This window comes from Cryobacterium sp. AP23, from assembly GCF_054075385.1.
The window spans coordinates 4140119-4242373 of the sequence record NZ_CM133415.1 but is presented as its reverse complement, the minus strand read 5'-3'; the positions used below and the strand labels follow the sequence as shown (position 1 = coordinate 4242373).

90 protein-coding genes, 1 rRNA gene and 1 other annotated feature (1 of these 92 running past the window's edge) are annotated in these 102255 nt (G+C 69.0%); of the genes, 19 read left to right on the top strand and 72 right to left on the bottom strand.

Annotation, left to right across the window (positions count from 1 at the left end; genetic code table 11):
- Positions 1-501, bottom strand: a sequence feature (23S ribosomal RNA rRNA prediction is too short).
- A gap of 450 nt (positions 502-951) precedes the next feature.
- Positions 952-2472: ribosomal RNA gene (locus tag ACU5E9_RS19920) — 16S ribosomal RNA — on the bottom strand.
- A gap of 560 nt (positions 2473-3032) precedes the next feature.
- Positions 3033-4334, bottom strand: a complete 1302-nt coding sequence (tyrS, locus tag ACU5E9_RS19915) for a tyrosine--tRNA ligase (RefSeq protein WP_456811609.1) — start codon at positions 4332-4334, stop codon at positions 3033-3035.
- A gap of 141 nt (positions 4335-4475) precedes the next feature.
- Here tyrS and ACU5E9_RS19910 point away from each other — a divergent pair, with 141 nt between their 5' ends.
- Together ACU5E9_RS19910 and ACU5E9_RS19905 are read left to right on the top strand one after the other, a co-directional pair.
- Positions 4476-5162 carry a DNA-binding protein gene (locus ACU5E9_RS19910; RefSeq protein ID WP_456811608.1) on the top strand — a complete coding sequence of 229 codons (687 nt, stop codon included), beginning with the start codon at positions 4476-4478 and terminating at the stop codon, positions 5160-5162.
- Complete coding sequence (locus ACU5E9_RS19905; protein WP_456811607.1) at positions 5159-5791, top strand: hypothetical protein; 633 nt, start codon at positions 5159-5161, stop codon at positions 5789-5791. Before ACU5E9_RS19910 ends, ACU5E9_RS19905 begins: the two co-directional genes overlap by 4 nt.
- Positions 5792-5805: 14 nt before the next feature.
- On the opposite strand, the gene ACU5E9_RS19900 is transcribed toward ACU5E9_RS19905, so the two are convergent.
- The 18 genes from ACU5E9_RS19900 to infC all read right to left on the bottom strand — a co-directional run bounded on the left by ACU5E9_RS19900 (position 5806) and on the right by infC (position 23787).
- Positions 5806-6396, bottom strand: coding sequence for a DNA-3-methyladenine glycosylase (locus ACU5E9_RS19900; RefSeq protein WP_456811606.1), 591 nt, complete (start codon positions 6394-6396; stop codon positions 5806-5808).
- A gap of 31 nt (positions 6397-6427) precedes the next feature.
- Complete coding sequence (argH, locus tag ACU5E9_RS19895) at positions 6428-7864, bottom strand: argininosuccinate lyase (RefSeq protein ID WP_456811605.1); 1437 nt, start codon at positions 7862-7864, stop codon at positions 6428-6430.
- 8 nt (positions 7865-7872) lie between these two features.
- Complete coding sequence (locus tag ACU5E9_RS19890) at positions 7873-9072, bottom strand: argininosuccinate synthase (protein ID WP_441648467.1); 1200 nt, start codon at positions 9070-9072, stop codon at positions 7873-7875.
- Between the two features lie 60 nt (positions 9073-9132).
- Positions 9133-10062: an ornithine carbamoyltransferase gene (gene argF / locus ACU5E9_RS19885; RefSeq protein ID WP_456811604.1), complete on the bottom strand. Its 930-nt coding sequence runs from the start codon at positions 10060-10062 to the stop codon at positions 9133-9135.
- Between the two features lie 48 nt (positions 10063-10110).
- Complete coding sequence (locus ACU5E9_RS19880) at positions 10111-11316, bottom strand: acetylornithine transaminase (protein WP_456811603.1); 1206 nt, start codon at positions 11314-11316, stop codon at positions 10111-10113.
- Positions 11313-12263 carry an acetylglutamate kinase gene (gene argB / locus ACU5E9_RS19875; protein WP_456811602.1) on the bottom strand — a complete coding sequence of 317 codons (951 nt, stop codon included), beginning with the start codon at positions 12261-12263 and terminating at the stop codon, positions 11313-11315. The genes ACU5E9_RS19880 and argB overlap by 4 nt, the downstream gene beginning before the upstream one ends.
- Positions 12263-13444, bottom strand: a complete 1182-nt coding sequence (gene argJ / locus ACU5E9_RS19870) for a bifunctional glutamate N-acetyltransferase/amino-acid acetyltransferase ArgJ (protein WP_456811601.1) — start codon at positions 13442-13444, stop codon at positions 12263-12265. The genes argB and argJ overlap by 1 nt, the downstream gene beginning before the upstream one ends.
- Positions 13441-14484, bottom strand: a complete 1044-nt coding sequence (gene argC, locus ACU5E9_RS19865) for an N-acetyl-gamma-glutamyl-phosphate reductase (RefSeq protein ID WP_456811600.1) — start codon at positions 14482-14484, stop codon at positions 13441-13443. The genes argJ and argC overlap by 4 nt, the downstream gene beginning before the upstream one ends.
- Positions 14485-14600: 116 nt before the next feature.
- Entirely contained in the window at positions 14601-17135 is a 2535-nt protein-coding gene (gene pheT, locus ACU5E9_RS19860; RefSeq protein WP_456811599.1) for a phenylalanine--tRNA ligase subunit beta, read from the bottom strand.
- Positions 17135-18175 (bottom strand): phenylalanine--tRNA ligase subunit alpha, encoded by a 1041-nt coding sequence (gene pheS / locus ACU5E9_RS19855; protein WP_456811598.1) that lies wholly within the window; start codon positions 18173-18175, stop codon positions 17135-17137. The genes pheT and pheS overlap by 1 nt, the downstream gene beginning before the upstream one ends.
- A gap of 59 nt (positions 18176-18234) precedes the next feature.
- Complete coding sequence (locus ACU5E9_RS19850) at positions 18235-19140, bottom strand: amino acid ABC transporter permease (protein ID WP_456811597.1); 906 nt, start codon at positions 19138-19140, stop codon at positions 18235-18237.
- Entirely contained in the window at positions 19137-19784 is a 648-nt protein-coding gene (locus ACU5E9_RS19845; protein WP_297374223.1) for an amino acid ABC transporter permease, read from the bottom strand. Before ACU5E9_RS19845 ends, ACU5E9_RS19850 begins: the two co-directional genes overlap by 4 nt.
- A 104-nt stretch (positions 19785-19888) precedes the next feature.
- Complete coding sequence (locus ACU5E9_RS19840; RefSeq protein WP_456811596.1) at positions 19889-20740, bottom strand: glutamate ABC transporter substrate-binding protein; 852 nt, start codon at positions 20738-20740, stop codon at positions 19889-19891.
- 57 nt (positions 20741-20797) lie between these two features.
- Positions 20798-21526 carry an amino acid ABC transporter ATP-binding protein gene (locus ACU5E9_RS19835; protein WP_456813586.1) on the bottom strand — a complete coding sequence of 243 codons (729 nt, stop codon included), beginning with the start codon at positions 21524-21526 and terminating at the stop codon, positions 20798-20800.
- Between the two features lie 161 nt (positions 21527-21687).
- A complete protein-coding gene (locus ACU5E9_RS19830; protein ID WP_456811595.1) occupies positions 21688-22488 on the bottom strand; it encodes a TrmH family RNA methyltransferase in 801 nt (266 codons plus the stop codon).
- Between the two features lie 107 nt (positions 22489-22595).
- The gene (rplT, locus tag ACU5E9_RS19825; RefSeq protein ID WP_456811594.1) at positions 22596-22988 is read right to left on the bottom strand and encodes a 50S ribosomal protein L20; all 393 of its coding nucleotides are present in this window, start codon (positions 22986-22988) and stop codon (positions 22596-22598) included.
- A gap of 27 nt (positions 22989-23015) precedes the next feature.
- Complete coding sequence (gene rpmI, locus ACU5E9_RS19820) at positions 23016-23210, bottom strand: 50S ribosomal protein L35 (RefSeq protein WP_110126261.1); 195 nt, start codon at positions 23208-23210, stop codon at positions 23016-23018.
- Positions 23203-23787, bottom strand: coding sequence for a translation initiation factor IF-3 (infC, locus tag ACU5E9_RS19815; RefSeq protein WP_084020755.1), 585 nt, complete (start codon positions 23785-23787; stop codon positions 23203-23205). Before infC ends, rpmI begins: the two co-directional genes overlap by 8 nt.
- Positions 23788-24081: 294 nt before the next feature.
- Here infC and ACU5E9_RS19810 point away from each other — a divergent pair, with 294 nt between their 5' ends.
- Positions 24082-24432 carry a DUF1844 domain-containing protein gene (locus tag ACU5E9_RS19810; protein WP_265399094.1) on the top strand — a complete coding sequence of 117 codons (351 nt, stop codon included), beginning with the start codon at positions 24082-24084 and terminating at the stop codon, positions 24430-24432.
- A gap of 68 nt (positions 24433-24500) precedes the next feature.
- Here ACU5E9_RS19810 and ACU5E9_RS19805 read toward each other — a convergent pair whose 3' ends face one another.
- From ACU5E9_RS19805 to ACU5E9_RS19770, 8 genes are all read right to left on the bottom strand, one after another.
- Positions 24501-25280 carry a DNA-formamidopyrimidine glycosylase family protein gene (locus ACU5E9_RS19805; RefSeq protein WP_456811593.1) on the bottom strand — a complete coding sequence of 260 codons (780 nt, stop codon included), beginning with the start codon at positions 25278-25280 and terminating at the stop codon, positions 24501-24503.
- Positions 25273-30150: an Lhr family ATP-dependent helicase gene (locus ACU5E9_RS19800; protein WP_456811592.1), complete on the bottom strand. Its 4878-nt coding sequence runs from the start codon at positions 30148-30150 to the stop codon at positions 25273-25275. The genes ACU5E9_RS19805 and ACU5E9_RS19800 overlap by 8 nt, the downstream gene beginning before the upstream one ends.
- 123 nt (positions 30151-30273) lie before the next feature.
- Positions 30274-31116, bottom strand: a complete 843-nt coding sequence (locus tag ACU5E9_RS19795) for an SseB family protein (protein ID WP_456811591.1) — start codon at positions 31114-31116, stop codon at positions 30274-30276.
- Positions 31100-31846, bottom strand: a complete 747-nt coding sequence (gene priA, locus ACU5E9_RS19790; RefSeq protein WP_456811590.1) for a bifunctional 1-(5-phosphoribosyl)-5-((5-phosphoribosylamino)methylideneamino)imidazole-4-carboxamide isomerase/phosphoribosylanthranilate isomerase PriA — start codon at positions 31844-31846, stop codon at positions 31100-31102. Before priA ends, ACU5E9_RS19795 begins: the two co-directional genes overlap by 17 nt.
- 55 nt (positions 31847-31901) lie before the next feature.
- On the bottom strand, positions 31902-32534 hold the full coding sequence (hisH, locus tag ACU5E9_RS19785; protein ID WP_456811589.1) for an imidazole glycerol phosphate synthase subunit HisH: 633 nt from the start codon (positions 32532-32534) through the stop codon (positions 31902-31904).
- On the bottom strand, positions 32531-33148 hold the full coding sequence (gene hisB, locus ACU5E9_RS19780; RefSeq protein ID WP_456811588.1) for an imidazoleglycerol-phosphate dehydratase HisB: 618 nt from the start codon (positions 33146-33148) through the stop codon (positions 32531-32533). The genes hisH and hisB overlap by 4 nt, the downstream gene beginning before the upstream one ends.
- 9 nt (positions 33149-33157) lie before the next feature.
- Positions 33158-34243 carry a histidinol-phosphate transaminase gene (locus tag ACU5E9_RS19775; protein ID WP_456811587.1) on the bottom strand — a complete coding sequence of 362 codons (1086 nt, stop codon included), beginning with the start codon at positions 34241-34243 and terminating at the stop codon, positions 33158-33160.
- 61 nt (positions 34244-34304) lie between these two features.
- Positions 34305-34709, bottom strand: a complete 405-nt coding sequence (locus tag ACU5E9_RS19770) for a LysM peptidoglycan-binding domain-containing protein (RefSeq protein WP_456811586.1) — start codon at positions 34707-34709, stop codon at positions 34305-34307.
- Positions 34710-34990: 281 nt separating this feature from the next.
- Between ACU5E9_RS19770 and lexA the strand changes: the two genes are divergently transcribed.
- Entirely contained in the window at positions 34991-35692 is a 702-nt protein-coding gene (lexA, locus tag ACU5E9_RS19765; RefSeq protein ID WP_456811585.1) for a transcriptional repressor LexA, read from the top strand.
- 85 nt (positions 35693-35777) lie between these two features.
- Here the strand turns inward: lexA and metE are convergent, their stop codons facing one another.
- The 3 genes from metE to hflX all read right to left on the bottom strand — a co-directional run bounded on the left by metE (position 35778) and on the right by hflX (position 41076).
- Positions 35778-38108 carry a 5-methyltetrahydropteroyltriglutamate--homocysteine S-methyltransferase gene (gene metE, locus ACU5E9_RS19760; RefSeq protein WP_456811584.1) on the bottom strand — a complete coding sequence of 777 codons (2331 nt, stop codon included), beginning with the start codon at positions 38106-38108 and terminating at the stop codon, positions 35778-35780.
- Entirely contained in the window at positions 38108-39166 is a 1059-nt protein-coding gene (locus ACU5E9_RS19755) for a methylenetetrahydrofolate reductase (protein WP_456811583.1), read from the bottom strand. Before ACU5E9_RS19755 ends, metE begins: the two co-directional genes overlap by 1 nt.
- 365 nt (positions 39167-39531) lie before the next feature.
- Positions 39532-41076, bottom strand: coding sequence for a GTPase HflX (gene hflX / locus ACU5E9_RS19750; protein WP_456811582.1), 1545 nt, complete (start codon positions 41074-41076; stop codon positions 39532-39534).
- A gap of 41 nt (positions 41077-41117) precedes the next feature.
- Here hflX and ACU5E9_RS19745 point away from each other — a divergent pair, with 41 nt between their 5' ends.
- Positions 41118-41744, top strand: coding sequence for a class I SAM-dependent methyltransferase (locus tag ACU5E9_RS19745; RefSeq protein ID WP_456811581.1), 627 nt, complete (start codon positions 41118-41120; stop codon positions 41742-41744).
- Between the two features lie 60 nt (positions 41745-41804).
- Here ACU5E9_RS19745 and ACU5E9_RS19740 read toward each other — a convergent pair whose 3' ends face one another.
- The 16 genes from ACU5E9_RS19740 to dapA all read right to left on the bottom strand — a co-directional run bounded on the left by ACU5E9_RS19740 (position 41805) and on the right by dapA (position 59782).
- Positions 41805-43082 (bottom strand): vanadium-dependent haloperoxidase, encoded by a 1278-nt coding sequence (locus ACU5E9_RS19740; protein ID WP_456811580.1) that lies wholly within the window; start codon positions 43080-43082, stop codon positions 41805-41807.
- Between the two features lie 208 nt (positions 43083-43290).
- Positions 43291-44172 (bottom strand): diaminopimelate epimerase, encoded by an 882-nt coding sequence (gene dapF / locus ACU5E9_RS19735; protein ID WP_456811579.1) that lies wholly within the window; start codon positions 44170-44172, stop codon positions 43291-43293.
- Positions 44173-44231: 59 nt separating this feature from the next.
- Positions 44232-45140 (bottom strand): tRNA (adenosine(37)-N6)-dimethylallyltransferase MiaA, encoded by a 909-nt coding sequence (miaA, locus tag ACU5E9_RS19730; RefSeq protein WP_456811578.1) that lies wholly within the window; start codon positions 45138-45140, stop codon positions 44232-44234.
- A gap of 6 nt (positions 45141-45146) precedes the next feature.
- On the bottom strand, positions 45147-46826 hold the full coding sequence (miaB, locus tag ACU5E9_RS19725) for a tRNA (N6-isopentenyl adenosine(37)-C2)-methylthiotransferase MiaB (protein WP_456811577.1): 1680 nt from the start codon (positions 46824-46826) through the stop codon (positions 45147-45149).
- 63 nt (positions 46827-46889) lie between these two features.
- Positions 46890-47510, bottom strand: coding sequence for a regulatory protein RecX (locus ACU5E9_RS19720; protein ID WP_456811576.1), 621 nt, complete (start codon positions 47508-47510; stop codon positions 46890-46892).
- A 5-nt stretch (positions 47511-47515) separates the two neighbouring features.
- Entirely contained in the window at positions 47516-48658 is a 1143-nt protein-coding gene (gene recA / locus ACU5E9_RS19715; RefSeq protein WP_456811575.1) for a recombinase RecA, read from the bottom strand.
- A 337-nt stretch (positions 48659-48995) separates the two neighbouring features.
- The gene (locus tag ACU5E9_RS19710) at positions 48996-49217 is read right to left on the bottom strand and encodes a DUF3046 domain-containing protein (protein ID WP_456811574.1); all 222 of its coding nucleotides are present in this window, start codon (positions 49215-49217) and stop codon (positions 48996-48998) included.
- Positions 49218-49269: 52 nt separating this feature from the next.
- A complete protein-coding gene (locus ACU5E9_RS19705) occupies positions 49270-49578 on the bottom strand; it encodes a helix-turn-helix domain-containing protein (RefSeq protein WP_066594354.1) in 309 nt (102 codons plus the stop codon).
- A 166-nt stretch (positions 49579-49744) separates the two neighbouring features.
- Positions 49745-50260, bottom strand: coding sequence for a CinA family protein (locus ACU5E9_RS19700; protein ID WP_456811573.1), 516 nt, complete (start codon positions 50258-50260; stop codon positions 49745-49747).
- Position 50261: 1 nt separating this feature from the next.
- Positions 50262-50861: a CDP-diacylglycerol--glycerol-3-phosphate 3-phosphatidyltransferase gene (gene pgsA / locus ACU5E9_RS19695; protein ID WP_456811572.1), complete on the bottom strand. Its 600-nt coding sequence runs from the start codon at positions 50859-50861 to the stop codon at positions 50262-50264.
- 4 nt (positions 50862-50865) lie between these two features.
- Positions 50866-53775: a DNA translocase FtsK 4TM domain-containing protein gene (locus ACU5E9_RS19690; protein WP_456811571.1), complete on the bottom strand. Its 2910-nt coding sequence runs from the start codon at positions 53773-53775 to the stop codon at positions 50866-50868.
- Positions 53776-53862: 87 nt separating this feature from the next.
- Positions 53863-55089, bottom strand: coding sequence for an ABC transporter permease (locus ACU5E9_RS19685; protein ID WP_456811570.1), 1227 nt, complete (start codon positions 55087-55089; stop codon positions 53863-53865).
- A complete protein-coding gene (locus ACU5E9_RS19680; protein ID WP_456811569.1) occupies positions 55086-55820 on the bottom strand; it encodes an ABC transporter ATP-binding protein in 735 nt (244 codons plus the stop codon). The genes ACU5E9_RS19685 and ACU5E9_RS19680 overlap by 4 nt, the downstream gene beginning before the upstream one ends.
- On the bottom strand, positions 55817-56857 hold the full coding sequence (locus tag ACU5E9_RS19675) for an efflux RND transporter periplasmic adaptor subunit (protein WP_456811568.1): 1041 nt from the start codon (positions 56855-56857) through the stop codon (positions 55817-55819). Before ACU5E9_RS19675 ends, ACU5E9_RS19680 begins: the two co-directional genes overlap by 4 nt.
- A 208-nt stretch (positions 56858-57065) precedes the next feature.
- Positions 57066-58742, bottom strand: coding sequence for a ribonuclease J (locus tag ACU5E9_RS19670; protein WP_456811567.1), 1677 nt, complete (start codon positions 58740-58742; stop codon positions 57066-57068).
- A gap of 62 nt (positions 58743-58804) precedes the next feature.
- Positions 58805-59782, bottom strand: a complete 978-nt coding sequence (gene dapA, locus ACU5E9_RS19665) for a 4-hydroxy-tetrahydrodipicolinate synthase (RefSeq protein ID WP_456811566.1) — start codon at positions 59780-59782, stop codon at positions 58805-58807.
- Between the two features lie 168 nt (positions 59783-59950).
- Here dapA and ACU5E9_RS19660 point away from each other — a divergent pair, with 168 nt between their 5' ends.
- The 4 genes from ACU5E9_RS19660 to ACU5E9_RS19645 all read left to right on the top strand — a co-directional run bounded on the left by ACU5E9_RS19660 (position 59951) and on the right by ACU5E9_RS19645 (position 62338).
- Positions 59951-60391: a TlpA family protein disulfide reductase gene (locus ACU5E9_RS19660; protein ID WP_456811565.1), complete on the top strand. Its 441-nt coding sequence runs from the start codon at positions 59951-59953 to the stop codon at positions 60389-60391.
- 27 nt (positions 60392-60418) lie between these two features.
- Positions 60419-60904: a DUF4395 domain-containing protein gene (locus ACU5E9_RS19655; RefSeq protein WP_456811564.1), complete on the top strand. Its 486-nt coding sequence runs from the start codon at positions 60419-60421 to the stop codon at positions 60902-60904.
- 104 nt (positions 60905-61008) lie between these two features.
- Positions 61009-61434 carry an OsmC family peroxiredoxin gene (locus ACU5E9_RS19650; protein WP_456811563.1) on the top strand — a complete coding sequence of 142 codons (426 nt, stop codon included), beginning with the start codon at positions 61009-61011 and terminating at the stop codon, positions 61432-61434.
- Between the two features lie 19 nt (positions 61435-61453).
- Positions 61454-62338, top strand: coding sequence for a TIGR01777 family oxidoreductase (locus tag ACU5E9_RS19645; RefSeq protein WP_456811562.1), 885 nt, complete (start codon positions 61454-61456; stop codon positions 62336-62338).
- Positions 62339-62483: 145 nt separating this feature from the next.
- Here ACU5E9_RS19645 and ACU5E9_RS19640 read toward each other — a convergent pair whose 3' ends face one another.
- Positions 62484-62927, bottom strand: coding sequence for a tetratricopeptide repeat protein (locus tag ACU5E9_RS19640; RefSeq protein ID WP_456811561.1), 444 nt, complete (start codon positions 62925-62927; stop codon positions 62484-62486).
- Entirely contained in the window at positions 62924-63733 is an 810-nt protein-coding gene (gene dapB, locus ACU5E9_RS19635) for a 4-hydroxy-tetrahydrodipicolinate reductase (RefSeq protein ID WP_456811560.1), read from the bottom strand. Before dapB ends, ACU5E9_RS19640 begins: the two co-directional genes overlap by 4 nt.
- A gap of 59 nt (positions 63734-63792) precedes the next feature.
- On the opposite strand from dapB, the gene ACU5E9_RS19630 reads away from it, so the two are divergent.
- Positions 63793-64275: a GNAT family N-acetyltransferase gene (locus tag ACU5E9_RS19630; RefSeq protein ID WP_456811559.1), complete on the top strand. Its 483-nt coding sequence runs from the start codon at positions 63793-63795 to the stop codon at positions 64273-64275.
- Positions 64276-64444: 169 nt separating this feature from the next.
- On the opposite strand, the gene ACU5E9_RS19625 is transcribed toward ACU5E9_RS19630, so the two are convergent.
- From ACU5E9_RS19625 to ACU5E9_RS19615, 3 genes are all read right to left on the bottom strand, one after another.
- Positions 64445-65047, bottom strand: a complete 603-nt coding sequence (locus ACU5E9_RS19625; protein ID WP_456811558.1) for a histidine phosphatase family protein — start codon at positions 65045-65047, stop codon at positions 64445-64447.
- A 67-nt stretch (positions 65048-65114) separates the two neighbouring features.
- Positions 65115-66482: a M16 family metallopeptidase gene (locus ACU5E9_RS19620; RefSeq protein ID WP_456811557.1), complete on the bottom strand. Its 1368-nt coding sequence runs from the start codon at positions 66480-66482 to the stop codon at positions 65115-65117.
- Between the two features lie 271 nt (positions 66483-66753).
- Positions 66754-67863, bottom strand: a complete 1110-nt coding sequence (locus tag ACU5E9_RS19615; protein WP_456811556.1) for an aldo/keto reductase — start codon at positions 67861-67863, stop codon at positions 66754-66756.
- Positions 67864-68069: 206 nt separating this feature from the next.
- Here ACU5E9_RS19615 and ACU5E9_RS19610 point away from each other — a divergent pair, with 206 nt between their 5' ends.
- The gene (locus ACU5E9_RS19610; RefSeq protein WP_456811555.1) at positions 68070-68573 is read left to right on the top strand and encodes a glutathione peroxidase; all 504 of its coding nucleotides are present in this window, start codon (positions 68070-68072) and stop codon (positions 68571-68573) included.
- A gap of 20 nt (positions 68574-68593) precedes the next feature.
- Here the strand turns inward: ACU5E9_RS19610 and ACU5E9_RS19605 are convergent, their stop codons facing one another.
- Positions 68594-69925: an MFS transporter gene (locus tag ACU5E9_RS19605; RefSeq protein WP_456811554.1), complete on the bottom strand. Its 1332-nt coding sequence runs from the start codon at positions 69923-69925 to the stop codon at positions 68594-68596.
- 165 nt (positions 69926-70090) lie between these two features.
- Positions 70091-70753, bottom strand: coding sequence for a VOC family protein (locus ACU5E9_RS19600; protein WP_456811553.1), 663 nt, complete (start codon positions 70751-70753; stop codon positions 70091-70093).
- 138 nt (positions 70754-70891) lie between these two features.
- On the opposite strand from ACU5E9_RS19600, the gene ACU5E9_RS19595 reads away from it, so the two are divergent.
- Entirely contained in the window at positions 70892-71368 is a 477-nt protein-coding gene (locus tag ACU5E9_RS19595) for an Lrp/AsnC family transcriptional regulator (protein WP_456811552.1), read from the top strand.
- A 119-nt stretch (positions 71369-71487) separates the two neighbouring features.
- On the opposite strand, the gene ACU5E9_RS19590 is transcribed toward ACU5E9_RS19595, so the two are convergent.
- The 6 genes from ACU5E9_RS19590 to ACU5E9_RS19565 all read right to left on the bottom strand — a co-directional run bounded on the left by ACU5E9_RS19590 (position 71488) and on the right by ACU5E9_RS19565 (position 79448).
- Entirely contained in the window at positions 71488-73776 is a 2289-nt protein-coding gene (locus ACU5E9_RS19590; protein WP_456811551.1) for a polyribonucleotide nucleotidyltransferase, read from the bottom strand.
- Between the two features lie 263 nt (positions 73777-74039).
- The gene (locus ACU5E9_RS19585) at positions 74040-75107 is read right to left on the bottom strand and encodes an iron-sulfur cluster-binding protein (protein WP_456811550.1); all 1068 of its coding nucleotides are present in this window, start codon (positions 75105-75107) and stop codon (positions 74040-74042) included.
- Positions 75104-76096 carry a dihydroorotate dehydrogenase gene (locus tag ACU5E9_RS19580; protein ID WP_456811549.1) on the bottom strand — a complete coding sequence of 331 codons (993 nt, stop codon included), beginning with the start codon at positions 76094-76096 and terminating at the stop codon, positions 75104-75106. Before ACU5E9_RS19580 ends, ACU5E9_RS19585 begins: the two co-directional genes overlap by 4 nt.
- Positions 76097-76347: 251 nt before the next feature.
- A complete protein-coding gene (locus ACU5E9_RS19575) occupies positions 76348-76989 on the bottom strand; it encodes an FMN reductase (RefSeq protein ID WP_456811548.1) in 642 nt (213 codons plus the stop codon).
- Between the two features lie 2 nt (positions 76990-76991).
- Positions 76992-78188: an LLM class flavin-dependent oxidoreductase gene (locus ACU5E9_RS19570; RefSeq protein WP_456811547.1), complete on the bottom strand. Its 1197-nt coding sequence runs from the start codon at positions 78186-78188 to the stop codon at positions 76992-76994.
- A gap of 63 nt (positions 78189-78251) precedes the next feature.
- The gene (locus tag ACU5E9_RS19565; RefSeq protein WP_456811546.1) at positions 78252-79448 is read right to left on the bottom strand and encodes an ROK family protein; all 1197 of its coding nucleotides are present in this window, start codon (positions 79446-79448) and stop codon (positions 78252-78254) included.
- A gap of 239 nt (positions 79449-79687) precedes the next feature.
- Here ACU5E9_RS19565 and ACU5E9_RS19560 point away from each other — a divergent pair, with 239 nt between their 5' ends.
- Together ACU5E9_RS19560 and ACU5E9_RS19555 are read left to right on the top strand one after the other, a co-directional pair.
- On the top strand, positions 79688-81376 hold the full coding sequence (locus ACU5E9_RS19560) for a glycoside hydrolase family 13 protein (RefSeq protein WP_456811545.1): 1689 nt from the start codon (positions 79688-79690) through the stop codon (positions 81374-81376).
- A 126-nt stretch (positions 81377-81502) separates the two neighbouring features.
- Positions 81503-81967 (top strand): hypothetical protein, encoded by a 465-nt coding sequence (locus ACU5E9_RS19555; protein ID WP_456811544.1) that lies wholly within the window; start codon positions 81503-81505, stop codon positions 81965-81967.
- A gap of 31 nt (positions 81968-81998) precedes the next feature.
- On the opposite strand, the gene ACU5E9_RS19550 is transcribed toward ACU5E9_RS19555, so the two are convergent.
- Both ACU5E9_RS19550 and ACU5E9_RS19545 read right to left on the bottom strand, forming a co-directional pair.
- The gene (locus tag ACU5E9_RS19550; RefSeq protein ID WP_456811543.1) at positions 81999-83984 is read right to left on the bottom strand and encodes a multicopper oxidase family protein; all 1986 of its coding nucleotides are present in this window, start codon (positions 83982-83984) and stop codon (positions 81999-82001) included.
- Between the two features lie 200 nt (positions 83985-84184).
- Positions 84185-85723 carry an amino acid permease gene (locus ACU5E9_RS19545; RefSeq protein WP_456811542.1) on the bottom strand — a complete coding sequence of 513 codons (1539 nt, stop codon included), beginning with the start codon at positions 85721-85723 and terminating at the stop codon, positions 84185-84187.
- A 212-nt stretch (positions 85724-85935) separates the two neighbouring features.
- On the opposite strand from ACU5E9_RS19545, the gene ACU5E9_RS19540 reads away from it, so the two are divergent.
- Positions 85936-86490 carry a type 1 glutamine amidotransferase domain-containing protein gene (locus tag ACU5E9_RS19540; RefSeq protein WP_456811541.1) on the top strand — a complete coding sequence of 185 codons (555 nt, stop codon included), beginning with the start codon at positions 85936-85938 and terminating at the stop codon, positions 86488-86490.
- Between the two features lie 173 nt (positions 86491-86663).
- On the opposite strand, the gene ACU5E9_RS19535 is transcribed toward ACU5E9_RS19540, so the two are convergent.
- The 5 genes from ACU5E9_RS19535 to ACU5E9_RS19515 form a co-directional block, all read right to left on the bottom strand.
- A complete protein-coding gene (locus ACU5E9_RS19535; RefSeq protein WP_456811540.1) occupies positions 86664-87464 on the bottom strand; it encodes a fructosamine kinase family protein in 801 nt (266 codons plus the stop codon).
- Between the two features lie 94 nt (positions 87465-87558).
- On the bottom strand, positions 87559-87891 hold the full coding sequence (locus ACU5E9_RS19530; protein WP_456811539.1) for a ferredoxin: 333 nt from the start codon (positions 87889-87891) through the stop codon (positions 87559-87561).
- Entirely contained in the window at positions 87888-89213 is a 1326-nt protein-coding gene (locus ACU5E9_RS19525; RefSeq protein ID WP_456811538.1) for an NADH-ubiquinone oxidoreductase-F iron-sulfur binding region domain-containing protein, read from the bottom strand. The genes ACU5E9_RS19530 and ACU5E9_RS19525 overlap by 4 nt, the downstream gene beginning before the upstream one ends.
- Complete coding sequence (locus tag ACU5E9_RS19520; protein ID WP_456811537.1) at positions 89210-89914, bottom strand: ferric reductase-like transmembrane domain-containing protein; 705 nt, start codon at positions 89912-89914, stop codon at positions 89210-89212. Before ACU5E9_RS19520 ends, ACU5E9_RS19525 begins: the two co-directional genes overlap by 4 nt.
- Complete coding sequence (locus ACU5E9_RS19515; protein ID WP_456811536.1) at positions 89914-91002, bottom strand: FAD:protein FMN transferase; 1089 nt, start codon at positions 91000-91002, stop codon at positions 89914-89916. Before ACU5E9_RS19515 ends, ACU5E9_RS19520 begins: the two co-directional genes overlap by 1 nt.
- Positions 91003-91040: 38 nt before the next feature.
- Between ACU5E9_RS19515 and ACU5E9_RS19510 the strand changes: the two genes are divergently transcribed.
- The 3 genes from ACU5E9_RS19510 (at position 91041) to ACU5E9_RS19500 (ending at position 92548) form a co-directional block, all read left to right on the top strand.
- The gene (locus ACU5E9_RS19510; protein ID WP_456811535.1) at positions 91041-91538 is read left to right on the top strand and encodes a hypothetical protein; all 498 of its coding nucleotides are present in this window, start codon (positions 91041-91043) and stop codon (positions 91536-91538) included.
- 111 nt (positions 91539-91649) lie between these two features.
- Positions 91650-91937 (top strand): hypothetical protein, encoded by a 288-nt coding sequence (locus tag ACU5E9_RS19505; RefSeq protein ID WP_456811534.1) that lies wholly within the window; start codon positions 91650-91652, stop codon positions 91935-91937.
- Positions 91934-92548, top strand: coding sequence for a hypothetical protein (locus tag ACU5E9_RS19500; RefSeq protein ID WP_456811533.1), 615 nt, complete (start codon positions 91934-91936; stop codon positions 92546-92548). The genes ACU5E9_RS19505 and ACU5E9_RS19500 overlap by 4 nt, the downstream gene beginning before the upstream one ends.
- Before the next feature lie 107 nt (positions 92549-92655).
- Here the strand turns inward: ACU5E9_RS19500 and rpsO are convergent, their stop codons facing one another.
- Positions 92656-92925, bottom strand: a complete 270-nt coding sequence (gene rpsO / locus ACU5E9_RS19495; protein WP_066594293.1) for a 30S ribosomal protein S15 — start codon at positions 92923-92925, stop codon at positions 92656-92658.
- A gap of 265 nt (positions 92926-93190) precedes the next feature.
- Here rpsO and ACU5E9_RS19490 point away from each other — a divergent pair, with 265 nt between their 5' ends.
- Positions 93191-98692, top strand: a complete 5502-nt coding sequence (locus tag ACU5E9_RS19490) for a DUF4011 domain-containing protein (RefSeq protein WP_456811532.1) — start codon at positions 93191-93193, stop codon at positions 98690-98692.
- A gap of 193 nt (positions 98693-98885) precedes the next feature.
- On the opposite strand, the gene ACU5E9_RS19485 is transcribed toward ACU5E9_RS19490, so the two are convergent.
- The 4 genes from ACU5E9_RS19485 to ACU5E9_RS19470 form a co-directional block, all read right to left on the bottom strand.
- Complete coding sequence (locus tag ACU5E9_RS19485) at positions 98886-99563, bottom strand: maleylpyruvate isomerase N-terminal domain-containing protein (RefSeq protein ID WP_456811531.1); 678 nt, start codon at positions 99561-99563, stop codon at positions 98886-98888.
- A gap of 180 nt (positions 99564-99743) precedes the next feature.
- Entirely contained in the window at positions 99744-100739 is a 996-nt protein-coding gene (gene dhaK, locus ACU5E9_RS19480) for a dihydroxyacetone kinase subunit DhaK (protein WP_456811530.1), read from the bottom strand.
- Between the two features lie 109 nt (positions 100740-100848).
- Positions 100849-101553 carry a dihydroxyacetone kinase subunit DhaL gene (gene dhaL, locus ACU5E9_RS19475; protein WP_456811529.1) on the bottom strand — a complete coding sequence of 235 codons (705 nt, stop codon included), beginning with the start codon at positions 101551-101553 and terminating at the stop codon, positions 100849-100851.
- Positions 101550-102255, bottom strand: partial view of an HAD-IA family hydrolase gene (locus ACU5E9_RS19470; protein WP_456811528.1) — the 3' portion only. 113 nt of this gene lie beyond the right edge of the window; only the last 706 of its 819 coding nucleotides appear in the window; the start codon falls outside the window, past its right edge; it ends in the stop codon at positions 101550-101552. The genes dhaL and ACU5E9_RS19470 overlap by 4 nt, the downstream gene beginning before the upstream one ends.

The following is a 102255-nucleotide window of genomic DNA, read 5'->3' as shown; positions in this document are numbered from 1 at the left end:
TGGTCCTGACAGATTCACACGGGATTTCTCGGGCCCCGTGCTACTTGGGATACTCTTCGCGCCATCGCTGCATTTCGACTACGGGGTTCGCACCCTCTATGACCAGGCTTTCAATCCTGTTCGTCTATACAACTTTGTAACGCTCACTGTTCGGCAGAATCAGCAGAAAAGTCCCGCAACCCCGACCATGCAACGCCTGCCGGCTATCACACATGATCGGTTTAGCCTCATCCGGGTTCGCTCGCCACTACTAACGGAATCACTATTGTTTTCTCTTCCTGTGGGTACTGAGATGTTTCACTTCCCCACGTTCCCTCTACCCGCCCTATATATTCAGGCGGGAGTCACCAGGTCACCTTGCGGGCCTGGCGGGGTTTCCCCATTCGGACATCCTCGGATCACAGTTCGTTTATCAACTCCCCGAGGCTTATCGCAGATTACTACGTCCTTCTTCGGCTCTACATGCCAAGGCATTCACCGTTTGCTCTTGAAAATTTGAAATCACATGAGTTTGAATCGATTAAGTATCACCACTCGAAAGTGATGATCGAAATTGACCAATGATCTAATTGCTTAGATCTTTGTAATTTGACCCCGAAGGGTTCAAATTTAAGATGCTCGCGTCCACTGTGTAGTTCTCAAAGTACGGGCGGTACCCCTCCAAGCCAGCGACCCCTAGAGGTACGACTGCTGACAAGAAAAGGTCCAGAGGAAAAGTCCAACCAGGTTGCCCTGATCGTTCCGGTCCCTCAGGACCCAACAGCGTGCATATGCAAACCCGCCTGGAGCAACCTTTTCCATTCACTAAAAGTGAAGTACTGAGATCGAACCGATTGGTTCTGCATCAATGTCAATGTTCCACCCATGAGCGCCATCGAAGAACATTCGTCTTCGTATGACTTGGCACCTTGAATCTCCCTGTATACAGAGGAGAGGTGCTGTGCTCCTTAGAAAGGAGGTGATCCAGCCGCACCTTCCGGTACGGCTACCTTGTTACGACTTAGTCCTAATCACCGATCCCACCTTCGACAGCTCCATCCCTTGCGGGTTTGGCCACTGGCTTCGGGTGTTACCGACTTTCATGACTTGACGGGCGGTGTGTACAAGGCCCGGGAACGTATTCACCGCAGCGTTGCTGATCTGCGATTACTAGCGACTCCGACTTCATGAGGTCGAGTTGCAGACCTCAATCCGAACTGAGACCGGCTTTTTGGGATTCGCTCCACCTTGCGGTATTGCAGCCCTTTGTACCGGCCATTGTAGCATGCGTGAAGCCCAAGACATAAGGGGCATGATGATTTGACGTCATCCCCACCTTCCTCCGAGTTGACCCCGGCAGTATCCCATGAGTTCCCACCATTACGTGCTGGCAACATAGGACGAGGGTTGCGCTCGTTGCGGGACTTAACCCAACATCTCACGACACGAGCTGACGACAACCATGCACCACCTGTATAGAGACCTTGCGGGGCGACTGTTTCCAGCCGTTTCCTCTATATGTCAAGCCTTGGTAAGGTTCTTCGCGTTGCATCGAATTAATCCGCATGCTCCGCCGCTTGTGCGGGCCCCCGTCAATTCCTTTGAGTTTTAGCCTTGCGGCCGTACTCCCCAGGCGGGGAACTTAATGCGTTAGCTGCGACACGGAGACCGTGGAATGGTCCCCACATCTAGTTCCCAACGTTTACGGCATGGACTACCAGGGTATCTAATCCTGTTCGCTCCCCATGCTTTCGCTCCTCAGCGTCAGTTACGGCCCAGAGATCTGCCTTCGCCATTGGTGTTCCTCCTGATATCTGCGCATTCCACCGCTACACCAGGAATTCCAATCTCCCCTACCGCACTCTAGTCTGCCCGTACCCACTGCAGGCCCGAGGTTGAGCCTCGGGTTTTCACAGCAGACGCGACAAACCGCCTACGAGCTCTTTACGCCCAATAATTCCGGACAACGCTTGCACCCTACGTATTACCGCGGCTGCTGGCACGTAGTTAGCCGGTGCTTTTTCTGCAGGTACCGTCACTTTCGCTTCTTCCCTACTAAAAGAGGTTTACAACCCGAAGGCCGTCGTCCCTCACGCGGCGTTGCTGCATCAGGCTTGCGCCCATTGTGCAATATTCCCCACTGCTGCCTCCCGTAGGAGTCTGGGCCGTGTCTCAGTCCCAGTGTGGCCGGTCACCCTCTCAGGCCGGCTACCCGTCGTCGCCTTGGTGAGCCATTACCTCACCAACTAGCTGATAGGCCGCGAGTCCATCCCAGACCGAAATTCTTTCCAACTCCTAGCCATGCGGCTGAAGCTCATATCCGGTATTAGACACCGTTTCCAGTGCTTATCCCAGAGTCTGGGGCAGGTTACTCACGTGTTACTCACCCGTTCGCCACTGATCCAAGGAGCAAGCTCCTCTTCACCGTTCGACTTGCATGTGTTAAGCACGCCGCCAGCGTTCGTCCTGAGCCAGGATCAAACTCTCCGTAAATGTTTAATAGCCTCACCGAGCAAGCTCAGTGGGCACATCTAGTGCAGACAGCCGCCGGAATAGGCGAACAATCTGCAAGTTTGAAACTGACAGAACAAATCATTACTGACTTGCTTTGTTGTTTAAATGTTTTCCAAAGGAATCTCCTAGCTCTTCACCGCTAGAAACGGATCCAAACCACGAGGTTTTTGGCATTTGACATTGTGCACGCTGTTGAGTTCTCAAGGATCGGACGCACCCAGCCGCCGGCCAATTGACCTTTGCACTGAGGCACTTCGATGTAATTCTGTTTTCGTGTCGTTACGATCCGCTCCAGATTTGGAACAGTTCAAACGCCATCAAATCCGGCAGTTCGAATAAATTCGCTGCCATGACTTGGAAGTGGTCCCGCTTGAGGCCGGGAAGCTCTTCGGCTTTCCGCACCTGTGGGGTGACAAGAGATGACATTACGCGGGTTCCGAATGCCCCGCAATCCCGGGAGCATCCCGGGCGTGTCGCAAATCGACACCTGCCCGCAATGCGGCCGTAACCTGCCCGTCACACAGCCGGGCAGGCGGGGTTCACTCGACGAAAACGCCGGCGAGGGTCTTCTTGCCGCGCCGCAGCACGGCCACTCCCCCGGGAAGAACGGATCCCTCAACGGTGGCCGCCTCGTCGGTGACCTTCACGTTGTTGAGGTACACGCCGCCCTGGCCGATCGCCCGCCGAGCTTCACCCAGGCTCTTGGTCAGCCCGGTGTCCACGAGGAGCTGCATCACCTGGGCCTGCGGGAAAGTCGTGGTGTTCGGCAATGCCCGCAGGGCCGACTCGAGGGTCGCCGGATCGAGATCGGCGAGGTCCCCCTGGCCGAAGAGCGCCTGCGTCGCGCGGATGGCGGCATCCGTTGCCGTGACACCGTGGACCAGGCTCGTCACCTCGAACGCGAGTGTGCGCTGGGCTTCGCGCTTGAACGGCTCGGTCGCCACAAGCTCCTCGAGGTGCTCGATCTGTGCGCGCGTGAGGAACGTGAACACCTTCAACCGGGCGATCACGTCGGAGTCGTCGGTGTTCAACCAGAACTGGTACAGCGCGTAGGGACTGGTGAGCGCGGGATCCAGCCACACCGCGTTCCCCTCGCTCTTGCCGAACTTGGTGCCGTCGGTGTTCGTGATCAGCGGGGTGCCGATCGCGTGCACACTGGTGCCCTCCGCACGATGGATGAGGTCGGTGCCACTGGTGAGATTGCCCCACTGGTCGCTGCCTCCGGTCTGCAGCACGCAACCATGACTGCGGTAGAGCTCGAGGAAGTCCATCCCCTGCAGCACCTGGTAGCTGAACTCGGTGTAGCTGATGCCGGCGTCGGAATTCAGCCGGGCGCTCACGGCATCCTTCTTGAGCATGGTGCCGACCCGGTAGTACTTGCCGATGTCACGCAGGAAGTCGATCGCCGACAGCGGCGCCGTCCAGTCGAGGTTGTTCACCAGGGTGACGGCATTGTCGCCCTCGGCGCTGAGGAAGCGGGTGACCTGCGCCTGCAGGTAACCGACCCACTCGTTGACGACCTCGGGGGTGTTCAGCGTGCGTTCCGCCGTGGGGCGCGGGTCACCGATGAGCCCGGTGGACCCGCCGACCAGGCCGAGCGGCCGGTGTCCGGCCAGCTGCAGCCGACGCATCAGCAGGAGCTGCACGAGGTTGCCGAGGTGCAGGCTTGCGGCGGTGGGGTCGAACCCGCAGTAATACGTGATCGGATCCCCGGCGAGCAGGGCTCGCAGCGCGGTCTCGTCGGTGGAGACGTGAACCAGGCCGCGCCAGGAGATTTCCTCCCAGACGTCGGCGAAGGTGGGATCGTTGGCTTGCTGGGCAAGGATGCTGGGGTCTGACACGAAGCCAGATTACCAGCGCCCGGGCCGCCGCTCCCGAAGCGCCGCACCCGCCACGGTGAAAGAATCAAGGCTGCAGGGTGAATCGGGCTAGATTAATCCCTGAACCTTGATTAGGCTGCATTCAGGACGGAGGCTTAACCCATGTTTGTGATTACCGCCGATCAAATCGATAGCCGCCACGATCGAGACCGGGCCAGCGAGATGATCGCCCAGCTGGCAAACCGCCGCGCGGCGGCCTTCGCGCTGCCCCCCGATCAGACCTCCGGCGACGAGATCCAGGTGCTCGTCCCCGCCGCCTCCGACGCCTTCGCAGTGCTGCTGGATCTGCACCGCACCGGGTTCTGGAGCATCGGCCTCGGTATCGGACCGATCCGCACCCCGTTGCCGGCGACCACCCGGCAGGCCACCGGGGATGCCTTCATCGCCGCCCGGGCCGCGGTGACCAGGGCCAAGCGCGCCGAGGCACGGTTCGCCCTGGATCTCCCGACCGGCCCCGAGAGCGAGAGCGCGGCGGAGGTGAGCGCCACCCCGAACGGGGCAGACCTCTCCCCCGGCCCCTCGACGGGCTTAGAGGTGGAGGCTCTCGTGTCGATGCTTCTTCTGCTCCGTCAGCGCCGCACCGCGGAAGGCTGGGAAGCCGTGGACCTGCTGGAGAGCGGGATGGCGCAGACCGCCATCGCGCGCCAGCTCGGCATCTCCACCGCCGCGGTCAGCCAACGCGTGAAAAGTTCACAGTGGAAGGTCGAACGCGCCGCGCATCCGGCACTCGTTAGGCTGCTACACAACCTCGACCGCGACACCAGCGAAACGGATGACCACCGCCGATGAATATCCTGAGTTCCTTCTCCGTTGCCATCTACGTGTACTGGGTGATCCTGCTCCTGATCACCATGGCCTCCCTGATCCTCGCGATCCTCGCTTTCCGTCTGGGCAAGCAGCCGTTCGTGATCGCATCCGCCGGCGCCCTGGTCGTCGCCCTGCTCCTCGCGTCCATACCGGTCGGTGAAGCGCCGACGGCCTTCAGCGTCGTCATCGCACTGGCCGCCCTGGTGCTCGCGGTGATCGGCGGTGGCCCGGCGGCCGTGCTGGCGCTGCACCTGGCCACCAAGGATTCCGTCGCACCCGGCAGCCACGGCGGCATCCTCGTGGGCAGCGACACATCGACAGCCGCCGTTGCCGACACCGCAGACCTCGCCGGTCCCGCGGTCGCGCCGACGGCCGTGCACGAGGTCCTCCGCGGCGGGCTCACCATCGGAATCTTGGAGCGACTGGCAGTGGCCGGCGCCATCCTGGCCGGTTTCCCCGAGGCTCTCGCCGTGGTCGTGGCCATTAAGGGTGTCGGCCGGTTCACGGAACTCGCCTCCTCCGAGGCCAGAGAACGGTTCATCATCGGCACCTTCGCCAGCCTCATCTGGGCGTGCGCCTGCGTCATCCTGGTCAGCCTCACCCAGTCCTGACGCGTACCGCCTGCCTACCGGAGGCCGGGATGCCTCCGGTAGGCCGAGACGGTGCGCTCCCCCGGGATCCAGAACCGCCAGGGGAACTCGGCCCCACCGCCCGGACCGTTGATGCCGGTGCGCGGGCCGGCGAGGGCGGCTACGGGTGACTTCGGCAGGGTCAGCTCGAACGGTTCGGCCGCGAGGTCCGCGCCGTCCTGGTGCAGTCCGATGCCCATCGCGCGGGTGAGCCTGGCCGGGCCGCGCGCCAGATCCCGGTCCGGCACTGCCGCACCGCGCCGGGCGCGGGCGTGCTCGACGCCGGCCACGATTTCTCCCCCGCGCAGCAGCACCGCTGATGCCTCACCGTCGGGCGAGCAGACGATATTGGCGCAGACGTGCATGCCGTAGGTGAAGTACGCGTACAGATGACCAGGAGGCCCGAACATGCTGCTGTTCCGGGCAGTCTGCCGACGGAAGGCGTGCGAGCCGGGGTCGGTGCCGGCCTGATACGCCTCCACCTCGGTGATCCGCAGCACGATGTCGCCGTGGCGCAGCAGCCCGCCGAGCAGCAGCGGGGCGACGTCGACCGCGTCCTGGGCGGACAGGTCACGGTCGACGGTCATCCGCTGGGCTGGATTCGAACGGCTGCCGGCCTCAGCGGACCAGGGCGGTCGCGAGGCTGTGCACGCGGGCCACGAGGGCAGCGCGCTGTTCGGCGACCCGCACGGGCGCGGTGCCGGCCTGCCCGTCACGCCGGGTCACGGAGCCCTGGATGGTGAGCACCTCGCGCACCTCCGGGGTGAGGTGCGGGGAGATCTCCGCGAGGCCGGCGTCGTCGATCTCGTGCAGGTCGAGGCCCTTGGCCTCGGCGACCTTCACCAGGGTGCCGGTGATCTCGTGCGCGTCGCGGAAGCTGACGTGCCGCTTCACCAGCCACTCGGCGACATCCGTGGCCAGGGAGAAGCCCTGCGGCGCCAGTTCAGCCATCCGCTCGGTATGGAAGGTGATGGTGGCGATCATGCCCGTGAACGCCGGCAGCAGCACCTCGAGGGTTTCGATCGAGTCGAAGACCGGCTCTTTGTCTTCCTGCAGGTCGCGGTTGTACGCGAGCGGAAGCCCCTTGAGTGTGGTGAGCAGCCCGGTCAGGTTGCCGATGAGGCGACCCGACTTGCCGCGCGCGAGCTCGGCGATGTCGGGGTTCTTCTTCTGCGGCATGATCGACGACCCGGTGGAGTAGGAGTCGTCGAGGGTGACGAAACCGAATTCGCGGGTGTTCCAGAGGATGATCTCCTCGGCCAGGCGGGACAGGTCGATGCCGATCTGCGCCGTGATGTAGGCGAACTCGGCGACCAGGTCGCGGCTGGCCGTGCCGTCGATCGAGTTCTCGACCACGGCGCTGAAGCCGAGTTCGGTCGCGATGAGGGTCGAGTCCAGGCCGAGGGTGTTCCCGGCCAGCGCGCCGGAGCCGTACGGGGAGAAGTCCGACCGCTTGTTCCAGTCGGCGAATCGTTCCAGGTCGCGCACGAGCGGCCAACAGTGCGCGAACAGGTGATGCGCCAGCAGCACCGGCTGGGCGTGCTGCAGGTGGGTGCGGCCGGGCATGATGGCCGTTTCATTGGCCTCGGCCTGCGCGGCGAGGGCGTCGATCAGGTCCACGACGAGCCGGGCGATGACGGCGGCGTGGTCGCGCAGCAGCATCCGCACCAGGGTGGCCACCTGGTCGTTGCGGCTGCGACCGGCGCGGAGCTTGCCGCCGAGTTCGGTGCCGACGATGTCGATCAGCCCGCGTTCGAGCGCCGAGTGCACGTCTTCGTCGGTCGGGGCCGGCTGGAACCGGCCGTCGTCGACAGCCTCATCGAGGGTGTCGAGGCCGGCGAGCATGCCGGCCAGTTCGTCCTCGGTGAGGTAGCCGGCAGCGGCCAGGGCACGCGCGTGGGCGCGCGACCCGCGGATGTCGTACCCGGCCAGCTGCCAGTCGAAATGGGTGGACTTGCTCAGGCGCGCCAACTCCGGCGACGGTCCGCCGGCGAAGCGGCCGCCCCAGAGGGCGCCCGCCTCACCCGCACGGTTGATGCTTGTGTCGCCGGTCATGCCGGGCCCTACTTCGCGGCCTGGTCGCGGCGCGCCGCGATCTTGCTCGGCAGGCTCCACAGCTCGATGAAGCCCTTGGCCATCGACTGGTCGAACGAGTCGCCGGTGTCGTAGGTGGCCAGGTCGAAGTCGTACAGGCTCTGCTTGCTCTGGCGGCCGGTGACGACGGCGGAGCCGGCGTGCAGCTTGAGGCGGATGTCGCCGGAGACGTACTTCTGGGTGTCGTCGATGAACGCGTCCAGCGACTTCTTCAGGCCGGAGAACCAGAGGCCGTCGTAGACGAGCTCGCTCCACTTGGCCTCGACGCCGCGCTTGTAGCGAGCGACGTCGCGCTCGACGGTGACATTCTCGAGCTCTTCGTGCGCGGTGATCAGCGCGATGCCGGCCGGGGACTCGTAGACCTCACGGCTCTTGATGCCCACGAGGCGGTCCTCGACGATGTCGATGCGGCCGACACCCTGGTCTCCGGCGAGCTTGTTCAGCAGTACAACGGCTTCGAGCGGCGTGACGGGCTTGCCGTCCACGGCCACGGGCACGCCCTGGTCGAACGTGATGATGATCTCGGTCGCCTCGCGCGGGATCGACGGGTCCTGCGTGTAGGTGTAGAGGTCTTCGATCGGCGCGTTCCACGGGTCCTCAAGGAAGCCGGTCTCGACGGCGCGACCCCAGACGTTCTGGTCGATGGAGTACGGGCTCTTCTTGGACTGCGCGATCGGCAGGTTGTGCAGCGCGGCGTATTCGATGGCCTTGTCGCGGGTGAGGGCGAAGTCGCGCACCGGGGCGAGCGAGGTCAGCTCGGGGGCGAGGGCGGTGACGGCGGCTTCGAAGCGCACCTGGTCGTTGCCCTTGCCAGTGCATCCGTGCGCGACACTGTCGGCGCCGAGGGCACGGGCGGTGGCGGCGAGGTGCTTGGCGATCAGCGGGCGGCTGATCGCGGAGACCAGCGGGTAACGCTTCTGGTACAGCGCGTTCGCCTTGAGCGCCGGCACGATGTAGTCGTTGGCGAACTCGTCCTTGGCGTCGACGACGATGGACTCGACGGCGCCGCAGTCAAGCGCGCGCTGACGGATCACGTCCATGTCCTCGCCCTCTTGTCCGACGTCGACAGCCAGTGCGACGACCTCTTTGCCGGTGGCGTCCTTCAGCCAGCCGATGCCCACCGAGGTGTCAAGGCCACCCGAATATGCCAGTACAACCCGCTCAGCCATGGTTCTCCTTCATAAGTTCTTCGTGATTCAAGTTTATTGGTGGTGCTGTCGAGCCGGGTGCTAGCGCGCGTTGTGCGCGAGCAGCCAGACGAGCAGCGCCTTCTGGGCGTGCAGGCGGTTTTCCGCCTCGTCCCAGATGATGCTCTGCGGGCCGTCGATGACGTCGGCCGTGACCTCGTAGCCACGGTCGGCCGGCAGGCAGTGCATGAAATGTGCGTCAGGCTTGGCGAGGGCCAGGAGTGCGGCGTCGACGCGGTATCCGCCGAGCGAACCGAGCCTGGTCGCCTTCTCCTCTTCCTTACCCATCGACACCCAGGTGTCGGTGATGACGACGTCGACGCCGGCGACGGCCTCGGCGGGGTCGGTGAACAGCGCCACCGAGCCGCCGGTCTTCGCGGCGATGGCCTCGGCGTCGGCGACAACCTGGGCGTGCGGGGTGTAGCCGGCCGGGGAGGCGATGCGCACGTGCATGCCGGCGGTCGCGCCGGCGAGCAGGTAGGACTGGGCCATGTTGCAGGCCCCGTCGCCGAGGAAGGTGAGGGTCTGCCCAGCGAGGTCGCCGCGGTGCTCACGGATGGTGAGCAGGTCCGCGAGCAGCTGGCAGGGGTGGAAGTCGTCGGAGAGGGCGTTGACGACGGGCACCGTGGTGTTCAGTGCCATCTCTTCGAGACCGGCCTGCCCGTAGGTGCGCCACACGATCGCGGCCACCTGGCGTTCGAGGACCCGGGCGGTGTCGGCGGCGGTTTCCTTGCCACCGAGCTGGCTGCTCGCGGTGCTGATGATCAGCGGGCTGCCGCCGAGGTCGGCGATGCCGACCGCGAACGAGACGCGCGTGCGAGTGGATGACTTGTCGAAGATGACGGCGACTGTTTGCGGTCCGGCCAGGGGCTGGACCGAGAATCGGTCTCGCTTCAGTTCCAGGGCCAGATCGAGGATCTCGGCCTGTTCGGCCGGTGAGATGTCGTCGTCGCGCAGGAAATGGCGGGTCACGGGGTCACTTTCGATGAATTCTTCGGTGGTTTGCGGGATTCCTCCACCTTATCTGGTGGCGGCTGCGAGACCCGAACTGGTGACAGCGTCCAGCGCGGCCCGGAAGCGCTCCTCGAAATCGGCCAGTTCGGCGTCGCCGACGATCAGCGGGGGCGCGAGGCGGATGCTGGATTCGTTCGCGGCGTTCACGATCAGGCCGCCGGCGAGGGCGGCGGCGGCCAGCGGCAGGGCCACCGGTTCGCTCAGGCCGATGCCCAGCAGCAGGCCGCGGCCGCGCACCTCCTCGATCAGCGGCGAGCCGATTCCGGTGATGATGTCGCGGATCTGTTCGCCACGGCGGGCGGCGTTGCCGACCAGGTCGTCGCGTTCGATCACGCCGAGCACCGCGTTGGAGGTGGCGGTCACGAACGGGTTGCCGCCGAAGGTGGAGCCGTGTTGGCCGCGCTGGAAGAGGTCACTGGTGGCGCCGAAGGTGACGAGCGCCCCGATCGGCACTCCCCCGCCGATGCCCTTGGCGACGGTGATGGCATCCGGCACCACGTTGTAGTGCTCGTAGGCGAACCACTTGCCGGTACGCCCAGCGCCGGTCTGCACCTCGTCGACGATGAGCAGCACGCCGTGCTTCGTGCACAGTTCCCGGGCGCGCTGCAGGTACCCCTCCGGCAGGTCGATGACACCGGCTTCACCCTTGACCGGCTCGAGGAACAGTGCGGCGACGGTGTCGTCGATTTCGCGCTCGAGGGCGGCGATGGTGGTCTCGATGTGCTGCACACCGCCGGGAACGGGTTCGAACGGCGCGCGCATGTGGGGCTTGCCGGTGAGGGCCAGTGCTCCCATGGTGCGGCCGTGGAACGAGTCGTTCAGGGCGAGGACGCGGCTGCGGCGACCACCGGCGGTGTTCAGCCGGGCCAGTTTGAAGGCGGCCTCGTTGGCCTCGGCGCCGGAGTTGCAGAAGTAGACCCGTCCGGCGTCGCCCGCACCAGTGAGGCGTTTGAGGCGCTCGGCCAGCTCGATCTGCGACGGGGAGGCAAAGTAGTTGGAGATGTGGGCGAGCGTGCCGATCTGCTGCTGGGCGGCGGCGACCATGTCGGGGTGCGCGTGGCCAAGCGAATTCACGGCGATGCCGGCCAGGAAGTCCAGGTACTTGGTGCCGTGCTCGTCCCACACATAACAGCCCTCCCCGCGCACCAGCACGGCCAGCGGGGGCGACAGGGTTTTCATCATTGCTACGGCGTAGCGTTCGTGCAGGGTCATGCGGGAACCACCTCAGTACCGATGCCGCTTCCGGTGAAGATTTCGACCAGGATCGAGTGCGGCACTCGACCATCGATGATCGCCGCTTTCGCGACGCCGCCGTCGACGGCATCCAGGCAGGCTGTCATCTTGGGAATCATGCCCGATTCAAGATCGGGAAGCAGGGTGCGGAGCGCGTCGACGTCGATGACGGACACCAGCGAATCGCGGTTGGGCCAGTCGCTGTAGAGGCCGGCCACGTCGGTGAGGATCACGAGCTTCGCCGCGCCGAGGCCGACGGCGAGGGCGGCGGCGGCGGCATCCGCGTTGACGTTGAGCGACTGGCCGGGTACGTCGACGTCGGGGGCGATGGACGACACCACCGGGATGCGTCCGGCGTTCAGTTGCGCGTGCACGGCTTCGGGGTCGACGCCGATGACGTCGCCAACCAGGCCGAGGTCGACCTCTTCGCCGTCGATCACGACGCCGCGGCGACGGCCGGTGAACAGGCCGGCGTCTTCGCCGCTGAGCCCGGCGGCCAGGGGGCCGTGCGCGTTGATGTGGCTGACCAGGTCACGGTTGATCTGGCCGGTGAGAACCATCCGCACCACGTCCATCGCCTCGGGGGTGGTCACCCGGTAGCCGCCGCGGAACTCACTCTCGATGCCGAGGCGGGCGAGCATGGCGGAGATCTGCGGGCCGCCGCCGTGCACGACGACCGGGCGGATGCCGGCGTAGCGCAGGTACACCATGTCCTCGGCGAAGGCGCGCTGCAGTTCCTCGCTGACCATGGCGTTGCCGCCGAACTTCACGACGATGATCTGGTCGTGGAACTTCTTCAGCCAGGGCAACGCCTCGATGAGGGTGGCGGCCTTGACCTTCGCCTCGGCGGGGGTGTTGTCGACGTCGTCGAGGGTGGGAACCGGCGGCACGGGAGAGCCGGCAGGGGCATTGGTGGCGGGGTTCATCAGCTGGAGTACGCGCTGTTCTCTTCGACGTAGTCGTGGGTGAGGTCGTTGGTCCAGATGGTGGCGCCGGCGAGGCCTTCGTGCAGGTCGATGACCACCGAGACCGCGCGCGGGGTCAGGTCCACCAGCTCGCGGGGCTCATCCGGCTCGCCCGCCGTGCAGACCTGGATGCCGTTGATGGCCACGTCGATGCCGTACGGGTCGAACGCCGCGTCGGCCTCGGGGATGGTGCCCACCGCGGCGAGCACCCGGCCCCAGTTGGGGTCGTTGCCGAAGATCGCGGCCTTGAACAGGTTGCTGCGGGAGACCGCGCGGGCCACGGTGACGGCCTCGGTTTCGGAGGCGGCGTTGCGCACCGAGATGGCCACGTCGTGCGAGGCGCCCTCGGCGTCGCCCTGCAGCTGCAGGGTGAGGTCGCGGCACAGTGCGGTCAGCGCGGTGGCGAACTCGGCCGGGTCGGCCTCGACGCCACTGGCGCCGGAGGCGAGCAGGCTCACGGTGTCGTTGGTGGACATGCAGCCGTCGGAGTCGAGCCGGTCAAAGGTGACCCGGGTGGCTTCCCGCAGCGCGGCATCCAGCTGGGCCGAGCTCAACACGGCGTCGGTGGTGATCACGACGAGCATGGTGGCCAGGCCGGGGGCGAGCATGCCGGCGCCCTTGGCCATGCCGCCGATGGTCCATCCGGCCGGGGACACCTGGGTGGCCTGCTTGGGCCGGGTGTCGGTGGTCATGATGGCCTGGGCGGCGGCGAGGCCGGCGGTTGCGGATGACGCGTCAATGTTCTTCAGGGCCAGGCCGGCGTCGAAGACTCCCGCGGTGAGCTTGCCCAGGTCGAGCTGCTCACCGATCAGGCCGGTGGAGCACACCAGCACGTCACCGGCGGAGACCTGCAGCTGCTCGGCAACGGCCTCGGCGGTGGCGTGGGTGGTCTGGAATCCGATGGTGCCGGTGTAGCAGTTGGCGCCGCCGGAGTTGAGCACGATCGCGCTCACCCGTCCGTCGGCCATGACCTGCTGGCTCCAGATGATGGGGTTGGCCTTGCAGCGGTTGCTGGTGAACACCGTGGCGGCGTTGGCGAGCGGGCCGAGGTTCGACACGATGGCCAGGTCGAGGCCACCGGACTTCTTCAGGCCGGCGGTGACGCCGGCTGCGGCGAATCCGGCGGGGGCGGTGACGCTCACGGGGCAACTCCATTCGTGCTGAGGCCGCGGGTTTCCGGCAGCCCCAGGGCAATGTTGGCGGATTGAATGGCAGCTCCGGCGGTGCCCTTGGTGAGATTGTCGACGGCGGTGACGGTGATGACCCGGCCGGCCGCCTCGTCGACGGCGAGGCCGATGAGCGCGGTGTTGGCGCCGAGCACGTCGGCTGTGCGGGGGAACTGGCCGGTGGGCAGCACGTGGACGAACGGTTCGTCGGCGTAGGCCGCCGCCCAGGCTTCCCGAACGGCGGCGGCGCTGGTGCCCGGCACCAGCCGGGCGGTGGCGGTGGCGAGGATGCCGCGTGACATCGGCACGATCACCGGGGTGAACGACACCGTCGGGTCGGTGGCGCCGGCCCAGCGCAGGCTCTGCTGGATCTCGGGGATGTGCCGGTGGGTGCCGCCGACGGCGTACGGGTTGGCGGAACCGAGGATCTCGGCGGCGAGGTTGGGCACCTTGAGGCTCTTGCCGGCGCCGGACGGACCGACCGCGAGCACGGCGACGATGTCGGCCGCCTCGATCACGCCGGCCAGGATGCCGGGTGCCAGGGCGAGCGCGACGGTGCTGGCGTTGCAGCCGGGTGCGGCGATGCGGCGGGCGCCGACCAGGCGGTCGCGCTGCCGGCCGCCGGCGACGGGCAGCTCCGGGACGCCATACGCCCAGGCGCCGAAGTAGTCGCCGCCGTAGAAGGCGGCCCAGTCGGCCTCGCTCTCGAGGCGGTGGTCCGCGCCGCAGTCCACCACGAGGGTGTCGCCCTCGAGCTGGGCGGTCAGGGCGCCGGAGGCGCCGTGCGGCAGGGCCAGGAAGACGACGTCGTGGCCGGCCAGGGTGGCGGCATCCGTGTTGCCGAGCACCAGGTGGGAGAGGGAGCGCAGGTGCGGTTGCACGTCGACCAGGCGCTGGCCGGCGTTGCTGTGCGCGGTGACCGTGCGCACCTCGAAATCGGGGTGCGCGGCCAACAGACGCAGCAGCTCACCGCCCGCATACCCACTCGCGCCCGCAACAGCTACCGAAAAGACCATGGATCAAACTTACTCGCCTGCCGCGGCCGCTCAAGAATCGCGAATTGCCCCGCTGCGGACGAGTTGCCCCGCTCTGCGGGGGCAACTCGTCCGGAACGGGGCAACTCGGCGGTGGGTTACTCGCGCAGGTGCGCGCCGAAACGGGCGGCGGCGAGCTGCACGCCGGCCAGCTTGGCGTCGCTGGCCTCGGCCGCGGTGAGGGTGCGATCCGGGGCGCGGAAGCGCAGGGCGAAGGTCAGCGACTTCTGCCCGGCCTCGATACCCGTGCCGCGGTAGTCGTCGACCAGGTCGATGCGCTCCAGCAGCGCTCCGCTGCCCTGACGCACGGCCTCGAGCACGGCGCTGGCCGGGACCTGGGCGTCGACGACGAGGGAGAGGTCCTGGGTGGCGGCGGGCTTGGTGCCGATGACGGTGGCCTGCAGCTCCCCGGTCACCTGGTCGAAGACCGCGGACAGGTTGAGCTCGACCACGGCGACAACGGCCGGCAGGTCGGCGCCGCGGGCCACGGCGGGCAGCAGTTCGCCCGCGAAGCCCACCGACGTCTCGCCGGCATCCGTCGCTACGAACAGTTCGGCGGTGCGGCCGGGGTGCATGGCCTGGTGGGTGCCCTGGCGCACGAGGATCGGCAGGCCGACGGCGAGGCCGATCTGCGCGACGGCGGTGAGGGCGTCCTGCCAGGACGCCGCGATGGGCGTCTGGCCGGGCTGGTGCCGCACGGTGTTGCCGAGCAGAACGATGCCGGCGGTGAACGGCTGCGGCGGGATGCCCGCGTTCAGTTTCGCCTCGAGCTCGCTGCTGGGGCGCACCGCGGCGGGCGGCACGATGGCGCTGCCGTAGCTCACGCCCTCCACCGGGCGGAATACCGAGCCCAGTTCGAAGATCGCCAGGTCGGTCGAACCGCGGGACAGGTTGCGATGCGCGATCTGCAGCAGACCGGGCAGCATCGAGGTGCGCATGAACGGCGCCTCCCCGTCGAGCGGGTTGGCCACCTTGATCTGCGGAACCGTCGTGCTGGTCGGGTGGCCGAACAGGTTGTTGGCCTTCTCGGCGACGAACGGGTAGGCCAGCACCTCGGTGTGGCCGGTCGCGGCGAGCACGGTCGCGACCGAGCGCTTGAGCTGCTGGGTGCGGGTCAGGCCACGGCCGGGCGGGGCGACGGGCAGCACCGACGGAATACGGTCGTACCCGACGATGCGGGCGACCTCCTCGGCGAGGGTCCACTTGTCGGTGAGGTCGGGGCGCCAGCTCGGCGCGGTGACGGCAAGGCCGGTGTCGGTCTCCGCCATGGATGCGCCGATCTCGGCGAGCGAGGTGCGCACCTCCTCGCGGGTGTACTCCAGGCCGATCAGGCCGGAGACGAAGCCGGTGGGCAGGTCGATCGGGGCGCGCTCCGGGGTGGCGTCGTGCAGCGAGCCGAGTCCGTCGGCCACTCCCCCGGCGAGTTCCTCGAGCAGCTGCACCACGCGGGCGGCGGCCACCGGGGCGACCTCGGGGTCGACGCCGCGTTCGAACCGGCGGGACGCCTCGCTGGGCAGCTTGTGCCGGCGGGCGGTGCGGGCGATCGATACCGGGTCGAAGTTCGCGGCCTCGATCAGCACGTTGGTGGTGCCGTCGCCGATTTCGGTGGTCGCTCCGCCCATCACGCCGGCCAGGCCGATGGGGCCGGAATCGTCGGTGATCAGCAGGTCTTCCGGGTTCAGCGTGCGGGTGGCGTCGTCGAGGGTGACGAGCTTCTCGCCGGGCTGCGCACGGCGCACGGTGAGGCCGCCGGTGAGCTTGTCGAGGTCGTAGCCGTGGATCGGCTGGCCGAGTTCGATCATCACGTAGTTGGTGATGTCCACGATCAGCGAGATCGAGCGGATGCCGGCCAGCTTGAGCCGGGCGATCAGCCAGGCCGGTGACGGCTTGCTGGGGTCGACGCCGCGGACGACGCGGGTGACGAAGACGCTCGCGCCGATGCGGGAGCGGATGGGCGACTGGTCGTCGATCGAGACGGGGAACACCTCGGTGGACGGGGTCGCTGTGACGGCGAGGGCCGGGTCGCGGAAGGTCGCGCCGGTGGCGTGCGAGTACTCGCGGGCCACGCCGCGGATGGAGAAGGCGTAGCCGCGGTCGGGGGTGACGTTGATCTCCACGGCGGAGTCGTCCAGTCCCAGCAGGCTGATCGCATCCGTACCGACCTCGGGGTCGAGGCCGAGGTCGCCGAGCACCAGGATGCCGGCGTGCTCGTCGCCGAGGCCGAGCTCACGGGCCGACGCGATCATGCCGTCGGAGACGTGGCCGTAGGTCTTGCGCGGTGCGATCGGGAACGGGCCGGGCAGCACGGCGCCGGGCAGGGTCACGACGACCTTGTCGCCGACGACGAAGTTATGCGCGCCACAGACGATGCCGTGGATGGCGGGGCCGCCGTCGGCGGCGAGTTCGCCATCCGCGGCCACCCGCACCTGGCACCAGTTGATGGTCTTGCCGTTGGTCTGCACCTCACCGACGAATTCGAGGACCTGACCGACCACGATGGGGCCGGTCAGTTCGAAGCGGTGGATCTCTTCTTCTTCCAGCCCGACGCTTACCAGGGCGGCGTGCACGGCTTCGGGGGTGGTGCCGGGTTCGAGGTCGACGAATTCGCCGAGCCAGCTCAGGGGAACGCGCATCAGACGGTCATCCCGTACTGCTGGCTGAACCGAACGTCGCCTTCGACCATGTCGTGCATATCCTTCACATCGTTGCGGAACATCAGTGCTCGTTCGACGCCGACGCCGAACGCGAATCCGGAGTAGACCTCGGGGTCGATCCCCGCGGAGCGCAGCACATTGGCGTTGACCATGCCGCAGCCGCCCCACTCGATCCAGCGGGCGCCGTCCTTGAAGGTCGGGTGCCAGAGGTCGAGCTCGGCGCTGGGCTCGGTGAACGGGAAGTAGTTGGGACGCAGGCGCACCTTCGCCTCTTCGCCGAACAGGGCCTTGACGAAGTGGTCGAGGGTGCCGCGCAGGTGGGCCATGGTGAGGCCCTTGTCCACGGCGATGCCCTCGATCTGGTGGAACACCGGGGTGTGCGTCGCGTCGAGCTCGTCGGTGCGGTACACCCGGCCGGGCGCGATGCGGTACACGGGCGGCTCGGAGGCGAGCAGGGAGCGCAGCTGCACCGGCGAGGTGTGGGTGCGCAGCACCAGGTGCGCCTCGGGCGGGTCGATGAAGAAGGTGTCCTGCATGGCCCGGGCGGGGTGGTCCTCGTCGAAGTTGAGCGCGTCGAAGTTGAACCATTCGCTCTCGAGCTCCGGTCCCTCCGCAACCTCCCAGCCCATGCCGACGAACACGTCGGAGACGCGTTCCTGCAGCAGGGTGAGCGGATGCCGGGCGCCGGCCCGCCAGGTGGAGGCCGCGGCGGTGACGTCCACGGCTTCGGCGGCGAGCTGGGCGGTGGCCTCGGCTTCGACGATCGCGGCTTCGCGGGCGCTCAGCGCCTGGTTGACCCGGGCGCGGGCCTGGCCGACGAGCTTGCCGGCGGCGGCCTTCTGGTCGCCGGGCACGCTGCGCATCAGGGCGTTCAGCGCGGCCAGCGGCGACGCCTCGCCGACGTGCGCCGAGCGCACGGCCTTGAGGGCGGCGGAGTCAGCGGCGGCGGCGATGGCCGCGAGTGCGGCGTCGACGGCCGCGGTGACGACGGGTTCGGTTATTTCAGTGGGGGCAGACACGAGACCCAAGTTTAGTGCCCGGCCGCCGGTGGGCGGCGGCCGGGCACAACGTCCGCGGGTCAGCGGCCGGACTCTCCACCACCGGCGCCGGCGCCGGCGCTCATCGACACGTCGGGCATCGGTTCCGGCGCGGCCGCTGCCTTGCCGGCCTTCGGGCCGGAGCGACGAGCGATGATGCGGGCCAGCCAGGACAGCGAGAGGTTCATCGCCAGGTAGATCGCCAGCACCACGAGGAAGAAGGAGAATGCGTAGCGGTTGCCGAAGAAGTCGGGCAGGTTCTTGACACCCACCCGGAGCAGCTCGCTGTAGCCCACCACGAACGCCAGCGACGTGTCCTTGAGCAGCACCACCAGCTGGGCGATGATGATGGGCAGCATCTGCCGGAACGCCTGGGGGAATTCGATCCGGAGGCGCGTCGACAGCGGGGTGAGCCCGATGGCGAGACCGGCCTCACGCTGCCCGCGCGGCAACGACTGGATGCCCGCGCGCAGTGCTTCACCGATGATCGCGCCGTTGTAAACGGCGAGAGCGGAAACACCGGCCCAGTATGCCCCGGTGGAGAAGACGAGCAGGATGAACAGAATCATCAGCAGCACGGGCATGCCGCGGACGAATTCGAGGATGATCGCGGTGGGAATCCGGATGGCCTTGTGGTCGGCCGTGCGACCGAACGAGAACAGCACTCCGATGATCAGGGCGAGCACTGCCGCGACGCCGGCCATCTTGAGGGTTGCGAGCACACCTCCCCAGATGGAACGCCAGACCTGGACGTCGGTGAAGACGTCCCAGCGGGTCGCATCCCACAGGCCAGGCTGCACGGCGCCATTGGCGCTCGCCTTCGGTGCTCCCATCGCCAGGATCAGCCACACCAGGATCGCCAGCAGCAGCACAACGCCGACAACGGAGATGACACGGGACCGTGCGCGAGCCCTGGGCCCGGGGGCGTCGTAGAGGACCGAACTCATCGCAGCACCGCCACTTTCTTTTCCACCCGGGCAGCGATCTGCCCGAGGGTGATGGTGATGATCAGGTAGAAGAACGCGACGGCGGCCAGGATCGCGATGACGGCATCGCCTCGATCGTTGACCACTCGGCGGCCGGCACCGAACAGTTCGAAGACGAAGAACGCGCCCGCGACGGAGGTGTTCTTGGTGAGAGCGATGAGGACGTTGATCAGCGGAGGAATCACCATCCGCACGGCCTGCGGCATGATCACGTAGCTCAGCGACTGGCCGAAGGTGAGGCCGACGCTGCGGGCTGCCTCGGCCTGGCCGACGGGAACGCCGTTGATGCCGGAACGAAGCGCTTCCGCGACGAACGGTGAGGTGTAGACGGTGAGGCCGATCAGGGCCAGCACGAAGAACGGGGGCGAGAACTGCAGGTACGGCAGCAGGAACGCGCAGAAGAACAGTACGAGGGTGAGCGGGGTGTTGCGCACGATCTCGGTGTACACCGTCGCGAAGGCGCGGAAGGACGCGATGGGCGAGATCCTCAGGCCGGCGACGATGGTGCCCAGCACAAGCGCGCCGATGCCGGAGAAAATCAGCAAACCGAGCGTGTTCTTGAAGCCTTCCAGAAAGAGCGGCAGGTTTTCGAATACTGCGTCCAAGACTCACCTCCTCTTATGTGTTGGTCTTCGGTTGGTCAGGTTTTAGGTGAAACTGCCGATCGGGGTGGCCGGTGCGGCCACCCCGATCGGTTGTGCGGTGGTGCTTAGTAGCGGTCGACCGCCGGCGGTTCCGGCGTCTCGAGCACGGAGCCCGCGGTGGCCTCCCAGGCCTCGGCCCAGGTGCCGTCCTCGTAGGACTCTTCGAGCACGTCGTTGATGAAGTCGCGGAACTCGGTGTCGTCCTTGGCCAGGCCGATGCCGTAGGGCTCCTTGGTGAACGGGTTGCCGACAACCTCGAACTCGCCGGCGTTCTGGTCGGCGAGGCCGGCCAGGATCACGTTGTCAGTGGTGACAGCGTCGACCTCGCCGCTGCGCAGCGGGCCCAGGCAGTTGGAGTACGTGTCAGTGGCGATGATGTTGGTCGTGTACGCGGCGATGTTCTTCTCCGACGTCGATCCGCTCACGGTGCAGACGCTCTTGTCGGCGAGGTCATCGGGTCCGGTGATCTTCGCCTCGTTGCCCGCGAGGACGAGGAGGTCCTGTCCGGCTTCGTAGTACGGTCCGGCGAACGAGACAACTTCCTTGCGGGCGTCGTTGATCGTGTAGGTGGCGACGACCAGGTCGACGTCACCGTTCTGGATGAACGGCTCGCGGTTGGCGGAGACGGTCTCGGTCCAGGTGATGCCCGACGCCTCAATGCCGAGCTTCGCGGCGATGAGCTTGCCGATTTCCACGTCGAAGCCGACCGGGTTGCCATCCGGGCCCTTGAGACCGAAGAGGGGCTGGTCGAACTTGGTGCCGATGGTGATTTCGCCGGCCTCGTTGAGGGCGGCCATCGTGGTGCCTTCCTCGAACGTGACGTCTTCCTCAACGGGTGCCGCCGTCGGCGTGCCTGCGCCGGAGTCGGTGCAGCCGGTCAGCGCGAACGCGCCGACCAGAGCGATGGCAGAGATCATTAGACCCTTGTTGCGTCTCATGGTTTCCTCCTGTGTGCTGTGTGTCTCGCCGACCAGTTAGTGGGCAAGTATTTTGGAGAGGAAGTCTTTCGCTCTCGTGCTCTGGGGGTTCGTGAAGAACTTCTCCGGGGTCGTCTCCTCGACGATGTCGCCTTCGGCCATGAAGATGACCCGGTCGGCGGCGCGACGGGCGAAGCCCATCTCGTGGGTGACGACGATCATCGTCATGCCCTCGTTGGCGAGGTCGACCATGACCTCGAGCACCTCGTTGATCATCTCGGGGTCGAGCGCGCTGGTGGGCTCGTCGAGCAGGATCAGCTTCGGGTCCATCGCCAGCGCCCGGGCGATGGCCACGCGCTGCTGCTGGCCGCCGGAGAGCTGGGAGGGCATCTTCTGGGCCTGGTTGGCCACACCGACACGTTCGAGCAGGGCCATGGCCTTCGTCTCGGCGTCGGCCTTGCTCATGCCGCGCACCTTGATCGGACCAAGCGTCACGTTCTGCAGCACGGTCTTGTGAGCGAACAGGTTGAACGCCTGGAACACCATGCCCACGTCGGCTCGCAGCTGGGCGAGGGCCTTGCCCTCGGCCGGCAGCTCTTTGCCGTCGATGGTGATCGAACCGTTGTCGATGGTCTCGAGCCGGTTGATCGCACGACAGAGGGTGGACTTGCCCGAGCCGCTCGGGCCGATGACCACGACCACCTCGCCGCGGTTGACCGTGGCGTTGATGTTCTTCAGAACGTGCAGGTCCCCGTAGTTCTTGTTGACGTCTGTCATGACGACCAGGGGTTCCCCCCGGCGCACTGTGATGTTGGACGTCGCCGGTGATGTGTCTGTTGGCTCCATACCCCCCAACTTAGGCCCGGAGGTGCCAGACAGACCACCTTTGGCCCGGCTTTAACCCGGTCGGTAACCCAAACGTAATAGACGCCCGACCGGGAAAGATGCTAAGCCCGCTGGGAGAACGCGCTCTCGTAGAGGCAGACGGATGCGGCCGTGGCGAGGTTCATCGATTCGGCGTGGCCGTAGATCGGAACGCTGATCGCCTTGTCGGCCATGGCCAGGTCTTCCTCGGTGAGACCGCGGGCCTCATTGCCGAACAGCCAGGCGGTGGGACCGGCGAGCAGGCCGCTGTTGCGGGCCTCGAGCAGGTCGTCGCCCTTGATGTCGGCGGCGAGGATCTGCATGTCGGCGAACTTCGCGCGCTCCCGCACATCGGCCAGTGTGACGCCCACGGCGACGGGCAGGTGGAAGATCGACCCGGTGGAGGAGCGCACCACCTTGGGGTTGTACAGGTCGACGCTGCGGCCGGTGAAGATCACGGCGTCCGCGCCGGCGGCATCCGCTGCGCGGATGATGGTGCCGGCGTTGCCCGGGTCGCGGACCTCTTCGAGGATCGCGATGAGCTTGGGCTCGTTGGCGAAGATCTTCTTGATCGAGGTGGGGAACTGGTGGCAGACGGCGACGAAGCCCTGCGGGGTGACGGTGTCGGCCATCGTCTCGAGCACCTGCTCGGTGACGAACTCCACATCGACGCCGGCCGCGACGGCCGCATCGGCGATGTCGGTGTAACGCTCCAGGGCGGTGGGGGTCGCGTACAGCTCGACGACGAGTTCGGGACGGAAGGTGAGGGCTTCGGAGACGGCCTGCGGGCCCTCGAGGAGGAACAGTCCCGTCTCGGAGCGGGCGGCTCGGTTCGCAAGTTTCGCGACGGCACGCACGCGAGGAGATCGGGGGTTATCTAGCATGCTCCCAGTTTAGGTGCCGTGCATGCCGGGCGGAGAATGCCCCGCCGGGCATGCAAAACGGGAGCGACCGCCAGTGGCGACCGCTCCCGTTGGACATGCAGGTGGATCTACTTCGCTGCGACAACCTTGGGTGCGGAGGTGTCGGAGGGCAGTGCTGCCTTGGCGCTCTCAACGATGGCCGCGAAGGTGGCGGGCTCGGTGACGGCGAGGTCGGCGAGGATGCGACGGTCAACCTGGATGCCGGCAAGGGCGAGGCCCTGGATCAGGCGGTTGTAGGTCAGGCCGTTCGCACGGGACGCAGCGTTGATGCGCTGGATCCACAGGCGACGGAAGTCACCCTTGCGGGCGCGACGGTCACGGTAGCTGTAGACGAGGGAGTGAGTGACCTGCTCCTTGGCCTTGCGGTACAGGCGTGAACGCTGTCCGCGGTAACCGGCAGCGCGCTCAAGGATGACGCGACGCTTCTTGTGGGCGTTGACGGCCCTCTTTACTCTTGCCATTTTCTAATTCCTTTAGGGGTACGGGGCCTAGTGGCCGAGAAGCTTCTTGATGGCCTTGACGTCGGCCTTGGCGAGAACCTGGTCCTGGTTCAGGCGGGACTTGTGCTGCGTGCTCTTGACCTCGAGGTTGTGACGAAGTCCGGCCTGCTGCTTCATGATCTTGCCGGAGCCAGTGACCTTGAAACGCTTCTTTGTCCCAGAGTGGGTCTTCTGCTTAGGCATTCTTTTCCTCCTGTTTGGCTGCTTTGTCAGCAGCTCTATGTGCATTGGCCTCTGCCTTGGCCTCTGATTTGTTCTTCAGCGGGCCAATCACCATGACCATGTTTCGACCGTCGATGGTCGGGCTCGATTCAACCGAACCGAACTCCGCAACATCCTCGGCAAATCTCTGAAGCAGACGTACACCCTGGTCGGGACGGGACTGTTCACGGCCACGGAACAGAATCATGGCCTTGACCTTGTCGCCGGCCTTCAGGAAGCCTTCGGCGCGCTTGCGCTTGGTCTCGTAGTCGTGCTTATCAATCTTGAGACGGAAACGAACCTCTTTGAGGATCGTGTTCGCCTGGTTGCGCCGGGCTTCTTTGGCCTTCTGCGCAGCTTCGTACTTGAACTTGCCGTAATCCATGATCTTCGCGACCGGCGGCTTGGACGTGGGGGCTACTTCGACCAGATCGAGGTCAGCCTCCTGTGCCAGGCGCAGGGCGACATCAATCGCCACGACCCCAACCTGTTCGCCGTTGGGACCAACGAGACGGACTTCGGGGACGCGGATACGGTCATTTGTACGGGGATCGCTGATGCGTCTCTCCTCTACTCAAGCATCGTGGCTACAGCCTGACAACGGATGTCGTCCGGAGACGAAGAGGAGATAATCGCGCGCGCCATTCCTGAGTTCTGAAACTTTTCCTAGTTCCATTACTCATCAACCACGTACGGCACCCTATCTACCGTGCAAGCTGGAAACCAGCAAGCGACGGCGGAGTGCAAACTACCCGGTAACCTTTATGAAGCGGTCAAGCGCGGGTGGGAGATTATCCACTTTCGTACCGAGACTTTCATCTCGGAGCCCGGGTAAGCATAGCAGAGGAAACCAGTGAGCGACAATTACGACCAGGACCAGTCCAGCCAGGCGACGAGGGACATCGCGGATGTGGCGGCCGTGGAGATCATCACGACCGCGGCGGTGCACCTGATGAGCGCCTCGGCGGTCAAGGTGGGCCTCGCCGACGACCCCGAGACGCAGATCGACCTGGATGAGGCGCGCAAGTTGATCACCGCCCTCGCCGGCCTGATCACGGCATCCGCCCCCGACATCTCGGACATGCACGCGCGCAGCCTCCGCGACGGCCTGCGCTCCCTGCAGCTCGCGTTCCGTGAGGCCTCCGCCATCCCCGACCCGATCGGCCAGGGCCCCGGCGAAAAGTTCACCGGCCCCGTCAACTAACTGTTCCCAATACGGACAAATGGTCCCGGTGTGCCGGGACCATTTGTCCGCACGGGGAACAGTTGCGGTCAGGTTTGGCAGCGCGGGCACCAGTAGGTGACCCGCTGTTCGAGTTCGCTGCGGCCGAGCTGGCCCGAGCGGATGCGCGTGCCGCAGCGCCGGCACGGCTGCCGTTCCCGCCCGTAGACGAACGTGCCCATCCCCCGCCGCAGATTGCCGGTGGTGGTGCGTTCGTTGCGGTCCCGGTTCGCGTGGATCAGCCGGTGACCGAGCGCCACGAGCCCGGCCGGATCGCCGACCTCCGCCATCGGCCGGGTAGGCAGCAGCCCGCGCAGGAAGCACAGTTCGTTGACGTACACGTTGCCGAGTCCGGCCAGGTTGCGTTGGTCGCCGAGGGCGACCGCCACCGGCCGCTCCCCCGCCTCGGTGAGTCGCCGCACGGCCTCCGCGGCATCCCAGTCGGGCCCGAGCAGGTCGGGCCCCAGGTAGCCGAGATGCTGTTCGTCCTCCGTGGTGGGGAAGAGCTCCAGGGTGCCCAGTTCGAATCCCACGGCCACCCAGTCGCTGGTTTCAAGCACGATGCGGGCCTGGAACGCGGGCCGGCGCCACGTCGTGCCGTGCCGGTAGAGATGCCAGCTGCCCTCCATTTTCAGGTGCGAGTGGATGCTGGTCTCCCCCACGTGCGCCACCAGGTGCTTGCCGCGGCTGATCACCTCGTGCACCACCTGGCCGGTGAGGTCCACGGTGGCGAACGCCGGCACCCGGACGTCGCATCGGGTCAGCGTTGCTCCGTGCAGCGCCTCATCGAGGCTGCGGGCGCTGCGGTAGACGGTATCGCCCTCAGGCACTGAGCCTCAGCCCCCGCGGCGTCTCGGTGAACCCGGCGGTGCGCAGGGCGTCGCCGACGGTGGTGCCGAGTACGAACTCACCGTTGACGTTCTCGACGGCGAGCTTGGGCACCCGCCCGCTGGTGACCGTCGCGGCCAGCGACCGGGTGGCGGCCAGAACCGTCTCGGACGGCGCCTCCCGGGGCGTGCCCGCCGGCGCCGAACGTGCCGGCGTCGTGGGCGCGGTCGCTCCGGCGCTGGAATCGGCACCGGTCTCATCGGTTTGAACGCCGGCGTCGGGAGTCCCGGCAGCCGGGTCGAACACCAGCATCGACTTGCCGCCGCGTTCCACATAGAGCACCAGGTGCCCGTCGACGAGCACCACGAGGCCGCCGGCCTTGCGACCGGGCCGATGCCCGGTGCCCTCGGGCAGGGCCGGCCAGGGCAGCACGGCGCCGTACGGGTTGGCCGGGTCGGTGGCGGCCAGCGTGACCGCGGTCGCCACCGACCGGTCGCCGCGTTCGGCGCGCTCGCGCTGGTCGACGTAGCCGCGCATCCGGTCGATGGTGCCGGCGGTCGCGAACTGGGAGGCCCCGAGTCCCTCCACGAAGTAGCCCCGGCGGCAGCGGCCCATCTCCTCGAACCCGCTGAGGGTCTTGTAGACCAGGGCGAACCCGCCGAGCACGTTCTCGCCCATCACGGCGCCGCGGGTGACGACGCCGTAGCGTTCGAGCATGGTCTCGCCCAGGGCGTGCGCCCGGCGGGTGGCCGACGTATCGGCGACGGGCACGATCGACCAGCGGCCGGACACCGTGGGCGGGCCCTGCCGGCTGGGCAGGCTGGGACGGGGCAGGGCGCGGCCGCGGTGCAACCGGGCCCGGGGAGCCGCGCGGCGGGTGGAGTGCGCCGTCTTGCCGCCGGACACCAGCGACCGCACCGGCGCGAAGGTGTCGTTGCTCACCAGGCCGGACCAGACCAGGTCCCAGAGCGCGTCGACGAGTTCACCGTCGTCCTGGCTGCCGACCGATTCCGCCAGCTGGCGGAAGAAGTACCCGCCTCCCCCGCCCAGCGTGGCCAGGATCTCTCGTTGCAGCGGGGTGGTCTCCAACTCGGTGGGCACGGGCAGGGTGAGCGGGGCGGTGTCGCTGAGGTGCAGGCTCACCCAGCCGTCGTTGCCGGCCAGCGTTCCGGCGCCGGCCCAGAGCACCTCGCCGGCGTTGGTGAGCTCGTCGAGCATGCCCGGGTTGTAGTCGGACACGCGTGCAGGCAGGATCAGCGTCTCCCAGGCGGAGGCCGGGATGCGCGCGCCCTCGAGCTGCTCGATGACCGACACGACGCCGTCGATGCCGCGCAGTTTGCCGCCCACGTGCTGCCAGGCCGGCAGGAACCGGCCGAGGGTGGCCTGGTCGACGGGCTCGACCTCGTGGCGGAGCGCCGCGAGCGATCGCCGCCGCAAGCGCCGCAGCACCTCCGCGTCGCACCATTCACTGCCGCTGCCGTGCGGGCGGAATTCCCCTTCGACGATGCGCCGGGCATCCGCCAGCCGGCGCAGGGCGCCCAGGGCGATGGCGGTGCCGAAGCCGAACCGGGCGGCGACATCCGCCGTGGTGAACGGGCCGTGCGTGCGCGCGTACCGGCTGACCAGGTCGCCGAGCGGGTCCTTCACGCTCTCGGTGAATGCCTCGGGTATGCCCGGGGCCAGCGGCACGCCAAGCGCGTCGCGCAGGCGACCGGCGTCTTCGATCACCGCCCAACGTTCCTCGCCGGCAATGCCCACTTTGAGGGCGCGGCGGGTCGTCGTGAGCGTGTCGAGGTGCGCGCGGGCTTCGTCTGCGCTGACACTGGGGAGAGCAGGGGCCTCGGTGTCCGACGCCGATGCGTCTGAGCCGGATGCGTCGGGCCCGGTCCCGGCGGCGTCACCGGACGTGTCGCCGGCGGCTTGGAGCCGTTCGGCGACCTCGGTCACGGTGAGCGGGCCGAGGCCGCGGAGCAGATCCGCGACACCCTCCACGCCCTTGGCGCGCCGATCGTGGGCGAGGCGCTGCAGTTCGGCGTCGGTCCGGTCGATCACAACGGGGTCGAGGAGCTCGCGCAGTTCCACCCGTCCGAGCAGTTCGGCGAGCAGGCCGGAGTCGATCGACAGGGCGGTGGCGCGGCGTTCGGCCAGCGGTGAGTCGCCCTCGTACATGAACGCGGCGACGTAACCGAACAGCAGGGCATTGGCGAACGGGCTGGCGGAGTCGGTGCTGGTCTCCACCAGACGGATGGCGCGGCTGGCCACCTGCTTGGCAAGTGCCACCAGGGCGGGCAGGTCGTAGACATCCTGCAGGCACTCGCGGATGGTCTCGAGGATGATCGGGAACGTCGGGTACTCGCGGGCCACGTCGAGCAGCTGCGACGCCTTCTGGCGTTGCTGCCAGAGCGGCGACCGGCTGCCCGGCCGGTACCGGGGCAGCAGCAGCGCGCGGGCCGCGCACTCCCGGAACCGGGAGGCGAACAGGGCGGAGCCGCCGACCTCGTCGGTGACGAGTTGTTCCAGTTCGTCAGGGTCGAAGACGAACAGGTCGGCGCCGGGCGGTTCGGCCTCGGTGTCGGGGATGCGCACCACGATGCCGTCGTCGCTCGCGACGCAGGCGCCGTCGATGCCGAACCGTTCCCGCACCCGCGCGCCCACCGCGAGGGCCCAGGGCGCGTGGACGGTGAGGCCGAACGGTGAGTGCAGAATCACCCGCCAGTCGCCGAGCTCGTCACGGAACCGCTCGACTACGAGGGTCTGATCGGTGGGCAGGTAGCGGGTCGCGGCGCGCTGTTCGTCGAGGAAGACCAGCAGGTTGGTCACCGCCCTGTCGTCGAGGCCGACGGCGGAGCAGCGGGCGCGGGCCTTCGCGGGCGTGAGCGCCGAAATTTCGCGGAGGAACGCCCCGATGGCGGCGCCGAGCTCGGCGGGCCGGCCCAGCCCGTCACCCTTCCAGAACGGAAGCCGGCCCGGCTCACCGAACGCCGGGGTGACGAGCACCCGGTCGTGGGTGATCTCCTGGATGCGCCAACTCGTGGCGCCGAGGGCGAAAACGTCGCCGACGCGGGACTCGTAGACCATTTCCTCGTCGAGTTCGCCGACCCGGCGGCCGGTGGCCGAGTCGCCGCCCACCATGAAGACGCCGAACAGGCCGCGGTCGGGGATGGTGCCGCCGCTCGTGACGGCGAGGCGCTGGGCGCCCGGCCGGCCGGTGAGTAGCCCGGTGTCACGGTCCCAGATGATGCGGGGGCGGAGTTCCGCGAACTGGTCGGACGGGTAGCGACCGGCGAGCAGGTCGAGGGTGGCCTCGTAGGCCGAGCGGGGCAGGGTGGCGAACGGGGCGCTGCGGCGCACGGCGTCGAACCATTCCTCGGCGTCGATGGGTTCCAGCGCGACGGCCGCGACGGTCTGCTGGGCGAGGATGTCGAGCGGGTTCGCGGGAACCTGCAGCGACTCGATCATGCCCGAGACCATCCGCTCGGCGGCGACGGTGGCGTGGATGAGGTCGGCGCGGTGCTTGGGGAAGATGATGCCGCGGGAGACCTCGCCGACCTGGTGGCCGGCCCGGCCGACGCGCTGCAGGCCGCTGGCCACCGACGGCGGGGATTCCACCTGCACGACCAGGTCGACCTCGCCCATGTCGATGCCGAGTTCGAGGCTCGACGTGGCGACGACGCAGCGCAGCCGGCCGGTCTTGAGGTCGTCCTCGATCATGGCCCGCTGTTCCTTGCTGACCGAGCCGTGGTGGGCGCGGGCGAGCAGCGCCTCGGCGCCCTCGCTCTGGCCGCTGCCGCCCATCAGTTCGGCGGGCGGGCGGGGTGGGGCGGGCGCGAGGCGGGCCGCGGCGGATGCGGCGCCAGCGGCATCCGGGCCGCCCGCCAGCACCAGTTCGGACTCGTCGGCGGCGGCGAGCCGGTCGGAATAGATCTCGTTGAACCGCGCGGTGAGCCGCTCGGCCAGGCGCCGGGAGTTGGCGAACACGATCGAGGAGGAGTGGGCGAGCACGGCGTCGACAATGGCCTCTTCGACGTGCGGCCAGATCGACCCGGTCTGCGGGGCAGCCGCCGAGGTGGCGCCCTCGGGTGCGGGTACCGCGCCGAGTTGGGTCATGTCGTCCACGGGGACGACCACGCGCAGGTCGAACCGTTTCTCATTCTTGGGCGCCACGATCTCCACCGGAGCGACGCCGCCGAGGAACCGGGCGACTTCGGAGGCCGGCCGCACGGTGGCGGACAGGCCGATGCGTTGGGCCGGTTTGGCGAGCAGGGCGTCCAGGCGTTCAAGCGACACGGCCAGGTGCGCGCCGCGTTTGCTCGCCGCGACGGCGTGGATCTCGTCGATGATGATGGTGTCCACGCCCCGCAGCGACTCCCGGGCGGCGGAGGTGAGCATGAGGAAGAGCGACTCCGGCGTGGTGATCAGGATCTCGGGCGGCGTCTTCACGAGCGCGCGGCGGTCGGCGGCCGGGGTGTCACCGCTCCGTACCCCGACGCTGACGTGCACCGGGGGCAGGCCGAGGCGTTCCGCGGCCTGGCCGATGCCCACCAGCGGGGCGCGCAGGTTGCGTTCCACGTCGACGCCGAGCGCCTTTAGCGGGGAGATGTAGAGCACCCGGGTGCCGGTCGGGGCGGAGGCGCCGGTGCCCGTCTTTGCGGGGCCGGTTGCGGCGGCATCCGTGGATGCGGAGTAGAGGCGGTCGAGCGCCCAGAGGAACGCCGCCAGGGTTTTGCCCGACCCGGTGGGGGCGACGACGAGGGTGTGCGATCCGCGGGAGATGGCATCCCAGGCGCCGAGCTGCGCCTCGGTGGGCGCGCTGAATGCTCCGGAGAACCACGTGCGGGTGGCCGGGGAGAGGCGCTGCAGGATCTGGGTCACCTGTCCATCCTCGCCGATACCCCCGACATTGCCACGGCCATCCGCCCGCAACTGTTCCCGCTGCGGACAAATGGTCCCGGTGTGCCGGGTGCAATTGTCCGCACGGGGAACAGTTGGGCGGGGTTAGGCGGAGGCGACGAGCTGCACGCGCAGGGAGTCGACTCCGGTGGCGATCACGTCGTCGGCGGCCCAGCGGGCGGCGAGCCGGGCGAGGGTGGCGTCGAGGTCGGCGCGGCTGAGGCCGTCGGCGAGTTCGAGACGCACGATCAGCTCCGGGCCGGCCAGCCGGGACTGCGGGTCGCCGGCGGACAGGTTCACCGACAGCGCGGCCAGTTCCGTTGTGATGGATTCCTCGAAGGCGGCCGCGACCTGGCGGCTAGCGTAGCTCGGGGTCCATGGGGTGTCCTGCGCGATGGCCCACAGTGCGGGGCGGCGCACCACGAACTCGGTGTCGGCGGTGGGGTCGAGCACCACGAGGTCGGTGTTCTCCTGCGCTGCCGCGAGGGCCACCCGCACGGCGTCGGCGGGAACGGGCCGGGCGTCGGGGTTCCAGGCCCGCATGGCGGCGGCCGAGGAGAACACCGGCAGCACGGCCCGGCCGTCGGGCCCGGCGACGGTGATGATGGAGAGTTCCTGGGTCTTGTCGATCCGCAGGCCGTGCGCACCGAGCTCCGCGGCCGCGCCGTCGTCGCCGAGCGCGGTGACCAACGGGATCAGCAGGCGCGCGGAACGGAGGGCGTCGATGACGCCCTCCTCCCCCAGCTCCCTGGCCCGGAACCGGGCGAGCGCGTCGAGCAGGGCCGGTGGTGCCAGGCCGTCGTCGTCATCGAACTCGGTGTGCTCGACCGACCGGCCCGCCCAGGGCTGGCCGGCGGAGTCGGCAGCGGCGTTCGCCGCTGAATCCTCGGTGCCGGCGCCCGGTTCGTCCGGGCGGCCGGTGGAGCCGAGGTTACGCGCCGGAGACATCCAGCGCCTCGGCGAGGGTGAAGGCGCCGGCGTAGAGGGCCTTGCCCACGATCGCGCCTTCCAGGCCGAGGGGCACCAGCTCGCGCAGGGCGGCGATGTCATCGAGGCTGGCGATGCCGCCGGATGCGATCACGGGCCGGTGGGTGCGCTCCATGACCTCGCGCAGCAGTTCGATGTTCGGTCCCTTGAGGGTGCCGTCCTTGGTGACGTCGGTGACGACATAGCGGGTGCAGCCGGCCTCTTCGAGGCGCTCGAGCACCGTCCACAGGTCGCCGCCGTCCTTGGTCCAGCCGCGGGCGGCGAGGGTGGTGCCGCGCACGTCCAGGCCGACGGCGATGGAGTCGCCGTACTGCGCGATCACGCTGGCGGCCCACTCCGGGTTCTCCAGCGCGGCGGTGCCCAGGTTGATGCGTTTGACGCCGGTGCCCAGTGCCGCCTCGAGCGACCGGTCGTCGCGGATGCCGCCGGAGAGTTCCACGTTCACGCCGCGCAGCTGCTTGATGACCTTCTTGAGCACACCGGTGTTGTTGCCACGACCGAACGCCGCGTCGAGGTCGACGAGGTGGATCCACTCGGCGCCCTGGTTCGCCCAGTCGAGCGCGGCATCCATCGGGTCGCCGTAGTTGGTCTCGGTGCCGGCCTCGCCCTGGGTCAGGCGCACGGCTTTGCCGCCCGCAACGTCGACGGCCGGGAGGAGGACCAGTTTCGGGGTCTTGTTGAACTCGGTCATGGGGGTGCCTTTTTCGTGATTGTGCGGCAGCGCGCGGCGGCCGCGGGTGGGAAGACTAGTCGCGGAGGGTGCCGAGCCAGTTCGACAGCAGGCGGATGCCGGCGTCGCCGCTCTTCTCGGGGTGGAATTGGGTGGCCGACAGCGGACCGTTTTCGACGGCCGCGAGGAACCGGCCGCCGTGCTCGGCCCAAGTGAGGCGGGGAACCGGGAATGGCGGCATCACGTCGAGCGTCCAGTCCTGGGCGGCATAGGAGTGCACGAAGTAGAACCGTTCCTCCTCGAGGCCCCGGAACAGGACGGAATCCGGGTCGGGCGTGACGGTGTTCCAGCCCATGTGCGGCAACACCGGGGCGGGCAGCGCGGTCACCGTGCCGGGCCATTCGCCGAGTCCCTCGGTGTCGGTGCCGCGTTCGACGCCGTGCTCGAACATGACCTGCATGCCCACGCAGATGCCCATCACCGGGCGCCCGCCGGAGAGACGCTTGTCGATGATGTCACCGCCGTGGGCCTCGTTCAGGGCGGCCATCACCGCGCTGAACGCGCCGACGCCGGGCACGAGGAGTCCGTCGGCCTCGAGCGCGAGCTTGCGGTCACCGGTGAGGGTGACGTCCGCGCCGGCCAGCTCCAGCGCCTTGACGGCGGAGTGCACGTTTCCGGTGCCGTAGTCGAGCACGACCACCTTGGTCATAGCGCGCCCTTGGTGGACGGGATGCCGCTCACGAGGGCGTCGTACGCCTTGGCCTGGCGGAACGCGCGGGCGAAGGCCTTGAATTCGGCCTCGGCGATGTGGTGCGGGTCGCGGCCGCCGACGACGGTGACGTGCACGGTGAGGGCGGCGTTGAAGGCGATGGCCTCGAAGACGTGCCGCACCATCGACCCGGTGAAGTGGCCGCCGATGAGGTGGAATTCGAAGCCGGCCGGTTCGCCGGTGTGTACGAGGTAGGGCCGGCCGGAGATGTCGACGACGGCCTGCACGAGCGCTTCGTCCAGCGGCACGAGGGCGTCGCCGTAGCGGGAGATGCCGGACTTGTCACCGAGGGCCTGCTTGATCGCCTGGCCGAGCACGATGCCGATGTCTTCGACGGTGTGGTGTACGTCGATTTCGATGTCGCCCTTGGCGTGCACGGTGAGGTCGGTCAGGGAGTGCTTCGCGAACGCGGTGAGCAGGTGGTCGTAGAACGGCACGGTGGTGTGGATGTCGCTCACCCCGGTGCCGTCCAGGTCGATGGAGAGGTCGATGCTCGATTCGCTCGTTTCGCGCTGCAGGTGGGCACGGCGAGGCGAAGGCGTGACGTTGCTCATGGCGTTAGTTTATTCGGCTGACGGACGAAGCCGTGCGATGGCGTCGAGGAAGGCGCTGGTCTCGGCCTCGGTGCCGGCCGAAACGCGCAGGTGGCCGGGGATGCCCATGTCGCGGATCAGGATGCCTTCTGCGAGCAGGGCTTCGAAGACCGCGCGCGGATCGGCCACGCCCCCGAACAACACGAAGTTGCTGCCGCTGCGCAACGGGCGGAAGCCGAGTGCCGTCAGTTCCGTCACGATCCGGTCGCGCTGCACGCGGATGTCGTCCACCATGGCGAGCATTTCGCCCGTGTGCGCGAGCGCGGCGACGGCGGCCGCCTGGGTGAGGGCGGAGAGGTGGTAGGGCAGCCGCACCAGCCGGAGCGCATCCGTGACGGCCGCATCGGCGGCCAGGTAGCCCACCCGTACTCCCGCGAACGCGAAGGCCTTACTCATGGTGCGTGACACCAGCAGGCGCGGGCGGCCCGCGAGGAGGCTGAGGGCGCTCTCGGTGCCGACCGGGGCGAATTCGGCATAGGCCTCGTCGACGACGACGATGCCGGGGGTGGCGTCGTAGACGGCAGCGATGGTCTCCAGTGACAGCGGTGTGCCGGTGGGGTTGTTCGGGGAGCAGAGGAAGACGATGTCGGGGGTCGTCTCGTTCACCCAGCGCACGGCCGTCTCCGGCGAGAGCTCGTAGTCGGCGTCGCGGCCGCCGGGGATCCAGTCGGTGTCGGTTCCGGAGGCGAGGATCGAGTACATCGAGTAGGTCGGCGCGTAGCCGAGCAGGGAACGGCCCGGACCGCCGAAGGCCTGCAGCACCTGCTGCAGCACCTCGTTGGAGCCGTTCGCGGCCCAGATGTTGTCCCGGGTGAGGCCGTGGCCGAGGTAACCGGCGAGGGCGTCACGCAGCGGGGTGAACTCGCGGTCGGGGTACCGGTTCACGGTGAGGATCGCGTCGGCGAGGGCCTGGGCGATGTCGGCGGCGACGGCCGGCGGGATCGGGTGGGTGTTCTCGTTGACGTTCAACGCCACCGGCACGTGCAGCTGCGGTGCACCGTAGGGGATCTTTCCGCGGAGGTTGGCACGCAGGGGCAGGTCGTCGAGGCTGGTCACCCGAACAAGCTTAGTTGCGCGGCGCCCCGCCTCCCTGTCGGCAGGAGTTCTGCCGGGAGGCTCAGTAGCCGGCGGGAAGGGCGAGACGCTGGCCGGGCTGCACGGACTCGGACGCCAGCTGGTTGAGGTTCACGATGTCGGCGATCACGTCACGCGGGTCCTGCTTGGGTGCGATCGACTGGGCCAGATCCCAGAGGGACTGCCCGGCGTCGACGGTGATGTATTCGAAGGCGGCGGCGCCCACGTTCGCGGTGCCCTCCGCCGCGGCGACGCCGCCGTTGACGGCGACGGCGATGGACCCCAGGACCAGGGGCAGGGCGGCGAGGGTGGTCAGCACGACGCGTCCGCGGCGGGTGAGCCGCAGGTGCGTTCGCGGCGCGGTGGCGGCGGTGGCCGTGGCGTGGCCGGTGGAACGAGCCGATCGGTCGGCGATCGTGCCGGGCTTCACTGCATATGCTGCGCTCATGTCAGACCTCCTGGTAACGCATCCGGCCCTCGGCCGGGAGGGCCGGATGCGAATCTATGTTCCGAATATATCTTCGAGTGTTCGAACAATCAACCCTGTTTCCGGATAATATGAAAAGAAATTTCGCAACACACTCGAATGCATGTCTAGTAATCGCTGTCAGTTTGGCTACAGTTTCGATCGGGTAGCAGTACTCAAACAGACACCACCGACATTCACTTCTGACGCGTCACGCAGATCGTCGGAAGCACCATTCAGACCCAACCAGGAGGAGCGACAACGTGGCACAGGAGAGCACACCTCGGGACAAGGGCACCACGCGGCGCCGCAAGAGCCTGAGCGATAAACAACGCGCCATCATGGACGTTATCCAGCGCTCGGTGCGCGACCGCGGGTATCCGCCGAGCATGCGGGAGATCGGCGACGCCGTCGGCCTGTCCTCGCTGTCGAGCGTGACCCATCAGCTGCACCAGCTCGAGTTGAGCGGCTACCTGCGCCGCGACCCGAACCGGCCGCGCGCGCTCGAGGTGCTCATCGAGCTGCCGCAGTCCGGTGAGGACGTCACGCCGGGCGCTGCCGACGACTACCAGTCCGGCATTCAGGTGGGCGACGCGGCGATGGTGCCGCTCGTCGGCCGGATCGCCGCCGGTATCCCGATCATGGCGGACCAGCAGATCGACGAGATCTTCCCGCTCCCCCGCCAGCTCGTGGGCAAGGGTGAACTGTTCATGCTCAAGGTCGTCGGTGACTCGATGATCGACGCGGCCATCTGCGACGGCGACTGGGTCGTCATCCGTCAGCAGAAGACCGCGGAGAACGGCGAGATCGTCGCGGCCATGCTCGACGGCGAGGCCACCGTGAAGGTGCTGCGGCAGCGCGACGGCCACACCTGGCTGCTCCCCCGCAACACCAACTTCGAGCCGATCCTGGGCGACTACGCCGAGGTGCTCGGCAAGGTCGTCGCGGTGCTGCGCTCGGTCTGAGACGCCTCCTGAACCACGAACAGGCCCGGTCCCGTGAGGGGACCGGGCCTGTTGTCGTTCAGCGGCGCTTCCGAGCCGGGGAGGCTTAGCCCAGCGTCGCCCGCACCGCCCGGGTGGCGTCGACGATGTTGCGCAGTGAATCGACGGTCTCGGCGTACCCGCGGGTCTTCAGGCCGCAGTCGGGGTTGACCCACACCTGCCGGGCCGGAATCGACTCGAGTGCCCGCTCGAGCAGTTCGGTGATCTCCGCCACGCCCGGTACCCGTGGGGAGTGGATGTCGTAGACGCCCGGGCCGATGCCGTGGTCGAACCCGCTGGTCTGGATGTCCTGCACGACCTCCATCTTCGACCGGGCGGCCTCGATGCTTGTGACGTCGGCGTCCAGGTTGCGGATCGCGTCGATCACGACCCCGAACTCGGAATAGCAGAGGTGGGTATGGATCTGGGTCTCGTCGGCGACGCCGGCGGTGGCGAGCCGGAACGAGCCGACCGACCAGTTCAGGTAGTCGGCGTGGTCCTTCTTCTTCAGCGGCAGCAACTCGCGCAGGGCCGGTTCGTCAACCTGCACCACCTGGATGCCGGCGGCCTCGAGGTCGGCGATCTCGTCGCGCAGCGCCAGGGCCACCTGGCGGGCGGTCTCCCCCAGCGGCTGGTCATCGCGCACGAACGACCAGGCGAGGATGGTGACCGGTCCGGTGAGCATGCCCTTGACCGGCTTGGCGGTGAGGGTCTGGGTGTAGCTGGACCACTCCACGGTGATCGGCGCCGGCCGTGAGACGTCGCCCCAGAGGATCGACGGGCGGGTGCACCGGCTTCCGTAGGACTGCACCCAGCCATTCTCGGTGACGGCGAAGCCGTCGAGGTTCTCGGCGAAGTACTGCACCATGTCGTTGCGCTCGGGTTCGCCGTGCACCAGCACGTCGAGGCCGAGGTCTTCCTGCAGCTGCACGACGCGGCTGATCTCGGCGCGCATCAGGTCGCGGTAGTCGTCGGGGGCGAGTTCGCCGGAGACGAGGCGGGCGCGGGCCCGGCGGATGTCACCGGTTTGCGGGAACGAGCCGATGGTGGTCGTCGGCAGCGGCGGTAGGTCCAGTGCCGCTGACTGGGCGGCGAGCCGGGTCTCGTAGTCGCCGCGGCTGTAGTCGGCCGGCGTGAGGGTGGCGAGTCGGTCGCGCACGGCACCGTCGCGCACGCCGGGCGAGACGCGGCGCTCGGCCAGCAACGCGGTGGCCGCGTCCAGCTCGGCCTGGATAGCGTCCTTGCCGTCGGTGAGCCCGCGGGCGAGGGTGGCGACCTGGCCGATCTTCTGGTCGGCGAAGGCCAGCCAGCCGGCGAGCTCGGCGGCCAGCTTGGTTTCGTCCTCAACGTCGTGCGGCAGGTGCTGCAGTGAGGTGGAGCTGGAGACCGCGATGTGCTCGCTCAGGGCTCCGAGCCGGCCGAGGGTGTCGAAGGCGGCGGCGAGGTCACCGCGCCAGATGTTGTGCCCGTCGATGACGCCGGCGACGAGGGTGACGTCGGCCAGCCCGGGGACGGCGGCGGGCACGGTGCCGCGCACGAGGTCCAGGCCGATGGCCTCGACCGCGGTGGCGGCCAGCACGGGAAGGGCATCGTCCAGGCTGCCGTAGGGCGCGGCCACGAACAGCGCGGGCCGGGCGGCCAGTCCGCCGAGGGCACCGTAAGCCTGGGCGAGGGCGGCGAGGGCCCGGTCGCGGGGGATGTCGATGCTCTCGCTGACCAGGCCGGGCTCGTCCAGCTGCACCCACTGGGCGCCCGCAGCGGCGAGGCGTTCGATCAGGGTCCCGTAGACCGGGAGGAGGTCGGCGAGGCGGTCGAGCGGGTGGAAGCCGGCCGGCGCGTCTTCGCTCGGCTTGGCCAGGAGCAGGAGGGTGACCGGGCCGACGAGGACCGGGCGGGTGAGGAAGCCATCCGCGAGGGCCTCTTCGAACTCCCGCACAATGCGGTCACTGGCGAGGTGGAAGTTGGTCTCCGGGCCGATTTCGGGCACGAGGTAGTGGTAGTTGGAGTCGAACCACTTGGTCATCTCCAAGGGCAGGTTCTCGCCGGCGCCGCGCGCCAGGGTGAAGTAGCCCGCCAGGTCGAGGTGTCCGTCGGCGTCGACGAGGTCCTGGAAGCGGGCCGGGATGGCGCCTACGGCGACCTGGGCGTCCAGCACCTGGTCGTAGAAGGAGAAGCTCTCCGGAATCGAGGAGTCGGTGCGGCCCAGGCCGAGGCTCGCGAGGCGTTCGCGGGTGGCACGGCGAAGTGCGGCAGCGGCCGATTCGAGTTCGGCGGCGGTGATCGTGCCCGCCCAGAAGGCCTCGACGGCCTTCTTCAGCTCGCGGCGGCGCCCGATCCGGGGGTAGCCGAGGATCGTTCCGGTGGGGAAGGTGGGGAAGGCGGGGCCGGTGGTGGTCATCAGTAGGACTCCTTCGTGGAGGGAGTACCGGCGCTGACACTGGCGGTACTGGTCGAGGGATGAATCGGGGACGGGAAGCGGGACACGGCCGATTCTGCCGGGGCGAGGGCGCCGGCGCGGTCGAGCACGGCGAGCACGGTATCGTGCTGGTTGAAGGCGTAGAGGTGGAGGCCGGGAGCGCCGCCGGCGATGAGCTTCTCGGCGAGGGCGGCGGCGTGGGCGATGCCGATCTCGCGCTGACCCTCCGCCGTCGGCTCGATCTCGAGCTGAATGGCGAGGTCGCTGGGCAGCTCCTCACCGGACAGTTCCAGGATGCGGCGCAGCCGGCCGGGGCTGGTGACGGGCATGATGCCGGGGAGGATCGGGAATTCCACCCCGGCGTCCCGGGCCCGCTGGATGAAGCTGAGGTAGTGGTCGGCGTGGAAGAAGAGCTGGGTGATGGCCAGGTTCGCGCCGGCGGCCTGTTTGGCCAGCAAGGTGTCGATGTCCTGCGCGGTGGAGCGGGAACGCGGGTGGCCGTTCGGGAACGCGGCCACGGCGATCCGCACGTGCTCGCGTTCGGTCTTCACCGCGCGCGCGCGCGGCAGGCCGGGGATCGGGGTCTCCTGGTACGGCACCCGTTCGGCCTGCACCCGGTGGATCAGCTGCACCAGCTCACCGGCGGAGTGCAGGTCGCCGAGGAAGGCGTCATTCTCGGTCAGGCCCGCCGGCGGGTCGCCGCGGAGGGCGAGGAAGCTGCGCACACCGGCGTCGAGGAACTCGCGGATCAGGCTGCTCGCCTCCGCATGCGAGGAGCCGACGCAGGTGAGGTGCGCCATCGGGTCCACCGTGGTGGCCTGGCGGATGTAGCGCAGCACGTCCAGGGATGAGGTGCGGGAGGAGCCGCTGGCTCCGTAGGTCACCGAGATGAACGTCGGTCCGGCGGCGGCCAGGGTATCGATCGTGGAGTGCAGCGCGGTCGCGGCGGCACCCGTTTTGGGCGGGTAGAGCTCGAACGAGAACGGGGTGCCGTACCGACAGGCGGGATCCGCGGGTGGCGGTGCTGGGGTCGCTGTCATGGTTCCTCATTCGGCATGGGTACTGCAACAGAAAACGGCCTGGCGGCCGCGGACCGCCAGGCAAACCAGGCAGCTCCTCGCGGGCGGATGCCGGGCTCGGCTGTCGCTCCATGCCGGGAGGGTGAGCGTTCCGGCAACGATTGAGACGACTCTAGCCCCGGTCAATCCCGGGGCACAGTCGCACGGCCGAATATTACCTCCGGCGGCGAAACCCGTCGCGGATCCACCCCTCTCCAACAATGACTGGCCCATTTTCGCTAGTCCGGAGGGTGCCCGCACTAGCAAAACTGGGCCAGTCATGAACAACGAAGGGCGGCACCCGCTCCGGTGACGGATGCGGGTGCCGCCCAGCGGCGTGGAACGGGTCAGGCGGTGATCGCCGGGGCCACCACGAACGGGGTGAACTGGGCTTCGATACCGGGGGAAACGAGCGCGGTGACGAGGGTGCCGGTCTCGGCGTAGTCGAGCGCAAGCACCTTGCCCTGGCCGTGCAGGATCGGGATGAGATCACCGCGGTCGTAGGGAATCAGCAGGTCAAGCCGGATCTCGGGCTTGGGCAGCATGGTCTCGACGGCGGCGAGGACCGCGCCGATGCCCTCGCCGGAGCGGGCCGACACGAAGATCGCGTGCGGGGACAGTCCCCGCAGCACGAGCCGGTCGTCGTCGCTGACCAGGTCGCTCTTGTTGAAGACGACCAGTTCCGGGATGTCGCTGGCACCGACCTCGCCGATGACCTCACGAACCGTGGCCAGCTGGCTGGCCGGGTCGGGGTGGGAGGCGTCGACGACGTGGATGATGACGTCCGAGTCGGCGACCTCTTCGAGGGTGGAGCGGAAGGCCTCCACCAGCTGGTGCGGCAGGTTGCGCACGAAGCCGACGGTGTCGGTGAAGGTGTACAGCCGGCCATCCGCGGTGCTGGACTTGCGCACGGTGGCGTCCAGGGTCGCGAAGAGGGAGTTCTCTACCAGCACGCCGGCCTTGGTGATGCGGTTCAGCAGGCTGGACTTGCCGGCGTTGGTGTAGCCGACGATGGCCACGGACGGCACCGCGTTGCGCTTGCGGTTGGCTCGCTTGGCCTCGCGGGCCGGCTTCATCTCGATCATCTGCTTCTTGAGCCGGGACATCCGGGTGTGGATGCGGCGACGGTCGAGTTCGATCTTCGTCTCACCGGGTCCGCGGGATCCCATACCGGCTCCGGCGCCACCGACCTGGCCACCGGCCTGGCGGGACATCGAGTCACCCCAGCCGCGCAGGCGGGGAAGCAGGTAGGCGAGCTGGGCGAGTTCGACCTGCGCCTTGCCCTCCCGGCTCTTGGCGTGCTGGCTGAAGATGTCGAGGATCACGGCGGTGCGGTCGATGACCTTCACCTTGACCACGTCTTCCAGGGCACGGCGCTGGCTGGGCGCCAGTTCGGAGTCGGCGATCACGGTGTCGGCGCCGAGCGCCGCCACGATGGACGCCAGTTCGAGGGCCTTGCCCTTGCCGAGGTAGGTGCTCGGGTCGGGGGTGGCGCGGCGCTGCAGCAGGCCGTCGAGCACGGTGGCACCGGCGGTCTCGGCCAGGGCCGCGAGTTCACGCATGGAGTTCTCGGCATCGAGCAGGCTGCGGGCGGAGTACACCCCGATCAGCACCACGTTCTCGAGGCGCAGCTGGCGGTATTCGACCTCGGTGACGTCCTGCAGTTCGGTGGAGAGTCCACCGACGCGGCGCAGGGCGTTGCGGTCTTCACGTTCGGTCTGTTCGCCGTCGTGGTCGCCGCCGTCGAAGCCGCCGTCGGCCGGGCGGGCCTGCAGGGCTTGCGCCGATCCGCTGGCGAAGAGGGAGTAGCCGGACGAACGGCTCTCGGCGCTGGCCAGCACGCGCGCAACTACATCGTCATCGTCGTCGTGTGGAGCGGTTGAATCAGTCATTGCTTTAACTCTAGTTCCTCTTCTTTCGATAAGTTCGTTGTATGGCTTCCGAACACTATTTCTCGTCGGCTCCGGGCAGCGACCTGAAATTGCGGCAGATCACCGTGAAGATCGCCGGTGCTATCCGCGAGGTCACGACCGCGAACGCGATCTTCTCCCCCGAACACATCGACACCGGCACCAAGGTGCTGATGCGTGAAGCCCCGCTGCCCTCCGGCGGCGGGGATGTTCTCGACCTCGGCTGCGGCTGGGGCCCGATCAGCCTGCACCTGGCCCTCGCCGACCCGACCGCCACCGTCTGGGCAGTGGATGTCAATGAACGAGCCCTCGACCTGGTGCGCATGAACGCAGCCAACCTCGGGCTCACCAACATCAACGCCGTGCTGCCCGCCGATGTTCCCGCGACGGTGTCCTTCGCCGGTATCTGGTCGAATCCGCCCATCCGGGTGGGCAAGGCCGAGCTGCACTCGATGCTCGAGCACTGGCTGCCGCGCCTGCAGCCGGGCACGGATGCCTGGCTCGTCGTGCAGCGGAACCTCGGCTCGGATTCGCTGCACCGTTGGCTCGCCGAGGAGTTCCCCGGCGCCGGCCGGCCCGGCGCCCTCGAGGTCTCCCGCTATGCGACCGACAAGGGTTTCCGCATCCTGCAGGCGCACAAACCCACCTGATCTTCTCCTCAGCTCCGGCGCGGTCGGGTCTGTCCGCTCGGCTCGTGTCCGAACCGAACATCAGTGGACGGGCTGGAAGTAGTTCTCGATCACCCAGTCCGACACCCGGTGCCCGAGTTCGTTGCCGTCGGTCATCGCCGAACGGAAGTGCAGCCCCAGCCAGATCCTGGCGTCCATGGTGTCCTGGTCCAGCTGCGCAGCACTGTCGTAGTGCCGGGTGACGGTGCCTCCGACGAGGTTCAGGTCGAGGGTCTCCGCGCCGAACAGGTAGCTCAACGTGTTCGACGCCGCCCCGACGTTGCAGGCGTGACCGCTGACGTAGTCCGGATACGGCGGGGTTACCGGCGCGAGCGGGATCCAGCCGGGTTCCGCCTCTGTCGCCGGGTTGCCGTCTGTGTCGGCCAGTTCGATCGCGGTGATCGGGCGCCAGAAGCCGTACTCGTACTTCGAGTTCCAGCAGGCGATCAGGGTGTCGGCCAGCGACGTGTCCATCAGCGCGAACGCGCGGGCGCTCTCGACGATGTCGTCCCCACGCCGCGTCACCTCGTCGCGCAGGCCGGCTTGCAGCTGGCTAACAATGTTGAAGTTGTAGAACAACGCTGTCGCGGTCTGCTCCGGGGTGCGGGAGGATCCTTCGCTCTCGCCGTAGTCCCGCACTTCCGCGAATTCCTGCGCGTACGTGTCGCTGGTCATCGCCGGCGGTCCGGGAAGAGGGAAGTCGGCCGGCGAATCGTAGGTGAGCGGCTCGACGAATCCGAGCCAGGGCACCGCGAACTCGGCGTTCGACGGCGGTGTCGGTCGCCACACCCCGGGGGCGGGTTCCTGGGTGAAGGGCTTGGCGACACCGATGCCGTCGTCCTGCCGGTCGGCGATCATCGCCGCCGCGGCCCGGTGTCCGACCCGGATGCCGTGCACGTACCCGGCGCCTTTGCGCACCCCCTCGAAGGTTGTGAGGTAGGAGGCGCGCAGCTCGTCTGCGGAGTTCGGGAAGTAATGGTTGAGGACGGTAAAGGCAGCCGTGGCCGCCGCGACCTCCGACGACGCGTGCCGCTGGGCGCGGCGCTGCTCGAGGTACGGCTCGTACCCGCCCTCGATCGCGACGACGGCGTCGTACATCGCGATGGACACGAATCCGAAGTACAGGGTGGATGACGGCACCGGAGTCTGGTTCTCGGTGAAGATGGTGCGCTCGGCGATCTCGTTCCATTTCGTGATCACTGCGGGGTCGGCGTCGGGGTGGCGGTCGGCAACAGCCGCGGTGCTTGCAAGTGTGGGGGCCAGCAGGCCGACGGTCGCCACGACCGCCAGCCCGAACCTTGTGAGCCTGTTCTTCGACATGAGAAGCCTCCAACAGGGTGAGTGAGTGGATGGCTTGCACTGGGTGAGTGCGCTCGGTCGCGTCCGAGGCAGGCTTCAGAACAAGCACTGCTGGGTGCGATTATGTACTCGCACGGGACGCCCGGCAAGGCTCGCGAAGCCCGCGGGCCGTGAGGTAAGCCCCGAAAACTCGATGTTTTCGGGGCTCAGGTCACGGGTCGCGAGTCGGTTAGGCGAGTTTCAGGGTGCCGTCGAAGACGAGGTCGGCGGGGCCGGACAGGGAGACGTGCTCGCCGTCCTCGGTGGGGAACATCCGCACGCCCAGGACGCCGCCGGGGACCTCGATGCGCCACTGGTTCGGGGCGCCCTTGCCGGCCCAGTGTCGGGTGGCCAGGGCCGCGGCGACAGCGCCGGTGCCGCAGGAGAGGGTCTCGCCGCTGCCGCGTTCGTGCACGCGCATGCGGATCCGGCCGACCCCGTCCACGACCAGCGGGTCGTGCGGCAGCACGAACTCCACGTTGGCGCCGTCGGCGGGCTCAGGGTCGAGCTGCGGGATGAAGGTGAGGTCGGCGCTCTCCAGCTCGTCGGCGTCGGCGAGGGCGACGACGACGTGCGGGTTGCCCACGTTGATGCCGAGCCCGGGCCGGGCAACGGCGAGGTTCTTGGCCCGCACCAGGGTCTCCCCCGGCTCCAGGCGCCAGCGGCCCAGGTCCACCTGGTAGCCGGTGGCGTTCTTCTGCACGTCACGCACACCGCTCCGGGTGCCGATGGCCAGGGTCTCCCCCGGTCCGATCTCGACGAGGCCCTGTTCGATCAGAAACCGGGTGTACACGCGGATGCCGTTGCCGCACATCTCCGACACCGTGCCGTCGGCGTTCCAGTAGTCCATGAACCATTCGGCGGTGTCGTCCTCGGCCAAGGCGGCGGCGCCCGCGTCGAGGTTGGCGGAGCGGACGGCGCGGATGATCCCGTCGGCGCCCGCTCCGAAGTGGCGGTCACAGATGCCTTGAATTTGCTCCGGAGTGAGGTTGACCGTGCCGTCGGGGTCGGCGAAGAGCACGAAGTCGTTGCCGGTGCCGTGGCCCTTGGTGAAGTGGAGGTCGATGCTCATCTGATCAGTTTAGGGACTCGGCCAGGCGGTGACGTCGGCCGCTCACGCCCGGTGCCGACTCAGGGCAGGCAGCTTGCGGCCTGGGCGACGCGGTCGGGGTCGTCGGCATCGATCCAGTGGGTGTGCGGGTCGCGTTTGAACCAGCTCACCTGCCGGCGGGCGTAGCGGCGGGTGAGCTGCTGGGTGGCCTCGACGGCTTCGGCCTGGCTGACGGTGCCGCGCAGCTGGCCGAGGGCCTGGGCATAGCCGATGGCCCGACTGGCCGTCACGCCGTTCTCCAGTCCGGCGGGGAGGAGGGCCTGCACCTCGTCGACGAGGCCGGCCTCCCACATCCGGTCGACACGGGCGTCGAGCCGCGGGGTGAGCAACTCCCGGGGCAGGCGCAGCCCGATGGTCACCGCGGGCATCCAGTAGACCGGGTCGCCGGGCAGAACGGCGATGTGCGGGGCGCCGGTGAGTTCCACGACCTCGAGGGCTCGCACCAGGCGCCGGCCGTTGCTGGCGCCGATGCGGGCCGCGGAGCCCGGGTCGACGGCCTTCAACCGCTCGTAGAGCAGTCCGGGGCCCTGCTCGACGAGTTCCGCCTCGAGCCGGGCGCGCAGCACCGGGTCGGTGCCGGGGAACTGGAAGTCGTACACGACGGAGGAGACGTACAGGCCGGAACCGCCGACGAGGATCGGCACGGCGCCGCGGTCGATGATGCCGGTGATGGCGGCCCGGGCGTCGACCTGGTAGCGGGCGACGGTGGCTTCGTCGGTCACGTCGAGAACGTCGAGGAGGTGATGCGGTACCCCGCGGCGTTCGTCCGGTGTCAGTTTGGCGGTGCCGATGTCCATGCCGCGGTAGAGCTGCATGGCGTCGGCGTTGACGATCTCGGCCGGCCGGCCGCTCTCCTGCAGCCGGGTGGCGACGTCGAGCGACAGGTCGGACTTGCCGGTGCCGGTCGGGCCGACGATGACGACGAGCACCGGCGGTTAGCGTTCCTGGTCGTCGACCGGGTAGATCGGGATGGTCGTCGCGCCGCCGTGCTGGCTGAGGTTGGTGAGGTTCAGCGCGGCGGGGCTGCCCACCCGCAGGGTCGGCAGTCCGAGGGAGACGGCGCTGCCGGCGCCGGCCGGGGTGGGCACGCCGCAGGAGTCGGCCTGGTCGCGGTCCCAGGCGTCGCCGGCGATGGTGCGGCGGATGCGCAGCGGGGCGCCGTCGAGGGAGTCGGCGATGAGGTGGAACGGGGCGGCCTGGGTGACCGTGACGGTGACCATGTCGCCGGGGCGGGGCAGGTCGCTGCCGGCGGGCACGTCGAAGTGCACCAGGCGGCTGTCGGGCGCGCGGCCGCTGAGCCGGTGGGTGTCGGCGTCCTTGCGGCCCTCGCCGTTGGCCACGAGGAGTTCGACCTCGCGGCCGATGACCTTGCGGTTCTCCTCCCAGGAGATGCGCTCCTGCAGGGCGATGAGGCGCTCGTAGCGGTCCTGCACGATGGCCTTGGGCACCTGGTCGGGCATGGTGGCGGCGGGGGTGCCCGGGCGGATGGAGTACTGGAAGGTGAACGCGGTGGCGAACCGGGACTCTTCGACGACCCGCATGGTCTCGAGGAAGTCCTCCTCGGTCTCACCGGGGAAGCCGACGATGATGTCGGTGCTGATCGCGGCGTCGGGCATCTGCGCCCGCACCCGCTCGAGGATGCCGAGGAACTTGGTGGACCGGTAGGACCGGCGCATGGCCTTGAGCACCCGGTCGGAGCCGGACTGCAACGGCATGTGCAGCTGCGGCATCACGGCGGGGGTCTCCGCCATGGCGTCGATGACGTCATCGGTGAACGCGGCCGGGTGCGGGCTGGTGAAGCGGATACGCTCCAGGCCCTTGATCTGCCCGGCGGCGCGCAGCAGCTTGCCGAACGCGAGCCGGTCGCCGAATTCGACACCGTAGGAGTTCACGTTCTGGCCGAGCAGGGTGACCTCGATTGCGCCGTCGTCGACGATGGCCTGGATCTCGGCGAGGATCTCGCCGGGGCGGCGGTCCTTCTCCTTGCCGCGGAGCGCCGGCACGATGCAGAAGGTGCAGGTGTTGTTGCAGCCGACCGAGATCGACACCCAGCCGCTATAGCTTGAGTCCCGTTTGGTGGGGAGTGTGGAGGGGAAGGTCTCGAGGGATTCGAGGATCTCCAGCTGGGCCTCGCCGTTGTGGCGGGCACGCTCGAGCAGGCTCGGCAGGGATCCCATGTTGTGGGTGCCGAACACCACGTCGACCCAGGGCGCCTTGGCCAGGATGGTGGCCTTGTCCTTCTGGGCGAGGCAGCCGCCGACGGCGATCTGCATGCCGGCGTGCTTGCGTTTGACCGAGGCGAGGTAGCCGAGGTTGCCGTAGAGCTTGTTGTCGGCGTTCTCCCGCACCGCGCAGGTGTTGATCACGACGATGTCGGCTTCTTCGCCTTGCGCCGAGACGTAACCGGCCGCCTCGAGCGAGCCACTGAGACGTTCGGAGTCGTGCACGTTCATCTGGCAGCCGAAGGTGCGCACCTCGTAGGTGCGGGCGCGGCCCTCGTCATCTCGTGCCGCCGAGGACGGTGCGATCACGGTCGTCGTGTGCGGCGACGGGTCGGTGGCCGTCGGGCTTGTTGACGGCGGGGTGGCGAGGGATGGTGCGGTGACGCTGCTCATAGTTCCCTCAGCTTACGCGTGCGCGGGCCCGCTGTTCCCAGCGGGCCCGCCTGGCCGGTGAACTCAGCGGAACCGGACCGTGGAGGCCTTGCCGGAGCCACGCCGGGACGCCAGGGCGGCCTTGACGGCGCCGCGCACCACCGAGGAGGCGTAGCCCTTGCGCATCAGGAATCCGGTGAGCCGCCGATCGATGGTGGCATCGTCGAACCGGTCGAGCTGTCCGACGCGTTTGAGCGCCAGCTCGGTCGCCCGCTCCGCCTCGTCATCCGGCATCTCCTCGAGCTTCTCGGCGATCAGTTCGGCGTCGAGCCCACGCTGGCGCATCTCGGCGGCGACGCCGCTGCGCCCCAGCCCCTTGCGCTCGTGATGACTGTGCATGATCTGGTCGGCGAGTTTCTCTTCGTCGAGGTAGTGCAGTTCGGCGAAGCGTTCGAGGATCTCGTGCACCGCCTCCTCGTCGATGTCGGTGGACCGCAACAGCTTCTCGGCCTCCACCGCCGAGAGGGACCGGCCGCGCAGACGCTGCAGGAGCATCTTCTCCGCGCGGTCGCGCTCGTCGGCCGCCTCGTCTGCGGCGTCATCGGCCTGCTCGGCAGGGCTCGCGCCGGGCAGGTAGGTCACCGGCGCCAGGGCGTCGCCGGCGGCCTTACCGCCCTTAGCGGATGAGGGTTCGAAGTGAACCATGGTCGTTAGGCGCCCTTGCGTGCGGCGGCCTTGGACGCGATCGAGTTGACCTTGGCGCCGTCGGTGCCCGTGGCCGCACCGGAGGCCGCGGCCTCAGCAGCGGCTGCGGCCGTGGCAGCGTCATCGGTGGCCTTCTTGGCGGCCTTGCCCTCAGCCCCGACACCGAGCTTGTTCTTGATCTTGGTTTCGATCTCGTTGGCCATGTCGGCGTTGCGGAGCAGGAAGTTGCGCGAGTTCTCCTTGCCCTGGCCGAGCTGGTCACCGTCGTAGGTGTACCAGGCGCCGGACTTCTTGACGATGCCCTGGTCGACACCGAAGTCGATCAGGCTGCCCTCGCGGGAGATGCCGACGCCGTAGATGATGTCGAACTCGGCCTGCTTGAAGGGCGGCGCCATCTTGTTCTTGACGACCTTGACCCTGGTGCGGTTACCGACGGCCTCAGTGCCGTCCTTGAGGGTCTCGATGCGGCGGATGTCCAGGCGCACCGAGGCGTAGAACTTCAGTGCCTTACCGCCGGCGGTGGTCTCCGGGCTGCCGAACATCACGCCGATCTTCTCGCGCAGCTGGTTGATGAAGATCATCGTGGTGTTGGTCTGGCTGAGGCCACCGGTGAGCTTGCGCAGCGCCTGCGACATCAGGCGGGCCTGCAGGCCGACGTGGGAGTCACCCATCTCACCCTCGATTTCCGCGCGCGGCACCAGGGCGGCGACGGAGTCGATCACGATCAGGTCGATCGAGCCGCTTCGCACGAGCATGTCGGCGATCTCGAGCGCCTGCTCACCGGTGTCGGGCTGGGACACCAGGAGGGCGTCGATGTCGACGCCGAGCTTCTTGGCGTATTCCGGGTCGAGGGCGTGCTCAGCATCGATGAACGCGGCGATGCCGCCGTTCTTCTGCGCGTTGGCGATGGCGTGCAGCGTGAGGGTGGTCTTACCCGAGGATTCCGGGCCGTAGATCTCCACGATGCGGCCACGGGGCAGCCCGCCTATGCCGAGCGCGACGTCCAGAGCGATCGACCCGGTGGAGATGGTCTCGACGGGGGCGCGCTCGTCGCTGCCGAGGCGCATGACCGAGCCCTTGCCGAACTGGCGGTCAATCTGGGCGAGGGCGGTGTCGAGTGCCTTCTCGCGGTCTGCTGCTGATGCCATGGTGTGCTCCTTTTGGTCGTGCGCGTGGCGCCTATAGGCTGTCGTTTCGATCAGCGGGAAGACCCCGGTGACCGCCCTCGACAAGGCAAGTGCGCGGTTGTCGTTGACGATTGCGACTGTACGCAGCACCACCGACACTGGCCGGTGGACGTTGCGACGGTGGACAATCCGTCTTCGACTACTACTGTGGAGGAGCCTACCAAGGACCGAACACGTATTCGACACAAGCATGGTGTGTCGGAAATCTTTCGGACTGATCTTCTTCGGCGGGTGAACGCAGAACGGCCCGGCTGGAGGGCCGGGCCGTTCAGGATCATGGTGTGCGGACTGCGCCGGGTCAGCTGCGGGCCGGCGGCAGTCCAGCCCCGTGCCGCCGGGCCGGGGGAACATCGGTCTCGGCGCAGAGGGCGAGCCAGACGTCGCGGGCGGGGACACCGCTCGCGAGTGCCTGGTCGGCCGTGCGACCCAGCGGACCCAGAACCAGGTCCCGGGTCAGCACCCGGCCGTAGCCTTCGCCGAACTCGTCTTTCAGGGCTTGGCGGAATTCGCTCAATCGCATCGTGAACTCACTGGATGGGAATGGCCGGGGTGGACCAGTCGGTGTGACCCGACTAGCGCACCATCATGCTGGCGTCGAACTTCGCAACCAGCTCGTCCGGCACGGTGTCGGGGAAACGATCGATTCCCTCGATGACGGCCAGCCGATCGCCGACCTCGCGCATGATGACAGAAATGGGGGTCTCCAACGCCTCTGCGACGGAAGCGAGAATCTCCGAAGAGGCTTCCTTCTGGCCACGCTCCACTTCGGACAGATAGCCAAGGGCCACACTGGCCTTGCTGGCAACCTGACGCAGCGTGCGCCCCTTCTGCAGGCGGAAGTCCCTGAGCACATCGCCGATTTCCTGACGAACAAGAATCATCGGAACCTCCTTCTTCGTGCTGTCTGAACTGCTGGGGCCCACTCAACCGGTCAGTTTCGTGTGGCGGATGGCCAACAGTACTCTATCCATCCGACACCTCGAGATTACCGAGGATGACTGGACTTTTCTTGTGAATATGTGTTCTGTAACCCGCCGGTAACACTAACTATTCCGCGTTCTCGGGCTTTCCGATTTCGATCAGCTGACACACAGCTTCGAGGGCGCGGGTGACGGCCTGCGCGCGGATGTCGCCGCGGTCGCCGGAGAGCGCCAACGGGATGGCCCAGGCCTGGTCGCGCTGGGACAGGCCGAGGTACACCGTGCCGGCGGGGTGGCCGTCCTGCGGGCCGGGTCCGGCAACCCCGGTGGTGGCGATGCCGATGCCGGCCGGGGAGCCGTTCACCGCCAGCGCGGACCGTACCCCGGCGGCCATCTGCCGGGCGACCTCGGGGTGCACGGGGCCGTGTTCGGCAAGGAGGGCCCCGTCCACGCCGAGCACGGTGTGCTTGATCGCGGTGTTGTACGCCACCACTCCCCCGTTGAGCACGACGGATGCGCCGGGGATGCGCACGATCTCGGCCACCAGCAGACCGCCGGTCAACGACTCGGCGACCGCGATGGTGAGGTTCCGTGCGGTGAGGGCGGCGACCAGCTCGGCCGCGGCATCCGGTGGCGCGGGCATGTCAGGCCTGGTTCGACTTCGCCTGCCGGTTCACCCGGCGGGCGGCGACAAGGTATTCGACGCCGGTGTAGACGGTGAGCACGAGGGCGATGGTCATCGTGATGGTGTTCACCCAGTGGATCCAGTCGCCCAGCACCAGCCAGAGCGGCAGCAGGGCCAGCGAAATGGCCACTGACTGCGCAATGGTCTTGAGCTTTCCGCCGCGGGAGGCGGGGATGACCCGGTCGCTGAGCATGGCGAAGCGGAACACGGTGATGCCGATCTCGCGCACGAGGATGAGGACGGTGACCCACCAGGGCAGCTCGGCGAGGATGGACAGCCCGATCAGGGCGGCGCCGGTGAGGATCTTGTCGGCGATCGGGTCGAGCAGCTTGCCGAGGTCGGTGACGAGGTTGTACCGGCGGGCGATGGCGCCGTCCACCCCGTCGGTGGCGATCGCGACGATGAACAGCACCGCGGCCCACCAGCGCAGGGCGCCGTCGGCCCCGTTGTCGGCCAGCAGCATCCAGAAGAACAGCGGTGCCAGCAGGATGCGGACGACGGTGATGATGTTCGGCAGGTTCCAGTTGGAGGTCGCGGCCGGTTCGCGCGGTGTGGCCATGAGGTCAGTCCCTGTCGGTGAGTTGCCAGGCGTCCTCGTCGGAGTCGCCGTCTTCCTCAGCGTACCCTTCGCTCATCTTCGCCACCGGGTCGTCGGCGTAGCGGGGATCGGGCGCGGCCTGCTCGTGCGACTGCTGCCGTTGGGACTCCTCGAACTGCGAGCGTGCGGTGGCGGCGTGGTGCTCGGCGTCGGAGCCGCGCAGCTTGGCCAGGACGCTCGGCAGCTGTTCGGCCGTGACGAGCACGTCGCGGGCCTTGGAGCCCTCGGACGGGCCGACAATCTCACGGGATTCGAGCAGGTCCATCAGGCGGCCGGCCTTGGCGAAGCCCACCCGGAGCTTGCGCTGCAGCATCGAGGTGGAACCGAACTGGGTGGAGACCACGAGTTCGGCGGCGGCGAGAAGCACCTCGAGGTCGTCGCCGATGTCGGAGTCGATCTCCTTGCGCGGCGCCTCGGCGGAGACGTCGGGCCGGTAGTCGGGCCGGGCCTGCTGGGTGACGTGCTTGACGACCTTCTCGATCTCGGCTTCGTTCACCCAGGCGCCCTGCACCCGGAGGGCCTTGGAGGCGCCCATCGGCAGGAACAGGGCATCGCCCTGGCCGATCAGCTTGTCGGCGCCGGGCTGGTCGAGGATGACCCTCGAGTCGGTGACGCTGGTCACGGCGAAGGCGAGCCGGGAGGGCACATTGGCCTTGATCAGGCCGGTGACGACGTCGACGCTGGGTCGCTGGGTGGCCAGCACCAGGTGGATGCCGGAGGCGCGGGCGAGCTGGGTGATGCGCACGATCGAGTCTTCGACGTCGCGCGGGGCGACCATCATGAGGTCGGCGAGCTCGTCGACGACCACGAGCAGGTACGGGTAGGGCTTGAGGGTACGGGCACTGCCGGCCGGGAGCACGATCTCGTCGTTCACGACGGCCTTGTTGAAGTCGTCGATGTGGCGGAAGCCGAAGCTGGCCAGGTCGTCGTACCGCATGTCCATCTCCTTCACGACCCACTGCAGCGCTTCCGCGGCTTTCTTGGGGTTCGTGATGATGGGGGTGATGAGGTGGGGCACGCCGGCGTAGGCGGCGAGCTCGACCCGCTTGGGGTCGATCAGCACCATGCGCACATCGCTGGGCTTGGCCCGCATCAGCAGGCTCGTGATCATCGAGTTCACGAAGCTGGACTTACCGGAACCGGTGGACCCGGCCACGAGCAGGTGGGGCATCTTGGCGAGGTTGGCGATGACGAAGCCACCGCCGACGTCCTTGCCCACGCCGATGGTCATCGGGTGGGTGCTGTTGGTGGCGGTGTTGGAGCGCAACACGTCACCGAGGGTGACGATCTCCCGGTCGGTGTTGGGGATCTCGATACCGATGGCGCTCTTGCCGGGGATCGGCGAGAGGATGCGCACCTCGTTGGAGGCGACGGCGTAGGACAGGTTCTTGCTCAGCGCGGTGACCCGCTCGACCTTGACGCCCGGGCCGAGTTCGATCTCGTACTGGGTGACGGTGGGGCCGCGGGAGAAACCGGTGACCCTGGCGTCGACGGAGAACTGCCCGAGCACGTCGGTGATGGACTTGACGACCTCGTCGTTGGCCGCCGACCGTGCCTTGGCGGGCGGACCGGCGGTGAGGGTCGTGGCGGAGGGCAGCACGTATGGCAGGTCAGGCCGCTCGCCGAAGCCGATCTCGGTCGCGGAGCGGTCGACGGCGGTTGCCGCTTCGTCGAGGTCGTCCAGGCCGGGCAGCTCATCGGTGAGGTCGGTAGGGTCGTCGGCGTGCAGGCCGGTGGAGCGGGGCACGGCCTCCACCTCGCCGGTGTAGCGCTTGATGGCCTCTTCGGCCTTGAGCAGGTCTTCGAGCACCTCGGTGCCGTAGTGGTCCTGGCCGCGCGGCACGGTCGGCTGGGCGGACTCGAGAGCGGTGTCGAACCCCCCGACGGCGGCATCCGGACCACGGTTGAGCAGGGTGCTGAGCGGGTCGGCGGCGGGCGGGTCGGCCTCGGTGTAGTCAGAGGAGACGGCGCTGGAGAAGTCGGGGTCCTCCTCGCGCTTGCTGGTGTTGCGGCGCCACCACGGCAGCACGCCGTCGTCGGTGTCGTCGTCCTGGGCGGGGTCGAGGCCGTCGAGTTCGATCTGCTTGGTCTTGAGGGCCTGGATGCGCTCTGTGCGGGCTTCCTTCGCGGCCTGGCGCTCCTCGGGGGCGGGCAGCGGGGCGCCGAAGAGCCAGGCGTAGAACTCCCGGCTGCGTTCGCCGATCTTGTTCGGCGGCGTCTTGGTGATGATGAAGAGGCTGAGGATCAGCAGCAGGATCACGACGATCGCGGCGCCGACGGTGGTGATCAGGAAGATCAGCGGGGCCGCGATCATCCAGCCGATGACGCCGCCGGAGAGGGCGAGTACCTCGATGCCCTCGCTGGGCGCGGGTTGGCCGGCGAAGATGTGGCACAGCCCGGAGACGGTGACCAGCAGCAGGGACAGGCCGATGCCGATGCGGCCGTTGTCGTGCACTGAGCTGGGGTTGCGGAACAACCAGACCGCGAAGAGCAGCATGATCACCGGGAGCGCGAAGGCCACTCGGCCGAAGAGGCCGCCGAAGCTCCAGGCGTCGAGGGTCTGCGCAATGGGGTCATTGATCAGGAACCACTCGATGACAGCGCCGGCGACGGAGAGGAGCACGAGGAAGAAGGGCAGGCCGTCCCTGCGCTCCTCCTTGGAGAGCTGCTCGGGGCCGAGCGCGCGCGCCGCGCCGCCGGCCACGTGGGCGAGGCCCATCCACATCCGCACCCCGAGGTTCGGCTTGGTCTCTGCCGCGGGGAACTTCACGGTTTTCTGGGAGGTGGTGCTGCCGGCCTTGGTGCGCGCGGTCGTTCCGGTGCCGCGCGCAGGCGTGCTGCGGGCACGCCCGGTCGACTTAGTGCTCGTAGCCATGTTCTCCACGGTACCGCCGGTGACCGACATCGGCGTGATCCCACGCCCAATTGCCCGCTCCGCTCCCCTGCCCGAAAGCGCGGACGGTCAATAGCGGATGGCGTCGATGACCTTGACGCGCACCGCCACCAGGGCCGGCAGCAGGCCGGCGAGGGCGCCGACCACGGTGGCGCAGGCCAGGCCGAGCAGCGCTGCCTCGACCGGGAACGGCGGGAAGTCGGTGACCATGCCCTGGCTGATGAACTCCTGCACGAACGGGTTGGTGACGATGAGCACCGCCCCGATCACGCCGACGATGCCGGCCACGACGGTGGCGACGATGCTCTCCATCATCACCGAGAAGAAGACCCGCCCGGCGGTGGCGCCGAAGCTGCGCCGCACGCCGATCTCACGGATGCGCTGCTTGAGGGTGACGAGCGCGATGTTGACCAGGCCAAGGGCGCCGAGGAGCAGTACCAGCCCGGCCACTCCCGCGACCAGGAGCTTGATCGACGCGAACGGGTCTTCGTTGTAGGCGGCGTAGTCCTGCCGGTTCAGTTGCACGTCGGTCGCGGCGCCGAGCGAGCTCGTGAAGTCGCGGGTGATGGCCGTGGTGAGGTCGTCGCTGGCCTCTGGCGGAACCCAGAGTTCGTAGTTGGGCATCAGCGCACCCATCTCGGCCTGTTCGGGCGGGGTGAGCCCGATCAGGGTGTCGGTGAGCAGGTACATGGCCGGCTCGGTCTCCCAGGTGCTCACCGGGTAGACCCCGGTGATGACGGCCGTGGTGGGCACCCCGCCGAGCAGCGTGGTGGTGGGATGCGTGGCCAGGTCGGGCTGGCCGAGCCGGTCGTAGAAGATCTGGTTGACGAGCACCGCCGGGGCCAGCCGGTCGGCGTCGTCGGGGGTGAACCAGGTTCCGTCGGTCAGTTTCACCCGGTGCATGGTGCCGTAGGGCTGGTCGACGCCGATCGCCGTCACGGGGGCGGCGCCATCCGTGAACTGCACGGTCTGGCTGGAGTAGAGCACCCGGCTGGCGTACTCGATGCCGTACCGGTCCAGGGTGGTGGACCAGAGGTCCTGCATCACATCCGGGTCGACGGGGGTGCCGTCCGCGGTGCCGACGTAGAGCGACAGGGTGGCCGACCGGCCACCGGCGCGCTCGTTCCCCTCCACGATGGACTGCTGGGCGACCGCGCCAAGGCCCACGACCGTGGTGATGGCGCAGACCGCGACGGCGACGCCGATGAGGGAGAGCATCACCCGCACCTTGTGGATGCGCAGTTCCTGCCACGCCTCGACGAAGGAGCCGACGATGTTGGTGAGCAGCCGGTTCATGCGGGCACCGCCGCGAGGACGCCGAGCGGCGCATCCGGTTCGGCGGAGGTGTCGGTGACGCTGAGCACGCCGTGGTCCAGGCGCAGGTGCCGGGTGGCCAGGGCCGCGATGGCGGGGTCGTGGGTGATGGTGACCAGGGCAGCGCCGGAACCGGTGGCCACCTCGTCGAGGAGGGCCATCACGTCGGCGCCGGTTTCCAGGTCGAGCGCGCCGGTGGGTTCGTCGGCGAGGATCAGCCGGGGACCGCGCACCAGCGAGCGGGCGATCGCCACCCGCTGCTGTTCGCCGCCGGAGAGCTTGTCTGGCATGGCGCCGAGCCGGTGGCCGAGGCCGACCCGTTCGAGCATCTCGGTGGCGATCCTGGCGCGCTGCCAGAACTGCTTGCCCTGCGCGTAGAGCAGCGGGGTCATCACGTTCTCCAGCGCGGTGCGGCCCTGGAGCAGGTTGAACTGCTGGAAGATGAAGCCGACGTCACGACCGCGGACCCGGTCCCGCTCCCCCGAGGAGAACGACTTCACCGGGCGACCGTCGAACTCGAGGTCGCCGCTGGTGGGGTTGTCGAGCAGGCCGAGCAGGTTGAGCAGGGTGGATTTGCCGGAACCGCTGCGCCCGACGATGGAGACCCGGTCCCCCACGGCCACATCGAGGTCGACACCGCTGAGGATGGTCAGCGGCGGAGCGTCGACGAGCTGCACGGTGCGGGTCACGCCCGCCAGGTGCAGCAGGGTCACTGGACCATCACCCCGGAGCCGTCGCAGACCGTGCTGCCGTCATCCAGGGTGGTGCAGCCGGCCATGGCGGGATCGACAGCGCCGGGCACGAACTGGTTGATCAGGTCGCCTTCCGCCAGTCCCTCGACGACCTGCACCGAGGTGCCGTCGTTCATGCCGAGGGTCACCGGGCGTTCTTCGGTGCTGCCGTCTTCCGTGACGAACCAGACGACGCCGGTTTCGGCGGAGCCCTTCACGGCGGTGGTGGGTACGACGAGCACGTTCTCGGCCTTGCCGCCGGCGATGGTGATCTGGGCGGCCAGGCCGGGGAAGACGGTGACCTCGGCGGGAATGGCGCAGCTGACGGTGGTGCCGGTTCCCCCGGTCGTCGAGCCGGTGTCGGACCCGGCGGCGTCGGCATCCGCGCCGGCCAGCGGGGTGGTGATGCGCAGGCCCGTGCAGGTGAACGGTGCCGGGCCATTGGTGATGGTGATGGAGGCCTCGGTCGGCTGGGTGACCAGGCGGTACTGCTGCTCGGGGCTGAGCGAGCCGCTCACCGAGTAGGTGGGCGGTGCGACCTGCCCGGTGATGTCACCGATGGCGACGGACTGGCCGTGGATGACGGTGAGCGCGCTGAGCACGCCGTCGGCCGGGGCGAACACCTTCTCGAACGTGATCGCGGGCTTGGGCTGGGTGATGGTGACCATCCCGGTCTCGTCCGTGGTCTCGACGGGGTCGAGCACGGTTTCGACCTTGATGTCGTAGATCTTGTCGCCGGCGGTGACGGTCTGACCGGCGGTGAAGAAGAGCTCGTCGACGGTGCCGATGGCCACTGCCTTGACCGGCACGGCGGTGTCGGCGGACACGGTGCCCGGCAGGGTCACGTCGTTGGTGATGGTGCCAAGGGCGACGGGAACCTGCGGTTCGACCACCTGGCCCGTGGGCTGCGCCGGGTCCTCCGCCTCGGCCGTGTCAGCGAAGAAGGCCAGTTTCACCAGCGCGACGGCGATGGCCGCGATGACCAGCAGGCGAAGAATGGGAAAGACCCACTTGCGCATTACATTCACGAATTCCCCCAGGTAATCGGTCGGCGTCCGTGACGCCGGCTGGCTCGAGCCTAGGGGCAGCGGTGCGCCGGCGGGAACCGGAATGCGGGCATCCGGCGCAATATCAGCCTGAAGGATGACCCCCCATTTCGGGCCGGCAACAGGACAGCCCCCGGCGCCGTGAGGCGGCCGGGGGCTGTCTGGTGCGGTGCGGGACCGGTTACGCCTCGATGATCATCGGGACGATCATCGGGCGACGACGGAACGACGCCTGCACCCAGCGGCCGACGGTACGGCGCACGACCTGCGTGAGCGCGTAGGTGTCGTGCGATCCGCTCTGGGCGGCCTCGACCAGGGCGGCCTCGATCTTGGGCCGCACGGAGTCGAAGACGGAGTCGTCTTCGGCGAAGCCCTTGGCGTGGATCTCCGGGCCGACGATGATCTTGCCGGTGGACTTGTCGACCACGACGATGATCGAGATGAAGCCCTCCTCCGACAGGGTGCGCCGGTCGACGAGGTCGGCCTCGGTGATCTCGCCGACGGTGGAACCGTCCACGTAGACATAGCCGAGGTCGAGCTGGCCGACCTTCTTGACGTCACCGTTGCGGAGGTCCAGCACGGTGCCGTCTTCGGCGAGGATCGCGCGCTCGACGGGGACACCGCTCTGCACGGCGAGCTTGGCGTTGGCCACCAGGTGGCGGTATTCGCCGTGCACGGGAAGCACGTTCTTCGGGCGCAGCACGTTGTAGACGTAGAGCAGCTCGCCGGCGGCGGCGTGTCCGGAGACGTGCACCTTGGCGTTGCCCTTGTGCACGACGTTGGCGCCGAGCTTGGTGAGGCCGTCGATGATGCGGTAAACCGCGTTCTCGTTGCCGGGGATCAGGCTGGAGGCCAGGATGACGGTGTCGCCGGGGCCGACCTCGATCTGGTGTTCGCTGTTGACGATGCGGCTGAGCACGGCCATCGGCTCACCCTGCGAGCCGGTGGACATGTAGACGATCTTGTTGTCCGGGATGTTCCCGGCCTTCTTGAAGTCGATCAGCACGCCGTCCGGCACCTTGAGGTAGCCGAGGTCGGCGGCGATGGTCATGTTGCGCACCATCGAACGGCCGAGCAGGGCCACGCGGCGGCCGTTGGCGTGCGCGGCATCCAGCACCTGCTGCACACGGTGCACGTGGCTGGAGAAGCTGGCGATGACCACGCGGCGCGGGGCGCGCGCGATGACGTCTTCGAGGACCGGGCCGATGGCGCGCTCGCTCGGCGTGAAGCCGGGAACGTCGGCGTTGGTGGAGTCGACCAGGAACAGGTCGATGCCCTCCTCGCCGAGGCGGGCGAAGTCGCGCAGGTCGGTGATGCGGTTGTCCAGCGGCAACTGGTCCATCTTGAAGTCACCGGTGTGCAGCACGCTGCCACCCTCGGTCTTGATCGCAACGGCGAGGGCGTCGGGGATGGAGTGGTTGACCGCGACGAATTCGAGGTTGAACGGGCCGAGGCGTTCCTTCTGGCCTTCCTTCACCTGCAGGGTGTAGGGAGTGATGCGGTGTTCCTTGAGCTTGGCCTCGATGAAGGCCAGCGTCAGGCCGGAGCCGATCAGCGGGATGTCCTGGCGCAGCTTGAGCAGGTACGGGACGGCGCCGATGTGGTCCTCGTGGCCGTGCGTGAGCACGACGCCGACGATGTCCTTCAGGCGATCCTTGATCGGGCTGAAGTCGGGCAGGATCAGGTCGACACCGGGCTGGTGCTCCTCGGGGAACAGCACACCGCAGTCGACGATCAGGATTTTGCCGTTGATCTCGAAGGTGGTCATGTTCCGGCCGATTTCGCCGAGTCCGCCGATGGGCGTGACACGGAGAGTCCCCTTGGGGAGCGCGGGCGGTGCGTATACGTCGTTGGGCATAAGCCCTCCTATTGTGGAATTGGTCGTGCTGAGGAATTGGTGATGCGTTTTTCTTAAAGCTTTTAGCGTGTGGTCCCGGCGACCTTGGGCAGCGCGCCACCAGCGGCGGCGTTGCGGTCTGGCCGGAAATTGGTGAAGTCGACGCCCGGGATGTTGCGGACCAGGTCGATTTCGTCTTCGATCATGGCGGCCTCGGATTCCTCCGGACCGACGAGGGGCAGGCGCACGCGCGGGCTGCCGATGCGGCCCAGTCCGTGCAGGATGTACTTGGCCGCGACGGTGCCGGGCACGTGGGTCATCACGGCGCGCACGAGCGGTTCCAGCTGCTGGTGCGCCAGGGTGGCGGCCTTGAGGTCGCCGGCGTTGACGGCATCCACCATCTGGCGGTACGGCGTGGCGGCGATGTTCGCCGTGACGCCGATCAGGCCGGTGGCGCCGATCGACAGGTGCGGGAGCACGTTGGGGTCGTCGCCGGAGAAGTAGAGCAGGTCGGTCTGGTTGAGCACCCGGCTCACCTGGGCGAGGTCGCCCTTGGCGTCTTTGACGGCGAGGATGTTCGGGTGCTTCGCGGCGCGCAGGATGGTCTCGTACATGATCGGGATGCCGGTGCGGCCGGGGATGTCGTACAGGATGACCGGCAGGTCGGTGGCATCCGCGATCATGCGGAAGTGCGTGAGCACGCCGGCCTGGGTGGGCTTGTTGTAATACGGGGTGACGATCATGTTGCCGTCGGCGCCGGCCTTCTCGCTCTGCCGGGCGAGCTGCATGGCGTGGGCGGTCTCGTTGGAGCCGCCGCCGGTGATGATCTTGGCCCGGCCGGCCGCGACGTCCTTGCCGACCTCGACCAGGCGGAGCTTCTCCGGGTCGGTGAGGGTGGAGGTTTCGCCGGTGGTGCCGGTGACGACGATGCCGTCCGCTCCGGCGGTGATGACGTCGTCGATGTGCTTCTCCACACCGGCCCAGTCCACCTCCCCATCAGCCGTGAATGGTGTCACCAGGGCGACGAGGACCTGCCCGAACGGGTTGAAAGGAGTAGACACGGTTTACAGGTTATCGTCTGCAGCGCCCTCGCGGGCCGCCTGCGTGGGTCTCGCGCGCGTTTAATGGCATGTCGGGGCCGTTCCCGGTGGCTGCACCGGCGGTGGAGCGGGGCGTCATCTGCCGTCACAGAGGGCAGGGGCGGGCTGGCCTGGCGTAGCCTCGCGTGCATGAATCCCGCCGCCGCCCTGCTCCTGATCGTGCTGCTGATCGCGGCTACGACCGGGCTCGGCCTGTTCTGGCGCCGCCGGCAGGGCCGGCTCACGGCCGGCTCGACCCGCGATGCCCTGGAGCCGGTGACCGCCGCCCAACTCGGCAGCACGGTGCCCCTCGGCCGGGAGGCGACGCTGCTGCAATTCTCCACCGAGTTCTGCGCCCGCTGCCCGGGCACCGCCGTTCTGCTGAGCGCCGTGGCGGATGCCCGCCCCGGTGTGAACCACCTGGACGTCGATCTCACCCACCGGGCCGACCTCTCCCGCCGGTTCAACATCCTGCAGACGCCCACCACGCTGGTGCTGGACGGCGACGGGCGCGTGCGCGCCCGGGTCGGCGGCGTGCCGAACCGGGCCGAACTGCACGCGCACCTCGACGACCTCACCCGTAGCGCGTAACCGTTCACGACCCAAAGGCAGGCCCCGATGACCCAGGCACCCGTTCCCTCTCCGAAGCCAACCGGCATCGACCCGCGCGGCCCCCGCTTCGGCGCGGCCGTCACCGCGGTGGTGCTGCTCGCGGTGATCTTCCTCGCCCTCGTCGGTGCGTCGGGCGCGGCGCTCGTGCTGCTCGGCCTGCAAACCCTGGTCTTCGCCTGGGGCACCTTCGCGGGCATCGCCCGGCATCCGTACGGCCTGCTCTACAAGGCCCTGGTGCGCCCGCGGCTCGGCCCGCCGGCCGCGCTCGAAGAACCCGCCCCGCCCACCTTCGCCCAGGGCGTCGGCCTCGCGGTCGCACTGACGGGCGTGCTGCTCGGCCTGGCGGGCGTGCCCGTCGGAGTGCCGATCGCGGCCGCGGCCGCGTTCGTCGCCGCATTCCTGAACGCGGCGTTCAACTACTGCCTTGGCTGCCAGTTGTACCTGCTCCTCGTCCGGGCGCGGGTGCTGGGCCGCGGACCGGCCTCCGCCTGAACCGGTCGGCCGGCGCGGTGAGCCTGCGTATCGGCCGATAATTCCCTGGGAACGATCCAGGCCCGCCGGTTAGGCTGGTGGTCCACTTTCCAGGAGGTAACACCATGGCCCTGACCAGCGAAGCAACCACCGTATGGACCGGCGACCTGATGACAGGCTCGGGCACGGTCACTCTCGATTCCTCGCACGCCGGCTCCTTCCCGGTGAACTGGAAGGCCAGGGCCGAGGGCGCCGCGAACACGACCAACCCCGAGGAGCTCCTGGGCGCCGCGCACGCCTCCTGCTTCTCGATGGCGCTGGCCAACATCCTCTCCGGTGCCGGCCACACGCCGACCAGCATCCAGACCACCGCGGCGGTCACCTTCGTTGCAGGCACCGGCGTCACCGGCAGCCACCTGCTGGTGAGCGCCAGCGTTCCCGGCATCACCGAAGACGAGTTCGAGGCCTTCGCCGAGGACGCCAAGGTGAACTGCCCGATCTCGCAGGCCCTGACCGGTATCCCGATCACCATCGAAGCCGAACTGGCCTGAGCGGGACCCGGCTATCACCGTGCGCGTTCTCATTTCTGGAGCCTCCGGGCTGGTCGGCAGCGAGCTGCGCCGCCAACTGGAGGCCGCAGGCCATAGTGTCGTGCGCCTCGTCCGGCGCCCGGCGCGAAGCTCCGCCGAGGTGCGCTGGGATCCGGCGACCCTGAGCCTGGACCCCGCGGCGTTCGACGGCATCGACGCCGTGGTCAACCTGTCCGGCGCATCCATCGGGCACTTGCCGTGGACCACGGCGTACCGGCGCCAGATCATGGAGTCCCGGGTGCAGGCCACCCGCACGCTCACCGACGCGATGCGGCGTGCCGCAACGCCGCCGGCCGTGCTGCTCAATGCCTCGGCGGTCGGCGTCTACGGCAACCGACCCGGTGAGGAACTCACCGAGGACTCCGCCCCCGGAACTGACTTCCTCGCCACCGTCGTGACGGCGTGGGAGGCAGAGGCCAGTCTCGCGCCCGCATCCACCCGGGTGGTGATGCTGCGCACCGGCCTGGTGCTCGCCAAGGGCGGCGCGCTGAAGCCGCTCATGCCGATCGTGAAGCTCGGCCTCGGCGGGCCGCTCGGCCGCGGGTCGCAGACCTGGCCGTGGGTGAGCCTGCACGACGAGGCTGCGGCGATCGTGCACCTGCTCACCTCCGAGCTGAGCGGTCCGGTGAACCTCACCGGTCCCACCCCGGCCACCGCGAACGACGTGATCAAGGCCGTCGCGGCGGCGCTGCGCCGGCCGTTCCTCGTGCCGGTGCCGGAGAAGGTGCTCACGCTCGCCCTGCAGGACGCCGCCCGGCAACTGCTGCTCGCCGACCAGCGAGTGAGTTCGGCGAAGCTGCAGGCGGACGGGTTCACCTTCACCCACCGCACGGCCGCCGAAGCCGTGACCTGGATGCTGCGCTAGCTCACCCAGGGCCCGCGCTTCCCCCAGCGCGCGTCCGGCGCACCCGCGCACCTCCCCGAGGGGTGCTGCGCGGGCTGCGCGGGCTGCGCGGGTCGCGCGCCACCGCGCCGGGCACGGTCCGGCCGGGGATGCGCACCGGGAAGCGTTACGAGGCGGACTTCTCCAGCGACATCGCGGTGCGGAGCGCGCCGCGGGCGCGGCGGCGGTCGCCGGATGCGTCGTAGGCCAGGCCTAGACGGAACCAGGCCCGCCAGTCCTCCGGCGCCGCATCCACGGCCTCACGGTACTCGGGGAACTGCGCATCGGCGGCGTCCCGGTACGGTCGCCCGCTCGGCCGGCTGGGCAGGTCGTTGACGGGCAGGGCACCCTCGGCGTCGAGCTGCTTGACCAGGCGTTCGCACCGGGCGCCGAACATGATCTCGCGCACCAGCGCCCACGCGCCGATGATGGGCAGCACGATGAGCGCGATGCCGATGACGATGCCGACCGGGTCGCCGCTCTGCACGAAGAGCACGGCGCGCCAGCCGACGAGCACCAGGTAGAACACCAGCAGGACGGCCATCACGACGACGGCGATGCGACCCTTCATTCGCCGGGCTCCATTTCGGCCTCTTCCGGCCGGGCCGGCGGAACCGCCGGGGCCGGATCCGCGGGCGCAGCCGTCAGGCCGAGGTCGATGAGCTGGTCGAGGCCTACCGTCACGCCCACGCAGTCGCGGGCGGCGGCCAGCGCCACGAGGATCCCGCGTTCGTAGGCATCCGCCGAGAGGGTGTTGTGGGTGATCGTGAGGGTCTCCCCCGAGCCCCCGAAGATCACGTCCTGGCGGGCCAACACCCCGGCCAGCCGCAGGCTGTGCACGGGAACCGTGGCCACCTGCTGGCCGCGTGCGCGCTGGTCGACGTGCGGGGCAGCGACGGGGCCGAGGCCGGCGCGGGCGGCAGCCATCAGCTCCGCGGTGCGCACCGCGGTTCCGGACGGGGAGTCGACCTTGCTGGACTGGTGCGCCTCGATGATCTCGACGGAGTCGAAGAACCGGGCCGCGAGGGCCGCGAAGGCAGTACCGAGAACCGAGCCGAGCGAGAAGTTCGGGATGATCACGGCGCCGACGTCGGTGCGGCCCTTGAGCTTGTGACCAAGGGCGTCGATGCGGGCCTGGGACCAACCCGAGGTGCCCACGAGCACCCGGATGCCGTTGTCGACGGCAAAGTCGACCACGCCCTGGCTGACCGACGGCACAGTGAGGTCCACCGCGACATCCGCGCCGAGCATCTCGGACAGGTCGCTGGTGGAATCGAGCCGGGCAACCACGTCGTAGTCCGGGGTCTTGTCGATCAGCTCGCTAACCAGACGCCCCATTTTGCCTGTCGCGCCGATGACGGCCACCCGTGTTGTCATACAGCCAATCTACCAAGCGGGACGGTTGCCACCTGCGCCGGGGCACGTAGCCTGAGTGCATGCCAGAATTCACCCCGGTCTCCGTGACCGACGCCGGCTCGATCACCCTGCTCACCCAGTACTTCAGCGATCGCGCCTCCACCTTCCCCAACGCCGGTGGTTACCGCACGACTTTTCCCACCGCCGAGCAGTTCGTGCCGCCGCGCGGCCAGTTCCTGCTCGTGAGCGAGGACCCCGACTCCCGTACCTTCGTGGGCTGCGGCGGCATCCGGCGCATCGACGACGGGGCGGATGGCGCGGTGCGGTTCGAGGCCAAGCACCTCTGGCTGCAGCCGCAGGTGCGCGGCCGCGGCTGGGGCAGCCTGCTCCTGGCCGAACTCGAAAGGCGGGCGAAGGACTTCGGCGCCACCGAGATGGTGCTCGACACGAACTCGAGCCTCGAGGCCGCCGGCGCGCTCTACCAGCGCTCCGGCTACGAGGACGTTCCGCCCTACAACGACAACCCGAACGCCACGAACTGGTACCGCAAGGCGCTCGCCTGACCTCTCCGCCGACGGTTCACCCGGGTCCGAGCAGACCGGACCGGACCCGACCCGACCCGGCATCCGGGGCATAACTCCTGCAATTTCTCTTCCGGTGGCCAACGGATGCCGGAATCACGCGGGTGCGCGGCCTCGCCGGGAGAATCTGCAGGAGTTATGCCCGTGCGGGTCAGAACAGCAGCGGCTCGGGCAGCCCGGTGCGCAGCTCCACCGGCAGGTGGCCGAGGTCGTTGTGGGTAACGAGCGACCACGGGCGGCCGGGCTTCTGCTGCAGCACGGTGAGGCCGCAGTTCGCCTGGTTGATGCTGATCCAGCGCCAATCCGGCGCACCGAGCACCTCACGTACGAACCAGCCGATCACGAAGTTGTGGGTGATCAGCAGGTCGTGCCGGGGGCCGCGCTGCGGGTGCAGGAACTCCGCGGCGGCGTCTTCCATCTGGGCCCGACCGGCATCGATCTGCGCGTCGCTGACGGAATTGAAGAACGGCGAGTAGGACTTGGGCATCTCCGGTGCCCGGCCGGTGGGGATGCAGTCGAACAGGAGCGGTGACGCCACCGGGGTGAGCGAGGGCAGCCGCTCGGCGATGATCGCCGCGGTCTCGGCGGCGCGCTGCAGCGGGGAGTGCCAGGCCCCGGTGAAGGGCACACCACCCAGGCGCTCGGCGATGAGGTGCGCCTGGCGCTTGCCGCGCGGCGACAGCGGGCCGTCGGGGAGGCCGTACTCGGCATCCTGTTGCTCACCGTGTCTGACGAGGTAGAGGTACTGGGGCATCTTCGCCCTTTCGATTGCTGTCGGTGGAGCGTCGAGCCGCGTCTGGGACCGGCGGGGAAAGTGCGGGTCAGCCCTGTGGGATCGGCGCGGCCACGCGTGGCACGATGCCGTCGAAGGCCGATTCGTCGAGGGCTCCGACGGCCGCGAGGGAGAACGGCCGGGACGCCATCTCGACGGCGAGCTGCTGCACGTCGTCCGCGGTGACCAGTGCGAGTCGCCGCAGCGCCTCGTCGAGGTCGACGAACTCGCCCAGGGTGATCTCGGAGCGCCCGAGCCTGGACATCCGGGTGTCTGAGTCCTCCAGGGCGAGGGCGGATGCGCCGGAGAGCTGACCGGAGGCCCGCTTCATCTCGTCGGCGGTGACGCCGTGCTCGGCCAGGCGGTGCAGTTCGTCGAGCATGATCTCGGCGACCTGACCGGCCTTGGCGGGCGTGCAGCCCGCGTACATGCCGAAAATGCCGGCGTCGGAGTAGCCGGGCGCGAAGGAGTAGACCGAGTAGGCCAGGCCGCGCTTCTCACGCACCTCCTGGAACAGGCGCGACGACATGCCACCGCCGAAGATGGAGGTGAGCACGTTCATCGCCACCCGGCGGTCATCGGCGGCGACGAGACCTGGCACGCCGATGAGCATGTTCGCCTGTTCGAGTGGGCGGTGCACCACCGAGACGGGCTGCCCCTGGCTGATCACCGCGGCAGTCCCTGAGCGGCGGCCCACGGGTGCGGCGCACTCGCTCAAGTCCCAGCCGGCCTGCAGCAGCGACCGGGTGACGGCGGCGACGAGCACGTCGTGGTCCACGGCGCCGGCCACGGTGACGACGAGGTCCTGCGGGCGGTAGTTGGCCCGGTAGTGCTCCCAGACGGCGTCCCGGCTGGCGGCGCGGATGGTGTCGGGGCTGCCGCCGATGGGGCGACCGAGCGGATGCGCACCCATGACGGCTTGGAAGAACCGTTCGTTGGCGACGTCCGACGGGTCGTCATCGGCCATCGCGAGTTCCTCGAGGATGACACCACGCTCGGTCTCGAACTCGGCAGGGTCCAGCAGCGACGAGGTGATCATGTCGGTGAGCACCTCAACGGCCATCGTCAGGTCCCGGTCCTGCACCTTGGCGTAGTAGCAGGTGTATTCCTTGGCGGTCATGGCGTTGTGCTCGCCGCCGACGGCGTCGAATGCGATGGCGATGTCGAGGGCCGTGCGCTGCTTCGTGCCCTTGAACAGCAGATGTTCGAGGAAGTGAGTCGAACCGAAGTGGCCGGGCTGTTCGTCACGGGAACCCACCGCCACCCAGTAACCGATGGTGAGGCTGCGACTGCCGGGCACCTGCTCGGTGACGATGCGTACGCCGCTGGGCAGTACGGTTCGCCTCACGAGGGACTCGCCAGCGGCCCGAAACGACAGTTCGGTCAGGTCAAGGGGAAATTCAACGGCGCCGTTCATATCTCCTCCACCTTACGACACGCGAGCGGTGCGGGGCCCGCGCTGGGGTGCCCGGGGCGACCGTCGGCCGCCCTATTGCCGATCTCACTGTCATGTTATGTTCTCGCTGTCGAAGGCCGGTGACCTCCCCCAAACATCGGGTTCGATTCCTCCCGCCGAACCGGGTATGTCCCATCCGAGCGTCCCTAGCGCTTGGAGAACCGACGGTGGCCGGTCATCCCACGAGTGGCCGGCCACCGCTCTGTCGGCCGGCGTTCCGGTCCGGCTCCGCTTACGCGGACACCCGGTCGAGGTCGACCATGTCGGCACGCCCCAATCGAACCGCGGCCGCGGCCACCAGGGCGTCCACCTGTTCCGGGCGGCTCGCGCTGGCCACCGGGGCCACCACGTCGTTGCGCGCCAGCAGCCAGGCCAGCGCGATGCTCGACGGCGCCACCCCGTGGTCCTCCGCGATCCGTTCCACCGTCGCGAGCACCTTGAGGCCGGTGCGGTTGAGGTAAGCGGATGCGCGCCCGGCGCGAACCGTGTCGGTGAGATCGGACTTGGAATGGTACTTGCCGGTGAGGAAGCCGTGAGCCAGCGCGAAGTAGGGCATTACCGCGACCCCCTGCGCGTGGGTGACCAGGGCCAGGGCGGATTCGAACGAGACCCGGTTCATCAGGTTGTACGGGGTCTCCACGGCGACGAAGCGGGGCAGCCCGTTGGCGGCGAGAACCCGCGCCTCCATCAGCCGTTCGGCGGTGAAGTTGGATGCGGCGAGATGGCGCACGGTCCCGCTGCGGATGAGCGTCTCCATCGCCCCGAGGCTTTCCTCCAGGGGCACGTCCAGGTCGTCGAAGTGGAAGTGCAGCAGGTCGATGTGGTCGGTGCCGAGCCGCTCGAGCGACGCGTGCACCGCGCCGACGATGCTCCGCGGCGACAGGCCAGGGTTGTCGCGGTTGCGGCCGATCTTGGTGGAGATGACGATGTCGTCCCGCACCCCGCGGGTGCGCATCCACGAGCCGATCAGGACCTCGCTGCGGCCGGCGGCGTAGCTGTCGGCGGTGTCGAGAAAGTTGCCGCCCAGCTCGTAGTGCCGGTCGAGGATCGCCATGGCGGTGTCGCCGTCCGTGGTCCAGCCGAAGACGCTGCAGCCCAGGGCCAGCGGATGCACGCTGAGGTCGGTATCCCCGATGACGCGACGGAGCGCGGTGGTCGGCGTGCGGCCGGACACGTGCACCGACTCGGCGTGCTGCACCTGCACGGGGCGGGTGTCGGGGTCGTCCGCGTGCGCCGGGGGCCGGCCGACGGGGGCGACCACGGGAATCGGTGCGGACTGACGGGCTCCGTCGTGGTGCGCTTCGCGGATGTCCTCCTCCGACCGCACTCCGTCTGCTGTCACGCCGCCCCTCAATGCCATCACCAACCGTCCTGCCTGCTGTCGCTGTTCCGCGCTAACCCGCATCTACAGCCGAGAATAACCCGATCCGCCTAATCCGCTGGGGGCGCGCGGTAAGCGTTACCGAAACGAGTGGATCCGGTGCCCGACGGGCCGCGATACCGGCGGAGCGCATCCGGTTATCAGGGTCCAGGAGTAGTCTTTTCGGCATGTCAGCCTCCCCGCTCTACGACATCCCCCTCACCCTCATCGACGGCACCGCCACCACGTTCGGCCAGTTCGCCGGCAAGACGGTGCTGGTGGTCAATGTGGCCTCGAAATGCGGTTTCACCCCGCAGTACGCCGGGTTGGAGGCCCTGTACCGCCGGTTCGCCGACGACGGCCTGGTGGTGCTGGGCTTGCCGTGCAACCAGTTCATGGGCGAGGAACCCGGCACCGAGGACGACATCCAGCAGTTCTGCGAACTGAACTTCGGGGTCGCGTTCCCGCTCACCGCGAAGATCGACGTGCGCGGCAAGAACCAGCATCCGCTCTACGCCGAATTGACGACGTTCAAGAAGGGCCTGCTGCCCGGGCTGATCAAGTGGAACTTCGAGAAGTTCCTGGTGAATGCCGACGGTGTCATCGTCGACCGGTTCGCCTCCACCGTGGAGCCGGAGTCGGACCAGCTGGTGGCCGCGATCGAACACGCTCTCGCACCCGCCGTGGCCTGACCGGCTTCAGCGTCCCCGGCTCACCGCACTTTCTTGATCGGCAGGATCACCAGGGCACCGACCAGGGCCGCCGCACCGGCAACCCACAGCACGAGGGTGAAATTGGGGTAGGCACCCACGTAGGCCAGGACGCCGGTGATCACCGGAGCGAGGGTCTGGGGCAGCGCGTTGGCGATGTTGAACACCCCCAGGTCCTTCCCGGCGTCGTCCGGGTTCGGAAGGACGTCGACGACGAGGGCGAGGTCGACCCCGACGTAGATGCCATACGCCATGCCCATGAAGGCTTCCAGGACGTAGAACGCGCCCACCGTGTCGACCAGGCTCAACGCGACGGTGCCCGCCGCGAACAGCGCCGTCGCCCCCCACACGAACACCTTGCGGCGGCCGAGCTTGTCGGAGAGCCAGCCGGCGACGTATCCGCTGACGATCAACGCGGCGGTGTAGATCAGCACGCTCGTGGAGATCACCGCCGCCACATCCTCCGTAGGGATCTCGAGATGCAGATTGATGTAGAAGAAGCGCAGCGTCGTGAACATGAAACTCGCGAGGGTGATCAGGAATCGCGACCACCAGGCCAGGGCGTAGTCCGGGAACCTCACCGGGCTCACCCAGAACGTCTCCCACCAGTCCCGGAGGTCCATCGGGGACGGCCGCTCCGGCAGCACCTGGTCATTCAGCACGAAGGCGAACATGACCATGGCCCCGATCGCCAGGATGGACGGCACGACGAACATGATCACCAGCTGGCTCTGGAAGAACTGGGCGACGTACACGCCGCCGAGGATGCCCACGTTCTGCGCGATACCGAGGGCGGCCGTGATTTTGCCGCGCTGGAACTTCGGCACCTGGTCGGAGAGGGTCGCGATGAACGGGGCGAGCGTCATGTTCGCTCCCAGCTGCGCCAGCGCCCAGCCCACCGTGGCCCACAGCAGGTCGGGAGCCAGGGCCATGAGCACGAACGCGCCCGTCATGATCACAGTGCCCGCCACGATCCAGATCCGGCGGCGGCCCCACCTCGATGTGGTCCGGTCCGAGAGGCGGCCGAACATCACGTTCGCGACGGTGGCGAACAGCGCACCGACGCCGCCGAGTACCGCAGCAGCCGCGATGGCACCGTTCTCCGGCAGCGCCCCCGCCGCCACGAGATCCGTGATCTTCAGACCGATGCCGACGACCGCCGGCCCCAGCAGTGCGACGAAGAACACGAACTGGGCGATGAGCAGCCAGAGCACATAGTTCTTCGGCGCCGGCTCCGTTGGTTCCTTGAACCAATGGTGCTCGTGGTGACCGATGGTCTTCGTGGCCGAGGTCATACCCGAGGGCATACCCGCGGCCGAGCCGCTGACTGACATACCTGCCTCCTTTGCCACGGATCCACCAAGGGACGCCGAACCGAAGAGGGGGTCAGCACTGTCCACCCTTGTCGAGGAAAACTCTGCCCGTTAATGTGTCCAGGCACAAGCACACCCGCCACATCCGTGGCGCGCGTAAGGGGAGGGCGCACGGACGGTGACGGGTCAGGCGTCCCAGCTGCAGACGCAGAGCTCGTTGCCTTCCGGGTCGGCGAGCACCCACCAGTCCGGCGCGTGCTCGTCGGTGAGCAGCACTCCCCCGACATCGATGATGTCCTGCACCCGGTCGGCGCAGTCCGCGACGGGCACGTACACGTCGAGGTGGATGCGGTTGCGTTCGGTGCGCTGGATCTCCATGTGCTGGAACCACACGCGCGGCCCCGTCCCGCGGGGATCGAGCAGTTCGAGGTCGTCGGCCGGGCCGGATTCGACGTAGCCGAGGCCGACCCGCCAGAACGGCCGCACGGCCGCCTCGTCGCTGCAGTCGATGGCCACGTCGGTCCGGGAGGGCGGCACGCGGGTCGCCGTGGCCGTCTGCTCCGCGGCCAGTTCCTGGATGCGCAGGGCCAGGTTGAGGTCGCGTGTGGTGACTCCGCCGGCATCGTGGGAACTCAGCGTGAACCCGACCTCGTCGAAGCCCAGTGTCACGTCCGGATGGTGGTTCAGCGCGTCGGCCTCGGCGGCGACAGCGTCGACGAGGCGCACGCCGGCGGCGAAATTGCGGGTGCGGTAGCTGGCGTACAGGGCACCCTCGAGGTGGATGAAGTCTCCCCCGGCGAGGACCGAGTGGGTCTGGGCGGGAGTCAGGGTCTCTCGGGTGTCGTCCATCCGTCCACTCTTCACCGCCGACCGAGCCGGGTCAACCCTGGGCGCGGGCGTGAGGTTTCCCTCCTGCACACCTCTGCCCCGTAACAGTGCGCAAAGTGCCCTGTTCGGGGCACATCTGTCGTGCTACCGTCAGGCAGTATGCACCGTCTGGATAAGGTCGACCTCCAGCTCCTCCTGGCCCTGTGCGCCGACCCGCACAGCAGCTTCGTGGGCCTCGCCCACACCCTCGGGCTCTCCCGGAATACCGTTCAGGCGCGGATGACCCGGCTCGAGGAGTCGCGCGTCTTCCTGGACTTCGACCGGCGCATCAGCCTGGCCGCCCTGGGCTATCCGCTGACCGCGTTCATCGAGGTGCACATCGAGCAAAAGCGGGCGGCGGAGATCATCGCCGAACTCACCCTGATCCCGGAGATCGTGCAGGCACACGGCATGAGCGGCGCGGCGGACCTCCTGGTGCGGGTCGCCTGCGCCGATGCGGAGGATCTCTTCCGGATCGACCGCACCATCCTGGCCTGCGACGGGGTTCAGCGCACCGAGACGTCCCTCGCGATGGGTGAGCTCATCCCGTTCCGGGCCACACCGCTGATCGAACGCGGCGTGCTGCCCCGGTCCTGACCGGTCCGGCATCCGGTGCGGCATCCGTTCGCGGGCGCAAAAAACCCGCCCTGCCGAAGCAGGACGGGTTTTCCGTCTTACCGACGCACCTGGCGAGAGGTGGTCGGCAGAACTAGCGACTAACCTTCGGCCGGAGCTTCGGGTCCCTCGGATGCAGCGTCACGACCGTGCGTGTCGGCTTCATCGGCGAGGACCGGGGCGAGCGAAAGCTTGCCACGGTCGTCAATCTTGGTGATCTCAACGAGGACCTTCTGGCCCACGCCGAGGACGTCTTCGACGTTCTCCACGCGCTTGCCGCCGGCGAGCTTGCGCACCTCAGAGATGTGCAGCAGGCCGTCCTTGCCCGGGAGGAGCGAGACGAAGGCGCCGAAAGCGGCGATCTTCACGACAGTTCCGAGGAACTGCTCGCCAACCTCGGGGTTGGTGGGGTTCGCGACGGAGTTGACCATGGCGCGAGCGGCCTCGGCCGAGGGACCATCGACAGCGCCGATGTACACGGTGCCGTCTTCCTCGATCGAGATGTCGGCTCCGGTCTCGTCCTGGATCGAGTTGATCATCTTGCCCTTCGGGCCGATGAGCTCGCCGATCTTGTCGACGGGGATCTGCACGCTGATCACGCGGGGCGCGGTCGGTGCCATCTCGTCGGGCTTGTCGATCGCGGCGTTCAGCACGGCGAGGATCGTCGCACGGGCATCCTTCGCCTGCGTCAGCGCGCCGGCCAGGACCGACGCGGGAATGCCGTCGAGCTTGGTGTCGAGCTGGATCGCGGTGACGAACTCAGCGGTACCGGCAACCTTGAAGTCCATGTCGCCGAGGGCGTCTTCGGCACCGAGGATGTCGGTCAGAGCCGCGTAGCGGGTCTTGCCGTCGACGGTGTCGGAGATGAGGCCCATGGCGATGCCGGCGACCGGGGCGCGCAGCGGCACTCCGGCGTTCAGCAGCGACAGGGTCGAGGCGCAGACGGAACCCATCGAGGTGGAACCGTTGGAGCTGAGCGCCTCGGAGACCTGACGGATGGCGTAGGGGAATTCCTCACGGCTGGGCAGCACGGGAACCAGGGCACGCTCAGCGAGCGCTCCGTGGCCGATCTCGCGACGCTTGGGCGTGCCGACCCGACCGGTTTCACCGGTGGAGTAGGGCGGGAAGTTGTAGTTGTGCATGTAACGCTTCTTGGTGACCGGGCTCAGGGAGTCGATCGTCTGCTCGAGCTTGAGCATGTTCAGCGTGGTGACACCCAGGATCTGGGTCTCGCCGCGCTGGAAGATAGCGGAACCGTGCACGCGCGGGATGACCGCGACCTCGGCGTCGAGCGGGCGGATGTCGGCCAGGCCGCGTCCGTCCATGCGAACGCCCTCGTTGAGCACGCGCGAGCGTACGACGAGCTTGGTGACGGACTTGTACGCCGCGCCGACCTGGTTGTTGGCGGTGGCGGGCAGTTCGCCGGCTTCGACCTTGGCCGCGATGGCGGTCTTGACGGATGCCTTGAGCACGTCGTCAGCATCCTGACGGGCGATCTTGTCGGCGATCACGTAGACGTCCTTGAGGCCGTCGTACGCCAGGGCTGCGACAGCGTCGTAGACCTCGGTGGTGTACGGCGGGAACAGCGGGTAGTTGCCGGTGGGCTTGGAGGCCGCGGCGGCCACCTGCTGCTGGGCGACGATGAGCTGCTTGATGAACGGCTTGGACGCCTCGATGCCCTCGGCGATGACCTCTTCGTTCGGCTTGATGGCGCCGCCCTGGATCAAGGTCCAGGCGTTGTCGGTCGCTTCGGCCTCGATCATCATGATCGCGACGTCTTCGCTGCCATCGGCATCCGTCACAACGCGGCCGGCGACGACCATGCTGAACACGGCCTCTTCAACCTGCGAGTGCTTCGGGAAGGCGACCCACTGGCCGGAGCCGTTGTCGTCGGGGATGAGGGCGACGCGGACGCCACCGATCGGGCCGGAGAACGGCAGGCCGGCGATCTGGGTCGACATGGACGCGGCGTTGATGGCCAGCACGTCGTAGTACTCGTCGGGCGCGATGGCCAGAACGGTCACGACAACCTGGATCTCGTTGCGCAGGCCGTCGACGAACGACGGGCGCAGCGGCCGGTCGATCAGACGGCAGGTGAGGATCGCTTCGGTCGACGGGCGACCTTCGCGGCGGAAGAAGCTGCCCGGGATGCGGCCAGCGGCGTACATGCGCTCTTCGACGTCGATCGTCAGCGGGAAGAAGTCGAAGTTGTCCTTCGGCTGCTTGCTGGCGCTCGTGGCGGAGAGAAGCATGGTCTCTTCGTCGATGTAGGCAGCGGCTGAGCCCTGTGCCTGCTGGGCGAGACGCCCGGTTTCGAAACGGATGGTGCGCTTGCCGTACTTGCCGTTGTCAATAACGGTTTCGGCGAACGTGATTTCTGGACCCTCCATATGGGGGTTCTCTCCTTTGTTTAGACTCGTTTGCCCGTGTGGCGCGCGAGTGGGACATCGGAGCAGGAACAGGCAGAACAAGCTGCCGAACATGTGTTGGGCGCTAGCGTTGCTGGCCACCAGTAGAAATTCACCAACGGGGCTGCGTTATTCACGCGCTGTGCGTTGGGAAACCACCACCGAGGACCAGCGTCCTGCCAGTCTGCTCCGGGTACTGCGGGCGGATCCGAAGATCCACCGGAACAAGCCTAGCAGAACAGGGGTTAAACGACAGGGATGCGGGCGTCGAAGACGGGTCCGTCGGCGCAGACCAGCGGCCCTTCCACGCTCGGATCGGTGCGCACCGGGGCGGCGCAGCCGTGGCAGTAGCCCAGGCCGCAGGCCATGTGCGCCTCGAGGGACGCCTGCACCGGCACGCCCCAGTGGGCGCCGAGTTCGGCGGCGAGCCGGGCGAGCACGCCGGCGCCGCAGACCATGACCACGTCGGGGCGGGCCCGCTCTGGCGAGCTGCCGTCGAAATGGGCGCGCAGCCGGGCGGCGAGGGTCGCCAGGTCGCTGGAACCGTCCTGGTCGGTGGCCTCGATGACGCGTACGCCCAGTTCGGCGCAGTCGTTGCGGCCCAGCAGCTGGCTGGGGCGTTGGCCGCTGAGCACCATGGTGGTGCGGATGCCGGCGACTCGGGCGTCCTCGGCGGCGCCCATCACGCCGCAGACTCCGACCCCGCGGCCGATCAGCAGGACCGAGCGGGTGGCGACAGGGAATTCGAAGCCACGGCCGAGCGGTCCGGTGAGCTGCAGGATGCCGCCCACGGGCACGGCGGCGAGGGCGCGGGTGCCGCGGCCGACGATGCCGTAGATCAGCTCGACGGTGCCCGTTTGGTCGGCTGTCGCCGGATAGCGACGGTGGATGGCCATGGGCCGGGGCAGCAGGATGCGGTCACCCTCATGCGGCAGCACGGTGACCATGAGGAACTGGCCGGCCTGAGCGGTCCGGGCGATGGTGTCACTGGCCAGGACCAGCCGGCGGTAGCGCTCCCCCACCGGTTCGTGCACCAGAACCTCGGCGTCGTCCCACACCGGTTGCGGCCGGGCCACGGCCGAGCGCGGCCGCACCGACACCAGCCCGTCGAGCGCCCGCTCATCCGCTTCGGCAAACGCGCGCGCCCGTGCGGCCGCCGCCCGCCGAGCCGAGTACTCGGCTGTCGCCGGCCTGGGACCGTCGCCGCCTCGCTGGTCGAGCTTGTCGAGACCTGGTGAGACATCTCGCCGGGTCTCGACAAGCTCGACCAGCGGGTGGTTGCGTTCGGAAGCCACGTTCACGTCGGCGCTCATCGCGCCGACTCCAGCTCGAGCAGCTCGCGGATACTGCCGACCCCGGCCTCGAGACAGCGCTGCCGCAGCCCCCGGGCCACCTCCACCGCGGCGAAGGGCCGCGCGAAACTCGCGGTGCCCACCTGAACGGCACTGGCGCCCACCGAGAAGTAGTCCAGCGCATCCTCGACGGTTTCGACGCCACCGCAGGCGATCACCGGGATCTGCACCGCCCGCGCTGCCAACCAGACCAGCCGCAGCACGATCGGCTTGATCGATGGGCCGGACAACCCGCCGATGACGTTGCCGAGGATGGGGCGGCGGGTACGGGCATCCAGCGGCATCGCCGGGATCGAATTGGCCACGCACACGGCGTCGGCGCCGGCCTCTTCGGCCGCCCGCGCGCAGGCGGCGATGGACGCCACCAGCACCGGCAGCTTCACGATGATCGGCTTGTCGGTGACGAGGCGCACGGCGGCGACGACCTCACGGATGGCGGCCGGGTCCGAGCCGATATCGGTGCCGTCGCGGTCGAGGTTGGGGCACGACACGTTGAGCTCGTAGCCGGCGCCGTGCTCGCCAAGCGCCGCGACGACGGGGGCATATTCGCTGATTCGGTGCCCGCCGACGCTGATGATGGTGGGCGCATCCAACGCCGCATAGCGGGGGTGCAGCTCGGCCAGGTAACCGGCCGGTCCGTGACTGGGGATGCCGACGCTGTTGACCATGCCGGCGGGGAGCTCGGTCAGCCGGTGCACGGGGTTGCCGCCGCGGGCCGAGCCGAAGACGGTCTTGGTGACGGTGGCGCCGAGTTCGGCGACCGGGATGAGCGCGCCGAGCTCCGGGCCGAAGCAGCCGGATGCGGGCATCACCGGGGTGTGCAGGGTAAGGCTGCCGATGCGCACCGCGAGGTCGACAGCGTGGCCGGGTGTATCGCGGTGGTCAGGAGCGGCGGCGAAGAACGCAGCGCGGGCATCCGGAAAAACGGTGCCGTCGAGGAGGGCGACCATGAGTGGACCTGTCTGTCTGCGCGGTTGTCACGGCTGCCGTCTCTGCGGAAGCACTATCTCCAGCGCACTGCGTTTCAGTCTGCCGTGCGCTCCACGCCCTCATCAGAGCCGAAAGTCCCGGCACGGTCTCGCGGCCTCCTCTGCGGGACGCAGGAATCCCGCGGGCACGTCACGGGCACGCGAAAGCGGCCGGGTGGTCACCTCAGCGAACTGAGGTGACCACACGACCGCTTTCGTGGAATCGGCCGGGGTTAGCGGGGCGGGAACATTCCGGAGGGGTTGAAATCGGCGGGCAGTTCGAACGGGTCGCGCACCCGGGTGGAGCGATCGGAGCGGGCGACCAGGGCCGAGAGCTCCCCCGCCGCGCGTTCGATGCGGGCCGGCAGGGTCTGCACCCGGCTGTCGACCCGGCCGCCGTCGCCGGTGCCCCAGTCCTCCGAGGCGGCGAACACCGACGTGGGCACCACCACGGCGTGCAGGTAGGTGAACATCGGGCGCAACGCGTAGTCCAGGGCCAGCGAGTGCCGCGCCGTGCCCGCGGTCGCGCCGATCAGCACGGGCTGGTCGGTGAGGCTGCGGTTGTCGATCACGTCGAAGAACGTCTTGAAAAGGCCGCTGTAGCTGGTGGTGAAGATCGGGGTGACGGCGATCAGGCCGTCGGCCGCGGTGACGGCCTCGATCATCTCTTCCAGCCGCGGGTTGGCGAACCCGGTGAGCATGTTGTTCATGATGTCCTGCGCGTAGTCGCGCAGCTCGTAGGTCACCACGTTGGTGGTGATGCCCTCGTCGGCCAGCCGCGCCACGGTGGCCGTGGCGAGCTTGTCGGCGAGCAGCCGGGTGGAGGAGGGCTGGCTGAGCCCGGCGGAGACGACCGCCAGCGTGCGCTCGGTCATCTCTACGCTCCGGTCTTGCCGGCGCCGGCCAGGCCGAACGCGGCGCCGTTCGCACGGCGGTGCGGCGCGATCGCGGCCGAGGTGTCGAGGTCGTCGCGCACGGCGGACGCGGCGGCAACCGGCGCCGAGGCGGCGGCGAGCACCAGGGATTCGTGCGTGGGGCCATCCGGCACGTCGGCCGGGCGGTTCTTCGCGAACTCCTTGCGGAGCACGGGCACGACCTCTTCGCCGAGGATGTCGAGCTGCTCGAGCACGGTCTTCAGCGGCAGGCCGGCGTGGTCCATCAGCCAGAGCTGACGCTGGTAGTCGCCGACATAGTCCCGGAATCCGAGGGTGCGGTCGATGACTTCCTGCGGGCTGCCGACGGTGAGCGGGGTCTGCGAGGTGAACTCCTCCATGCTCGGGCCGTTGCCGTACACCGGGGCGTTGTCGAAGTACGGGCGGAAGTCGCGCTTGGCGTCCTGCGAGTTCTTGCTCATGAAGACCTGGCCGCCGAGCCCGACGATCGCCTGCGCGGCGGTGCCGTGGCCGTAGTGCTCGAACCGGTTGCGGTAGTACTTGACCATCTTCGCGGTGTGCGAGGCGGGCCAGAAGATGTGGTTCGAGAAGAAACCGTCGCCGTAGTACGCGGCCTGTTCGGCGATTTCGGGGCTGCGGATGCTGCCGTGCCAGACGAACGGCGGGACGCCGTCGAGCGGGCGCGGGGTGGACTGGAAGCCCTGCAGCGGGGTGCGGAACTGGCCTTCCCAGTCGACGAAGTCCTCGCGCCACAGGCGGCGGAGCAGCGCGTAGTTCTCCAGCGCCAGCGGGATGCCCTGGCGGATGTCCTGGCCGAACCACGGATAGACCGGGCCGGTGTTGCCACGGCCCAGGGTGAGGTCGACGCGACCGTCGGCCACGTGCTGCAGCATCGCGAAGTCCTCGGCGATCTTCACCGGGTCGCTCGTGGTGATCAGCGTGGTGGCGGTGGAGAGGATGATCCGCTCGGTCTTGGCCGCGATGTACCCGAGCATGGTCGTCGGTGACGACGGCACGAAGGGCGGGTTGTGGTGCTCGCCGGCGGCGAAGACGTCGAGACCGACCTCTTCCGCCTTCTGGGCAATGGTGAGCATGGCTTTGATGCGCTCGTGCTCGGTGGGGGTCTGCCCCGTGGTGGGATCGGTGGTCAGATCGCCGACTGTGAAGATTCCGAACTGCATTTTCAGCCTCCAGGATTCAATGCGTTTGCATGTATGTGGGTGTCAACGGCAGTCGGGGCGATCTTATTCCCGCGAAGCTGACGGCTGCGGCCAGCCGGTGTCCCGGGGCTCCGGGCCGAGGGTGAGGCGTGCGAGGGTCTGCTGGATCGCGACCGCCGCCGCTCCCCTGGCCCAGGACGAGACGCCGCCGTCATTGATGCTGAACCGCAGGGGCGTGGCCTCCGGGTCGCGGCCGTCGCGGGCGGTGCCGATGATCTCGTCCGACACGATGTTCCAGAGCCCGATGCCCTCGCCGGAGAGCACGATGGTGTCGACCATGGCGATGTTCGTGATGAGCGCCACCAGCCGGCCGAGCGCCCGGCCGGAGGCCTGCAGCACCGCCAGCGCGGCCGGGTCGCCGGATTCGGCGAGCGCCAGCGCCTCGCCGTAGCCGACGTCGCGCCCGAGCGCGCGCCCGACAGCCGACTGGATGGCCGACTCGGTGAGCATGGCGTTGGAGCAGCCCTGGTGCCCGGCTTCGCAGAGGGGCCCGTCCGGGTCGAGCGGCACGTGGCCACCGAGGCCGAGGCCGCTGTTGACGGTCGTGATGATCTGGTCGTTGATGACGAGGCCGTAGCCCACCCCGATCCCGATGGTGAGGACCGCGAAACTGGACGTCTCCCGTCCGGCGCCGAACCATTGCTCGGCGGCTGCGAGGCCCGCGACGTCGTTCTCCACCAACACCTGGATGCCCAGGCTCGCCTCCAGTGCGGACGCCAGGTCCACCTCCCGCCAACCCAGGAACGGCGCCCGGGTGACCACACGGGATCCGGTGACGTTGCCGCCGACGGAGACGCCGACCGCGGCAACCGGGTCGGCCTCGGCCAGCTCCCGCACCAGCGCCACCAGCTGTTCCACCACGGCATCCGGGTCGCGGCTCGTGATCGGGCGGTGCGCGGCGGCGAGTTCGGTGGTGCGCAGGTCGGTGAGCACACCGAACGCGTCATCGCCGGTGAGCTTGATGCCGACGAACCGGCGGCCGTCCATCCGGACGTCCAGGGGCCGGGTGGGGCGGCCGACACCACCGTTGGCGTCGTCGCTCACCTCGACGAAGAGGCCGCGTTCGAAAAACGGCCGGCTCAGCCGGGTGAGGCTGGCCGCGGACAGACCCAGGCGGCGGCCGAGTTCGCTGCGGGAGACGGGCCCGTGCATGAGGACGGCCCGAGCCAGGGCCATGGCCGATTCACTGATCGGCGCGGCGGCCTCCGTACTGCCGTGCATGGGCGTTCGCCTTCCCGCGCCTCAGCGAGCCGCCCCTCATCCTGACATAGACACCGCAGCCACGTCACCGGGGTGGGCGCGGGCGGGCCGGCGTGACCCACTGTGACGCACCGGTCGCCATGGTGCGGCCCGTGGAGGTGCCGCTAGGTTGGGGGGCACGATTCATTCCGCGTGGACATCACGCGCAACGGCCGGCCCGCACACGCATCCGGGTCGGCGCCCTACAGGGAGGCCCGCTCGTGACCGATCAGAACCCCACCGAGCCCACCATCGAGCCGGCGCCCTGGTGGACCACCGCCGTGGTCTACCAGGTGTATCCGCGCTCGTTCGCGGACTCGAACGGTGACGGCATCGGCGACCTCGGCGGGGTGCGCGGCAAGCTGGACTACCTGGTCGAACTCGGCGTCGACGCCATCTGGTTGTCCCCGGTCTACCCGTCACCGCAGCACGACAACGGCTACGACATCCGCGACTACCAGGACATCGACCCCGTGTTCGGCAGCCTCGACGAGTTCGACCTGCTGCTGGCCGAGGCCCACGAGCGCGGCATCAAGATCGTGATGGACCTGGTGGTGAACCACACCAGCGACGAGCATCCGTGGTTCGTCGAGTCGCGCTCGTCGCGAGACAACCCCAAGCGCGACTGGTACTGGTGGCGGCAGCCCGGGGCGACCGGCGCGGAGCCGAACGGCTGGGGCAGCGCGTTCAGCGGGCCCGCCTGGACCCTCGACGAGACAACCGGTGAGTACTACCTGCACCTGTTCGCAAAGCAGCAGCCCGACCTCAATTGGGAGAACCCCGAGGTGCGCCAGGCCGTCTACACGATGATGAACTGGTGGCTGGACCGCGGCGTCGACGGGTTCCGGATGGACGTGATCAACTTCATCGCCAAGCAGGTGGAACTGGTCAGCGGCCCGGCGGCCTCCACCGGTGGCGGCTCCCCCATGGGCGCCCAGATTCACGACTACCTGCAGGAGATGCACCGCGCGGTGTTCGCCGGCCGCACCGGGCAGCACCTGACCGTGGGCGAGATGCCCGGCGTGAGCATCGACGATGCCGTGCTGTTCACGGATGCGGCGCGCGCCGAGGTCGACATGATCTTCCAGTTCGAGCACGTCTCGCTCGACCAGGGCACCCACAAGTTCGACCCGCTGCCGCGCAGCCTCGTGCCGCTCAAGCACAGCCTGGCGCGCTGGCAGGACGGCCTGGCCGAGACCGGCTGGAACAGCCTCTACCTGAACAACCACGACCAGCCCCGGCTGGTGTCGCGGTTCGGCAACGACACCGGGTTCCGGTACGAGTCCGCGACGCTGTGGGCGCTGGTGCTGCACCTGCACCGCGGCACGCCCTATATCTACCAGGGTGAAGAGATCGGCATGACGAACGTGCGGTTCGAGAGCATCGAGCACTACCGCGACATCGAATCGCTCAACCACTACCGCGAGGCCGTTGAGCAGTTCGACCAGTCACCGGCGAGCGTGCTGGCCGGTGTGCACGCCATGGGCCGGGACAACGCCCGCACCCCCATGCAGTGGGACGGCACCGCCCACGCCGGGTTCAGCACCGGCACCCCCTGGCTGGCGGCGAACCCGAACTACACCGAGATCAATGTGGAGGCCGACCGGGCCGCCTCGCACAGCGTCTTTCGTTTCTACCAGCGGTTGATCGCCCTGCGACACGAGAACCCGGCGGTGGCGCTCGGCCGGTTCGAGCTGATCGAACCCGACCACGAACAGCTGTACGCGTTCACCCGCACGCTGGATGAGCAGACTTTGCTGGTGCTGGCGAACGCCTCGGATGAGCCGTTGACGGTGCAGGGCGAATGGCTGCCCGACGACATCTCGGGTGCCGAGCTGCTGCTGGGCAACTACCCCGGCGACGGCTCAGCGGCGCTGCGCCCGTGGGAGGCGCGCCTGTACCGGCTCTAAGCCGGGCGCAGGGCCGCGACGCGTGAACCCGACCCGTTGACCGGCCTCCGAATCTGGGCGTACGCTGACCGCGAAGCTCGGATCGGCTTCGACCTGGGCTCCGGCTAGATCGGAAGGAGTCCAGCCATGCGCAGGGCATATCAGGTCATCTGCCACATCATTTCAGCCTGCGTCGTGATTCAGGCCGCCGTCATTGCGTGGTCCACGTTCACCATCCTGAACGCCACCAACGAGGGTGGTGCCGCCTTCGTGGAGGAGGGCGTCACCGGCTTCATCGTGCACAGTGCCGTCGGCCAGCTGGTCATTCCGCTGTTGGTGCTCACCCTGCTCGTGCTGGCGCTGATCGGGCGCATCGGCATCAGGTGGGCGGCCTGGTTGCTGGTGGCCGTTCTGGTGCAGCTGATCCTCGGATACAGCTCGTTCGAGATTCCCGGACTCGGGTTGCTGCACGGTCTCAACGCCTTCGTGATCCTCGGACTGGCCGAAATGGGCGCCCGGTCGGTGGGTGCCCGGTCGGCGGATGCACAGTCGAGTGGAGCGAAGAACGTGCAGACCCCGGCGGAGCGCACCGCGATGGACGACTCGGCCTGAGAATCCGGGCACGGCCTGAGTTCGGTCGGGCTCACTCGGACCGGTTGCCGTGCGGACCGCCCTGCTGGAACGGGCTCGTCACGCCGCGGTAGGTCAGTGCCATCATCATGCCCTCTGCCGCGTGGTCGAGGTTGTGGCAGTGGTCCATCCACACCCCCGGGTTGTCCGCCACGAACTCGACCACCCACGCCTCCCCCGGCTGCACGTCGAACGTGTCCAGCCAGAGCGGCGACCCGGTCGAGCGGATGCCGTCCCGGGAGAGCACCCGCACGTGATGGCCGTGTACGTGCATCGGATGCGTCTCCAACCCCCGGTTGACCACCGTGAGCCGCACCGTGTTGCCCTCGGTCACCTCGATGCTCGGGATGTGCGGGAACACCTGGCCGTTCACGGTGTAGCCGTACACCGGGCGCGCGCCCAGGAACCGCGGGTTGCGGTCGAGGACCATGGTCGCCTCCACCCGTCCCTCCCCGGCAGGCAGCGCCTGTTCGGTCGGCGTGCCGTAGCTCAGCAGGTCGAGGTCGCCGGATGCTCGTGCCACCGCCGCCGGGACCTCCGCGCCGGCCGGCCCGAGCGACAACGTCGCCGTGGCCGAGGCGTTGCTGCTCAGCTGCACGCCGGTCTCCGGCATCGTCAACGACACATCCAGCCGACCGCCGGCTGGAATCCGCAACGCCTTCCGGGTGACCGGGGTGGCCCCGACCAGGTCGCGGCCGTCGACGGCGACGACGGTGAACTCGCCGCCGTCGAGGTAGAAGCGGTGCGGCACCTGGTCGGTGTTGATCAGCCTGAGGCGCACGGATTGCCCGGCCGGCACGGTCCGCGCTTCGGCCTCGTCCGAGTCGCCGAGGAGCACCGCGCCGGCGAGGGTGTGCAGCGGCACCGTCAGGTCGACCTGTTCCGGTACCCCCTTCGGCGGCAGCACCACCAGGGTGCCGAACAGTCCGCGCCGCACCCCATCGGCGGAGACCTGGTGGGTGTGGTACCAGTAGGTCCCGGTGTCGGTCGCGGGGAACCGGTAGGTGAACGAGTCGCCGGGCAGGACGGCATCCTGGGTGACACCCGCGACGCCGTCCTCGCCGGCCGGAACGTCGTAGCCGTGCCAGTGGATGGTGACTCCCTCGTTGATGTCGGTGTTGTGCAGGGTCACCTCGACCAGGTCGCCCTGCGTGACCCGCAGTTCGGGGCCGGGCAGTGACCCGTAGGTCCAGGCGGACACGTTCCGTCCGGAGGCGAGCGTCACCTGCTGTTCCTGCGCCGTGAGGTCGAAGGACCGCAGGGTGCCCGGGGTGTCGGCGGGTGTGCGCAGGTCGGTGACCGGGATTCCGCCGGTCGGCGGAGCCGGTGCATCCGGTTCGCCATGGTGCACCGCGGCCAGTGCCCCGGGCAGCGCCGCGCTGCCGAGCCAGGTCACGCCGATGGCGGCCACCAGCACGAGCACGGTGAAGGCCACCAGGCCGGTGACCACGCGCCCGGGTCGGCCGGTGACGATCGCCCAGGCCAGCGCGGCGCTCAGCAGCACGAGGACGAGAAGCACCAGCGCCGGGACGAGTTCCAGCGGGTAGCCGACCACCAGGCGGGCCGCGATCCCCGCGACGGCCGCCGCTGCCGCACCCACCAGGGCCGCCAGGCCGCGCGCCCCGGTGGCCGGGCGGGCGCCGCGCGCGACCGCCAGCAGGTCGGGTCCCGCCAGGATGCCGCCGGCGACACCGAAGAGAACGGCCACCGGCAGGGCGAAGACAACCTTCTCCTGCACGAACCACCAGCCGTGGCCGGCCAGCAGGACGACACCGATCCCCTGCGCGATGACGCCCAGGGCGCCGATGCCGAACAGGGCGAGCACCAGCCAGGCCCGCCGGCGCCGGCTCGTTGCCGGCGGCTGGGTGGCGCTGAGCGAGTCAGCCGCGGGTGTCCCGCGCGCGCGGATCCCCGCGGCCAGCACCGCGGCGCCGATCCACGCCCCGGCCGTGACGATGGCCGTGACCAGGTCGAGGGCAAGCAGGAGTGACGCCGTCACGGGTAGTCACTCCGAGTGCCGGTGCATGGGATCGTCCTCCGCTGAAGCGGCAGGCCCGCCCGTCCGTTTCGGCAGGGCCATCCGAAAAAAACGCTACTCCGCCCTCGGACGGTGCGCGAGGCCCGGTCTTCTGTTCCCGAAACGGACAATTGCACCCGGTGTACCGGGTGCAATTGTCCGTTCGGGGAACAGTTGTGCGGCTACTCGCCCTTGATCGCGCGCTCTTCGCGTTCGATCTCCTCGCGGCGGGTGGCGTCGACGATGAGCTTGGCGTTGATGCCCACCAGCGAGTGCCGGCGGCCGTAGGCGAAGTAGACGATGAAACCGAGCAGCAGCCAGACGCCGAAGCGGGCCCAGGTGAGGGTGGTGAGGTTGAGCATCAGCCAGAAGCACAGCACCGCCGAGAGGATCGGCAGGAACGGCGACCACGGCACCTGGAAGGACCGCTTGAGGTCGGGCCGCTTCTTGCGCAGCACCACCACGGCGATGCTCACCAGCACGAAAGCGGAGAGGGTGCCAATGTTGATCATCTCTTCGAGCACGCCCACGTCGGTGAGCCCGGCGATCAGGGCGACCGCTGCACCGGTGATGATCTGGATGCGCACCGGCGTGCGGCGCTTCTCCGAGGTGACGCTGAGCCAGCGCGGCAGCAGGCCGTCGCGGCTCATGGCGAAGAGCACCCGGGACAGGCCGAGCAGCAGCACCATGATCACGGTGGTGAGGCCGGCCAGGATGCCGATGGAGATGACCTGGGCGGCCCAGCCGGCGCCGACGGCCACGAAGGCGGTCGCGAGCGAGGCGTTCGGGTCGTCGGCGAGCACCGTGTACGGCACCATGCCGGTGAGAACCAGGCTGACACCCACGTAGAGCACGGTGACGATGGCCAGGCCGGCGAAGATACCGCGCGGCAGGGTCTTCTGCGGGTTCTTGACCTCTTCGGCGCTGGTGGCGACCACGTCGAAGCCGATGAACGCGAAGAACACCAGCGAGGCGCCGGCGAGCAGGCCGAAGATGCCGTACTGCGCGGGGGCGGCACCGGTCATGAAGGAGAACAACGACTGGGTCCAGACGTCGCTGCCGACACCATCCGTGGTGGGCACCGACTCGGGGATGAACGGCGAGTAGTTCGCCGGGTTGATGAAGAATGCGCCGACCACGATGACGAACAGCACGATGGCCACCTTGATGATGGTGAACACGCTGGCGACCCGGGCGGAGAGCTGGGTGCCCAGCACCAGGAGCGTCGTGAAGATCGCGACGATCACGAACGCGCCCCAGCTCACCTGCAGGCCGGCCACGTTGATGGTGGCGGGGATGTCCCAGTTCCACAGCGAGAAGACGTTGCTGAGGTAGATGCCCCAGTACTTCGCGATCACGGCCGCGGCGGTGAGCATCTCGAGGATGAGGTCCCAGCCGATGATCCAGGCGAGCAGCTCGCCCAGGGTCGCGTAGGTGAAGGTGTACGCGGACCCGGCGACGGGGACCGCGGAGGCGAACTCGGCGTAACACATGATCGCCAGGGCGCAGGTGACCGCGGCGAGCACGAAGGCGAGCGTCACGGATGGGCCGGCGTAGCTGCCGGCGGCCTTGGCGCCCACCGAGAAGATGCCGGCGCCGACGGCGACCGCCACACCCATGACCATGAGGTCCCAGGTGCCGAGGGTGCGTTTGAGGCTGTGCCCCTTTTCCAGGGAATCCGCAATCGAGGACTCGATGCTCTTGGTACGCCAGAGACTCATGGGTGGTTCCGTTCCTTGTAAAGCTCAAGTTTAGGGCGACGCGGCCGGCAGCGGCAGCCCAAAAGTCCCTACCCGTGCCGTGGCCGGCGAACCTCAGGGTTTCGTGAGTATCGGCCGCCGGCCGCCAGGTCGTGGCTAGCGTGGAATCGGCAGGAGACCCCGGGGTCTCCCCGACATCATCCGCTGTATCGACTCACGACGAGGAGAACACCATGACGACCACCGAACTCTCCGGTAAGCGCATCGCCTTCCTGCTCACCGACGGTTACGAGGACAGTGAACTGACGAGCCCCTGGCAGGCCGTGACGGATGCCGGCGCCACCGCCGTGCTCGTTTCCCCGGCCACCGAGAGCGTCACCGGCAAGAAGGGCCACTCACAGTACGTCGACCTGGCCGTGGCCGACGCGAAGGCCGCCGACTTCGACGCGCTCGTGCTGCCGGGCGGCGTTGTGAACGCCGACCACCTGCGCCTCGACGACGACGCCGTCGCGTTCACCCGGGACTTCTTTGCCGCTCACAAGCCAGTGTCGGCGATCTGCCACTCCGCGTGGATCCTCATTGAGGCGGGCGTGATCGAGGGGCGCACCCTCACGTCGTACCCGAGCCTGAAGACCGACCTGCGAAACGCGGGGGCCACCTGGGTCGATGAGGAAGTGGTGGTGGATGCGGGCCTGGTCTCCAGCCGCACCCCCGCCGACCTGCCGGCGTTCAACGCGAAGGTCATCGAGGAGATCCGAGAGGGCGCCCACGCCGGCCAGACGACGTAGCGTCCCTGCCGCGACGTGCGGCGAACTCCCCCTTGGCGGGCGTTGAAGGGGCACTGTGCCGGAAGTCGGCGCCGAGCACTCCACCGACTTCCGCCGAAAACCCCCTTCGGGCCGCTCCAAGGGGACGTTTGCGGCAACTCGGCGGGCGGGTTGAGCCGGCAGGAGCCGGCCGGCTAGTCGGGCTGGGCCACCTTCGGCAGCTCGAGCACCGCTTCGGCGGCCTGCTCGAGTGCTCGTCCGTAGGCGGCACCGTGGCCCGCGGCGTGCACGGCCAGCGGATGCAGCTGGTGCAGCGGCGTGCGCGCCCGCCAGCCCGGCCGCAGGGTCGCCGCCGACTCGTACCCGGCGAGGATGTCCTCCAGGTACGGGCAGCCGAACAGGGCCAGCATCGCCAGGTCGGTCTCCCGGTGGCCGCCGTGCGCGGCGGGGTCGATGAGCACGACCCCGTCGGCCGACCACAGCACGTTCCCCGTCCACAGGTCCCCATGCAGCCGGGCCGGTGCGGCGCCGTCGTCGAAGTCACCGGACCGGATCCGGGCGCAGGCGGCGTGCACAGCGTCGGCCTGCCGCGCCGTGATGCCACCGACGTCGAGGGCGATGTCGAGGAAGGGCAGCACCCGGAACCGGGCATAGAAGGCTCCCCAGCTGGGCTCGAAGGCGTCCGGGAGGCTGCGGTTGCCGATGAACAACGGGCCGCTCCAGCTGTCCGGTGGCGCGCCGAACGCCTCGGCGCCGGCCGAATGGGTCACCGAGAGCTGGGCCCCGAAGGCGCGGGCGGCGGCCCGGGTGGGCGGCACCTCTTCGACGCTCTCGAGCACGATGTGCCCGGGTTCCACGTCGATCACCTGCGCCGTGCGCACTCCCCCGGGCACGCTGAGCCAGGTCAGGCCGGCGGCCTCGGCCTCGAAGAAGCCGGAGGGTGCGCCGTGGCGGCGCTTGTCGAAGCCCCGGGGGTCGGCGGCAAACTCATTCATCCCTCCACTCTTGCCGCTTGCGCGTCCCGGCGCTACGGCAAGCACCGCGAGCCGTGACCTGGGCACGCTCCCGGGCCCCAGGATGGGGTTCAGCTCACGGCTCGCGGGAGGGGTGGCGGAGGGTGAGGGCCAGGCGGGGGCACAGGGCGACCGCGTCGGCCGCGGCGGCCCGGTGGGCGCCGGGGACCGGCACGTCGGAGCCGTGGCCGGGTGCAAGGGGGTAGCCCCAGTCGTCGCGGTGAAGCAGCTCAGGGAGCAGTTCGGTGCAGAGACCCCGGCCGTCGCAGGCGGTCCAGTCGATGTGCAGCACGATGCGGTCGGGCGAGCGGTCCGCGACCGGCGCCCGGTCGGCACGGGGTGCGGATGCGCCGGGGCCGGGTGCACCGGCCGGGGGCACACCCGTCGGTGCGAGTCTTCGGGCGCTCACGAGTGCACCTTGGCGCAGCTGCCGTGCAGGTGCGCCGCGACGTCGGCCTCGAACACCGTCAGGGTGCTCAGCACGAACCGGGCCGTGCCGTCGGGGTGGTGGCAGGAGCCGCGCCCGGTGACCAGGGCGGCCAGCCGCGCGACCTCTCCGGGCAGGGCCGGGTCGCGCTCTCCCGCGGCGAGGCGGCCGAGCACATTGGCCACGGCCGGCAGCCCGTTCACGCACGGTCCGCATTGGTGGGCGCTCTGGCCGGCCAGGTACTCGGCGATCGCCGCGGCCAGGGTAAGCGGGCAGCGGCCCGTCTCGAGGGCGAGCAGGATGCCGGCGCCCGGCCTGGCACCGAACGGCGCGAGAGCGGCCCGGTCCAGGCCGGTATCCAGGGCTCTAGCTGGCAGCCAGGCCCCGTGATAGCCGCCGACGAGGACCGCGGCCACGGCGCCGGGGTCGATCCCGGCGAATCGGAGGACCTCGTGGATGCGGCTGCCGCCGACGACCTCGAGCACCGTCGCGCTCGCGTGGCCCGACGCATCCGCGGCCACCCCGGCCGCCACGCCGGCGGCCGCCAGCCCACGGCTCACGGTGACCAGGCGGGTGCCGGGATCGGTCTCCGTGCCGAGCGAACGGAACCAGGCGGCCCCGAAGCGCACGATGAGGGCGATGTGCGCGAGGGTCTCGATGTTGTGCAGAAGCGTCGGCCGTTTGCCCAGGCCGGACGTGGTCAGGCGGACCGACCGGTCGCGCGGAACGGCGGGGCGCCCGGCGATGGCGTTCACCACGGCGGAGGCCTCGCCGGAGATGAAGCTCTCTGCCGCAGCGCGCATGGTGACGGCGCCGGCGTCGGCTCGTTCGGCCAGCGCCCGGCCGATGTGCGGCAGCAACGCCGCCGGCGCATACAGATACACCTCGGCCGCGTGCACGGCGTCAGCCACGGTGAGCAGGCCGTCGAGCACCAGGTGTGGGGCGGTGCGGAGGAGGGTGGCGTCCTTGACGCTGAGCGGTTCGCCCTCCGCGGCGTTGCCGATCACGACGGGCCGGCGTTGCCCGGCTCGGCCCGCGCCAGAACGCCCGGCGGCCGGCACCGGTATGGCGGCCAGCTTGCGCCAGGCCGGGAAGCCGGCTCCGCCGCGACCCTCGAGTCCGGCGCTACGGAGCAGTTCGAGCAGCGCCGCCGAGCCGGGCGCGGCCGGGAGCGGACCGAACACGACCTGGTGCCGGCCGAGGTCGGGTGTGGATGCCCGGGTGAGCCGGGCGGTGCCGAGCGGCGCCGGGATGCGGGCGGGGCCGTTCGGAGTCTGAAACGGCGCGTCGGCGACGATGGTCATGGTCTTCTCCCAACCGGGGGGCTCAGGTGGTGCGGGGAACGGTGCGGATCGGGCTGCGTCGTCGGGGTGATGGGGCGGATGGCGGAATGGGTGCGGAGTGCGTTCGACTGGCCGCTCCGGGTCGTGAGGGTGTGCAGCTCGTTGACGAAGTCCTCGGCGCGACGGGCCGACCGGTATTCGACGAAACCGGCGGTGACCCGCCAGGCCACGGCCGCCAGCACGGCGAGGCTGCAGACCGCGGCGAGGGCGAGGAACCACGGCTCGGCCGCATCCGTGCCGGTGCCGAGGGAATGGGCGAGCGCGATCGGCCACATCAGGTAGGTCGACCAGTGCACCACCCGGAACACCCGCTGGCCCACGTACCGGCGCAGCAGGCTGGTGGCAACGACGGCGATGAGCAGGTCCACGGCCACGGTGCCCAGCCCCAGCCAGAACGGCCGGTAGGCGCCGAGGAAGGGGAAGACCAGGTCGACAACCGTGAGTTGGGCGTAGGAGTCGGCCAGCAGCGCGAGCAGGTGGATGAGGATGAAGACCGTGGCCAGCACCGACACGTTGCGGTGGATGAGGGTGATCGAGAACCGCGGCACGGTGAACAGCGGCCGGCCGGAGCGGGTGAGGATGCCCAGCAGCACCGACAGCGTGAACAGCACCAGTGCCAACACGCCGGTCCCCCGGCCCAGAGCCCAGAATGCCTCGTCCATCAGGCCACGGATCTCTTCTGCCCCTGGGCCTCGGGAGCGCCGTCGACGTACGGCGAGGGTGCGCCCGTGGCCCGCCGGAGCAGGAGGGTGTGAGCAGCGGCGGGCTGTGCGGCCTGGCCGGGCAGGGCCGGCACGGGTTCGGTGCCGTGCACCGGCCAGCCGCCGAGCAGGGTCACGGCGCCCTGCGCATCGACGAGCCGGGCGGAGACGCCGAGGGCGCGCAACCAGGGCAGCGCGGCCGCCCCGCGCACGATCGCGGCGGTGCTCAGGGTGTTGGCGCGGTGACAGCTGTTCGCCGCAACCGTGGCGCTGCGCCACACCGGCTCTGCCGGTCGGCCGGTGCGCGGGTTGAGGATGTGATGCTGGGCCTGGCCGGCCATTTTCCAGCGCCGGTGTTGGGTGCTCGAGGTCGCCAGCGCCATCCCGGCGGCGAGGGTGATGGTCGACGCCGGGTCGGCCGGGGCATCCTGCACCCGCACCTGCCAGCCGCCCGCGGGGGCGGGCCCGGCGGTCGCGATGTCGCCGCCGAGGCTGAGCAGCACGCCGCAACCGAGCGCCGCGCTGATCACGGTGGCGGTCCAGTCCGCGGCGACGGCCTTGGCGGTAGCGCCGAGGTCCAGCGCCAGGTGCGCGGGCACCTTGAGCCGGTTGCCCACCAGCGACACGCTCTTCCAGCCGGGCCGGCGGGAGACGATGGCCCGCACCGGCACGCCGTGGTCTTCGATCAGGCGGATGTCGCGGTCGTAGCCGACGGCGTCCAGCGCGTAGCCGAGGGTGGGGTCGACGTCCCCGTCCGTGAGTGCGGCGGCGGCGAGGGCCTGGCGCACCAGGTCGGCCAGGGTGTTGCTCACCACGACGCCCTGGTAAAGCATGCCGGCGGCGAGCTGCAGTTCGGAGTCGGCGCGGAAGCGGCTGGCCGCCCGGTCCACGTCGGCGAGCAGGGCGTCGGCGAGGGTGCTGGCCAGGCCGATCTGGGTGGGGTCGGTGACGACAAGTCGGGCGGAGGTGCTCCACAGGGTCCAGTCCCGGGAGGCCGTGCGGGCGGGCGACGGCATCGACTCGGACAGGGTGTTCACGGTGTTCGTCATATCAGGATCCGCTCGAGGTCGCGTCGGAGGTGCTGCCGGTGGCCGGGCTGACCGTGGCGCTGGAGGAGTCGGTCGAGGACGAGTCCGTGGCCGATGAGTCAGTGGTGGACTCGGAGGTCGCCGAATCTGAGCTGGACGAATCGGTTGCCGATTCGGTGCTCGACGTACCAGTACTCGAGGATTCGGTGCTCGACGTCCCAGCGCTCGAGGATTCGGTGCCCGACGTCCCGGTGCTCGACGTCCCGGTGCTCGACGTCGTGCCCGTCGACTCGCTGTCGGCATCCGTCGTGCCCGTCGACGTGTCGGCGCTCGACAGGTTGGTTGCCTCGGAGTCGGCCCACTCGTGCAGGCCCAGCGCCGACGCGGCGACCACGGCGGCCAGGCCGATAGTGCTCGTGATGATCGTGGCCAGTCTCTTGCCTCGCTCGTGCAGGTTCATCTCCGTGCCGCCTTTCTGGTGCGAGCCAGCGCCGGGTGTCCGGACGTCTTTTCTCGATGACTCCAGACTGCGGGGCGAGGCTATGCGCTTCCTATGAGCCGTCTGGGAGCGAACCGGAGGTATCCGCAGGGATTGCCGGGCCTCACGCCAGCGGATGCTGTGTCAAGGAAGGCTTGACAGTCGAGCGGTGTCAATGCATCCTTGACACATGACCGAGAACACGACTCTCCCCCGCCCCCGCTGGTACGCCGTCGCGATCACCGGCGCGGTTGTTGCCATCGCCGCCCTGTCGATCGGCGCCCTGCTCACCGACGACGACATGGCCGATACCGTCTTCGGCGCCTTCACCGGAGCGATCGGCATGGGGCTCCTCGCCCTCATCCTCTGGATCGAGATCGGCCGCAAGCAGGTGGCCCGGCTGCGGGACGCCGCGGCGCTCGACGACCTTGAACCGCTGCGCGCGGCGTCGGACGCGGACCGCGCGGACGAGCGATGACGGCCGAGACCTCCGGCCATCCCCGGAATGCGCTCACGGCTGACGAGGCCTCCGCGGTGCGCGATGGCATTGCCGAGGCCGTCCTCGGCACCCCGGCCGGCCTCCGCGCCGACCTCGAGGTCGACCCGGATGCCTACCTCCGCCTGGTCAGTGCCAGCCGCACGGCCGCTGAGGAGACCAGCAGGCTCCTGCGCGACTCCATCAACGGCGCCCGCGCCGCCGGCCACAGCTGGGACGCGCTCGGCCGGGTGCTGGGCGTGAGCCGCCAGGCCGCCCAACAACGGTTCTCCAGCGCCACCCAGCCGGCTACCGCGCGGGCGGGCGAGCCCGGGCAGCCGGGACGCAAGGTGATCAGCCCGATCACCGCGTTCGACGAGATGGCGGTGCTGGCCGCCGAGGGCCGGCAGGGCTGGCACGTCATCGACTCCGGCACCCTGTTCCACGTACTGGAGTCCTCCGAGCACCAGTGGGAGCACCGTCGCCAGCTGTGGACGCCGGGCAACGGGGCCAGGCGGCACCTCGAGGCCGACGGCTGGGGCCTGGTGGGCGACATGACGTTCCCGTGGGGCTACTACACCCGGCAACTCGACCTGCCGGCCGAGCCGGCCTGACCCGCATCCGGGCTCGCCGCATCCGGGTACACAAAACGGGCCGCCACCAAATGGTGACGGCCCGTTTCGAAGAAGATCGCGTTATCAGCGAACCATTCGGCTACTGCCTAGCGGCGCAGGCCGAGACGCTCGATGAGCGAGCGGTAACGGTTGATGTCCACGTCGGACAGGTAGCCGAGCAAGCGGCGACGCTGACCAACCAGGAGGAGCAGGCCACGACGCGAGTGGTGGTCGTGCTTGTGCTCTTTGAGGTGCTCCGTGAGGTCGAGAATGCGCTGCGTGAGCATTGCAATCTGGACTTCGGGGGAACCCGTGTCGCCTGGGTGGGTAGCGTACTTTTCGATGATCGCCTTCTTAGCATTAGCTTCGAGTGCCATAGATGGGATCCCCTTTCTCTCACTGCGCGGTGCTCGGGGCAGAATGCCTGAGCTCTCTTTATCCGCGGCCGTTGAACGGCAACCTCAAGATCTTAGCAGAGTTGGGCCACCGCCGGCGGATGGGGTTCCTCCCCAGCCTGACACACCTTCTTCGCCACACTCCGGATGCGCACGCTGGCCGCCCACTCGCCGATGATTGACTAGTCCCCCTGACGAGGACGCCAGCACCGCAGGCACCACCGCGTACGACACAAGGAGCATCCCGATGGAACCGATCACCCCGGACGCGACGACACCGGACTCGATCACACCGGACACCACACCGGCGTCGAGCGACATCACCCTGACCCTCGCGGCCACCCCGGTGCTCAGCTACGCCCTCGCGCACAACCGCATCAACGTCGTCGGCCGGGTCGGCGTCGACAATCGCGGCCCCGCCGTCCGGGAGGCCGTGCTGCGGCTCGAGGTCATCAGCGCCGGCGTCACCCTCGGCACCGCCCGCGACCTGCTGGTCGACCTGGCCGCCGAACGCACCGCGACCTTCACGGATGTCTCCCTCACCGTCGACCCCGCCGCCATGCTTCTCATCGAGGAGCAGCGCCCGGCCACGATCCGGGCCAGCCTGCTTGTCGGCGGGATGCCCGTGGCCGCGGCCGATCAGCCGATCCAGCTGCTCGCCGCCCAGCAGTGGGTGGCCCAGCCGGTGGAGCTGGCGCTGGAGATGCTCTCCGCGCACGTGCTGCCGAACCACCCCGAGGTCGCCACGCTGCTGGGCGAGGCGGCCGAGCTGCTCGAGACCCACACCGGGTCGGCGGCGATGCCCGGCTACCAGTCCGGCCCGGAGCGGGTCGACCAGGTGGTCGAGGCGGTCTTCGACGCCACGCGGGCCCGCGGCATCCGCTACGCCACCCCGCCGGCCAGCTGGGCCGATGACGGCCAGAAGGTGCGCACGCCCGGCGAGGTGCTCGGTGTCGGGCCTAGCATCGAGGCCGCCGCGTCCGGCGGCGTGGGCACCTGCCTGGACACCGTGGTCGTCATGGCCGCCGCCCTTGAGCAGGCCGGGCTGCACCCGCTGCTCTGGGTCGTCACCGGGCACGCGTTCCTCGGCTACTGGCGCGAGGAGGAGACCCTCGGCGCGCCCGCTCTCACCGATGTGGCCGAGGTGATCAACCTCATCGACCTGGACCTGATCCGGCTCGTCGAGACCACGCGGGTCACCGACCAGGGCGCCGGCGCACCGGTCACCTTCGCGCAGGCCCAGCGCTCCCCCTACCTGGACTGGCTGAACGACCTCAGCACCGTGGTCGGCGTCGTCGACGTGGTGCAGGCGCGGCGCACACACATCCTGCCGCTGCCGGCGCGCACCGTCGCCGCCGACGGCACGGTCGTCGTCACCGAGTACCGGCCGGTCGCCCCCGCGAACGCCGGCGTCACCCCGGCCACGTCGGATGCCGCCATCGCGGTAGCGGCGGAGGTCCCGGTCGGCGTGGCGGCGGAGCCTGCGCCGGGAACCGCGAGTGGTCCCATCACGCCGCCACGGATCACACCGCCCCGAATAGACCAGTGGAAGAACGCCCTCCTCGACCTGAGCCTGCGCAACCGGCTGATCAACTTCACCGAGCGCGGCGCCCTCGCGCTCACCGTGCCCGACCAGCACCTGGCCGGCGTCGAAGACCTCGTCAACGGCGGTACCGGGCTGACCCTGCTGCCCGCCGACCGGATGTCCACGACCGACAAGGAGCGCGGCATCCGCTTCGGCCGGGACCTGCCCGTCGACCAGCTCGCGGCCGTGCTCACCGACAAGCACGCGGTGTTCGCCGACGTCACCGACGCGACCTACGCCACCAAGCTGCGGGCGCTGGCCTACAAGGCGCGCACCGTGGTGCAGGAGACCGGAGCGAACAACCTGTACCTGGCGTTCGGGTCGCTGGTCTGGACCGCGAACGACCGGGAGCTGCGCAGCCCCCTCGTGCTCGTGCCCGTCGTGCTCGAACCGGCCGGACGCGGCGGCGACTACCGGGTGCGGCTGGACGAGTCCGGCGCGTCCACCCCCAACTACTGCCTGCTCGAGAAGCTGCGCCAGCAGCACGGCCTGAGCATCCCCGGGCTGGCCACCCCCGCCGACGACGCCACCGGCATCGACCTCGCCGCCGCGTTCCGCGCCACCCGCGAGGCGTTGCTGGCCGCCGGACTCCCCTACCGCGTCGAGGAGACCCTCGACCTGTCGATCCTGCAGTTCGCGAAGTTCCGGCTGTGGAAGGACCTCGACGAGAACTGGCAGACCCTGGCCGAGAACTCCCTGGTCAACCACCTCGTGCACACCCCCACCCAGCCGTTCGTCGACCCGGTGCCGCTGCCCGCTCCGGCCGACCTCGACGCCCTCGGCGCCGAGTGCCCGGTGCCCGGCGACTCGTCGCAGCTCGCCGCCGTGGCCGAGGCCATCGCCGAGCGCACCTTCGTGCTCGAGGGCCCTCCCGGCACCGGCAAGTCGCAGACCATCACCAACCTGCTCACCCGCGCCGTGTACGAAGGCAAGAAGGTGCTCTTCGTCGCCGAGAAGCGCGCCGCCCTTCAGGTGGTGCAGGCCCGGCTGAACGAGGTGGGCATGGGCCCGTTCGCGCTCGACCTGCACGACAAGGCCAGCAAGCCCGCCGCCGTGCGCGCGCAGATCCGGCAGGCCCTCGAGCACGCCGTGACCGTGGACGGCCAAGGCCTGAAGAACGACCTCGACGTGCTCGGCACCGCCCGGCGCAGCCTGGCCAGGTACACCGACCGGCTGCACGAGCAGAACGGCGCCGGGCTGTCGTTCTACTCCGCCCGCACCGCCCAGCTCACCGCCGACGACGACGTACGGCCGCTGCCCGTGCCGGCAGACCTGCCGGCGCGCATCACGGCCGATGAGCTCGATGAGCTGCGGCGGATGCTGCGGGACCTGCCCGACCTGACCGATCCGGTGCGGCCGCGGCCGCAGCATCCGTGGGCCTTCGTGACCGCGCCTCCCACCACGCCGCTCGACCTGGCCGCGGTGGCCCGGGCCGCCGCTGCCCTGGACGCCGCGTTGGCGGCGCTCCCCGGCACTCACCTGACCGGCCCAGACACGACCGGCCCCGACACAACCGGGCCCGGCGCTGCCGCCGCGGCCGTTGTGGCCACGGCGGCCAGCCCCAGCGAGTTCGTGACGCTGAGCAGTCTCGCCGCCACGGACCGGGTCGCCCTGGCCACCCTCGATGACACCCGCACTCCCGCCTGGGTGGCTGCCGCGGCGGCCGCCGAACAGGCCACCGGCGTCTTCGTGCAGGCCGACCACCCGGCGCTGGCCGTGCTGGCGCCCGGTGCCCTGCAACTGGACGCCGCAGCCCTGTACCGGGACGCCCAAGCGGCGGATGCGTCGGGCTTCTTCGGCCGCCGCGGCCGCCGGAAGGCCGTGCTCGCCCGCCTGGCCGCTGAGATCCGTCCCGGCCAGAAGCTGCCCCTCGGCTCCCTCACCACCGTCACCGGCCAGCTCGCCGACAGCCAGGCGAAGCTGACCGCGCTGCGGGCCATCGTGCGCGCCGTGGCCGGCGTGAGCATTGCGGATGACTGGAACCCGCTGGTGGGCGCCGCGCCGTCGGACAGCTCCGCGCCGACCGGCCGCGACGAACTCGTCGCCCGCATGGCGTGGCTGCGCTGGGCGGGCGGCGTCGTCGCCCCCGGGCACGCTGAACTGGGCGCCGACTTCGTGGCCGCCCTCCGCGACTACCTCGACGGCACGCCCGCACCGGACCCCGACCTCGCCGCCGCGATCGACCGGGCCATGCTCGCCCTGCAGGCCGTGATGACCGCGACCGGCGCGGGGCCCGCATCCGTCGCCGGCTGGGCCGCAGGCGGCGGCCTCGTGACCGTGTGGACGCGCGGTGCCGACGAGCGTGACGCCCAGGCGCCCGGGCTGCCCACCCTCACCCGCTGGGTCGCGCTGCTCGAACACCTCGAGCCGTTGACCCGGCTGGGCCTTGCGGCCGCACACACCGCGGTGCTCCGCGGCGAGGTGGACGCCGACGACGCCGGGCTGGCGTTCGAGAAGGGGCTCGCCGACGCATCCGTGGCCGAACGCGGGCAGGCGACCACCCTCGACCAGTTCGACGCCGCCGCCCAGAACCGCTCGATCACCCGGTTCACCACGTCGTCGGGCGCCGTCCGCCGGCACCTGCCCACCTTCATTCCGTACAGCGTGCTGCGCCGGCGCACCATCGGCGCGGACGCTTCCACCGGTGCGGCCGCCGGCGCGACCGGCGGCGACGCGGCCGGCGCCGGTGCCGCTGCGGAGACGGCGGCCCGGCTGGGTCTGCTGGGGCGCCAGCTCGACCGCCAGCGCGGCGGCATGGGCGTGCGCGAACTGATGCACGAGTTCGGCGACCTGATCACCGACATCCTGCCGTGCATGCTGATGAGCCCGGAGTCGGTGGCCCGGTTCTTCCCGGCCCAGGCCGGCCTGTTCGACATCGTGGTCTTCGACGAGGCCTCGCAGGTGCGGGTGTCCGACGCCGTCGGCGCCATGGGCCGGGCCCGCTCGGTCGTGGTCGTCGGCGACAGCAAGCAGATGCCGCCCACCTCGTTCGCCGAGTCCGCCATCGGCTCGGGCGAGGACGACGGTGACACCCTGGAGTTCGTGCGCGACGAGGAATCGATCCTGTCGGAGTGCGTGCAGGCCCAGGTGCCGAGCAAGTGGTTGTCGTGGCACTACCGCAGCCAGGACGAGTCGCTCATCGCGTTCAGCAACCGGGCGTACTACCGCGACCGGCTCTCCTCCTTCCCCGCGCCGCACCACGGCTCGGGCGCGGATGCCGCCACCGACTCCGCGGGCTACGGCGTGAGCCTCCGCCGTGTCGACGGCGAGTTCCTGCGCAGCGGCAAGGGCAAGAACCTGCGCACCAACCCGGTCGAGGCCAAGGCCATCGTGGCCGAGATCGCCGCCCGGTTCGCCGCAGACCCCGAGGGCGTGCCGTCGATCGGGGTGATCACGTTCAACGTGCAGCAACGCGCCCTCATCGAGGGGAGCCTCCGCGACAGCGGCGACGACCGCATCGTGCACGCCCTCGAAAGCGACTCCGACGGCCTGTTCGTGAAGAACCTCGAGAACGTACAGGGTGACGAACGCGACACCATCCTGTTCTCCACCGCGTTCAGCGCGGATGCGTCCGGCCGGCTGCCGCTGAACTTCGGCCCGCTCAACCTGCCCGGCGGCGAGCGCCGCCTCAACGTGGCCATCACCAGGGCCCGGCGCCAGGTGATCGTGTTCAGCAGCTTCGCGCCCGCCGACCTGCGCGCCGAGGAGACCATCTCCGCCGGGGTGAAAGACCTGCGCGCCTACCTCGACCTCGCCGCCGGCGGCTCGGACGGGCTTGCCAGCCCGCTCCGGCAGTCGGCCGCACTGGACCGGCACCGGGAGGAGATCGCCGAGTCGCTGCGGGAGCGTGGCTTCGCGGTGCAGACCGATGTGGGGCTGTCGGACTTCCGGGTGGACCTCAGCGTGGCCCCGACCGGCGCGCCGGAGCATCCGATGATGGCCGTGCTGCTCGACGGCCCCACCTGGGCGGCCCGCCGCACGGTCTCGGACCGCGACGGCCTGCCCGTCGAGGTGCTCTCCCGGCTGATGGGCTGGCCCGCGGTGGAACGGGTGTGGATGCCGGAGTGGTTGGGCGACCGGGACGCGGTGCTCGACCGCCTCGCCGAACGGCTCGACGCCCTCGACGCCGCCCGCCAGGCCCACGAGGCCGCCGCCCTCGCCTGACCGGCCCACTTCGCCAGACGGACACCTTCTTGCACTGGCCCAGATTTGCTAGTCCGAGCCACCCTCGCACTAGCAAATTCGGGCCAGTCACGTCACACCCGAGTTGGACTGGCCCACTTTCGCTAGTCGGATGCCCCCTCGCACTAGCAAATTCGGGCCAGTCACGTCACACCCGAGTTGGGCGGGCTGGCGGTCAGAGCACGGTGAAGCCGGCGGGAAGCGGGGCGCGGCCGGTGGCGGCGCGCATCATGGGAGCGGACATTCCCTTGTGGGCGGCGAGGTCCGCGAGCACGTGCAGGGTCGCGGCCGCCGCTGGCTCCGGCACGGTCTGTTCGGCGGCCGGAACACCCTGGCTCTGCAGCAGGTCGCTGGTGTGCACCGTGAGTTCGAGGGTGCGCGACGGCAGGTACTCGGCGATGCGGATGCGTCCCGCCGGGGTGTCCGCCGGCTCGGAGCCGTCGAGGGTGGCCACCCGGGCCAGCACACGGGCGGCGAGCGCGGCCACGGCGGTCGCCGGCTGGGCACCGAGCGTCGCGGCGGTCTCCCGGCCGCGTTGCGCGATCACCTCAGGCGTGCCCGCGGCGAGGGCCCGTTCGAAGTAGGCCGCCGGGCTGGTCACCTCGATGGGCGCGGCGACGCCGGCGGCGTCCTCCTCGGCCGCCAGGTCGAGGTAGGCCTCGATGGTGGAGAGGGCACGGCTGGTGTGGCCGACGAGGTCGCGCACGGTCCACTCGCCCAGGCCCACCTCGTTCCAGACCGCGGAATCGCCGGCCGCGCGCTCGGCGATGCCCGCCGTCACCGAGACGAACCACCTGGTCGCCGCGTCGAAAGCGAAAACGATGTCTGACCAGTCCCGCGGAGTCTCACTCATGCCGACAGAGTAGCGGCACAGGCGCAACCCGCGTACAGGCATCCGCACAACCCGAGCACCACGATGGCCGAGGCGATCCGGCCAGAAGGCCAGGCCCTCGGCCACCGCCCCCCGCGCGGGCGTCCCGGCCCATGCGGAGCTGATGCCCGGAGCCGGCAGTTCGGCGGCTCCGGGCCCGGCTCAGAACACCCGGGCGGCGATCTCCGCCGGGGCCTCCAGCAGCGCCTCGATCTCGTCGTCGAGCCGCACCAGGGTGAGGGACGCCCCGGCCATGTCCAGTGACGTGCAGTACTCGCCCACATAGCTGCGCCCCACGGTGATGCCCAGCTCGGTCAGCCGTTCGTGCGCGTGCCCGAACAGGATGTACAGCTCGCTGATCGGGGTACCGCCGAGCCCGTTGATCATCAGCGCCACCCGGTCGCCGGCCACGTACGGCAGGTCCTTGACCACGGCGTCCAGGAGTTCGTCGGTCATCGCATCCGCCGTGGTGAGCTTGTCGCGGCGGCGGCCGGGTTCGCCGTGGATGCCCACCCCTACCTCGATCTCGTCCTCGCCGAGTTCGAACAGGGGCGATCCCTTCGCCGGCGGGGTGCAGGAGGTGAGGGCGATACCCATAGTGCGGGTGACGCTGTCGACCTTCTCGCCGATACGGATCAGTTCGTCGAGGTCCGCGCCCTGTTCGGCGGCGGCGCCGACGGCCTTCATCACGAAGAAGTTGCCGGCCACCCCGCGCCGGCCCACGGTGTAGGTGGAGTCCTGCACGGCGACGTCATCGTCGATGAACAGGGTCTTCACGTTCACACCGTCGGCGGCGCTGAGTTCCTGCGCCATCTCGAAGGCCATCCTGTCACCGGTGTAGTTGTTCACCAGCAGCAGCACCCCCTTGGGTGAGGCGAGCAGTTTGGTGGTCTCGTAGACGTAGTCCATCGGTGGGGCGGAGAACACGTCGCCCGGACAGGCGGCGTCGAGCATGCCCTTGCCCACGGTCATCACGTGTGCCGGTTCGTGCCCGGAGCCGGACCCCTGGATGATCGACACCTTGTCGGGGTTGGGCCCGTCGGCGCGCATGATCAGGTTGTAGGCCGGCACGTACTTCAGCGTGTCGGGGTTGGCCAGCGCGATGCCCTTGAGCATCTCCGGGACGTACTGCTTCGGGTCATTGACGAACTTCTTCATGGCTCCCTCTCTTGATGATGCATTGCGGTACTCGGCTCGTGCGTCGGTGCTACGTGAATGCGGCCGGCGGACATGCGCGGTCAGCGCGGTGCCGGCTGTGCGCATCCGGTCAGTCGGTGTGGCTGGTCGGCCGGTCGGCACCCGCCGCCGTGCCCGTGTCCTGGCCGTCGGCGAAGGCTCCCGCCCGCGCGTCCCACTCGGCGCTGAGCCGCTCCAGGATCACCGCCACCGCCACCGCGCCAGGGTCGGGCGAGCCGATGCTGCGCTCCCCCGTGTAGCTGGCCCGGCCGCGGCGTGCCTGCAGCATCGAGGTCTGGTCGGCGCTCCGCCTGGCCACCCCGGCCAGGTGCTGCAGCGTGCTGGGCGCGTCGGTGCCGGCCGCGAGGTCCGCCTCCAGCGCATCCGCCACCGGAACCATGGCATCGAGCAGGGTCTTGTCGCCGACGTCGGATTTGCCGCGGGCCTTGATACCGTCGATGGCGTTTCGCAGCATGGCGAGGGCGTCGCTGCCGCTCACCTCGTCCTTCCCCTTCACCGACATCGAGGCACGCAGGAACGCGGTGCCCCAGAGCGGCCCGGACGTTCCGCCGATACGACCGGAAATGACCATGCCCACCTTCTGCAGGAACGCGCTCGGGCTGGACCGGTCGAAGCCGTCCCAGTCCGCCAACACGATCTCGAACCCGCGGGCGAGCGAGTAGCCGAAGTCACCGTCGCCGACGACGGCGTCGAGGTCGCCGAATTCCTTCTCGTTGTCCACCGCGGTCTGCGCGATGCTGTGCACCACGAATTCGGTGTCGGCCAGGCTGGTCATGGGGTCTCGCTTTCTGTTTCGGGTGCGGCAGCGGCTGGAGCCGGTGCTGCGCGCAGGATTGCATCGAGATCGGAGAGGCGCACGTACGGCTGCGGACGGATACCCGCCGGGTCGCTGAGCACCTCGGTTGCGGGCCCGCCCGGGTCGCCGAGCGAGGACACCACCAGGGCGGCCCCGGTGAAGTCCTCCTCTGCCGTGTAGCTGCTCACGGTGACCACGGTGACCAGGCCCGCGGCGAGCGCCGCCTGCAGCCCGTTGGCGCTGTCCTCGATCACCAGCGTCTCGGCCGGGGCCACTCCGATTTCCCGCAGGGCGTGCAGGTAGATGTCGGGGGCGGGTTTCTTCGCCGGCACGATGTCACCCGCGAAGACCTGGAACCGCCCCGCCAGCTCCGCACCGACGGCGTGCTCGAGCACCGCCCGCACCGACGCCTCCGCCGACGTCGACGCGACGGCCAGGGTCCAGCCGGCTGCGGCGGCCTCTTCGACGATTCGGCGGATGCCCGGCCGGCCCGGCATCACCCCCGCGGCCACCCGTTCGGTGTAGATGGCGGTCTTGCGTTTGTGCCACTGTTGGACGGTGTCGGTCCAGGCGTCGGGGTCGTCCGGCAGGCCCAGCTGGCGCACGACATCCGGGGTGAGGATGCTCCGCATCCGCTCCTTGCCGCCGCCGATCTTCACCTTCTCGGCATAGTCGGCGTCG

Coding starts and splice junctions, on each gene's coding strand:
- ACU5E9_RS19650 (WP_456811563.1), top strand. CDS start 61,009: ATGGCCCTGACCAGCGAAGCAACCACCGTATGGACCGGCGACCTGATG.
- ACU5E9_RS19600 (WP_456811553.1), bottom strand. CDS start 70,753: ATGGACGACACCCGAGAGACCCTGACTCCCGCCCAGACCCACTCGGTC.
- argH (WP_456811605.1), bottom strand. CDS start 7,864: ATGACCGGCGACACAAGCATCAACCGTGCGGGTGAGGCGGGCGCCCTC.
- ACU5E9_RS19710 (WP_456811574.1), bottom strand. CDS start 49,217: ATGCGATTGAGCGAATTCCGCCAAGCCCTGAAAGACGAGTTCGGCGAA.
- argB (WP_456811602.1), bottom strand. CDS start 12,263: ATGAACCCCGCCACCAATGCCCCTGCCGGCTCTCCCGTGCCGCCGGTT.
- ACU5E9_RS19555 (WP_456811544.1), top strand. CDS start 81,503: ATGCGCAGGGCATATCAGGTCATCTGCCACATCATTTCAGCCTGCGTC.
- argC (WP_456811600.1), bottom strand. CDS start 14,484: ATGGTCTTTTCGGTAGCTGTTGCGGGCGCGAGTGGGTATGCGGGCGGT.
- ACU5E9_RS19525 (WP_456811538.1), bottom strand. CDS start 89,213: ATGACCATCGTCGCCGACGCGCCGTTTCAGACTCCGAACGGCCCCGCC.
- ACU5E9_RS19660 (WP_456811565.1), top strand. CDS start 59,951: ATGAATCCCGCCGCCGCCCTGCTCCTGATCGTGCTGCTGATCGCGGCT.
- ACU5E9_RS19685 (WP_456811570.1), bottom strand. CDS start 55,089: ATGAACCGGCTGCTCACCAACATCGTCGGCTCCTTCGTCGAGGCGTGG.
- dhaL (WP_456811529.1), bottom strand. CDS start 101,553: ATGACCAGCCTGGCCGACACCGAATTCGTGGTGCACAGCATCGCGCAG.
- ACU5E9_RS19880 (WP_456811603.1), bottom strand. CDS start 11,316: ATGACCCTGCACGAACGCTACGCCGTAGCAATGATGAAAACCCTGTCG.
- ACU5E9_RS19720 (WP_456811576.1), bottom strand. CDS start 47,510: ATGGTTCACTTCGAACCCTCATCCGCTAAGGGCGGTAAGGCCGCCGGC.
- ACU5E9_RS19850 (WP_456811597.1), bottom strand. CDS start 19,140: ATGAGTTCGGTCCTCTACGACGCCCCCGGGCCCAGGGCTCGCGCACGG.
- rpsO (WP_066594293.1), bottom strand. CDS start 92,925: ATGGCACTCGAAGCTAATGCTAAGAAGGCGATCATCGAAAAGTACGCT.
- pgsA (WP_456811572.1), bottom strand. CDS start 50,861: ATGGCCACACCGCGCGAACCGGCCGCGACCTCCAACTGGAACCTGCCG.
- ACU5E9_RS19585 (WP_456811550.1), bottom strand. CDS start 75,107: ATGAGCGCCGACGTGAACGTGGCTTCCGAACGCAACCACCCGCTGGTC.
- ACU5E9_RS19745 (WP_456811581.1), top strand. CDS start 41,118: ATGGCTTCCGAACACTATTTCTCGTCGGCTCCGGGCAGCGACCTGAAA.
- ACU5E9_RS19795 (WP_456811591.1), bottom strand. CDS start 31,116: ATGTCTCCGGCGCGTAACCTCGGCTCCACCGGCCGCCCGGACGAACCG.
- ACU5E9_RS19580 (WP_456811549.1), bottom strand. CDS start 76,096: ATGGTCGCCCTCCTCGACGGCACCGTTTTTCCGGATGCCCGCGCTGCG.
- ACU5E9_RS19575 (WP_456811548.1), bottom strand. CDS start 76,989: ATGACCGAGCGCACGCTGGCGGTCGTCTCCGCCGGGCTCAGCCAGCCC.
- ACU5E9_RS19770 (WP_456811586.1), bottom strand. CDS start 34,709: ATGAGCGCAGCATATGCAGTGAAGCCCGGCACGATCGCCGACCGATCG.
- miaB (WP_456811577.1), bottom strand. CDS start 46,826: ATGAGCAGCGTCACCGCACCATCCCTCGCCACCCCGCCGTCAACAAGC.
- dapB (WP_456811560.1), bottom strand. CDS start 63,733: ATGACAACACGGGTGGCCGTCATCGGCGCGACAGGCAAAATGGGGCGT.
- ACU5E9_RS19640 (WP_456811561.1), bottom strand. CDS start 62,927: ATGAAGGGTCGCATCGCCGTCGTCGTGATGGCCGTCCTGCTGGTGTTC.
- ACU5E9_RS19620 (WP_456811557.1), bottom strand. CDS start 66,482: ATGAACGGCGCCGTTGAATTTCCCCTTGACCTGACCGAACTGTCGTTT.
- pheT (WP_456811599.1), bottom strand. CDS start 17,135: ATGCGCGTTCCCCTGAGCTGGCTCGGCGAATTCGTCGACCTCGAACCC.
- ACU5E9_RS19625 (WP_456811558.1), bottom strand. CDS start 65,047: ATGCCCCAGTACCTCTACCTCGTCAGACACGGTGAGCAACAGGATGCC.
- ACU5E9_RS19910 (WP_456811608.1), top strand. CDS start 4,476: ATGTTTGTGATTACCGCCGATCAAATCGATAGCCGCCACGATCGAGAC.
- dapF (WP_456811579.1), bottom strand. CDS start 44,172: ATGAGCATCGACCTCCACTTCACCAAGGGCCACGGCACCGGCAACGAC.
- ACU5E9_RS19610 (WP_456811555.1), top strand. CDS start 68,070: ATGTCAGCCTCCCCGCTCTACGACATCCCCCTCACCCTCATCGACGGC.
- ACU5E9_RS19520 (WP_456811537.1), bottom strand. CDS start 89,914: ATGGACGAGGCATTCTGGGCTCTGGGCCGGGGGACCGGCGTGTTGGCA.
- ACU5E9_RS19830 (WP_456811595.1), bottom strand. CDS start 22,488: ATGCTAGATAACCCCCGATCTCCTCGCGTGCGTGCCGTCGCGAAACTT.
- ACU5E9_RS19690 (WP_456811571.1), bottom strand. CDS start 53,775: ATGGCTACGAGCACTAAGTCGACCGGGCGTGCCCGCAGCACGCCTGCG.
- ACU5E9_RS19755 (WP_456811583.1), bottom strand. CDS start 39,166: ATGACAGCGACCCCAGCACCGCCACCCGCGGATCCCGCCTGTCGGTAC.
- ACU5E9_RS19595 (WP_456811552.1), top strand. CDS start 70,892: ATGCACCGTCTGGATAAGGTCGACCTCCAGCTCCTCCTGGCCCTGTGC.
- ACU5E9_RS19705 (WP_066594354.1), bottom strand. CDS start 49,578: ATGATTCTTGTTCGTCAGGAAATCGGCGATGTGCTCAGGGACTTCCGC.
- ACU5E9_RS19540 (WP_456811541.1), top strand. CDS start 85,936: ATGACGACCACCGAACTCTCCGGTAAGCGCATCGCCTTCCTGCTCACC.
- recA (WP_456811575.1), bottom strand. CDS start 48,658: ATGGCATCAGCAGCAGACCGCGAGAAGGCACTCGACACCGCCCTCGCC.
- ACU5E9_RS19675 (WP_456811568.1), bottom strand. CDS start 56,857: ATGCGCAAGTGGGTCTTTCCCATTCTTCGCCTGCTGGTCATCGCGGCC.
- ACU5E9_RS19630 (WP_456811559.1), top strand. CDS start 63,793: ATGCCAGAATTCACCCCGGTCTCCGTGACCGACGCCGGCTCGATCACC.
- ACU5E9_RS19655 (WP_456811564.1), top strand. CDS start 60,419: ATGACCCAGGCACCCGTTCCCTCTCCGAAGCCAACCGGCATCGACCCG.
- ACU5E9_RS19840 (WP_456811596.1), bottom strand. CDS start 20,740: ATGATCTCTGCCATCGCTCTGGTCGGCGCGTTCGCGCTGACCGGCTGC.
- ACU5E9_RS19605 (WP_456811554.1), bottom strand. CDS start 69,925: ATGTCAGTCAGCGGCTCGGCCGCGGGTATGCCCTCGGGTATGACCTCG.
- ACU5E9_RS19545 (WP_456811542.1), bottom strand. CDS start 85,723: ATGAGTCTCTGGCGTACCAAGAGCATCGAGTCCTCGATTGCGGATTCC.
- dhaK (WP_456811530.1), bottom strand. CDS start 100,739: ATGAAGAAGTTCGTCAATGACCCGAAGCAGTACGTCCCGGAGATGCTC.
- rplT (WP_456811594.1), bottom strand. CDS start 22,988: ATGGCAAGAGTAAAGAGGGCCGTCAACGCCCACAAGAAGCGTCGCGTC.
- hisH (WP_456811589.1), bottom strand. CDS start 32,534: ATGACCAAGGTGGTCGTGCTCGACTACGGCACCGGAAACGTGCACTCC.
- ACU5E9_RS19515 (WP_456811536.1), bottom strand. CDS start 91,002: ATGACGAACACCGTGAACACCCTGTCCGAGTCGATGCCGTCGCCCGCC.
- metE (WP_456811584.1), bottom strand. CDS start 38,108: ATGACCACCACCGGCCCCGCCTTCCCCACCTTCCCCACCGGAACGATC.
- ACU5E9_RS19670 (WP_456811567.1), bottom strand. CDS start 58,742: ATGCCCAACGACGTATACGCACCGCCCGCGCTCCCCAAGGGGACTCTC.
- priA (WP_456811590.1), bottom strand. CDS start 31,846: ATGACCGAGTTCAACAAGACCCCGAAACTGGTCCTCCTCCCGGCCGTC.
- ACU5E9_RS19565 (WP_456811546.1), bottom strand. CDS start 79,448: ATGCACGGCAGTACGGAGGCCGCCGCGCCGATCAGTGAATCGGCCATG.
- ACU5E9_RS19500 (WP_456811533.1), top strand. CDS start 91,934: ATGACGGCCGAGACCTCCGGCCATCCCCGGAATGCGCTCACGGCTGAC.
- ACU5E9_RS19890 (WP_441648467.1), bottom strand. CDS start 9,072: ATGGCTGAGCGGGTTGTACTGGCATATTCGGGTGGCCTTGACACCTCG.
- ACU5E9_RS19505 (WP_456811534.1), top strand. CDS start 91,650: ATGACCGAGAACACGACTCTCCCCCGCCCCCGCTGGTACGCCGTCGCG.
- ACU5E9_RS19535 (WP_456811540.1), bottom strand. CDS start 87,464: ATGAATGAGTTTGCCGCCGACCCCCGGGGCTTCGACAAGCGCCGCCAC.
- ACU5E9_RS19590 (WP_456811551.1), bottom strand. CDS start 73,776: ATGGAGGGTCCAGAAATCACGTTCGCCGAAACCGTTATTGACAACGGC.
- hisB (WP_456811588.1), bottom strand. CDS start 33,148: ATGAGCAACGTCACGCCTTCGCCTCGCCGTGCCCACCTGCAGCGCGAA.
- ACU5E9_RS19900 (WP_456811606.1), bottom strand. CDS start 6,396: ATGACCGTCGACCGTGACCTGTCCGCCCAGGACGCGGTCGACGTCGCC.
- ACU5E9_RS19490 (WP_456811532.1), top strand. CDS start 93,191: ATGGAACCGATCACCCCGGACGCGACGACACCGGACTCGATCACACCG.
- ACU5E9_RS19570 (WP_456811547.1), bottom strand. CDS start 78,188: ATGCAGTTCGGAATCTTCACAGTCGGCGATCTGACCACCGATCCCACC.
- hflX (WP_456811582.1), bottom strand. CDS start 41,076: ATGACTGATTCAACCGCTCCACACGACGACGATGACGATGTAGTTGCG.
- ACU5E9_RS19740 (WP_456811580.1), bottom strand. CDS start 43,082: ATGTCGAAGAACAGGCTCACAAGGTTCGGGCTGGCGGTCGTGGCGACC.
- ACU5E9_RS19485 (WP_456811531.1), bottom strand. CDS start 99,563: ATGAGTGAGACTCCGCGGGACTGGTCAGACATCGTTTTCGCTTTCGAC.
- ACU5E9_RS19700 (WP_456811573.1), bottom strand. CDS start 50,260: ATGCCCGCGCCACCGGATGCCGCGGCCGAGCTGGTCGCCGCCCTCACC.
- rpmI (WP_110126261.1), bottom strand. CDS start 23,210: ATGCCTAAGCAGAAGACCCACTCTGGGACAAAGAAGCGTTTCAAGGTC.
- ACU5E9_RS19905 (WP_456811607.1), top strand. CDS start 5,159: ATGAATATCCTGAGTTCCTTCTCCGTTGCCATCTACGTGTACTGGGTG.